This window comes from Vibrio sp. HI00D65, assembly GCF_001635455.1.
In the GTDB taxonomy this organism is placed as follows: domain Bacteria; phylum Pseudomonadota; class Gammaproteobacteria; order Enterobacterales; family Vibrionaceae; genus Vibrio.
This window is the reverse complement of sequence record NZ_LWEH01000091.1, coordinates 115343-230441: the sequence shown is the minus strand read 5'-3', so window position 1 is coordinate 230441 and position 115099 is coordinate 115343. Positions and strand designations below refer to the sequence as shown.

General features: G+C 42.8%; 126 protein-coding genes and 3 pseudogenes (2 of these 129 cut by a window edge). 101 read left to right on the top strand and 28 right to left on the bottom strand.

All coding sequences use genetic code 11. The features are described 5' to 3' along the window. From fhuB to A3712_RS09670, 18 genes and pseudogenes are all read left to right on the top strand, one after another. A protein-coding gene (fhuB, locus tag A3712_RS09755) for a Fe(3+)-hydroxamate ABC transporter permease FhuB (protein ID WP_063523280.1) crosses the window boundary here: on the top strand, nt 1-570 show its 3' portion. The gene continues 1407 nt to the left of window position 1, outside the view; 570 of the gene's 1977 nt are visible here — the last part of the coding sequence; the start codon falls outside the window, past its left edge; the stop codon is at nt 568-570. Nucleotides 571-748: 178 nt separating this feature from the next. Further along, nucleotides 749-2404 (top strand): multidrug ABC transporter permease/ATP-binding protein, encoded by a 1656-nt coding sequence (locus tag A3712_RS09750; protein WP_063523279.1) that lies wholly within the window; start codon nt 749-751, stop codon nt 2402-2404. Nucleotides 2405-2463: 59 nt separating this feature from the next. Further along, entirely contained in the window at nt 2464-2676 is a 213-nt protein-coding gene (locus A3712_RS09745; protein ID WP_063523278.1) for an MbtH family protein, read from the top strand. A 92-nt stretch (nt 2677-2768) separates the two neighbouring features. Further along, nucleotides 2769-13784 carry a non-ribosomal peptide synthetase gene (locus tag A3712_RS09740; RefSeq protein WP_063523277.1) on the top strand — a complete coding sequence of 3672 codons (11016 nt, stop codon included), beginning with the start codon at nt 2769-2771 and terminating at the stop codon, nt 13782-13784. A gap of 47 nt (nt 13785-13831) precedes the next feature. After that, nucleotides 13832-19345 carry an amino acid adenylation domain-containing protein gene (locus A3712_RS09735; RefSeq protein WP_443083590.1) on the top strand — a complete coding sequence of 1838 codons (5514 nt, stop codon included), beginning with the start codon at nt 13832-13834 and terminating at the stop codon, nt 19343-19345. Nucleotides 19346-19508: 163 nt separating this feature from the next. Beyond that, nucleotides 19509-21692, top strand: a complete 2184-nt coding sequence (locus A3712_RS09730; protein WP_063523302.1) for a TonB-dependent siderophore receptor — start codon at nt 19509-19511, stop codon at nt 21690-21692. Further along, nucleotides 21682-22659 (top strand): GNAT family N-acetyltransferase, encoded by a 978-nt coding sequence (locus tag A3712_RS09725; protein WP_063523275.1) that lies wholly within the window; start codon nt 21682-21684, stop codon nt 22657-22659. The genes A3712_RS09730 and A3712_RS09725 overlap by 11 nt, the downstream gene beginning before the upstream one ends. 75 nt (nt 22660-22734) lie before the next feature. Beyond that, nucleotides 22735-24018, top strand: a complete 1284-nt coding sequence (locus A3712_RS09720; RefSeq protein WP_063523274.1) for a lysine N(6)-hydroxylase/L-ornithine N(5)-oxygenase family protein — start codon at nt 22735-22737, stop codon at nt 24016-24018. A gap of 157 nt (nt 24019-24175) precedes the next feature. Further along, the gene (locus A3712_RS09715) at nt 24176-24430 is read left to right on the top strand and encodes a DUF3297 family protein (RefSeq protein ID WP_082856215.1); all 255 of its coding nucleotides are present in this window, start codon (nt 24176-24178) and stop codon (nt 24428-24430) included. Nucleotides 24431-24874: 444 nt separating this feature from the next. Beyond that, nucleotides 24875-26245: a glycerol-3-phosphate transporter gene (gene glpT / locus A3712_RS09710; RefSeq protein ID WP_063523272.1), complete on the top strand. Its 1371-nt coding sequence runs from the start codon at nt 24875-24877 to the stop codon at nt 26243-26245. 82 nt (nt 26246-26327) lie between these two features. Continuing rightward, nucleotides 26328-27383: a glycerophosphodiester phosphodiesterase gene (gene glpQ, locus A3712_RS09705; RefSeq protein WP_063523271.1), complete on the top strand. Its 1056-nt coding sequence runs from the start codon at nt 26328-26330 to the stop codon at nt 27381-27383. A 225-nt stretch (nt 27384-27608) separates the two neighbouring features. Further along, nucleotides 27609-28073 (top strand): ASCH domain-containing protein, encoded by a 465-nt coding sequence (locus A3712_RS09700; RefSeq protein WP_063523301.1) that lies wholly within the window; start codon nt 27609-27611, stop codon nt 28071-28073. A 97-nt stretch (nt 28074-28170) separates the two neighbouring features. Then, nucleotides 28171-29115: a D-2-hydroxyacid dehydrogenase family protein gene (locus A3712_RS09695; RefSeq protein WP_063523270.1), complete on the top strand. Its 945-nt coding sequence runs from the start codon at nt 28171-28173 to the stop codon at nt 29113-29115. A gap of 37 nt (nt 29116-29152) precedes the next feature. After that, entirely contained in the window at nt 29153-29653 is a 501-nt protein-coding gene (locus tag A3712_RS09690) for a GNAT family N-acetyltransferase (RefSeq protein WP_063523269.1), read from the top strand. A 42-nt stretch (nt 29654-29695) separates the two neighbouring features. Continuing rightward, a complete protein-coding gene (locus A3712_RS09685) occupies nt 29696-30217 on the top strand; it encodes an HAD family hydrolase (protein WP_063523268.1) in 522 nt (173 codons plus the stop codon). Further along, entirely contained in the window at nt 30210-30812 is a 603-nt protein-coding gene (locus A3712_RS09680) for a class I SAM-dependent methyltransferase (protein ID WP_063523267.1), read from the top strand. Before A3712_RS09685 ends, A3712_RS09680 begins: the two co-directional genes overlap by 8 nt. 114 nt (nt 30813-30926) lie before the next feature. Continuing rightward, nucleotides 30927-31291: pseudogene (locus A3712_RS09675) on the top strand (STAS/SEC14 domain-containing protein). Between the two features lie 196 nt (nt 31292-31487). Beyond that, nucleotides 31488-31889 (top strand): NUDIX hydrolase, encoded by a 402-nt coding sequence (locus A3712_RS09670; RefSeq protein WP_063523266.1) that lies wholly within the window; start codon nt 31488-31490, stop codon nt 31887-31889. Nucleotides 31890-31919: 30 nt separating this feature from the next. Here A3712_RS09670 and A3712_RS09665 read toward each other — a convergent pair whose 3' ends face one another. After that, nucleotides 31920-32321 carry a YkgJ family cysteine cluster protein gene (locus A3712_RS09665; RefSeq protein WP_063523265.1) on the bottom strand — a complete coding sequence of 134 codons (402 nt, stop codon included), beginning with the start codon at nt 32319-32321 and terminating at the stop codon, nt 31920-31922. Nucleotides 32322-32463: 142 nt separating this feature from the next. On the opposite strand from A3712_RS09665, the gene A3712_RS27730 reads away from it, so the two are divergent. The 56 genes and pseudogenes from A3712_RS27730 to A3712_RS27345 all read left to right on the top strand — a co-directional run bounded on the left by A3712_RS27730 (nt 32464) and on the right by A3712_RS27345 (nt 65481). After that, nucleotides 32464-32625, top strand: a complete 162-nt coding sequence (locus tag A3712_RS27730; protein WP_197465807.1) for a hypothetical protein — start codon at nt 32464-32466, stop codon at nt 32623-32625. Further along, nucleotides 32598-33329: a pseudouridine synthase gene (locus A3712_RS09660; RefSeq protein WP_082856214.1), complete on the top strand. Its 732-nt coding sequence runs from the start codon at nt 32598-32600 to the stop codon at nt 33327-33329. The genes A3712_RS27730 and A3712_RS09660 overlap by 28 nt, the downstream gene beginning before the upstream one ends. Before the next feature lie 59 nt (nt 33330-33388). Then, nucleotides 33389-33769, top strand: a complete 381-nt coding sequence (locus A3712_RS09655; RefSeq protein WP_063523263.1) for a VOC family protein — start codon at nt 33389-33391, stop codon at nt 33767-33769. A gap of 95 nt (nt 33770-33864) precedes the next feature. Then, a pseudogene (locus tag A3712_RS09650) lies at nt 33865-34289 on the top strand (maltose acetyltransferase domain-containing protein). A 194-nt stretch (nt 34290-34483) separates the two neighbouring features. After that, a complete protein-coding gene (locus A3712_RS28260) occupies nt 34484-34663 on the top strand; it encodes a hypothetical protein (RefSeq protein WP_231891790.1) in 180 nt (59 codons plus the stop codon). Between the two features lie 48 nt (nt 34664-34711). Then, the gene (locus tag A3712_RS28255; RefSeq protein WP_231891789.1) at nt 34712-34879 is read left to right on the top strand and encodes an SIS domain-containing protein; all 168 of its coding nucleotides are present in this window, start codon (nt 34712-34714) and stop codon (nt 34877-34879) included. Nucleotides 34880-34891: 12 nt separating this feature from the next. After that, nucleotides 34892-35083: a putative sugar isomerase SIS-domain protein gene (locus A3712_RS28250; protein WP_008224216.1), complete on the top strand. Its 192-nt coding sequence runs from the start codon at nt 34892-34894 to the stop codon at nt 35081-35083. A 153-nt stretch (nt 35084-35236) separates the two neighbouring features. Then, nucleotides 35237-35587, top strand: a complete 351-nt coding sequence (locus A3712_RS09640) for a cupin domain-containing protein (protein ID WP_063523262.1) — start codon at nt 35237-35239, stop codon at nt 35585-35587. A 364-nt stretch (nt 35588-35951) separates the two neighbouring features. After that, nucleotides 35952-36239 (top strand): GNAT family N-acetyltransferase, encoded by a 288-nt coding sequence (locus A3712_RS28245; RefSeq protein WP_269451417.1) that lies wholly within the window; start codon nt 35952-35954, stop codon nt 36237-36239. A gap of 135 nt (nt 36240-36374) precedes the next feature. Continuing rightward, on the top strand, nt 36375-36869 hold the full coding sequence (locus A3712_RS09635; protein ID WP_063523261.1) for a GNAT family N-acetyltransferase: 495 nt from the start codon (nt 36375-36377) through the stop codon (nt 36867-36869). A 179-nt stretch (nt 36870-37048) separates the two neighbouring features. Next, on the top strand, nt 37049-37774 hold the full coding sequence (locus tag A3712_RS09630; protein ID WP_063523260.1) for a class I SAM-dependent methyltransferase: 726 nt from the start codon (nt 37049-37051) through the stop codon (nt 37772-37774). Nucleotides 37775-38257: 483 nt separating this feature from the next. Continuing rightward, the gene (locus tag A3712_RS09625; RefSeq protein ID WP_063523259.1) at nt 38258-38674 is read left to right on the top strand and encodes a GFA family protein; all 417 of its coding nucleotides are present in this window, start codon (nt 38258-38260) and stop codon (nt 38672-38674) included. Nucleotides 38675-38795: 121 nt separating this feature from the next. After that, nucleotides 38796-39209 carry a lipocalin-like domain-containing protein gene (locus A3712_RS09620; RefSeq protein ID WP_063523258.1) on the top strand — a complete coding sequence of 138 codons (414 nt, stop codon included), beginning with the start codon at nt 38796-38798 and terminating at the stop codon, nt 39207-39209. A gap of 111 nt (nt 39210-39320) precedes the next feature. Next, a complete protein-coding gene (locus tag A3712_RS09615; protein ID WP_063523257.1) occupies nt 39321-40199 on the top strand; it encodes a transglutaminase-like domain-containing protein in 879 nt (292 codons plus the stop codon). Nucleotides 40200-40356: 157 nt separating this feature from the next. Continuing rightward, the gene (locus A3712_RS09610) at nt 40357-40974 is read left to right on the top strand and encodes an HAD family hydrolase (RefSeq protein WP_063523256.1); all 618 of its coding nucleotides are present in this window, start codon (nt 40357-40359) and stop codon (nt 40972-40974) included. 142 nt (nt 40975-41116) lie between these two features. After that, complete coding sequence (locus tag A3712_RS09605) at nt 41117-41701, top strand: nucleotidyltransferase domain-containing protein (RefSeq protein WP_004741067.1); 585 nt, start codon at nt 41117-41119, stop codon at nt 41699-41701. A gap of 50 nt (nt 41702-41751) precedes the next feature. Beyond that, nucleotides 41752-42177 (top strand): GNAT family N-acetyltransferase, encoded by a 426-nt coding sequence (locus tag A3712_RS09600; RefSeq protein WP_063523255.1) that lies wholly within the window; start codon nt 41752-41754, stop codon nt 42175-42177. A 44-nt stretch (nt 42178-42221) separates the two neighbouring features. After that, nucleotides 42222-42989: an alpha/beta hydrolase family protein gene (locus A3712_RS09595; RefSeq protein ID WP_063523254.1), complete on the top strand. Its 768-nt coding sequence runs from the start codon at nt 42222-42224 to the stop codon at nt 42987-42989. Between the two features lie 293 nt (nt 42990-43282). Further along, the gene (locus tag A3712_RS09590) at nt 43283-43690 is read left to right on the top strand and encodes a cupin domain-containing protein (RefSeq protein WP_063523253.1); all 408 of its coding nucleotides are present in this window, start codon (nt 43283-43285) and stop codon (nt 43688-43690) included. Nucleotides 43691-43772: 82 nt separating this feature from the next. Then, complete coding sequence (locus tag A3712_RS09585) at nt 43773-44282, top strand: GNAT family N-acetyltransferase (RefSeq protein WP_063523252.1); 510 nt, start codon at nt 43773-43775, stop codon at nt 44280-44282. 112 nt (nt 44283-44394) lie between these two features. Next, a complete protein-coding gene (locus A3712_RS09580; protein ID WP_063523251.1) occupies nt 44395-44823 on the top strand; it encodes a GFA family protein in 429 nt (142 codons plus the stop codon). 269 nt (nt 44824-45092) lie between these two features. Beyond that, entirely contained in the window at nt 45093-45491 is a 399-nt protein-coding gene (locus tag A3712_RS09575) for a GFA family protein (protein ID WP_004741061.1), read from the top strand. A gap of 58 nt (nt 45492-45549) precedes the next feature. Continuing rightward, nucleotides 45550-46047 (top strand): GNAT family N-acetyltransferase, encoded by a 498-nt coding sequence (locus tag A3712_RS09570; RefSeq protein ID WP_004741060.1) that lies wholly within the window; start codon nt 45550-45552, stop codon nt 46045-46047. 193 nt (nt 46048-46240) lie between these two features. Beyond that, nucleotides 46241-46663, top strand: coding sequence for a VOC family protein (locus A3712_RS09565; protein ID WP_063523250.1), 423 nt, complete (start codon nt 46241-46243; stop codon nt 46661-46663). 192 nt (nt 46664-46855) lie between these two features. Next, nucleotides 46856-47701, top strand: coding sequence for an MBL fold metallo-hydrolase (locus A3712_RS09560; RefSeq protein ID WP_063523249.1), 846 nt, complete (start codon nt 46856-46858; stop codon nt 47699-47701). 47 nt (nt 47702-47748) lie between these two features. Continuing rightward, complete coding sequence (locus A3712_RS09555) at nt 47749-48351, top strand: glutathione S-transferase family protein (RefSeq protein ID WP_063523248.1); 603 nt, start codon at nt 47749-47751, stop codon at nt 48349-48351. Nucleotides 48352-48418: 67 nt separating this feature from the next. After that, entirely contained in the window at nt 48419-48757 is a 339-nt protein-coding gene (locus A3712_RS09550) for a GFA family protein (protein ID WP_063523247.1), read from the top strand. Between the two features lie 33 nt (nt 48758-48790). Continuing rightward, nucleotides 48791-49273, top strand: a complete 483-nt coding sequence (locus A3712_RS09545) for an AAA family ATPase (RefSeq protein ID WP_063523246.1) — start codon at nt 48791-48793, stop codon at nt 49271-49273. A gap of 142 nt (nt 49274-49415) precedes the next feature. Next, nucleotides 49416-50171: an isocitrate lyase/PEP mutase family protein gene (locus A3712_RS09540; RefSeq protein ID WP_063523245.1), complete on the top strand. Its 756-nt coding sequence runs from the start codon at nt 49416-49418 to the stop codon at nt 50169-50171. A 192-nt stretch (nt 50172-50363) separates the two neighbouring features. Continuing rightward, nucleotides 50364-50876 (top strand): DinB family protein, encoded by a 513-nt coding sequence (locus A3712_RS09535; RefSeq protein WP_063523244.1) that lies wholly within the window; start codon nt 50364-50366, stop codon nt 50874-50876. A 25-nt stretch (nt 50877-50901) separates the two neighbouring features. After that, the gene (locus A3712_RS09530) at nt 50902-51363 is read left to right on the top strand and encodes a GNAT family N-acetyltransferase (RefSeq protein WP_082856213.1); all 462 of its coding nucleotides are present in this window, start codon (nt 50902-50904) and stop codon (nt 51361-51363) included. 401 nt (nt 51364-51764) lie between these two features. Next, nucleotides 51765-52214, top strand: coding sequence for a DUF3291 domain-containing protein (locus A3712_RS09525; RefSeq protein ID WP_063523243.1), 450 nt, complete (start codon nt 51765-51767; stop codon nt 52212-52214). Between the two features lie 350 nt (nt 52215-52564). Further along, nucleotides 52565-53050 (top strand): GNAT family N-acetyltransferase, encoded by a 486-nt coding sequence (locus tag A3712_RS09520; protein ID WP_063523242.1) that lies wholly within the window; start codon nt 52565-52567, stop codon nt 53048-53050. 69 nt (nt 53051-53119) lie between these two features. Continuing rightward, nucleotides 53120-53509 carry an HIT family protein gene (locus A3712_RS09515; protein ID WP_063523241.1) on the top strand — a complete coding sequence of 130 codons (390 nt, stop codon included), beginning with the start codon at nt 53120-53122 and terminating at the stop codon, nt 53507-53509. A gap of 46 nt (nt 53510-53555) precedes the next feature. Continuing rightward, nucleotides 53556-54164 carry an MSMEG_1061 family FMN-dependent PPOX-type flavoprotein gene (locus A3712_RS09510; protein ID WP_063523299.1) on the top strand — a complete coding sequence of 203 codons (609 nt, stop codon included), beginning with the start codon at nt 53556-53558 and terminating at the stop codon, nt 54162-54164. 5 nt (nt 54165-54169) lie between these two features. After that, a complete protein-coding gene (locus A3712_RS09505) occupies nt 54170-54601 on the top strand; it encodes an NUDIX domain-containing protein (protein WP_063523240.1) in 432 nt (143 codons plus the stop codon). Between the two features lie 102 nt (nt 54602-54703). Then, nucleotides 54704-55426, top strand: coding sequence for a riboflavin synthase (locus A3712_RS09500; protein WP_063523239.1), 723 nt, complete (start codon nt 54704-54706; stop codon nt 55424-55426). Next, on the top strand, nt 55426-55998 hold the full coding sequence (locus A3712_RS09495) for a GNAT family N-acetyltransferase (RefSeq protein WP_231891787.1): 573 nt from the start codon (nt 55426-55428) through the stop codon (nt 55996-55998). The genes A3712_RS09500 and A3712_RS09495 overlap by 1 nt, the downstream gene beginning before the upstream one ends. A 44-nt stretch (nt 55999-56042) precedes the next feature. Further along, nucleotides 56043-56672: an HAD family hydrolase gene (locus A3712_RS09490; RefSeq protein ID WP_063523238.1), complete on the top strand. Its 630-nt coding sequence runs from the start codon at nt 56043-56045 to the stop codon at nt 56670-56672. Between the two features lie 186 nt (nt 56673-56858). Further along, nucleotides 56859-57275, top strand: a complete 417-nt coding sequence (locus tag A3712_RS09485) for a GNAT family N-acetyltransferase (RefSeq protein WP_063523237.1) — start codon at nt 56859-56861, stop codon at nt 57273-57275. 45 nt (nt 57276-57320) lie between these two features. Continuing rightward, complete coding sequence (locus tag A3712_RS09480) at nt 57321-57755, top strand: GNAT family N-acetyltransferase (protein WP_063523236.1); 435 nt, start codon at nt 57321-57323, stop codon at nt 57753-57755. 63 nt (nt 57756-57818) lie between these two features. Next, on the top strand, nt 57819-58154 hold the full coding sequence (locus tag A3712_RS09475) for a 5-carboxymethyl-2-hydroxymuconate Delta-isomerase (protein ID WP_063523235.1): 336 nt from the start codon (nt 57819-57821) through the stop codon (nt 58152-58154). 70 nt (nt 58155-58224) lie between these two features. After that, complete coding sequence (locus tag A3712_RS09470; RefSeq protein ID WP_063523234.1) at nt 58225-58581, top strand: hypothetical protein; 357 nt, start codon at nt 58225-58227, stop codon at nt 58579-58581. A 123-nt stretch (nt 58582-58704) separates the two neighbouring features. Then, nucleotides 58705-59244 (top strand): GNAT family N-acetyltransferase, encoded by a 540-nt coding sequence (locus A3712_RS09465; RefSeq protein ID WP_063523233.1) that lies wholly within the window; start codon nt 58705-58707, stop codon nt 59242-59244. A 27-nt stretch (nt 59245-59271) separates the two neighbouring features. Next, on the top strand, nt 59272-59664 hold the full coding sequence (locus A3712_RS09460; protein ID WP_063523232.1) for a hypothetical protein: 393 nt from the start codon (nt 59272-59274) through the stop codon (nt 59662-59664). A gap of 10 nt (nt 59665-59674) precedes the next feature. Next, nucleotides 59675-60148: a GNAT family N-acetyltransferase gene (locus tag A3712_RS09455; protein ID WP_063523231.1), complete on the top strand. Its 474-nt coding sequence runs from the start codon at nt 59675-59677 to the stop codon at nt 60146-60148. Nucleotides 60149-60216: 68 nt separating this feature from the next. Further along, on the top strand, nt 60217-60540 hold the full coding sequence (locus A3712_RS09450) for a VOC family protein (RefSeq protein WP_331710872.1): 324 nt from the start codon (nt 60217-60219) through the stop codon (nt 60538-60540). Nucleotides 60541-60632: 92 nt separating this feature from the next. Next, on the top strand, nt 60633-61049 hold the full coding sequence (locus A3712_RS09445) for a VOC family protein (RefSeq protein WP_063523230.1): 417 nt from the start codon (nt 60633-60635) through the stop codon (nt 61047-61049). A gap of 42 nt (nt 61050-61091) precedes the next feature. After that, complete coding sequence (locus A3712_RS09440; RefSeq protein WP_063523229.1) at nt 61092-61499, top strand: GNAT family N-acetyltransferase; 408 nt, start codon at nt 61092-61094, stop codon at nt 61497-61499. Between the two features lie 60 nt (nt 61500-61559). Beyond that, on the top strand, nt 61560-62141 hold the full coding sequence (locus A3712_RS09435; protein ID WP_063523228.1) for an HD domain-containing protein: 582 nt from the start codon (nt 61560-61562) through the stop codon (nt 62139-62141). Nucleotides 62142-62306: 165 nt separating this feature from the next. After that, nucleotides 62307-62720 (top strand): GNAT family N-acetyltransferase, encoded by a 414-nt coding sequence (locus A3712_RS09430; RefSeq protein ID WP_063523227.1) that lies wholly within the window; start codon nt 62307-62309, stop codon nt 62718-62720. A 67-nt stretch (nt 62721-62787) separates the two neighbouring features. Continuing rightward, nucleotides 62788-63180, top strand: a complete 393-nt coding sequence (locus A3712_RS09425) for a hypothetical protein (protein WP_063523226.1) — start codon at nt 62788-62790, stop codon at nt 63178-63180. 162 nt (nt 63181-63342) lie between these two features. Further along, on the top strand, nt 63343-63600 hold the full coding sequence (locus A3712_RS09420) for a hypothetical protein (protein WP_063523225.1): 258 nt from the start codon (nt 63343-63345) through the stop codon (nt 63598-63600). Nucleotides 63601-63704: 104 nt separating this feature from the next. Continuing rightward, the gene (locus tag A3712_RS09415; RefSeq protein WP_063523224.1) at nt 63705-64709 is read left to right on the top strand and encodes a S66 family peptidase; all 1005 of its coding nucleotides are present in this window, start codon (nt 63705-63707) and stop codon (nt 64707-64709) included. A 40-nt stretch (nt 64710-64749) separates the two neighbouring features. Beyond that, nucleotides 64750-65271, top strand: a complete 522-nt coding sequence (locus tag A3712_RS09410) for a GNAT family N-acetyltransferase (RefSeq protein WP_063523223.1) — start codon at nt 64750-64752, stop codon at nt 65269-65271. Nucleotides 65272-65322: 51 nt separating this feature from the next. Next, nucleotides 65323-65481, top strand: coding sequence for a hypothetical protein (locus A3712_RS27345; protein WP_157618731.1), 159 nt, complete (start codon nt 65323-65325; stop codon nt 65479-65481). 88 nt (nt 65482-65569) lie between these two features. On the opposite strand, the gene A3712_RS09405 is transcribed toward A3712_RS27345, so the two are convergent. Continuing rightward, the gene (locus A3712_RS09405) at nt 65570-65902 is read right to left on the bottom strand and encodes a PBPRA1643 family SWIM/SEC-C metal-binding motif protein (protein ID WP_004741022.1); all 333 of its coding nucleotides are present in this window, start codon (nt 65900-65902) and stop codon (nt 65570-65572) included. 339 nt (nt 65903-66241) lie between these two features. Between A3712_RS09405 and A3712_RS09400 the strand changes: the two genes are divergently transcribed. The 5 genes from A3712_RS09400 to A3712_RS09380 all read left to right on the top strand — a co-directional run bounded on the left by A3712_RS09400 (nt 66242) and on the right by A3712_RS09380 (nt 69384). Continuing rightward, nucleotides 66242-66637, top strand: coding sequence for a nuclear transport factor 2 family protein (locus tag A3712_RS09400; RefSeq protein ID WP_063523222.1), 396 nt, complete (start codon nt 66242-66244; stop codon nt 66635-66637). An 86-nt stretch (nt 66638-66723) separates the two neighbouring features. After that, nucleotides 66724-67455 carry an SDR family oxidoreductase gene (locus A3712_RS09395; protein ID WP_063523221.1) on the top strand — a complete coding sequence of 244 codons (732 nt, stop codon included), beginning with the start codon at nt 66724-66726 and terminating at the stop codon, nt 67453-67455. A gap of 96 nt (nt 67456-67551) precedes the next feature. Beyond that, complete coding sequence (catB, locus tag A3712_RS09390; RefSeq protein WP_063523220.1) at nt 67552-68178, top strand: type B chloramphenicol O-acetyltransferase; 627 nt, start codon at nt 67552-67554, stop codon at nt 68176-68178. Between the two features lie 470 nt (nt 68179-68648). After that, entirely contained in the window at nt 68649-68882 is a 234-nt protein-coding gene (locus A3712_RS26665) for a hypothetical protein (RefSeq protein WP_082856212.1), read from the top strand. Nucleotides 68883-68934: 52 nt separating this feature from the next. Next, on the top strand, nt 68935-69384 hold the full coding sequence (locus A3712_RS09380; RefSeq protein WP_063523218.1) for a GyrI-like domain-containing protein: 450 nt from the start codon (nt 68935-68937) through the stop codon (nt 69382-69384). Nucleotides 69385-69466: 82 nt separating this feature from the next. Here A3712_RS09380 and A3712_RS09375 read toward each other — a convergent pair whose 3' ends face one another. Beyond that, a complete protein-coding gene (locus tag A3712_RS09375; protein ID WP_082856211.1) occupies nt 69467-70126 on the bottom strand; it encodes a glutathione S-transferase in 660 nt (219 codons plus the stop codon). A gap of 104 nt (nt 70127-70230) precedes the next feature. On the opposite strand from A3712_RS09375, the gene A3712_RS09370 reads away from it, so the two are divergent. Then, complete coding sequence (locus A3712_RS09370; protein WP_063523216.1) at nt 70231-72486, top strand: peptidase U32 family protein; 2256 nt, start codon at nt 70231-70233, stop codon at nt 72484-72486. A gap of 163 nt (nt 72487-72649) precedes the next feature. Here the strand turns inward: A3712_RS09370 and A3712_RS09365 are convergent, their stop codons facing one another. Both A3712_RS09365 and A3712_RS09360 read right to left on the bottom strand, forming a co-directional pair. Continuing rightward, entirely contained in the window at nt 72650-73114 is a 465-nt protein-coding gene (locus A3712_RS09365; protein WP_063523215.1) for an acyl-CoA thioesterase, read from the bottom strand. Nucleotides 73115-73240: 126 nt separating this feature from the next. Next, complete coding sequence (locus tag A3712_RS09360) at nt 73241-75079, bottom strand: ABC transporter ATP-binding protein/permease (RefSeq protein WP_063523214.1); 1839 nt, start codon at nt 75077-75079, stop codon at nt 73241-73243. 518 nt (nt 75080-75597) lie between these two features. Here A3712_RS09360 and artP point away from each other — a divergent pair. The 17 genes from artP (at nt 75598) to A3712_RS09275 (ending at nt 86668) form a co-directional block, all read left to right on the top strand. Continuing rightward, a complete protein-coding gene (artP, locus tag A3712_RS09355) occupies nt 75598-76326 on the top strand; it encodes an arginine ABC transporter ATP-binding protein ArtP (protein WP_063523213.1) in 729 nt (242 codons plus the stop codon). 131 nt (nt 76327-76457) lie between these two features. Continuing rightward, on the top strand, nt 76458-77189 hold the full coding sequence (locus A3712_RS09350) for an arginine ABC transporter substrate-binding protein (RefSeq protein ID WP_063523212.1): 732 nt from the start codon (nt 76458-76460) through the stop codon (nt 77187-77189). A gap of 3 nt (nt 77190-77192) precedes the next feature. Then, a complete protein-coding gene (gene artQ, locus A3712_RS09345) occupies nt 77193-77879 on the top strand; it encodes an arginine ABC transporter permease ArtQ (protein ID WP_063523211.1) in 687 nt (228 codons plus the stop codon). Further along, nucleotides 77876-78544 (top strand): arginine ABC transporter permease ArtM, encoded by a 669-nt coding sequence (artM, locus tag A3712_RS09340; protein ID WP_063523210.1) that lies wholly within the window; start codon nt 77876-77878, stop codon nt 78542-78544. The genes artQ and artM overlap by 4 nt, the downstream gene beginning before the upstream one ends. 312 nt (nt 78545-78856) lie before the next feature. Continuing rightward, nucleotides 78857-79198: an SH3 domain-containing protein gene (locus A3712_RS09335; RefSeq protein ID WP_063523297.1), complete on the top strand. Its 342-nt coding sequence runs from the start codon at nt 78857-78859 to the stop codon at nt 79196-79198. A 159-nt stretch (nt 79199-79357) separates the two neighbouring features. After that, a complete protein-coding gene (locus A3712_RS09330; RefSeq protein ID WP_063523209.1) occupies nt 79358-80140 on the top strand; it encodes an SAM-dependent methyltransferase in 783 nt (260 codons plus the stop codon). Between the two features lie 152 nt (nt 80141-80292). After that, a complete protein-coding gene (locus A3712_RS09325; RefSeq protein ID WP_063523208.1) occupies nt 80293-80700 on the top strand; it encodes a VOC family protein in 408 nt (135 codons plus the stop codon). A 142-nt stretch (nt 80701-80842) separates the two neighbouring features. Next, nucleotides 80843-81364, top strand: a complete 522-nt coding sequence (locus A3712_RS09320; RefSeq protein ID WP_063523207.1) for a GrpB family protein — start codon at nt 80843-80845, stop codon at nt 81362-81364. A gap of 142 nt (nt 81365-81506) precedes the next feature. Continuing rightward, a complete protein-coding gene (locus tag A3712_RS09315) occupies nt 81507-82145 on the top strand; it encodes a LysE family translocator (RefSeq protein WP_063523206.1) in 639 nt (212 codons plus the stop codon). Nucleotides 82146-82462: 317 nt separating this feature from the next. Continuing rightward, complete coding sequence (locus A3712_RS28230) at nt 82463-82810, top strand: hypothetical protein (RefSeq protein WP_082856208.1); 348 nt, start codon at nt 82463-82465, stop codon at nt 82808-82810. A gap of 115 nt (nt 82811-82925) precedes the next feature. Further along, nucleotides 82926-83459, top strand: coding sequence for a DUF6817 domain-containing protein (locus tag A3712_RS09305; RefSeq protein ID WP_063523205.1), 534 nt, complete (start codon nt 82926-82928; stop codon nt 83457-83459). 144 nt (nt 83460-83603) lie between these two features. Beyond that, the gene (locus A3712_RS09300; protein ID WP_063523204.1) at nt 83604-84059 is read left to right on the top strand and encodes a GNAT family N-acetyltransferase; all 456 of its coding nucleotides are present in this window, start codon (nt 83604-83606) and stop codon (nt 84057-84059) included. A gap of 272 nt (nt 84060-84331) precedes the next feature. Then, a complete protein-coding gene (locus A3712_RS09295) occupies nt 84332-84970 on the top strand; it encodes an RraA family protein (protein ID WP_063523203.1) in 639 nt (212 codons plus the stop codon). A gap of 405 nt (nt 84971-85375) precedes the next feature. Beyond that, entirely contained in the window at nt 85376-85543 is a 168-nt protein-coding gene (locus A3712_RS28225; protein ID WP_231891785.1) for a hypothetical protein, read from the top strand. A 44-nt stretch (nt 85544-85587) separates the two neighbouring features. Next, the gene (locus A3712_RS09285; protein WP_063523202.1) at nt 85588-86001 is read left to right on the top strand and encodes a hypothetical protein; all 414 of its coding nucleotides are present in this window, start codon (nt 85588-85590) and stop codon (nt 85999-86001) included. Between the two features lie 61 nt (nt 86002-86062). Then, on the top strand, nt 86063-86395 hold the full coding sequence (locus A3712_RS09280; RefSeq protein WP_063523201.1) for a YnfA family protein: 333 nt from the start codon (nt 86063-86065) through the stop codon (nt 86393-86395). A 57-nt stretch (nt 86396-86452) separates the two neighbouring features. Further along, the gene (locus A3712_RS09275; protein WP_063523200.1) at nt 86453-86668 is read left to right on the top strand and encodes a DUF6434 domain-containing protein; all 216 of its coding nucleotides are present in this window, start codon (nt 86453-86455) and stop codon (nt 86666-86668) included. 135 nt (nt 86669-86803) lie between these two features. Here the strand turns inward: A3712_RS09275 and A3712_RS09270 are convergent. The 18 genes and pseudogenes from A3712_RS09270 to A3712_RS09185 all read right to left on the bottom strand — a co-directional run. Next, a pseudogene (locus A3712_RS09270) lies at nt 86804-87037 on the bottom strand (LysR family transcriptional regulator); the annotation flags it as partial. Nucleotides 87038-87176: 139 nt separating this feature from the next. After that, nucleotides 87177-87836 carry a sugar transferase gene (locus A3712_RS09265; RefSeq protein WP_063523198.1) on the bottom strand — a complete coding sequence of 220 codons (660 nt, stop codon included), beginning with the start codon at nt 87834-87836 and terminating at the stop codon, nt 87177-87179. A 9-nt stretch (nt 87837-87845) separates the two neighbouring features. Then, nucleotides 87846-89033 carry a glycosyltransferase family 2 protein gene (locus A3712_RS09260; RefSeq protein ID WP_063523197.1) on the bottom strand — a complete coding sequence of 396 codons (1188 nt, stop codon included), beginning with the start codon at nt 89031-89033 and terminating at the stop codon, nt 87846-87848. Next, nucleotides 89030-90133 carry a glycosyltransferase gene (locus A3712_RS09255; protein WP_063523196.1) on the bottom strand — a complete coding sequence of 368 codons (1104 nt, stop codon included), beginning with the start codon at nt 90131-90133 and terminating at the stop codon, nt 89030-89032. The genes A3712_RS09260 and A3712_RS09255 overlap by 4 nt, the downstream gene beginning before the upstream one ends. A 293-nt stretch (nt 90134-90426) precedes the next feature. Beyond that, the gene (locus tag A3712_RS09250) at nt 90427-91851 is read right to left on the bottom strand and encodes a GumC family protein (protein WP_063523195.1); all 1425 of its coding nucleotides are present in this window, start codon (nt 91849-91851) and stop codon (nt 90427-90429) included. After that, a complete protein-coding gene (locus A3712_RS09245; RefSeq protein ID WP_063523194.1) occupies nt 91848-92966 on the bottom strand; it encodes a glycosyltransferase in 1119 nt (372 codons plus the stop codon). The genes A3712_RS09250 and A3712_RS09245 overlap by 4 nt, the downstream gene beginning before the upstream one ends. Beyond that, complete coding sequence (locus A3712_RS09240) at nt 92959-93744, bottom strand: acyltransferase (RefSeq protein ID WP_063523193.1); 786 nt, start codon at nt 93742-93744, stop codon at nt 92959-92961. The genes A3712_RS09245 and A3712_RS09240 overlap by 8 nt, the downstream gene beginning before the upstream one ends. Before the next feature lie 93 nt (nt 93745-93837). Next, on the bottom strand, nt 93838-95211 hold the full coding sequence (locus A3712_RS09235; RefSeq protein ID WP_063523192.1) for an O-antigen ligase family protein: 1374 nt from the start codon (nt 95209-95211) through the stop codon (nt 93838-93840). Nucleotides 95212-95407: 196 nt separating this feature from the next. Continuing rightward, nucleotides 95408-96496, bottom strand: a complete 1089-nt coding sequence (locus A3712_RS09230; RefSeq protein ID WP_063523191.1) for a glycosyltransferase family 4 protein — start codon at nt 96494-96496, stop codon at nt 95408-95410. Then, nucleotides 96477-97985, bottom strand: coding sequence for a sigma-54-dependent transcriptional regulator (locus A3712_RS09225; RefSeq protein WP_063523190.1), 1509 nt, complete (start codon nt 97983-97985; stop codon nt 96477-96479). The genes A3712_RS09230 and A3712_RS09225 overlap by 20 nt, the downstream gene beginning before the upstream one ends. A gap of 123 nt (nt 97986-98108) precedes the next feature. Then, nucleotides 98109-98513, bottom strand: a complete 405-nt coding sequence (locus A3712_RS09220) for an Hpt domain-containing protein (protein WP_063523189.1) — start codon at nt 98511-98513, stop codon at nt 98109-98111. A 335-nt stretch (nt 98514-98848) separates the two neighbouring features. Continuing rightward, nucleotides 98849-100111 (bottom strand): quaternary amine ABC transporter ATP-binding protein, encoded by a 1263-nt coding sequence (locus A3712_RS09215; protein ID WP_063523188.1) that lies wholly within the window; start codon nt 100109-100111, stop codon nt 98849-98851. Next, a complete protein-coding gene (locus A3712_RS09210) occupies nt 100104-101003 on the bottom strand; it encodes an ABC transporter permease (RefSeq protein ID WP_063523187.1) in 900 nt (299 codons plus the stop codon). Before A3712_RS09210 ends, A3712_RS09215 begins: the two co-directional genes overlap by 8 nt. Before the next feature lie 157 nt (nt 101004-101160). Then, nucleotides 101161-102153, bottom strand: a complete 993-nt coding sequence (locus tag A3712_RS09205; RefSeq protein ID WP_063523186.1) for an ABC transporter substrate-binding protein — start codon at nt 102151-102153, stop codon at nt 101161-101163. Between the two features lie 529 nt (nt 102154-102682). Further along, nucleotides 102683-103372 (bottom strand): tyrosine-protein kinase family protein, encoded by a 690-nt coding sequence (locus tag A3712_RS09200; RefSeq protein WP_063523185.1) that lies wholly within the window; start codon nt 103370-103372, stop codon nt 102683-102685. Continuing rightward, nucleotides 103372-105471, bottom strand: a complete 2100-nt coding sequence (locus A3712_RS09195) for an SLBB domain-containing protein (RefSeq protein ID WP_063523184.1) — start codon at nt 105469-105471, stop codon at nt 103372-103374. Before A3712_RS09195 ends, A3712_RS09200 begins: the two co-directional genes overlap by 1 nt. Beyond that, the gene (locus A3712_RS09190; RefSeq protein WP_063523183.1) at nt 105468-106301 is read right to left on the bottom strand and encodes an OmpA family protein; all 834 of its coding nucleotides are present in this window, start codon (nt 106299-106301) and stop codon (nt 105468-105470) included. The genes A3712_RS09195 and A3712_RS09190 overlap by 4 nt, the downstream gene beginning before the upstream one ends. Before the next feature lie 65 nt (nt 106302-106366). After that, nucleotides 106367-106696, bottom strand: a complete 330-nt coding sequence (locus A3712_RS09185) for an STAS domain-containing protein (protein ID WP_063523182.1) — start codon at nt 106694-106696, stop codon at nt 106367-106369. A gap of 331 nt (nt 106697-107027) precedes the next feature. Between A3712_RS09185 and A3712_RS09180 the strand changes: the two genes are divergently transcribed. Next, nucleotides 107028-107873, top strand: a complete 846-nt coding sequence (locus tag A3712_RS09180; RefSeq protein ID WP_063523181.1) for a DNA ligase — start codon at nt 107028-107030, stop codon at nt 107871-107873. A 134-nt stretch (nt 107874-108007) separates the two neighbouring features. Here the strand turns inward: A3712_RS09180 and A3712_RS09175 are convergent, their stop codons facing one another. After that, the gene (locus tag A3712_RS09175) at nt 108008-109378 is read right to left on the bottom strand and encodes an MATE family efflux transporter (protein ID WP_063523180.1); all 1371 of its coding nucleotides are present in this window, start codon (nt 109376-109378) and stop codon (nt 108008-108010) included. A gap of 132 nt (nt 109379-109510) precedes the next feature. Here A3712_RS09175 and A3712_RS09170 point away from each other — a divergent pair, with 132 nt between their 5' ends. After that, nucleotides 109511-110119: a riboflavin synthase gene (locus tag A3712_RS09170; protein WP_063523179.1), complete on the top strand. Its 609-nt coding sequence runs from the start codon at nt 109511-109513 to the stop codon at nt 110117-110119. 103 nt (nt 110120-110222) lie between these two features. Here the strand turns inward: A3712_RS09170 and A3712_RS09165 are convergent, their stop codons facing one another. Then, nucleotides 110223-110426: a CPXCG motif-containing cysteine-rich protein gene (locus A3712_RS09165; protein ID WP_008217868.1), complete on the bottom strand. Its 204-nt coding sequence runs from the start codon at nt 110424-110426 to the stop codon at nt 110223-110225. Nucleotides 110427-110484: 58 nt separating this feature from the next. Further along, nucleotides 110485-111351, bottom strand: a complete 867-nt coding sequence (locus A3712_RS09160; protein ID WP_063523178.1) for a fructosamine kinase family protein — start codon at nt 111349-111351, stop codon at nt 110485-110487. A gap of 506 nt (nt 111352-111857) precedes the next feature. Between A3712_RS09160 and A3712_RS09155 the strand changes: the two genes are divergently transcribed. Continuing rightward, nucleotides 111858-112202, top strand: coding sequence for a DUF3802 family protein (locus A3712_RS09155; RefSeq protein WP_063523177.1), 345 nt, complete (start codon nt 111858-111860; stop codon nt 112200-112202). A 115-nt stretch (nt 112203-112317) separates the two neighbouring features. Here the strand turns inward: A3712_RS09155 and A3712_RS09150 are convergent, their stop codons facing one another. Next, on the bottom strand, nt 112318-112803 hold the full coding sequence (locus A3712_RS09150; RefSeq protein WP_063523176.1) for a C40 family peptidase: 486 nt from the start codon (nt 112801-112803) through the stop codon (nt 112318-112320). Nucleotides 112804-112907: 104 nt separating this feature from the next. Between A3712_RS09150 and A3712_RS09145 the strand changes: the two genes are divergently transcribed. After that, nucleotides 112908-114962 (top strand): methyl-accepting chemotaxis protein, encoded by a 2055-nt coding sequence (locus A3712_RS09145; RefSeq protein WP_063523175.1) that lies wholly within the window; start codon nt 112908-112910, stop codon nt 114960-114962. 129 nt (nt 114963-115091) lie between these two features. Here A3712_RS09145 and A3712_RS09140 read toward each other — a convergent pair whose 3' ends face one another. Beyond that, nucleotides 115092-115099 carry the final stretch of an AzlD domain-containing protein gene (locus A3712_RS09140; protein ID WP_063523174.1) on the bottom strand. The gene runs 328 nt beyond the window's last position, so 8 of the gene's 336 nt are visible here — the last part of the coding sequence; its start codon lies beyond the right edge, outside the window; its stop codon occupies nt 115092-115094.

Sequence of the window (115099 nt, the reverse complement as noted above, 5' to 3'; positions counted from 1 at the left end):
CAAAAGTCAGGCTTCCAACCAGAAAGGGTGTTACTGACTGGCGTTGCGATTACGGCCTTGATGAATGCGGTCCAGAGTTTTGTATTGGCGGGAGGAGACCCAAGAAGTTACCAAGTTTTGGCTTGGTTGGCAGGTTCAACTTACTACGTCACAGAGTCAACACTCGTTCCGTTACTGATATCTTCGATTGTATTTATCTCGCTAGGTTTTCTCTGTGCACGGTGGTTGGATGTGTTGCCTTTAGGACAGGCGAGTGCGCAATCTCTAGGCATTAATGTACCAAGATCTCGAATACTATTGCTGCTCTTAGTGGCATGTTTAACCGTGAGCGCGACTCTGGTGGTTGGGCCATTAAGCTTTATCGGTTTGATGGCTCCTCACATGGCGAGACTTTTCGGCTACAGTCGTGCGAAAGAACATCTGATCTGTTCGTCGTTAATTGGTATGGCGTTAATGTTGTTCTCGGATTGGCTCGGTAGACAGTGGCTTTACCCACAAGAGATTCCTGCAGGCTTGGTGGCTTCGATTATCGGTGGTATGTACCTGATGTGGGGGTTGAGAAGGTTATAGCTCAGTCACTTGTCGTTACTTAAAGTGACTACTGAACGCTTGTTAGCAGGTGTCTGTTAGAAACAGGTTGAGCTTTTAGAGCCATTACTAAACAACAAGAATTTCGAGTTCGGATTATGGGATTATCTTTCTCTTAAATGATAACAACAATAACAATTAATTAAATGGTGTGTATGAAATGGGTTTGATCCTATTGTTGGCTGAAAAACAGAAAAAATCACTTTCCTTCGTGATCTTGTTGAGTATTGCGAGTGCTTTCTTGAGCGTAGGCGTGATTGCGTTTATTCAGCATAAATTACTTGAAAGCAATGGGCCACTTTCTAATACCTTGATTCAGTTTGCGTCACTGTTGATTGGTTTGTTGGTGACAGCAACTGTTGCTCAGGTAGCACTTCATAAACTGGGCCACAAGTTCGTTTACTACAAACGCTGTGAACTGGTCTCTCAACTATTAAATACCGATATTGAACAGGTCGAAAAAGTGGGAAGTGCAGGTGTACTCGCGTCACTGAACACCGACATTCGCAACATTACCATTGCATTCGTACATTTACCTGAGTTGATCTACGGCTTGGTACTAACGGTTGTGGCATTAGTCTACTTGGCCTTTCTATCTATGCCACTGTTTGGGGTTAGCGTTTTAATGCTCTCTTTAACCGGTGTCATTGGCTATCTGCTTGTTACGCGCATCACTAAACACGTTAAACAGGTTCGTGAGTACGACGACAAGTTGTATCACGATTACCAATCCCTAATCGATGGCCGTAAGGAACTGTCTTTAAACCCATTCAGAGCTAAGCGTTACTTTGATGAGACGTTTTCAGTCAATGCTGAAGGTTACAGAAATGAAGTGACACAGGCCGATATCCTAAATGGTTTTGCTGCCAACATGGCGAACACAGTTGTATTGGCACTGATTGGCCTGAACTTTTACCTCGCGACTGGCTTGGGTTGGGCGACGTTAGAGGTGGCGTCTACATTTGCATTGGTCGTGTTGTTTATGAGAACCCCGCTAATGTCTGCAGTCGGTTCAATTCCAACCTTGATTACTGCGAATATTTCAATGAAGAAGTTGTCGTCGTTAGAGTTAAGTACCGATCGAAGCCTAAATCCGAAGTCGGCAAAAACCAAAGTATTCAATTCACTAGAACTCGTGGGGGCTACCTATCGCTACCGCTCAGATTCTGATGGTGACTCGTTTGGCGTAGGCCCAATTGATTTCAAGATCGAACGTGGCGAACACATCTTCATTATTGGCGGTAATGGCAGTGGTAAATCGACTTTTGCGCGTTTGCTTACTGGACTCTACCGACCGCATTCTGGCCAAGTTTATGTCGATGGCGATGAGGTGACTCAAGCGAATTGGCAAGATTATCGCCATCAGTTTTCGGCAGTGTTCAGTGATTTCCATCTATTCCATCAAATTGTTGATGGCGAAGGTCAAGACATCGATAGCAAAGATGTTGACGAATGGATGGTTCGTCTTGAAATGGCACATAAGGTTGACCACCAGCAAGGTAAGTTGAGTGACGTTCGCTACTCACAAGGTCAACGAAAACGACTGGCGCTGATGATGTCGGTACTCGAAAAGCGCGGTAGTATTCTGCTTGATGAGTGGGCCGCTGATCAGGACCCACGTTTCAGAAAACTGTTTTACCGTCAGTTATTGCCACTGCTTAAACAACGGGGTGTGACTGTAATCGCGATTACTCATGATGACGCTTATTTCGATGCCGCTGACCGCATTTTTAAAATGGATACCGGCAATCTTATTGAGTTGAGTAAAGGGAATTTAGCACAAGCACACCAAGCACTAGAGAGTGTTGTGGCTTGAGTTTTTAAGAGCCAAGTTAGGCTCAAAAACACAATAAAACAAAGTTAGTTGAGGAAAGAATGAGTATTGATAGCCCAAATACAGAATTTACCGTTGTGATAAACGCACAAGAACAATACAGCATATGGCCAACGTATCACTCAGTGCCAAATGGTTGGACTGAGGTCGGTGTAAAAGGCAACAAAGAGCATTGCCTTGAGCATATCCGTGAAGTTTGGACAGATATGCGTCCGAAAAGTTTACGCGACGCGATAGCTGCCCTAGAAAATTAAACCTATTTAACTTTTAGCCAATACCTGTACTTTTCGCCTGTCATGGGCGAAGAGCGGGTCTGTACAACCAAATTTCATGTTTAGGTAATAAAATGTCAGTTGATGATGAACAAATTTTGGATTCCGTAACCCTTTGGAATCCTCTCACATACTCTCAACAGCGCTTGTGGTTATTTCAGCAATTACAACCGATGAGCCTGGCGTATAACCTAGGTGGTTTACTTTGGTTTGAAGGCGAAGATGTTACGGTTGAAAAACTTCAACACTCACTAAATGAAATGGTGTCGGCATTTCCTTCGTTTCGCAGTCAGTTTTCTGAAGTTGAGGGAAAAGCGGCTCAACGAGTGATGCCTTTTAAGCCTGTTGAATATGATTATATCGACATGCAAGGTGACTCAAATACGGTTGAGTTTATCAATAATGAAGCTCGCCAACGTTGGCAACAGCCATTCAATCTAGTGGAAGGTAACCTCGTACGATGCTGCATTTATAAAGTCACTGAACATCGCTTTGCGGTGTTGCTTGCTACTCATCACATTGTGACTGACGCCTGGTCGTTTCAGATCACAATTAAGATGCTAGTGAACACTGTAGCGGGTAAAACCTACCAGATGAAAGAGGTTCAAAGCTACCTCAATTACGCGGTAGAGCAGGCCAGTGCGGAAAAGTCAGAGTTTTATGAGCAGCAAAAATCTTCATGGATACAGAATCAGTTTATTGGTGAAGAACCGTTGTCGTTATCGAACCTCAATGACCAATCTCAAGATGCCTACGGTGCGAGACATGAGCTTGTTCACTTATCGAGTGATATCCATGATTCAATCAAGCAGTTAGGGAGTGAGTTAGGCGTGACCAAGTTTGAGGTGTTAGCGTCTGCCATGATGCTTACACTGCGCCAGTACTCTTCTAATGTTCATCCTTCGATTTGTGTTCCTGCGTTAAACCGAAATTCTAAGAACCGTAGAACGGTCGGTTTTTATGTTAACAGTGCCGTGATGGGCTATCGCATTGATGCAGAGATGACTCTGTCTCAGCTAGTTGACAAGACCCATGCGTCGATGAAAGCGTCTTTGGCATTTGAAAGCACGCCATTAGAGACATTAGTGGGTGATTTACCGATACCTACAACCGCTTTAAACTTCAGAAATCACGGTGATAAATTATCGATTAGTACAAACGGAGTATCTGCGGAATTTGAAGAATTTCCAGTATTAGAGACACCGTTTGAGTTAGTGTTGGATGTCATCAATAAAGGCAACGCACCGCTGCGCTTTGTCTACGCAAAGGAAAAGTTCACGCGTCCGTTTATAACTAAATTCATCGAAAGCTTTAAGGTTAATTTGGGAAGTATTATTCATTTGCCAAACGCTGAGGTGGCGTCCGTTAATGCAATTTCGAGCAAGGACATGAGGTTGATTGACCAACATGGTTCAGGTGACTATACATGGCAATATCGTCCATTCACTGACTTGGTGGCTGAGCAAGCAGTTAAGTGTCCGAACAGTATTGCGTTGAAACACCAAAACGAGTCGATGAGTTACCTAGAGTTGGAGACTCGTTCGAATCAATTGGCGAATTTGATTTTATCTCAAGGTGCAACATCAAAATCGCCAATCGGTGTAATGATGGAGCGTGGCGTCGATATGATCGTCTCTATGATCGCTGTTCTGAAGGCTGGAGCTCCATTCTTACCTTTAGACCCTGACTACCCAACAGAACGCTTGAGCTACATGTTGGAAGACAGTGGCACAGAGTTGCTCCTTACACATCCTAAATCTAATGATAGATGCAAAGATGTATTGGATGGTAGTGACGGTGTCACTCAATTCTGTATTGCAAATGCTGAGTTTGCAGGTTTATCGTCAGATAATTCTTTTAAGCGACCGTTGGCTGAGGAACTGGCCTATATCATCTATACCTCTGGTTCAACTGGAAAGCCAAAAGGTGTCACTATATCGCATGAAGGTTTAAGCATGCACGTTCAGACCATCGGTCAACGTTATGGCATGAGCGAAGAGGACGTAGAATTACATTTCGCTTCCATCAGCTTTGATGGTGCCGTTGAGCGTTGGACTGTGCCATTAGCGTTTGGCTCTCGACTTGTGATTCGAGACCAAGAACTATGGACTGCGGAACAAACCTGCGACGTATTGCAGCAAGAAAAAGTCACTATTGCGTGTTTCCCTCCTAGCTATGTTGGTCCGCTACTCGATTGGGTTGAAGCGACGAAACCAGAACTGGCATTACGTTCAATCACTTTAGGTGGCGAAGCTTTCACCCGCGAGACCTTTGAGCGTATTCAAGAGGTGTTAGCGCCACCACGGATTATTAATGGTTACGGCCCGACTGAAACGGTCATCACTCCAATGATTTGGGAAGCCTATGCCGACGATACGATGGATAGTTCGTATGCTCCGATCGGAACGCCAGTGGGTGATAGGAAGTTGTATGTACTCGATGCAGAGCTAAGCCAAGTACCGTTCGGTTGCTGTGGTGAGCTGTATATCGGCTCTGAGGTAGGCTTGGCTGAAGGTTACCTGAAACAACCCAACCTAACGGCTGAACGATTCCTGCCAGACCCGTACTCAAACAATGGCGAGAGAATGTATCGGACGGGCGATTTAGTTCAGTGGCGTGAAGATGGGATCATGGAGTATTTAGGCCGTGTTGACCAGCAGGTTAAAATTCGAGGATTCCGTGTTGAGCTAGGGGAAATTGAATCCCAACTTCAAGCGCTTTCCGGAGCTGAATTTTGTGCCGTTGTCGATCATGAATCGCCAACGGGTAAAAAGCTGGTCGGCTATGTTCAGTTAAGCAAAGTTGAGCAAAACAAGAACCAGTCAAACAATACGCTATCGCAAGACGCTGGTGGTAATGATGAAGCGCAATGGCTTGAGCAGTTAGGACGAACTTTACCTGACTACATGATACCTGCTTGTATTATCGTCCAAGACAAGTTACCGCTAACACCGGCAGGTAAGGTCGATCGAAAACAACTGCTTGCGCCTGATTGGATGGAGGTTGACAGCGATCAAGGTTCGCTTGTGAACAACCAACAAGTGATGCTTGCAGAGATATGGCGCGAATTACTAAAGGTTAAGAGTGTAGGGGCAAATAGCCAGTTTTTCGCGTTAGGTGGTGATTCGATTATGGCCCTTCAATTGGTCGGAAAGTTGCGCCAACAGGGATTCATGTTATCACCTAAACAAGTCTTCGATTTCCCAAAATTACAAGATATGGCGGAGAACTTAGAAGAAGCACAACTTGTCATAGCTGAGCAAGGCAAACTTCGAGGTGAAGTGGCACTGTTGCCGATGCAGCAAAGATACATCAAACACTTTGAGTTGAGCCGTTGTAATCAATATATCCAGTTTAAATGGGACTATCCGGTCGATGTTGAGCGATTGACTCATGCCTTCAATTGTCTGGTTGAACATCACGACGCGTTGAGATTGCAATTCAATCACTCATTACCTGCCGATCCTTCATTTGAAATGACTGCAAATTATCGAGACGATGCTGAGTTTGCGATTCACGTGTTTGATGAGGTTATAGATGTTGAACAAGTTCAAGCGAGTATCGACTTAATCAATGGTGTTAATGGCGCGGTTGGAATACGCAGCTTGAACAAACCAGATGCACGAGAAGAGTTTGATCAGCGTAGTGAAGTGCTCATTGCCGTTCACCATCTGGTCGTCGATGCACTGTCATGGCCATTGATTATTGAAGATCTCGCTAAACTTTACGGCACTGATCTGATGCCTAGCAGCAAGGTGGCTTCTAGCGCGCTCTCATTATCTCAACACTTACTTGGTCACAAAACGCATCATCAAGGAAACTGGGGCAACGTTTTAAATACATTGTCGATATCAGACGACCAGCAAGCGTATTGGGCCGAACAACAGAAAGATTTACTTTACCCGCAAAGTCGCGGCAAACCTATTTCTACGCACTGGCATACGCCGTTATCAAAAATTGAAGCTCTTACTAAAGCGGGTTTTGGCTTTGCTCGTCTCACACAAGAGCAAATAGTGTTCCTAGTGAGTGCTTTAACATTAAGTACGCTAAATCAAGGCAAAGCGTTAACCATTCACCGTGAGTCTCATGGACGTTTTACCGATGATACTGGGCTTGATCTGAGCCGAACCGTTGGTTGGTACACCTCGTTGTACCCACAAGCCATTCCTGCGCTTGACTCATTTGAAGAGTGGGTTAAATCCTTAAAAGACAGTTTTCATGCCGACCACCTTGGTGGTGTGACATACCACGCAGGCGTTATGCAAAACCTGTGGCCTCATGTCGGCGATATGGATGTGTTGTTCAACTATCTTGGCAACGCTGCTCAACAATTAAATGACGCTATAGAGGTGACAAATGTAGGTTTATGGAGAGATGACTCCAACTCAGCTGATGCTGCGATTGTGATTAACGCATCAGTGAACAATGAGCAACTATTGTGGGATGTTGAGTTAGATAGCTACTGTTTTACTGAATCCGAAGTTGAGGTGTTACACTCGGCATTTAACAGCAGTATTGCACGTTTACATGATCTGTTTATTGAAGTGGATTCGGTATTAACGAAAGCCGATGCACCCTTGGTTCATTTGTCTCAACGCCAGCTAAATCAGCTTTGCGATGGTGTGAGTTCTACCGATTCTTTACCTAACACTATTCTCCCGTTATCAACTTTACAACAAGGCTTGTACTTCCATGCGAAGTTATCTAATAGCCACAGCACTTACGTCAACCAAATCACTCTACCTTTCAACAATGTAGATCTGCCAAAGATGATAGAAGCTTGGCAAGGAGTTATGCAAAGGCACCAAATGCTTCGTTCTACGCTGTTCTCATTTGATGGTAATGCATATCTAGCTGAGTGGTCTGAACTTAGATTGGACTATCAGGTGTTGGATGTTCGTAAGCGCAGCCAATTTGAGCTTGGTGAATACAAGAAACAAACTGTCGAGCGTGGTTTTGAGTTAGAACAGGTTGTAGATCGTTCAAAAGTAAAACCTTTGTGGCGTGTGGATTTCATTCAAACAGCCGACCATCAAGTGCAGTGTATTTTTACTATTCATCATATTTTGATGGATGGTTGGAGTACGGGTGTTCTACTCAGCGATTTGTTCGCCTTGTACCAAGGTCGTTCTATTGCGCCAGTCAAAGGTGAGTTTTCTGATTATCTTGCTTGGGTACAAAATCAAGACAATCAGCAGTCTAATGACTATTGGCAGCGTTACCTTCAAGACATGGAGTCGCCAACGCGTTTGGCTGAATCCTTCGGGCAATCTAATTCTGAGATGACTGATTCCAAGGTGTCTAGTTTCCAAAGATACAATGATGATTATTCTCAAGAGATCATAAGTGAATGGCTGCCTAAACTGAACCAAGTAGGGGTTACGCTCAACACGTTAACCCAAGCCGCATGGCTACTTACTTTGCATCGCTTCACTGGGCTACAAACACCTGTATTTGGTAATACAGTGGCGGGTCGTCCGACAGAGCTTGCTCATTGCGATTCTATGGTTGGTTTGTTTATCAATACATTGCCGATTGCACATCGAGTCGATCTTTCTAAGCCTGTTTCTGAATGGCTGCTGGATATTCAAGCCTCATCAAGTGACCAACGTGAATTTAGCTACTCATCTTTGTCTGATATCCAAGCGCAGACGGGCTGGTCAGGAGAAAACCTATTTGACACCTTGGTCGTCTTTGAAAATTACCCGTTAGATGAATCGCTTTTGAATCCTAACGACAGTGATGAGTTCAGTATTGGCGAGCCTGACAGCTATGAATTTACCCACTACCCATTAACTTTGGCGGTTTTGCCGAGTGAATCGCTTCGTATTGTTTTTGCTTACGATCAAAGTAAGTTCACACCTCAAAAAATTGAAACACTACGCTCGACTAATCGACATTATTTGACTCAGCTAGTTGAACATCTAACCGAAGATTTAGGCCGATTACCTGACTTAGCCGAGAACCAGTTGAATGAACTTGGCTTATTTGAGCGTCAACCAGAAGCGTGGATGTTTGAACCGTTTACAGATTTAGTTGCAAAGCAGGCTTTTTTAAGCCCTAACAGTGAAGCATTAGTATCTAACGTTGCTGCTGAGAGTGGCCAACAGCGAAAAGCGTTAACGTACCAACAAGTGGTTGAGCAGAGCGATGCAGTCGCTTCAATGTTGATCGCTGAAGGTATTGAACGTGATGACATCGTTGGTGTGTTGTTTGAACGTGGCTGTAATATGTTGGTTGCAATGATGGGTGTGATGAAAGCTGGCGCCGCGTTCTTGCCGTTAGATCCGGCGTATCCCCAAGAACGCTTAAACTTCATGGTTCAAGACAGTGGGGCGTGTGCATTAGTTCATGATGATCTGAGTGAGCAATTAGCCTATGAGATCGCGAACCAAGCTAAAACCATTGGCTACGGCTCGCTTGATTTAACAACAAGACTTGTTGAAAAGCCTGCCATCTTTCCAGATCAACTGGCATATATGATTTATACCTCCGGTTCTACCGGTAAGCCGAAAGGGGTCTGTGTATCACAGCAAGGTTTGAGCATGCATGTTCAAACTATAGGTCAACGATATGGCATGATAACGAACGATGTTGAGCTGCACTTTGCGTCAATCAGTTTTGATGGAGCGATCGAACGTTGGACTGTGCCATTAGCGTTCGGCTCTCGTTTGATCATTCGAGACCAATCGTTATGGAGCGCTCAACAAACCTGTGATGTATTGGAGCGAGAGCAGGTAACCATTGCGTGTTTTCCTCCGAGTTATGTGCTGCCGTTATTAGAGTGGATAGAAGGCAGCAATCCAGCTCTCTCTGTGCGTTCATGGACGCTAGGTGGTGAAGCCTTCACTCGTGATACCTACTTCAAACTGCAGCAAGTCTTAAAGCCGAAACGAATCATCAATGGTTATGGTCCGACTGAAACGGTTGTGACTCCGATGATTTGGGAGGCGTATCCGGATACCGAACTAGAAAGTGCTTATGCGCCTATCGGAAAAGCGGTTGGAAACCGAACTTTATATGTGTTGGATACCGCGCTTAATCGTGTACCAGCAGGAGTAGCAGGAGAGCTTTATATTGGCGAAGAAGTCGGGCTCGCTAGGGGGTATTTTGAACGTCCTGATTTAACATCAGAGCGTTTTATTCCGGATCCATTTGCAAGCAATGGTGAGCGAATGTACCGAACCGGTGACGTAGTTAAATGGCGTTCAGACGGTGTGATGGAATACCTCGGGCGTAGCGATGAACAAGTTAAGATTCGTGGATTCAGGGTCGAACTTGGTGAAATCGAATCCCGACTACAAAAGATCACAGGCTCAGAGCAATGCGCGGTAATAGCTTGTGACAGCCCATCAGGTAAACAGCTGGTCGCCTATATTCAAAGCGATAACGCATTGTCCACTGAAGACGCTTTAAAAGACCTTAGTCAGGATCTTCCAGATTACATGGTGCCTAGCCAAGTCATCAAAATGGACAAGATTCCGTTAACCCCGGCAAGTAAAGTTGATAAAAAACGCTTACCGCTACCCAATTGGCAAGAGGTTTCAAGCTCAGAATATATAGCGCCGAATGGTGCGATGGAATTAGCTTTAGCGAATCAATGGCAAGCGCTGTTTGATAAAAAAGAGATAAGTCGTGAGGATGATTTCTTTGCCTTAGGTGGTCAGTCGTTACTGGCAACCCAACTTGTCGGAAGGTTGAATCAAAAAGACAACATTAGGCTGTCATTACAGGCAGTGTTCGATACGCCTGTGCTTAAAGAACTGGCTGCTCAATGTACGTTTACCGATGTTAAAAATGATACAGAAGTCGCCTTTTTGGAGCGGGTTTCAAGGTTACCGCACATGCCAGCATCCGCGGTACAGAAACGACTATGGTTCGTTCAACAGCTGTTGCCGACCAGTGCCGCTTATCACATGCCTTTAGGACTTAAATTTACGGGCGATGTGAATATTGCTGTGCTTGAGAGTGCCATTAATGTATTAGTTGCCCGTCATGAGATCTTGAGAACCAACTTTACTCAAGTTGAAGGTGAACTCATGCAGTCTATTCATGCTGAGCGTGAAATCTGCGTTGGTATTCACCAGAACTCGGAGTCCGATGAACAAAGGCTCTCTGTGTATAAAGAACTCATCGCTAAGCCGTTTGATTTCTCAGAAGGTCCATTGATTCGATTTGATTGGATTGCTGGGCTATCAGAGCAGTTAGTTACCGTTAACCATGAAGTTAGCACTGAGCATGTAGCCAAAAGAAGACAAGCAGAGCTTCTAATTGTCGTACATCATATTATCTCAGATGGTATCTCCATGCAGTCATTGCTGAAAGAGCTGGCTGTCTGTTACCAATCGATGATCTCTGGTTATACGGAAGAGGGCGTAGCATCAACTTTCGAGCCTGAAACTACGAATGACGTTCAATATGTAGACTATGCGAATTGGCAGAAGCAGTGGCTTGAATCTGAAGAAGCGAGTGACCAAAAAGCGTGGTGGTTGGATGCTTTGAAAATCGATATAGACCCTCTAGTACTGCACAGTGAAGTGCCAAGAGAGCAGACCGAAACTGAGGGAAATCGACTTCACTTCGAACTTAGTAGTGAGCAAGTTTCAAATATCACCCAATTGGCAGTGAAACATAACACCACCTCTTTCAATGTAATGCTGACGATGTGGCATCTATTGATGCACAAGTATTCAGGCCAAGAGCAAGTGCGTGTTGGTGTGCCGGTTGCTGGGCGAACACAACCTAAGACACAGGCGATGCAAGGGTGTTTCATTAATAGCTTGGTGATTCCGGCTCAATTTAATGGTGAGCAATCCTTTGCTGAGTTACTGCATCAGGTGAAATCTTTCACTGAGCAAGCTTTGGACAGGCAAGACTTCCCATTTGAAATGTTGGTCGAATCACTCGGTATTACTGGGAACTACCAATACCACCCTATATTCCAAACCAGTTTCAATTTCCAACGCTTTGATGAAGCAGAGCTCTTTGATTGGCTGGGCCTTGATGTTGAACCGTTTGATCCAGGTGTGGTCAATGCTCAACTTGAGATAGGCATGGACATTCAACAGATGTCCGAGAATAAGTGGCTTGGTTTTGTCAGTTATGTTTCTCCAGTATTCACAAAAGACTTTGCGCAGTCGTTGCTTAATCATTGGTTATTACTTCTAGATAAAGTTGCGTCCAATAACGATACGTTAATCAGCCAACTGCATTTGATAGACGAGACGGCTAGGCAACAAAACCAAGCATTTAATGACACGTCCCTTGATTGGGGTGGTTTCGTGACGCCGTCACAAGAAATGCAACTTCAAGTAAAGAAAACGCCTAATGCGATAGCGCTATCGATGCAAGGTCAAACTCTAACGTATAAAGAGTTTGATGTGCGTGTTAATCAACTAGCGAACTGGTTACGTGATAAAGGAGTGAACTCCGAAACCCGTGTTGGCTTGGGAATTGAGCGTTCGTTTGATTTAGTCATTGGTCTGCATGCTATCACGCGTGCGGGTGGTGCTTACGTGCCATTGGATCCGAGCTATCCCGCGGAACGCCTTCAATACATTCTACAGTCGGCTAACATTGATTTGCTGCTTACTGATTCTAACTCAGTACACTTATGGCCTGAGAGCGATGCTTGCGAGTACGTTGACTTAACTCAGCTAGATGTATCGAAACAATCTTCATTACCTCCACTGGTACATTGGCAACCTGAACAGGCTCTGTATGTGATCTTTACTTCTGGTTCTACTGGTTTACCGAAAGGTGTGGTGAATACTCAAGCTGCATTACAGAACAGATTGAATTGGATGCAGCAAGAATATGCACTGAATGAATCGGATTGTGTGTTACAGAAAACACCTTTCAGTTTTGATGTCTCTGTGTGGGAGTTCTTCTGGCCACTGATGACAGGAGCACGTCTTGCGATTGCCCCGCCTGAATCTCATCGTCAACCAAATGTGCTATCCGAAGTGATTCAAAAAGAGCAGGTGACGACACTTCACTTTGTGCCGTCGATGCTGAATGCATTCGCGGTGGAAACCAATATCTCAGATTGTATTTCCCTCAAACGCATCATCTGCAGTGGAGAAGCATTGCCTGCCGACCTTGTTGAACAAGTTCTCAGCCACGCACGTGTCGAGCTGCATAACCTTTATGGACCAACGGAAGCCGCCATCGATGTAACGTATTGGCCTTGTGAGCTGCCAGTAGCCAAACGTATCCCTATAGGTTATGCAATAAGCAATACTCAGCTTCATGTACTTGATAGCAACTGGAACCCAGTACCTATGGGCGTGCCAGGTGAACTGTATTTAGCAGGTATTGGACTCGCGCGTGAATATCTAGCTCGCCCCGATCTTACCGCAGACCGATTCGTACCGAATCCATTTGGAGAACCTGGCAGTCGAATGTATCGCACAGGTGATCAGGTGGTTCAACTTGCCGATGGTCGATTGGAATACTTGGGCCGCCTAGACAACCAAGTGAAAATCCGTGGTTTAAGAATTGAGCTAGAAGAAATTGAGAATGTAATCAATCAACTTGAATGGGTTGAAGAGTCTGCGGTTATTGCATTTAAACATCAGACTGGTGATCAATTGGTTGGTTACGCTGTTGATGCGAGTTGGAGTGAAGACAAACAAACGTTGGTGAAACAGCATTTATCGGAACATTTACCCGATTACATGGTTCCATCAATACTGATTGGTCTTAGTGAGATGCCACTTTCTCCGAATGGGAAACGAGATAGAAAGGCACTGCCTGCACCTGAGTGGCAGTCGATAGAGTACCGCGCGCCAGAAACGGAATTGGAATGTTGGTTCGCCATTAATTGGGAAGAGGTATTAGAGATCCCTCAAGTGGGCTTGGATGATAACTTCTTTGCGTTAGGTGGTCATTCTTTGTTGGCGACTCGCGTGGTCGCAAAGGCACATCAAGAACTTGGGTTGGAAGTCGCGCTTAAAGACTTTTTCGACGCCAATAGTTTGCAAGCACTAACGGACAGCTTGCAGGCGCAGTATCAAACACTAAATGAAAATGAACAAGACGAATTCGATGCAATGGCAGCATTGATGGACGAACTGGAGCTGCTATGAGCCACTTAAAAGATCAGAGTCATATACAAACAAAGAATCACTCTAAAATGACGACCCAACCTAAAGCCGCTAGTCAAGGAAAAATAGACAAACATGCGTTAGCAAAACGTTTTTTACAACTGGGCAAGCCAGAACAAGTAAAGTTTATCGAGCTGCTTAGTAACAAAGGCTTAGATTTTGAAAAGCTACCGATTGTATCAGTCGGTAGTGAACAGCAAGTGGAGTTGTCACCGGCACAACAGCGCTTGTGGGATATCTATTGCTTGGACAAGGGTAACAGCGCCTATCATATGTCCGGTACGTTCCATGTAAATGGAGAGTTGGATATTGAACGCTTAACGGCATTCGTTAACCAAGTGTTGGAGCGCCATGATGTGTTACGAACGCGCTTTATTACTAATGCAACAGGGCAGGTTATTCAGTTTATTGATAAGGCTGCTGCGATGTATCCGGTCAGTATCGATGTTCAAAGCTGGAGCCAAGATCAAGTACAAGAGGTACAGCAAGAATTTATCGCCAAGGCCTTTGAACTTGAGACTGATTTGCCCATTCGAATGCAGTGCTTAAAGTTTGGTGAGGGTTCATGGAAGCTACAACTTGTTATGCATCATATTGTATCTGATGGTTGGTCTATAGGTGTATTCTTGAATGAGCTTATAGCCCTTTATCAACAAGGCAAGTTACCTGAATTACCTGTTCAATATCGTGATTACTCTCATTGGCAAAGTGCTTTGTTGGAGGCGGGGAAAGGCCTACAACACATTGAGTTTTGGAGGCGTGAACTTGAGAAAACGGATTCAAGCCTACTGTTCCCTTGGAATAGTGAAGTTACCCCAAATCAAAGGCGTATAGCTGATTCCATTAGCTATGAATTAAGCGAGTCGCAGTCTCAAAAACTCAAACAGATTGCACGCCAATTGTCGGTGACAACTTCAAGCCTCTGGTTGGGTGTTTGGCAGGCCGCATTAGCGAAGGTGACGCATCGCTCAGATATTTCTGTTGGTGTACCAATGGCGAATCGCACACGTCATGAAGTCTCTAATCTGATTGGATTCTTTGTGAATACCATGGTAATTCAGCAATCCGTAACGCCTAGCAGTCGGTTATCTGATGTCATTGAAGGGGCTCATCACAAAGTGCTTGAGGCGCAAGAGCATCAATTGTTGCCGTTTGATCAACTAGTCAATGCTCTGATGAATGAACAAAAGACCAGTGAGAAAAAGGTTCTTGAGCGAAAAGCTGGACAAACTCCCTTGTTTCAAGTGCTATTTAATCATCAAAACTCATTAGCTGATGACATTCAGTTAGACAACCAACTTACTCTGTCGGCAGAGGAACAAAGTGGTCAATTTGCGTTATTCGATATTGCACTGGATGTGCGTGAGACTGAGCGAAAAACAGGTGTGGTGTTGACCTATTCGAAGGATCGAATTGATTCAGATACGATGGTTGAGCTGAATGCTGTACTTGAAAGTTTGATCAGCGAGTTAGAGATCAAGGCGGGCAAAAATCTAGCTCAAATTAGTCATTTAACACCACACGATGCTTCAGTGTTAGAGAAGCTTTCGCAACCAGAAGGTGACTGGGCGTTCCAGTCGATCGTTGAATTAATTGCTGAACAAGCACTTGTACAACCTGATGCCATTGCATTGAAGCATCAAGACCTTGAGTTGAGTTATCAACAATTGGAATCAGCGTCATCTCTATTAGCGTCCCAAATCATTGCTCAAGGCGTGCAGCGCGATCAAGCTATCGGTGTGCTCTTTGAAAGAGGAGTGGAAATGATTGTCGCTATGGTGGCGGTAATGAAAGCCGGTGGGGCATTTCTGCCGCTTGATCCTGACTACCCAATTGAGCGTTTGGCATACATGATTCAGGATTCTAAGGCTGGGTTTGTGGTTACCCAGCAAGGGCTAGAGTCACGTTGGCAGAATATTCAATCTGAGTTTGACACATTATTACTTCAAGTCAGCTCTTTCGTTTATTGCCCGTCAGACTTAACTCAACCTTTAGACACGCGAGAATGTGAACAAGCAGAATTAGAGCCGAAGCTACTTCCGGAACAACTGGCATACATCATTTATACGTCAGGCTCTACTGGTAAGCCCAAAGGCGTGGCAATCAATCATATAGGTTTGTCGATGCACGTTCAAACCATTGGTCAGCAGTACGGCATGACGCCAGAGGATATTGAGCTTCACTTCGCTTCAATTAGCTTTGATGGTGCCGTTGAGCGTTGGACTGTACCGTTAGCGTTTGGTAGTAAGCTTGTCATTCGAGATCAAGAGTTGTGGAGTGTCGAAAAAACCTGTGAAGTGCTGTGTGATGACAATATTACCATTGCCTGTTTCCCTCCGAGCTATGTCGGGCCATTACTTGATTGGATTGAATACAAAAAGCCGTCACTCAACGTTCGTTCTTGGACACTTGGCGGCGAAGCCTTCACTGCGGAAACCTATCAGCGTTTGCAACAGATCGTAAAACCTCCTCGTATTGTCAATGGCTATGGTCCAACAGAAACAGTGATCACTCCCATGATTTGGCGCGCGTATCCGGAGGACAAATTAAACAGTGCTTATGCGCCGATTGGACAACCTGTTGGTGAACGTCGTTTATACGTTTTAGATGCGCAGCTCAACAAAGTGGGGGTTGGGAAAGTTGGGGAGTTGTACATTGGTGGAGAAGTGGGCCTTGCCCGCGGTTACTTGGAACAGCCTGACCTAACTTCGGAGCGATTCATACCCGATCCTTTTATTATTGCAGGTAATGGCAGTAACGAATCAATGGGCGAACGAATGTATCGCACTGGGGATCTGGTTCGTTGGAATAACGATGGTGTGATGGAATATATCGGCCGTGTAGACCAACAAGTTAAGATCCGAGGATTCCGCGTCGAGTTGGGTGAAATTGAAAGTCGTCTGCAATCTATCTCTAAAGTCGAACACTGTGTGGTCGTCGTCAAAGAGATCGGCCAGAAAAAACAGTTGTTTGGTTACTTACAGAGTAGTGAACCTGAGCGTTTTGAACTTGATAATATTCTCGAAGCGCTTTCAAGAGAATTGCCTGATTACATGGTACCAAGCCAATTGATGGTCTTGGATAAGCTGCCATTAACCCCTGCCGGAAAAGTCGACAGAGCGTCACTTCCAGCTATGGATAGAAAAGCCCATTCTGTCGCGACACTTGTGTTACCAAAAAACGAGCAAGAAATGTTACTTGTGGATATATGGCAACAGCTCTTAGGCACAGCTCAAGTGAGCTGCTCGGATAATTTCTTTGCATTGGGTGGTGATTCGATTCTTTGTTTACAAATGGTGAGCAAAGTACGCGTTGCAGGATACAACCTAACCCCACAACAAGTATTTGAAGCAAAAACGCTAACCGACTTAGCCGAAGCGTTGGATATTCATAAAGCCGCGAAAGAACGCGTGTTAACCGAAGAAGCGTTTGGGTTAATGCCAATACAAGCTCACTTCTTTGCTCAAGCGTTTCCTGAGCCCGATCATTGGAACCAGCATATTTGTGTCGAGCTTAAACAAGAAATGAATACGGACTATTTGGAGTTAGCGATTCAAGCCTTGGTAAAACAGCACCCAAGCTTGAGACTGGCGTTCAATCAACAGCAAGGTCATTGGAAACAACAGTATCAGCCTTATCAGGAACGTGAGTACCTATGGCGCACCTCGGTGGATTCTGAAGAAGCGTTTTCAGCGTTTGCGCAAGAAATACAGCAAAGTATGGATATTGCTTCTGGCAGGCTAATTCAAGCCGGTTATGCAGAACTTTCGGAATCACCGAATCGGTTGATGATCGCGATTCATCACTTAGCTGTGGATGGTGTGTCCTGGCGAATTCTATTAGATGACCTCTGGAAAGCGTATCAACAGCAAGTTGCAGGGCAAGTTATCGAACTGATGCCAAATTCGAGTGCAATGGATGAAACTGTTCAGTCGATTGAGCAGTGGTCATCAAGCGAACAAGGTAAGTTGATGCAATACGCTTGGCATGAACTGGCAGAAAACTCGCCTAATTTACTCGAAAACGGACCAGACATCGCTCCGGCGCTTTATCAAGACAAACAGGCCTATAAAATCGAACTTTCAAGCGAACTCAGCCAAACGTTGTTACGTGTTTCAAATACCAGTCATGGAGATACACAGAGCGTGTTGATTACTGCACTAGTGTTAGCACTATCGAGTGAAGATCAAACAGATGTACCTCTTTATTTAGAGGGGCATGGCCGTGAATCTTCTGTATTTTCGAACGTCGACCTTTCACGAATGGTAGGGTGGACAACGAGTTTGTATCCGATGATTGGGCATTTTCAGCCTGATATTCTGGGTGTGCTTAGCCAAACTCGGGAGTATCTAGAAAACGTTAAAAAAGACGGTGGTATCGGATATGGCTTGAGGTATCTAAACAAAAATACAAATGATACATATCGTGCAAGCGCGACCTTTAATTATCTTGGCCAATATACAAGCGATGGCTTCGTACACTGGTGTGCACCTATTGAAGATGGGAGCTTGCCTCAATCTGGGGTAAATCAGATGCTGACACCGCTTGTAGTAAACGCACAAGTTGTATCTGGCAAACTGAGTTTGTCATGGGAGTTCGCAACGACGCATTATTCTTTGGCTGACATTGAGAAGATCGCAACTCGATATATTGCGAGTTTAACGGCTCTTATCGCGGCAATGAATGAGCAAGCGCAAACCGTACAAACCAATGAATGCTCACCTAACCTGCGACTGATTGAAAAACTCAACACTACTGCTGACGAGAATGAACCTGTTTTCTGCATCCACCCTGTAACAGGGCGCGTGACTGGTTACCAAAGGCTTGCACAGGCTCTTGAGGGTGAAAGAAGCGTGTTTGGAATCAAGTCGAAGAGCTTCATTTTAGATGATGTTTTTGATACGTCGTTTGCTGATATGGCGGAAACCTATTATCAAACAATCAAGCAGATGCAGCCATGTGGACCATATCGGCTAGTAGGTTGGTCGTTAGGCGGGGCTCTTGCCCAAGAAATCGTAAGTCGTCTAGAGAAAAATGACGATGATATTGAATTCGTTGGTTTACTTGATTGTTATGTGCCAGGTACCGAAATCGCTGAAGATCAGTGGGACTCACCAACCTCGAAAACCAAGCTTATAGAACATATTACATTGCTATTAGGCTCCATTACGAAAGACCAAGGAAAACGGTGTGTGCAGTTGCTTGATTCCGTGGTGCCATCAAGGTGGCCAGAAGTGTTTAATACATGGTTATCGGAAAATCAGTTCGATAGATACATGGCAGATAACGCGAAACAAATGCTCTATAGCTGGGCTGTTGAACAACACATGCGTGCACTGTGTCGTGGGTATCAATTACCAAACATAAAAACCCAGTTGCATTGTTGGTGGGCAGGGCAGCCAAATGGGCGCTCAGAGCTGTTATCAAAAGGGTTGAATAAGCACAACGACCTCCAATTTTCCGCCGTTGTAGACACCGATCATTTAGGGATCGTGCAGAATAATACAGTAATCAATGACTTATACGGGCATTTGTATCGTTAATAATATTATGAATAACTATTGCTGAGATGTTTTATTTTGAAAATTACGTGGTAAACTCCGTTAAATTATTAATCGCAATGATAACCATTATCGTTGTTTTTTGTGTTTTTATTACAATTGGTTCATAGCCGTTTTGAAGGAGAAATATATGAATCGGCACTTTATGCGCACCCCAACTGCTCTTGCGGTCGCTTTAGTTATATCGTCAGGAATGGTCCAGGCCAACGAAGATGAAACCGTTGTTGTTATTGGGCAGCAACTCGAAGATAGCTCAGTAGGTCCAGATTTTAGTTACGTAGGGTTAAGCAGCCGAACAGCAACAAAAACAGACGTTGCGATAGGTGAGACACCACGTGCAATTTCTATTGTGACTCGTGAACAGATGGACGACCGAGCGTCGATCAGTATTGCCGATGCACTGCAATACACACCGAGTATCCAAGCGAATTATTTTGGTGAAGACAACAAGCAAGACTGGTTTGTTATCCGTGGCTTTCAGCAAGCAAACAGTGGCTTGTATCAAGATGGAACGCGTTTGTACTCATCGGGTTTTTACAGTTGGCAAATCGACCCGTTTGGTTTGGAACGCGTCGAGATTTTACGAGGCCCGGGCTCTGCGTTATATGGTCAAACCCCTCCTGGTGGTGTAATTAACGTCGTGAGCAAGCGTCCACAATTTGATAGTGGTTCTGGTCAGTTTGCTCTTGAGTACGGCACAGATGACCGTAAGCAAATCAGTTTAGATGTGAACTCTGAAGTCAACGATAAAATGGCTTTCCGTCTTCAAGCGCTTGGTCGTAAAAATGGCAGCCGTGTCGATGGTGTAGAAGCTGAACGCATTTTTATCGCTCCTTCTCTGACTTACAAGTTCACAGACGACACAAAAATTACATTACTAACGAGCTACCAGAAAGATGATTCTGATCCGTACCTACAATTCTTGCCAATGGAAGGGACGTTAACGTCGAATCCAAACGGGAAAATCAGTGATAGCACTTCGGTAGGTAATTCAGATTGGGATACGTTCGAGCGTGAACAGCTGTCAGTAGGTTATGAATTTGAACATCATTTTAATGACACTACCTACTTCATGCAGAACACACGTTACAGCAAGATGGACATCAACCTTCGTCAAATGTACACGCTTGGCTACATGAAAGACTTTGGCCTTCCTGACCCAACAAGCAGTAATATTGTACGCGGGGCTACTACTGAAGAAGGCTCGTCTGACGCATTTAATATCGACAACCGTGTTGTGCACACCTTTACTACTGGCATCGTAGAACATACTTTGTTGGCTGGTATCGATTATCAAAATATTGATATCGATAGTAAGGACTATCCTACAGACGGTGTTGGAATTAATGTTAGAGATCCACTTGTCGCAGTTGATGGAAACCTACAGTTTAACATTTTTGACCCTACATATGGCAACAATGTCGCTTTGATCAATCCGATTACCCAGCAACCGTACACAGAGTCGGATCGTGAAACGACTAAAACAAAAAACCACCAATTGGGTCTGTATTTACAAAATCAAATGATGATTGCGGACAAGTGGGCAGTGCAAGTTGGTGTTCGTTACGACGATTCCCAAAACAAGACACATAACACGACTACGGGCGCAAAAACTAAGGTTGATAACGAAGAGTGGACAACCAACTTCGGTGTTGCTTACTTGATGGATAGTGGCTTTACACCTTATGCGAGCTATGCCCAGTCGTTTAATCCTATTATCGAACTAGATGACAATAAAAATCCTGCGAAACCAGAACGTGGTGAGCAATACGAAGTGGGCTTGAAATACCAACCGCGTAGTTTTGAAGGCTACTTCAACATTGCGGCATTTCAAGTATCCAAAGAGAACTTGAAGAGTATGCATAAAACACAATTCACGCAAATTGGTGAAGTCCGCAACCGTGGCATTGAACTGGAAGCGGTGGCAAACGTGACCGAAGCATTGACTTTGATTGGTAATGTGTCGTTCATTGATTCTGAAATCACTGAAGATGCTGACAACAGTATTGTGGGGAACACGCCGTCACAAATTGCCGATCAACTGGCTTCGGCTTGGGCAAACTATCGTTTCTTGAGTGGTCCACTTGATGGCTTAACCGTTGGTGCGGGTGCACGTTACGTTGGTGATTCGTATGCCGACAATACAGAAACTAACGTCGTTCCTTCTTACACATTGTTTGACGCAACACTGAGTTACCGAATCGAAGATTACAAGTTCCAAGTTGCAGCTAAGAACCTAGCGGACAAAGAATACGTAGCGACTTGCGCTGGTTCTTGTTATTACGGTGATCGCCGTAACGTAATTGCGAGCGTAACCTATGACTGGTAAGAGCCAGCCTCTGAACACTCTGTCCGATGGACAGAGTGTTTCGTTAAGAGAGGCACAAGACAGTTACTGCGTTGAAGTTAGTTCTGGTGTGGTTGAAGTTGTGCGGGAAACAAACCAGTTTTGGCGTTTAACTCAAATGACCGCGTTAAACACGGAGCAACTTTCTGCTTTTGCACTTCTATTCTCTGCTAACCCCAAAATTCGAACGATTGAACTTGGGCTGTTTAGAAGTGAAGTATTGGATTCTTTGTGCTTTGAAACTGCTGAGGGCTTAAAGGTGCTTTGGCGTGAAGCCATTATGCAAGTTCCTGAACTTTGGCTTAAGAATCGACACCGAACGCTTTACCCCCATAAGCAAGTTCTCGATGCGGCAGGTTATCATCCCGCGAGGCCAAAGCCCTTATTGGGTGAATTGTATCGTCGTTATATTCCTGAACTTAACGCCGTTCTCACTCTAGAGGGCTTGGATGTCGACAAGCACTTAACCTTCTTCAATAAGTGGCAAAACAGCCAACGTGTAGCGAATTTCTGGGAGCAAACGGGTTCACTGGAAGAGCACAGACGGTACTTAGAAGAGTCGGTAAAAAACAATAAGAATCAGCTTCTTATTGTGTGTTTAGACAATCAGCCTTTCGCCTACATCGAAGTGTACTGGACCAAAGAAGATCGAATCGCCCCGTATTACGCTGCAGGTGATTATGACCGTGGAATCCACATGCTGGTAGGGGAAGAGTCTCACCGTGGCGCACATAAAGTTGCGGCTTGGTTACCCTCTGTTTGTCATTTCATTTACTTATCCGACCCCCGAACTGAAAAGATTGTTAGTGAGCCACGAGCCGATAACGACAAGATGATCGGGTACCTACAAAAATACGGTTTTGCAAAAGTTAAAGAATTTGAGTTTCCGCATAAGCGTGCGGCTTTGATGTGTCAGTTGAAAGACACCTTCTTCAGCAACGAGTTTTAGCCGTTAAATAGTCAGTGCTGAAGAATGGAGTCGGAATAGGGGGCTTCGTTCCCAAAAATTTTCATAAGGTTATGTATGACAAGACAAATTAAGGAATATGATGTTCTAGGTGTAGGCTTTGGTCCTGCAAATTTATCGATAGCTATTACACTGGAAGAGCTGGCTAAAGGTAATGGTTTAAGTTATTGCTTCTTGGAGCAAAAATCTCACTTTGAATGGCACGGCGGCATGTTGCTTGATGGTACAAGAATGCAAATATCGTGCTTGAAGGACCTGGTGACATTGCGCAACCCAACGAGCCCTTATTCATTCGTTAACTATTTGCACACCAAAGACAGGCTTAACGCTTTCATTAACCTAGGTAGTATGAATCCTTCTCGTCTCGAGTTTAATGATTATCTGACGTGGGTCGCAAATCAATTCTCAGATCGAGTGAGTTACGGCCAACGAGTCATTAATATTGAGGCAATGGAAGAAGATGGTCATACTTCTAAAGTGAAGGTCACGTCTACTGACATTCACGGCAATCAAACGGTTCGAATTGCAAAGAACCTCATTGTTGGTATGGGCGGCATGCCAAAGCTTCCGAAACAGTTTGAAGGTCATGATAACGAAAATATTATTCACTCTTCGAAGTATAAGGTGTGGCGTGAAACCTTTAAGTCAAAATCGAAGCCTAAGATTGCAATTGTGGGCGCAGGGCAGAGTGCTGCTGAAATATTTGTTGATCTGACGAACCGTTACTCCGGCGGTGAAGTTCACATGATTAACCGCCGCTTTGCATTGCACCCAGCCGATGATAGCCCGTTTGTAAACGAGGTGTTTGACCCTGAATTTACAGACCAAATGTATGAAAGCACGCAAGAACAACGTGACCATATTCTTTCCCGCTTTAGCTCAACTAACTATTCCGTTGTGGATACAGAAGAACTCAATGCAATTTATGAGCTTCTTTACTTACAGAAAGTAACAGGTGAAGGTAAACATCAACATCTACGTTGCCACGACATTCAAGAAGTAGCAGTGAAAGACGACAAAGTGGCGTTGCGCTTGAGTGACACAATCAACAAGGTGCAGACATGGAATGAATACGACGCGATCATTCTTGCTACTGGTTATAGATACGATGAGTTCAACCAAATGCTCAGCTCCATTGAACCCTTGATTGATAGTAAATCGGTAGGGCGTTCATACCAATTAGATATGAAGTCAAACTGCGGGGTTAAGATTTTCCTACAGGGGTGCTGTGAGTCTTCACATGGTCTGAGTGATACGTTGCTTTCAGTGTTGGCTGTTCGTTCTCGAGAGATTGTAGAAGCGCTTCTTGAAACCGAGGAGCTAACTTTAGAAAAAGAATAATTTTAAGTATGTGAATAGTGCCTAGGTTGTCGTTAAATCAAACAACTAGGCGCTGATTAAAGCTATCAATACGATTTATCACAGCAGTTGTTGAGCACAAAGCCTATATTGACTAGAATGACGCACTTTTTTATTTACTTACATACAGGTAATGAACATGAGCGATACTAATTCAAGACCAGCTTTACCAGATCATCTTGCAGGCAACCCACGCAGCCCACACCACGTGGCTGAGTGTTTCGAATACCCAATCGGTATCCGTCTAAATGGTAATGAGCGTACTGATGTTGAAGAATACTGCATCAGCGAAGGTTGGGTGAAGATTCCTTCTCCTAAAGCACTTGATCGTTTCGGTCAGCCAATGCTTATCACTCTTAAAGGCACTGTAGAAGCTTACTACATCGAAGAATAATAGATTGTTGTAGCTGAAATCAGCTGCGGAATACTGTTTACAGAAGGGGCTAGAGAAATCTAGGCCCTTTTTTGTCTTTGTACCGTCCTAAATATGCTTCTAGAAATAGAAAGTTGTCTTGTCACCATCATAAAACGCAGTATTCAATATGCAGCCAGGACAATAATACAACGTACTGTGGTTGTTTTGTACGCGATTGCTCACCTTTGGCTAGTGCTTGCTCGATTTGCAATTGATTAAATAGTAAACGAACGTTCAAAAATATGAAGCATGATCTAATTAAATGAAACTAATTTGCTGTATTTAAACAATTTTATTGTTATTAGCTATATGCATCACAGAAATTATTCCTGAAGCACATACAATCCCTTCTGTTTTCGAATGAGCGTTAATTTTTTCGTTCGAGCATTTTATTCTTCCTTCGCCCAATAACATGAGGTTCCTATGTTTGGAATATTCAAACCTATGGCGCATATCGATCGCTTGTCATCAGATAAGATCGATAGCACTTACACACGATTACGATGGCAACTGTTCATCGGTATTTTTGTTGGCTATGCGGGTTACTACCTAGTCCGTAAAAACTTCAGTTTGGCAATGCCTTACTTGATTGAACAGGGTTTCAGCCGTGGTGAGCTAGGGGTGGCATTAGCAGCCGTGTCTATTGCTTACGGTTTATCTAAATTCTTAATGGGTAGCGTTTCTGACCGTTCTAACCCTCGTTATTTCCTCAGTGGTGGCTTGTTAATGTCGGCACTGGTTATGTTCTGCTTTGGTTTTATGCCTTGGGCAACCGGCAGCATAACAGCAATGTTTATTCTTCTTTTCTTAAACGGTTGGTTCCAAGGTATGGGCTGGCCAGCGTGTGGACGAACCATGGTGCACTGGTGGTCACGTAAAGAGCGTGGCGAGATCGTGTCAGTATGGAACGTTGCTCACAACGTGGGTGGTGGATTGATTGGTCCAATGTTCTTACTGGGTCTGTGGGCTTTTAACGACGATTGGCGAACCGCTTTTTATGTTCCTGCATTTTTTGCCACTCTCGTTGCTATTTTTATTTGGTTCACAGTAAGAGATACCCCTCAATCTTGTGGTCTACCGCCAATTGAAGAGCACAAAAACGATTACCCAGATGATTACGACAAGTCTCACGAAACTGAGATGACAGCGAAAGAGATCTTCTTTAAGTACGTATTTAATAACAAATTACTTTGGTCTATCGCGATTGCAAACGCGTTCGTTTACCTAATTCGATATGGTGTACTGGACTGGGCTCCTGTTTACCTAAAAGAAGCGAAAGACTTCTCTGTAGATAAATCTTCTTGGGCTTACTTCTTGTACGAGTGGGCTGGTATTCCTGGCACGCTGTTGTGTGGTTGGATCTCAGATAAACTATTCAAGGGCCGCCGTGCTCCAGCAGGTATCTTGTTCATGGTATTGGTGACTATTGCGGTCCTAGTTTACTGGTTTAACCCGGCAGGTAACCCAACCATTGATATGATGGCACTGATTGCGATTGGTTTCCTAATCTACGGTCCGGTAATGCTAATTGGCCTGTACGCACTTGAACTTGCACCTAAGAAAGCTGCAGGTACAGCCGCAGGTCTAACAGGACTATTCGGTTACTTAGGTGGCGCAGTTGCAGCAAACGCGGTGCTAGGCTTCATGGTTGACCATTACGGATGGGATGGTGGTTTCACTATCTTGGTTGGTGCTTGTGTTGCTTCAATCATCTGTCTGCTATACGCGTTTGTCGGTGAGCGTAAGCACCATAAAGAGAAAAGCCTTGAGCAAGAGAAAGAGGCAATAGCTTAATTATTATTTAACTCAACAGCATCATACCAATAATCAAACGAGGCAGGGATAACCTGCCTCTATTTTATCAAGGAATAGAACAATGAAAACAACGTCCCTGTCCCTGACTCTGCTGGCTCTAAGTTTATCGGCTAACGCATTTGCCGATCCTTTGGTGATTGCTCACCGAGGCGCATCGGGTTACTTACCTGAGCACACTCTGCCTGCTAAGGCTCTTGCGTATGCAATGAAACCGGACTATATCGAACAAGATGTTGTGATGACCAAAGACGACCAACTCGTCGTACTTCACGATCATTATTTGGATCGCGTTACCGATGTTGCTGAGCGCTTTCCTGACCGTGCGCGTGAAGATGGGCGCTACTACGCGATAGACTTTACGCTCGCTGAGATCAAATCATTAAGAGTGACAGAAGGCTTTAATCTTGATGAGCAAGGGAACAAGGTCGCAGGTTACCCAACACGCTTCCCAATGTGGCAGTCTGATTTCCGAGTACCAACGTTTGCAGAAGAAATCGAAATGATCCAAGGTTTGAATAAGACCCTTGGTTATGACGTTGGTATCTACCCAGAAATCAAAGCACCTTGGTTCCACCGTCATGAAGGCAAAGACATTTCTAAAGCAGTACTGGCTACCTTGCATCAATATGGTTACTTATCTAAAGATGATAAGGTCTACTTGCAGTGTTTCGATGCGAACGAACTAAAACGTATAAACGACGAACTCATGCCTGCGATGGAAATGGACCTCAAGCTGGTTCAGCTGATGGCTTACACGGACTGGAATGAAACCATGACTTACAAAGGCGACGTAGCGACGCCTTATAGTTATGATTGGATGTTCGAGAAAGGCGGCATGGAAAAAGTGGCGACTTATGCTGACGGTATTGGTCCTTGGAAACCTATGCTGGTGGACGATGCATCAACCAAAGGCAATATCATCATTAAGCCATTGATGAAATCAGCGAAAGACGCAGGCTTAGATGTTCACCCATATACATTCCGCGCTGATCCAGGCCGAATTCCAGGTTATGTCGATAACTTCGATGGTATGTTGGACGTGTTTTATAACCAAGTGAAAGTCGACGGCGTGTTTACCGACTTCCCAGATAAAGCGGTAGACTTCTTAAACCGCTAATTGGTTAATCCACAATAAAATACAAAGAGTTAAAAGCACTGCCTGAAGGTGTTTTTAGCTCTTTTTTTGATCTAACAGTCCTGCATTAAATCTACTCTCTGAGCACACACTTTAATCGTTACTTGGTTTACACCGTTTACACTCCTTGATAGGTTACGCGCAATGCAGTCAGTTGCTCAATATATAGTGCTTCTGGCTGAAATAAATATTGAAAATGGACCCATTATGGAAAAAAGAAGCAAAGTCTATCTAGATAGTTATCTCAAGTCACTGCCGGCTGAAGTTGCCAAACAATACACCTCATTCAGTGCCGACTATTACTGTGCGGATGAGTACAACGCCAATCTATGCGCGCAGCTGATACTGAAAGGTGAAAAACAAGCCTCGTGCAGCATGGAATATTGGTACAGCCATGAAGGCGAAACCATGCCCGTTGTTGGACATTTACAGGTGGTCACTGATTGGAACGGTGATCCTGTCTGTATTGTTGAACTTACATCGGTGTCATTGTGCCCATATAACCAGGTGACGGCTGAGTTTGCTGCCGCTGAAGGCGAGGGTGATAAAACGTTGGCATGGTGGCGAGAAGCGCACTGGAATTTTTTCTCTCGTGAATGCGATGACTTAAAGATCACACCAAGTGAAGACATGATGTTGGTGCTCGAGCGTTTCAAAGTCGTCCATCAATAATTGACTTTATCTATACAGAGTGCCACAAGTTAAATGAATCTTAACCCGTGGCACTGAACGCTCAAAAATAGCAAAGCAATAGAACAAGGAGTGTGTAGTGAAAATTGCGATACTGGATGATTACCAAAATACAGTAAAAAGTCTCGAGTGTTACCGAAAGTTGCAAGATCATGACGTTACCGTATTCACCGAGACCTATCCAGAAAATGAACTAGTGTTGAAGCTGTACGACTTTGAGGCGCTTGTACTCATCCGCGAGCGTACTGAAATCACTGTGTCGCTGCTATCTGAGCTGCCAAACCTAAAAGTGATCAGTCAAACCGGAAAAGTCAGTAATCACATCGATTCACAGCTATGTGAACGTTTCGGTGTGAAAGTGTTAGAGGGACGAGGTTCACCTGTCGCGCCCTCTGAGCTCTGTTGGGCATTGATTATGGCGGCATCTCGTCACATTCCTACTTACGTTTCAAACCTCAGACAGAACCGATGGCAAAGTTCAGATGTACTCGGTTTAGGCAGAACGCTTAGGGGGCTAAAGCTTGGTATTTGGGGTTATGGAAAAATCGGGCGCTGCATCGCGCAATACGCCAAAGCGTTCGGGATGGATGTAACGGTGTGGGGTAGCCAGAACTCGCGAGAGCAAGCACAAGCCGATGGATTCGAAGCGGCAGTAACCAAGCAGGCATTTTTCGAAAGTGTGGACGTACTCTCATTACACCTTCGTTTAAACAATGTCACTAAAGGCTGTGTTACTGCTAATGACCTCAGCGTAATGAAACCTGACTCGCTATTCGTGAATATCAGCCGTGCGGAGTTAGTCGAGCCTAATGCGTTATTTGATGAACTCACCAAAGTACCAAGTAAACGAGCAGCTATTGATGTGTTTGATATTGAGCCCGCGACACCTGATAACGAGCCGCTGCTGTCTCTACCAAACGTTACTGCAACACCGCATTTGGGCTACGTTGAACAAAATAGTTACGAACTCTACTTTGATATCGCTTTTGATAACATTCTGATCTATCAAAAAGGTGGCATATAGGGTTAGAATCTGCCCAAACAAAAAAAGTAGAGAAAGTATGAACTTAACAGTTAGACAAGTCGTAGTAAGCGATGCTCAAGACGTAATTGATGTATTGAATCCAATTATCAGTGAAGCTCGTTACACTATCTTGGATAAGATGTTTTCGGTCGAAGAAGAAAAGGCATTTATTGAGTCGTTTCCAGATCGAGGTGTATTCAGTGTTGCTGTCAATGAAACGACTGGTGACCTGTTTGGTTTTCAAAACGTAGAGCCGTTTGCCTCATATACGAAAGCCTTTGACCATGTGGGTATTATTGGGACTTATGTTGATGCAAACAGTCGTGGACAAGGCGTTGCAAAACAGTTATTTGAACATACATTTGAAGTCGCAAAAGCCAAAGGCTACGAAAAGCTTTTTGCTTATGTTCTAGCCGATAACGAGCGCGCATTGGCGGTGTACCGCAAACAAGGCTTTGAGATTGTCGGAATTGCAAAGAAACACGCCAAGATTGGTGAGCAGTACTTTGATGAGATTCTTATCGAGAAATTCTTATAAGTACCGCAAAACATTCGTAACATCATCGATGCAGGAGGCATGATGAACAGAGGTACAAAATCAACGGTTGCAACCAAGCTGACCAAAACCGTATTATTTGATTGGGGCAACACCTTAATGACCGACTTCCCAGACGCACAAGGGAAAATGTGTGACTGGGAAATCGTACAACAAGTGAGTGGAGCACAAGCTTTACTCGCTGAGTTGTCAAAGCATCACAACATCTACATTGCTACTAATGCGGCTGATTCAAGCAAAACTGACATCATCCGCGCGTTTGAGCGAGTTGGCCTGTCGCAATACATTGATGGTTACTTCTGTAAGGCGAGTATTGGCTTATCTAAATACGAACCGGGCTTCTATTCTGCGATCATCTCGCAACTCGGGATAAAGCCACAAGAGATCACCATGATTGGCGATTCTCTAGAAAAAGATATCTACCCAGCGCTTGAAGCTGGCCTACAGGCTGTTTGGCTCAACACAGAAGGTGCCATCGCAGATACAATCTTACCTATTGTTGAGGTTCAAAACCTGATCGAACTACTGGAGTTATGCAATGGATGATCACTCAGAGATTTGGCGTCAGTATTATCAAAAAGCCTTAGATAAACCTCATTTAAAAAGAACAGAATTCGCTATGAAGCTGAACGAATCAGGCTTAAATGTCGCGATTGACTGCGGATGTGGTACAGGAAGTGACATTGAGTTTTTAGAGCAGCAAGGCCACCAAGTTTATGGCTTCGACGTTAATCCTGACTCAATATCGATATGTCGAGACAGGTTCAGTCAAAAAGCTTTGGTCGAGATATCTCAGAGCGCATTTGAAGATTATGATTATCCCAAAGCCGGGCTAGTAATCGCTAACTCCAGCCTATTTTTTGCAGAGCCGAATCAGTTCGATCAGACGTGGAAACGAATTATCGATAGCATTGATAGCTGTGGTGTATTTGCGGGCGATTTCATGGGGGTAGACGATAGTTGGGCTTATGGTTATCGAACCTCTACAACGCCTCTCACAAAGGCAAAAGTACAGAGTTTATTTGATACGTTCGAAGTTATCCGCTTTCACGAACGAGACGAACAAGCGCTTACATCATTAGGCAAGATGAAGCATTGGCATACTTACTCTGTTGTGGCGATTAAGCGACGTTCAACCTAGCAACGTTAAGCTAAAACTTTCTGTACGTTCATTTTGAAAGCAACCTCTCATTTGTTGTCTAATTAATACTCAAAGCTAAGCTTATTCTTCTAATAGAAGGGCTAGGTTAAGAGTATCGAACGTCATGGAATATCGGTTGGAATTGAGCGTGTTAGCGGCGAAACCATCATCGTGTTCAAAGCGAAAGGGAAACTAACGCACAACGACTATCAAGCGATGATACCTATCTTAAAAACCACTATAAAAGAGATCGATTCATCAGCATTAAAGGTGATGATCGATATCTCAACGCTGATGGGGTGGGGATTGCGTGCCGCATGGGATGATTTTAAACTCGGTTTAGAGCTCAACTCCAAGATAGACAAAATCGCTATTTGTGGTGACAAAAGCTGGCATCCAAAGTGGGTAGTTGGTTTGTGTCTGATGACATCAAATCAATCGAAGATCACGACTCTGCCATAGAGTGGCTTGTTGATTAGATTCATCATATCTTATTTCAAGTGACAGCTGGTGCTAAGCGTTGACCTTTAACGAACCACCAGCTGTCATTCATCGACTCCCAAAGTTATTTTTATGAAATTCAATAGAATATGCTGACGGCTATAGGTAACATACCGCCCATGCGATATCGTCGCTTTAATTAGAATAATAAGCACAATAACCAGGTCTATTAACATGAATAAGGTAATTGATAAGCTCGCTTGGATATTTATTCAAGATGGCAAGCTGCTGATGGTAAGATCAAAAGGCAAAGAACTGTTTTACCTACCGGGCGGAAAACGCGAAGCGGGTGAAAGTGATGAGCAAGCATTGATTCGTGAAATCAAAGAAGAGATTTCAGTCGATTTAGTACCGGATTCAATCAAATACGTTGAGACGTTTACTGGCCAAGCTGATGGCAAAGCGGAAGGCGTTTCTGTGCAATTGACTTGTTACGCTGCTGAGTACACGGGCGAACTATCACCAGATGCTGAGATCGAAGAGCTTAAGTTTGTAGATGGCAATGACAGAGAAGTATGTTCATTGGCGGCACTGGTTGCGCTAGATTGGTTAGAAGAGAATCAATACTTGTCGTAACGACGAGATCAGCTCCCCCAAAGATCACAATTATGAAAAGCTTGAAGGGCGACTTCCTTTCATTAAAAGGTCGAGTTTTCTTTGAGCTTTTTTCGTATCTTGCAGATCCACCACCTCAATCATCTCACACTCATCCCTGACCATCTCATTGATTAGGCTAGGGTAGTGTCGGCAATCCTCTGGGCGGTCTAAGTAAATACTGCAGGTGTATTTTGCTTGAGCGTTCGTGTTTTTGTTCGGGACCAGTTCGAGAAACGGGCAACGAGCTAAACGTTCACCGGATTGAGGATCGAACCAAATCTCACCACCGCGAACATATTCAAAGATGTCCGGGTTGAACAGTTCCCACAAATCAATCTCTACTTGAGTCGCGGCGAGGTCGCCATCCCCATATTTGATGCAACATTTTCCGCATTGATTACAATCTTTCATTCTTTGCTTCTTCGTTGGCTGACACTTTTAATGTTACCACTGATACGCGTGGCGCGTTGATTTTGTTGTTCAAAGTATAAAAATGGCGCGATAAACAGTGATACAATTTGGTTTTATAAGTGATTCATAGCAAAGGCTTCATATGAGAACGATCTTCACCACTGAAGGCGACATCAACGCAAAGAAACAGAAAGACGCTTACCCAAAGCTGGCGTTATGTGAAAACTGTGTGCGTGACTATGTGGTGATTGAACAAGGAGAGCGAACTTACCAGCCTTGTGCAAAATGTGGTGCCGACGAATAATGCGCCTTGATAAATACCTTTGTAAAAGTACAGACCTCACTAAGTCACAAGCCATTGAAAGCATTCATCATGGTGAGGTTTGTGTAAACAGTGAAGTTGTGCTCGCTGAATCCACTCAAGTACACGAAAGTAACACCATCTTGCTGAATGGCGACGCATTAACGCTACGCGCGTTTCGTTATATCTTGATGCACAAGCCAGCAGGCACCATCTGTTCCAATATCGACGAAGTGTATCCATCTCTTTTCAATTATTTAGAGTTAGATAAAGCGTCTGAACTGCACATCGCAGGGCGTTTAGATGCTGATACCACAGGATTGGTGTTAATCACCGATGATGGCCGTTGGTCTTTCGATATCACATTGCCCACGAAGTCGTGCAAAAAGGTGTACCGCGTGACATTGTCACGAGAGATTAAAGACGATGTCGCTGATAAGTTCAGAGCAGGGGTTCCACTGCAAGGTGAGAAGAACCTTACGCGCCCGGCAGAACTAGAAGTAATTAGCCCCAAAGAAGTGCTCTTGACCATCACCGAGGGTAAGTTTCATCAAGTTAAGCGAATGTTTGCTGCTGTTGGTAACCGAGTGCTTGGGTTACATAGAGAACAAATAGGCGACGTCCGTTTAGATGTTGAAGAAGGTCACTGGCGTTACCTCACTGAAGATGAAGTTAGCTCTTTCAGCCGTAACCTAAAACAAATTTAACCATAATGCACAAAGCTCAGCGATACTTCTGGGCATCAAAACAGAAGGAATTATTTATCATGGATAACCTCAAAGTCACTGAAATCAAATCGTTTGTGCCTGCAAAGGATTTCGATCTATCTAAGCTATTTTATCAAACCCTGGGGTTTGAACTCATGTCTGATTTCCATGATATCGCCTATTTTCGCCACGGTGATTATGCATTCCTTTTACAAGATTTTTACGAACCTGCGCACTGTCACAATTACATGATGCACTTGCTCGTGGAGGACGTAAAAAGTTGGTATCAGCACGTACAAAACTCTAATGTAATTGCTGAATTTGAAGTGACCGTTACCGAGGTTCTTGAGCAGCCTTGGGGAATGCTTGAGTTTTGTATCACTGACCCAAGTGGCGTGCTATGGCGTGTTGCCGAGAACATAACGCTGCGTGACTCGTAACTTGTTTTAAAGGCCAGTGAAACGCTTCAAATTATCCATATGTCGCTCTATTTATGCCGTCATTCGGGAATTAGCAAATAGGTTTAAACACAAATATGAAGGCAAAAATGCACAGCCAAGGCGTTTATTACTGTGATAACGTTGATCTGGTCGCCGAGCAAACGCAATGTTTAGAAGTGTTGTACGATTTCAATCACACTCGCCCGAGTGAAGGTAAAAAACGCCAGCAAATTATGAAGCAACTGTTCGCAGAAGTCGGCGAGGGTTGTTAGATAGAGCCGCTACTGCACGCTAGCTGGGGGCGCCGCATTCACTTAGGTAAAACTATGTATACGTAAACTTCAACCTCACGCTTGTTGACGACCCCGACATGTTCATCGGTGCGAACAGTATAGTCAGCCAAAACATCCCAGCCAATGTAGTTGCTGTTGGAAACCCTTGTAAAGTAGTACGAGAAATCAACGAACGCGGCCGAAAGTACTACCACAAAGACTGCCCTATTCCAGAAGAGCTGAAGTAAGCTATCATGTTCAGACTTTTAATGTGGGATTTTGGTCATGCTGGAGACAAAGATTCCGTATTTTCTCTCAAGCCAACTCTAGCTGTGATATAAGTCGTTGTTATATAACACACAGGTTGCATAATTAGTGTGAGCAGTAGAAACTAAACAGAGTTTTTCTGTCTAATAGAGCCGTTATGCAAATGAGGAAATGAATGGATATTTTAGAACGAGTTAAATATGTATTGAGCGAGGAAGCTAAAGCTATCCAGTCTGTTCACGTGAGCGATTCTTACAAAGACGTTGTTAAACTGATAGCAAACTGTCAGAGTAAAATTGTAACAATAGGCATTGGAAAAGCTGGGCATATCGCCATAAATTTTCAGCCACATTAAGTTCAACTGGTTCTCCGTCAGTATTTCTTCATCCCGCAGAGGCTGCTCATGGGTGATTTAGGAATCGTTAGTCCAAGTGATATTTTAATAGCATTTTCCACGAGCGGAAAGTCGCGAGAGGTAATCGAAATTCTAGAACTGGCACGTCACTTAGGAGTCACGCATATCATTGGTGTAACCTCTCATCCAGACTCAGAGTTAAGGCAACATTGTTAATATGTATTAGACATGGGAACTCACAAAGAAGCTTGCCCACTTGATCTCACCCCAACAACTACGATTGCCGTGATGCTTGCAATCAGCGATGCAATTGCGATCTCAGTAATGGAGGTTAATGAATTCACTAAAGAACAATATGGTTTAAGACATCACGGCGGTTACTTGGGTAGGAAGGCTCGCACGGACAATGAGTCACATTAGCAATGACATTGCTGTTTAAGATTGATTCGTAATGCTTGGCATTTTTACAATGTGTTTGTTTCAGTGTTTAAGGTGGCTTCGGTATTGCGTTGCTCGCACTTTAACAGTGAGCTATGGTGTTCAACAGGTCTCACTAATGGAAACTAAGAAAACATGATACGTAATTTCTACACCTGCGATAAAGAAGTCGACGAAAATAGCCATGATGGAGAAGGTTCAATAGATATCTATCGTGCATTCAGACGTAAAGATTTTTCAGGAGCTTGGGACTTTGCCATCAGAGTTGTACTGCCACCGGGAAGCTCCATGGGAGAGCATACTCATGGTGACGATGAAGAAATGTATATTATTTTAAAAGGTGAAGGGACCATGACTATCGAGGGAGAGTCTAGAAAAGTAACTTCTGGAGATATGATTGTGAATAAACCTCACGGTACACATGGCTTGGTGAATACGTCTGACTCGGAAATCGAATTACTCATTATCCAAGCAAGTTTAAAGTAAATCACCACAAAAAAACGCTTAACAGGAGTTCCTAACGTTTGGCCACTTTCATTTAAATCAGCTGTAGTGTTTGAGGGAAAGATTTTAAGTTGGGTGGTATAGCGTTCTCGCCCGTCAACCATGCTTTACATGAAAAAGGACATTTATGATCACAACAAAGAACCTAATACTCACCCCAGTTAGTTACTGCGATTTAGATATATACTCCCAAATATTAGGCTCAGATGAGTTGACAAACTTTCTTCCAAAAGGACGTGCATAATCAGATGAAGAAATTCAGTCACACCTAACAAATCGAGTTAAGCATTGGGAGCATGGGTTTGGCTCTTATGTAATCAGCCTGAAACATAAACTTTAAACTAAAATAGGTTACGTCGGAGTTGAGTTCTGTGAAAATTCAGAATTTAGTGATATAAGATACGCTTTAGTTCCTTGTCACCAAGGGCAAGGATATGTTTTTGAGGCAGCGTATACAGTTCTGGAACAAACTTTCCGGGTAGGTAAACATTCAAAAATATATGGGGTAGCATTGAAAGAAAACTTGCCTTCTTTAACAATAATTAGAAAGTTAGGTATGACAGCTGAGCCAACTGTTAACCTTTACGGTGATGTCGATAATCTGGAGACATATGTAATCGAAAAATTCATATAACCAAGCGTTCAGAGTTGACTCACAACGCTTGGCTTTTTTGCTGTGCGTTGAGTTTAGTTATTACGGCGGTTTGCAGCCGCTTAGGTGTTGCGTTGCTCACCCCTTAACTTCGCGTTATATCCATGGAGGCATTAAGTGATTAAAACGGAGCGTTTAGAGCTCAGAAAATTTACGCAGCAAGACCGTAGTGAAGTTATAAAATTACTTGGTAATTCGGATTTTATGGCGTTTTCTCCAACTGGCGAAATGACACATGAGCAAGCAGATACGCGTTTTGAAGAGCTTGTTAGTGCATTTCAAAACAAAGGTATTGGAAAGTTTTGTGTTGTGGAACGCAGGACTGGCGAGCTAGTTGGTTATTGTGGGATAGCATCATTTAACTATAAAGGCGAAAGTGTAGTTGAACTTGGATATCGGCTTAAGGTTTCAGCTCGGGGTAAAGGGTACGCATTCGAAGCAAGTTCTGCCGTTCTCTCTTTTGCCAATCAAATTGGTTATACGAAAGTTCTTGCTTTAACTGAACCTGAAAACATGCCTTCGCAGCACATACTTCTCAAACTTGGGTTCAAGGCGTGTGGTGACGGTTCCTATCAAAATATGCCAGTTCAGTACTTCGAAAAATGCATATAACAAACATTTAAGAGTGATTCGGCACGCTTGGCATTTTTGGTTCTGGTTGAGTTCAGTGTTTACGGTAGTCAAATTAAGTGTCGTTGTTGAATGCTTCACATCTTAATTTGGCGTTAGGTGCTTCTGATATCAATCATTCTGTCAAGTGTTTAAATTAGAAAATAGTATGGAAGGTAATCATGGAATATAACAGCCCCATTAGCCCAAGTTGTATAGATAACTTACTAGATGAGCTATGGCTAAATGAGGACTCTTTAGTCTTAGATGTTGGTTGTGGTAATGGCGAGTTAATTAAAAGAGTTATAGAAAAATTTAATTGTCGGGCGGTAGTCATTGATAACGATGAATTTGAAATCGCTAAAGCAAAGGAAAATCTGGAATCGAATTTGGACCAAATTACCTTTCATACATCTGCATTCAAAGATGTTGAGTTGCCTAGGGGCGCATTTGATGCGTGTTTTAGCTTAGGCTCTACTCATGCTTTTGGCGATGTTGGCGAAGCTTTAGACAATGCATTATCTGACATGAAATCTCTTATAGTTTCCAATGGCGTAATTGTACTTGGGGATGCGTATTGGCGAAAAGAGCCAGATGAGGAATACTTACTAGCAACAGGTATTGATCCTTTAGAATTAAGGTCAAACTTAAAAAATATAGAAGCAGGCAATCAGTTAGGCCTCGAATGCGTTTATGTTGTTCACTCTTCCTATCAAGATTGGGACAAATTTGAAAGTTCGTTTTGGTTGGCATCCGAACGAGAGTTGTTACTAGATCCTGCGAATATTGAGTTGTTGGACAAAGTCAAAACGATACGACACTGGAAAGATGCGTACTTAAAGTGGGGACGTGAAACAATGGGTTTTGCACTATACCTGTTTATTAACTCTACACACCGACCCACTTAACAAGTGTTTACGAGTGATTTACAACGCGTGGCATTTTTACATTGCGTATCATGCGGAGGGTAAGGTACCACGTTCCTCAAACCTTAACGGTGCTTTAGTACGGGGTTGACATCAAAGGTCATGAGTTTTGGTGTTTCTGGCTAAGTGCGAGGAACGAATCCTTTTCTAACTTTAAATCAGTAAAAGTAGGGGAGTTCAGTTCGTTTTCCTCTAGCTAACTTTCGCCTCTTAATCGAGTTTAAGTTTTGTAGCTACCCGCCTCACTTCATTATTAAAAAGCTTTTGTATAATTTGAATTTTAAATATCTTGTGGCATATAAATAGAAGTCGTGCATGTACTAACAAATGACCCAAGATTGATTTGTAACACATGGCGTTCTCTATGCGTTGGTTTCAGTATGTAAAGTGGTATGCAGGGGCTTTCTATTACGTTACTGCCCTTAGCAGGGCGTTATATGTTTTCATCAATTTAGGAGTTATTTAATGTCTTACGTAGAGACTAACTGTCTATGTGGCGCTGTAAAAATCAAAGCAAAAAGCATCAACCCTAACTTTACAGTTTGTCATTGTCAGTCGTGTCGAACTTGGGGAGGTGCACCATTTTTCGCAGTTAAATGTGGAACTCAAGTCAAAATTGAGGGGCGAAACAAAGTAAAAATGTACAAGTCATCCTCTTGGGCCTCTCGTGGTTTCTGTCTGGAGTGCGGCACTCATTTGTTTTACAAGTTCAAAGAAACAGGTGAATACAATATGCCAGTAGGTCTGTTCCCAAACTTAGAAGGTTTGAAAATGGACATGCAATACTTTAGCGACATGCGTCCGAGCTATTACTGCTTTGCCAACGAGACTAATGAGATGACTACAGAAGAAATCATGTCTTATTTTGCGGACAAGGTGTAACTAAACATATAACAAACATTTAAAAGTGGTTCGTAACGTATACAACTCTTATAGCACTGAGTCTCTTGTATTGTTTAGAACTTCATTGAGGTTAGGTCCCCAGGAAATTAAGGAAGCACAAGTGAAACTATCAAAGGAAATTCTGGTTGGTGTTTGGTCTTTAGATGAGTTCATCATCCATAGAGAATCAGGTGAAATGTTTAATTGGCCGGGGAAACAAAACGGTACTCTAATTTATACAGACAATGGGTTTGTTAGCGTCGCACAGAATAGAGATCCACTAACTAATCCTACAGACGAAGATAAAAAGAGAGAATCAAACTTTTATACAGCTACTTATGAATTAGATTTAGAGAACAATCGTGTGTTTCACTTTGGGCTTCAGTCTAGCGTGAAATCTGTTATAGGTGAATGTATGGAGCGTGAAGTTAAGCTACTAAAAGATGGTCGATTATGGTTATCTGGTAAAGGGCTAAAAGAGCGAGTCACACTCGTATGGTCAAAAGTTGATACCACGCAAACTGTTCAAGGGTGATTCGTAACGCTTGGTACTTTTGCTCTGAATCGGGTTACGTTCAATTTGAGGTGTTTCTGTAAACCTCGTTTCAACCTATGCGTACAGATATCTACAAAGGATTAGAAACAGATGCTTATCAACGACTATACCGAAAACACGGAGTTTACAGAGCTAACTAATGACCTGTTAGACATACGTAAAATATCTGATGATATAGCGGGTATATGTAAGTTTGTTCAGGGGAATCTTATTCACTCGTATTGGTTAGAGCACTACGGTGTTGAGGCTGATCCATTAAACAAGCTGACCGAAATGCAGACTCGGTATGCTAAAGATTTAGTCACTTTGGCAATGTCGAAATCAGGTGAGCCTTCACACGTTTTCAAGAAACCAAACCATAGAGTGATCAGTATTTGTAGAGACTTTTCACTATTAGTTTGCGCAGTATTGAGAGCAAAAGGAATACCAGCGAGACTAAGGAGTGGCTTTGCGACTTATTTAGCTCAAAACCATTTTGAAGATCACTGGGTATGTGAGTATTGGAACAAAGAAAAAGGGTGGATAGCCGTCGATGCTCAGTTAGACGATATTCATCGCCAAGTCTTGAACTTTGAATTTGATCCGTGTGATGTACCGTCATCAAGCTTTATCCTAGCTGGGCGGGCTTGGAAGCTATGTCGTCAAAACGCTGAGTCTGATGAAAATTTTGGTTTTGGAGATTTCAAAGGATTAGCATTTATCAAAGGGAGCCTAATTCGAGATTTATATGCATTATCAAAATTTGAAATGCATACGTGGGATACCGGTTGGGGCATACTGCCTAAATTTATAACCCCTATTTCTGGAGAGTGGGAATTAACTCTGCTAGACGAACTTGCAGAGGTCAGTTGTTCTTCAGATAGTGTTAAAGCTCTTGAGTTAGTGAAGTCGTGTAATGAAATAAGGCTTCCAAGCGGCTGGGATTGTTCTCAGTTTCCGACATTGAGTGAGCTCTATGCTTCACTGTAGCTATGGCCTACGAAAGCAAGGAAGTTAAACTATGATTCACAGTCCAGTGATTTTATTAGTCCTTGAAAGGCGATAGGTGAATACTGTACTGGGGGTATTTAAGTTTGGCACCCGGTGAATTTTTTGAGCCATTTCATTCATTTTAAAGGAGTAAATAGTGAGTTCTGAAAGGATAAAAAATATTGTTTTCGACATCGGCAATGTCGTCGTTCGTTGGTCACCTGAAGAGATTATTCGTCTTACTTTTGGAGATTGCGCATCAGCAGAAGAGAAAGCGAAGTCTGTATTTCAGTCTGATATTTGGTTAAATCTAAACAAAGGGCTGTTATCTGAAAATGATGCAAAAACCCAATACCGTGATGTGCTAGGTTTCACTGAATTAGAATGTGAACGTCTATTTTACTACGTTAAGCAAACCCAAATCTTGATTTATGGCTCCGTAGAGCTTATTAGACGTTGTAAATCTGCAGGTTATAGAGTTTTTGCATTGACTGATAACGTCCATGAAATTGTTTCTCATTTAAAAGCAACATATACATTTTGGGACTTATTTGAAGGCGCTATTGTTTCCGCTGAGGTTGGTCTACTTAAACCTCAAGTTGAAATATACGAATCATTGCTCTATCAGTATGGCTTAGAGGCATCAGAAACCGTTTTCATTGATGATATGCCATATAATGTGGCTGGCGCAGAGTCAGTTGGTATGAACGCAATTCTCTTTAAAAACACTTATCAATGTGCACGAGCTTTGAAAGCACTGGGTGTCCAATATTGACAATATAATTGTCACTAGTTCGCAAAGCCTGATTCATGGTTCTCGGCATTTGTTGTTCGAATTGGTTGAAATATCTATCCTCAAGATCAGGTTTGACGGCTTTGTTTAATGAAAATATTTTTTTACTAAAATGGAGGTAACTTTGAGAACAGAAAAGCTAGATTTAGAGCATCTTCCCCTTCAAAGTGAACTAATTCGCTCTGTTTGCTCAGCCTTTATGGTAGAAAGTGACGTAGTAGCGGCTGTGCTATTAGGCTCATTAGCAGCAGGGAAAGGTGACCGAGTTTCGGATGCTGATATTCTTATTTTTACGAAGAACAATTTCCATAAATCTGCCAATAAGTGCTTCTCAGTTTTTGAACACGACAAGGAAATATTTTACCTACTTGACGGCTTTCACAGTGGTAATGCTTACTTTAAAAAGTATATCTTCAATGATTTAACGAGTACCGAAGTTCACTGCTTAGATTTGAGTGAACCGTTCAGTATTTCAAAGCCATTCAAAGTTCTATTCGATAAAACAGGCATCATCGAACAAAGGGTAACCAGTGAACCCGCTCCAAAGCATGAGGATTCTCCTGCCTATACGAATGGTGATAAAGGCCTTACTTGGGAACTTTTTAATTGCATTAAGTGGATGAGTCGAGGGAACCATGAGTTGGCTAAGAACCATTTAAAGAAGCTTGTCGATAAACTTGAACCGACTGCATTAAAAAAAGAACGATAGTTTATTCTTTGTGAGAGCATTATTTTTTCAACCAAATTAAGGACAAATCATTGGATATCATTTTTACTCACTTGCCGAGCCCTCAAGATATCGATCAGATTTACCAAGGGCTAGGTGATTTCAATCGAAGATTTATACCAGAAATCACAGATGAGTCTTTTGCTATTTTTGTTCGCGATAAATCAGGAGAAATTCTCGGAGGTTTAACTGGTTTTATCTATATGACTTCAGTTCAAATTAGATTTTTGTGGTTAACAGAAAAGGAAAGAAATCAGGGGTATGGAGCTGCACTAATACGAAAGATAGAGATGTATTGTAAAGAGCGAGAAATACGTAATATTGCAGTTGACACTTATACGTTCCAAGCCCCCGACTTTTATGAGTCTCATGGTTTTAAGGAGGTAGGTCGTTATAAGGATTATTTGAAAGAAGGAGTAGACAAAATCTTTTATCAAAAAACATTAATAGACGACTAACAAATGGAAGCGTAAGTGACTTATAACTAAGGGTAAGAGGAATCATGGAAGGTGTTTTTGTCGAAAAAGTTGATTTAGGTGAGATTGTACATTTGCTTTATAGCAATAAAGAGTTGCTGAAAAGCCCTTTAGTCATCATCTGTCATGGTTGGAACAATGATAAGTATGAAGGTTCTAATTTGGCGTTAAACCTAGCTCTCCAGGGTTATTCAGTCATCTGTTTTGATTCAGATAGCCACGGTGAGAGGAATGATGGCAATGCTCAGAGCATGGATAGCCACGCGCGTTTTATTAAAAGGGTGACACAGGTTATCAAGCAGAACGCAAACGACATTGATACACTTATTAAGCATTATCAAGAAGATATTCGGATTGACCCATCAAGGATAGCTCTTGTCGGCATTTCAATGGGGGCACTGTCTACATTCTATTCGCTGACTCAAAATAACCAGATTAAAGTTGCGGTGCCTATTCTTGGTTCTCCTGATTTCGTCGGTTTGGAGAAGTTCGCATTAAAAGCAGATTCGGACAATAAGACTTTCAACGAAGACGAAAAGTTAGCAATTAGGTATATGAAAGAGATCGATCCATGTTTGTATCTTCTTGAAAATGAAAGTCGCCCAATGCTAATTATAAATGGCGAGAGAGATGATTGGGTTCCAGCCAAGTTCGCGAAAGACTTTTTTGAAAAGGTTAAGAGTAAATACGATAAAAATAATACTGAAATTGCGTTCAATTTGGCTGACGAATCACATTATTTTTCGAATGATATGCGTGATCATACGATATGTTGGTTGAATAAACATCTGTAAACTACCACTTATATCTGGAACGAAAAACAGCTAACAACTGTCCCCATCCTGATTCATAAGGCTTGGTGATTCTGTGTCCGGTGAAGGGTTCAGTTTGGAATATTTCAAGACAATGTGTTTTTAAAAATCGGCAAAGTACAAGAAATCTAATGTAAAGAGTGATTTATCGATTCAATATGAAAGCTTGATGGATTCCGATTAAAAGCATTTTAACAGTTCGCTAAGTCTTGAGGCTAGAGAAGCTTATCAATCTTCGCTGTCGAGCTTTGCATCACATCCCACTGAGGGAAAATATGACGAAAGTAAAAGATACTGCAAGCTTAATAGGTGACACTTTTAACCCGTTTCCAGAGCCATACAAATCAATTCTGGGGGACTCTGAATGTAAGGGACTGAGAGACCTATTTGGCTTAACCCAGTTTAGAGTGAACCTAGAGATACTTGAACCCAATGCGCAATCAGCTTTAAGACATTGGCACACAAAATCCGACGAGTTCCTATATTTGCTTGAAGGTGAGCTGTGCTTAATCATGGATGGCGGTGAGCAAGTTGTGAAGCGAGGAATGTGCGTTGGTTTTCCCGGTGGTGTCGAGAATGGGCATCATTTAGTAAACCGAAGTGACAAACAAGCAAAGTTTATTGTAATAGGTAGCCGTGTAGCAGGCGATAAAGCTTATTATCCGGACGACGATTTTAAGTGAGTAGAAGCAAGTTCTGGTAATTGGGTGGCATGCAGAAAGGACGGCACGCGCTATTAGCATATTAGTAGATAGGAAGGGAATTTTGACACTCACAAGAGAATTCGAATGCTTAGATCTTACATTTAGGCCAGTGGTCGTTGATGACGCCCTTTACTTGTTCAAATCTGTAGGTTCAGATTTGTTCCCTAAGTCGCTTCCTTTAGCAGACATCAAAACGCTCAAACAAGCACGAGAGTGGTGTTTAGAACGTGCTTTAGAGTGGGAAGAGGGTAAGTGCTATGTTTGGAGTTGTCGGCATTTAAACGATTCGCAAGTTATTGGTCAGGTTACGTTACTCCCTTTGGAAAATTGTCTTGCTTTAGCTTATTGGATTAGTCCCAAATGTTGGGGTAAAGGCATTGCTACGCAAATGTGCAAAGCATTATTATTACAGGTTCAGAGTTCCGGCTATCAAGGCGAAATTTGGGCTGGTGTTCACTCTTGGAATCACAAAAGCGCTTCGGTGTTGAAGAAGTTGGGCTTTCAAGAGATAACCTCTAGTTACGCAAATACTGTGGAGTACCGTTTAGCAATGGCTGAATATCAAGTCTAAGAGTTGCTGCCATTTAACCTGTGGTAGTGAGTCTTTTGGATAATCATCATTAGGTATTGCTTGCCCGTGCCGATCAAACGTATTTTTATAGGTATTAACAAGGAGTATTTGAGTGAAAGGTAACTGTTTATGTGGCGCTGTCTCGTTTGAGTTGTCAGGCGTGTTACCCCTTATTTATCAATGTCACTGTTCATTGTGTCGCCAAGTCTCGGGGTCTTCATCAAATTCAGCTTTAATTATAAAAGAGTCGCAATTCAAATGGTGTACCGGAGAGCATCAAATTAAGTCATTTTCTACTCATTCGGGTTTTAAATCGGAGTTCTGTTCTCAGTGCGGTAGCCCTGTACCCAACATGAGTTCTAGCGGCGAATCTTATTGGGTTCCAGCTGGTTTGCTAACTGAAGCGGTAGATACAAAAGTTGCTGCCCATGTTTATGTTGGTTCTCACGCTAATTGGGATGTAGGTTTTGTTAACGACGGGGTCCCTCAGTTTGAAACAATGCCAAGTGAACAAGATTGGTTAGCGCTAAGCGGGAAATAACTTCGTTAAGTGGGCTTTCTTTTTCTGCCCCCAAAAGTCGCCTGAACTCAACCATAGTACCAATAACGTCGTCCATATTATCGTTTCTATTGCTCATTGATGCGCATCGCTACTCAGTTCTGTATCTATCTTTATGCTTGGTGTTTTTGTCTTTTAATCAGTGCCTTATAGTCGATTTTTCACTTGTGAGTTAGCTCTGTGCTTTCGTCGATGTTATGAGTACGAAAGTGATTGGGTGACTCGGTTAAATGTTAGCTAAGAGGTATTAAATGGTTTTAGGGAGTTGTCTCTGTAATGCTGTGCAGTTTAAAGTCACTGGTGACTTTAAACGTATCGTCAATTGTCACTGTAATTTATGTCGAAAAATGAATGGAGCTGCATTTTCAACTTACGTTGCAATACTGCAGACAGACTTTGAGCTGGTTACTGGTGATTTATCCTTTTGTGATGTGACGGAGAATGCGCGAAAACACTTTTGCGGTGAATGTGGCACACCGATATTCAATTCAAATCCAAAATACGCAGGGTTAAATATTCTACATCTCGGCTGCCTAGACTTAGATTTGTTAGGTGAGCTAAAACCAGATGTAAATATCTACAATGAGTCGAAAGTCAGTTGGTTAGAAAACATTTCAGGTTTGCCCACTTTCGACAAGGCAATAGGTTGACGCGAAAGCCCGTTCATTAGCATAGTTGAACTTGTTTATTTCATAGGTAGGCCCTTCAATGGAAGTACAATTAATTGAGATTAAAGAACAAGAACGGAAAGTGCTTGAGAACTTGTTCTCTTATTACATATACGACATGACCGAGTATATGAAGTGGAGCCCTAACAATGAGGGCAAATTCAGCTACGACTCTTCCCAGTTTGACGTGTACTGGGAGCGAGAAGATCATATTCCCTATTTCATCTATGTGGATGCCGAGCTCGCAGGGTTTGTATTGGTTCGCCGTTATCCTAGTGATTTATCGAGCTATGATATTGAACAGTTTTTTGTACTCAGAAAATTTAAAGGGCAAGGTGTTGGCAAGGAAGCCTTAGCACAGGTCGTTTCTGTATTTACAGGCAAATGGCAAATTCGAGTGTTGTTAGAAAACTCCGCGGCTCTATATTTCTGGAAGTCTGCTGTTTCTCGCATTGTTGGGGACAAATTTAGAGTGACGAAAGCCAATGATGTCGATCTTTTGATGTTCTTCATACACTTTGAAAGCAACGGTTATTGATTAGCGAAAAGTAGTTTCCGAGCTTCGTTGACATGGCTTCAAGTGAGTTAAGAGTTGATAAGACAGTAGTAGCAATTCTCACTCAGTCGCTTAGCATCGTATTACTGAGTAAGTTTGCTTGACCTCAAGTTAAGTTGAAGTAACAGAATGTTTTCGATTGTTATTCGTATCACTAACTAGAGGATTATTTAGCATGACTCAGATAGAGCATTTAAACATTCCTGTTCCAGATATTGATGAAACCCTGATGTTTCTTAGTATTGTCGCCCCTGACTTTAAAATACGTAAAGATGTGGACCTCCCTGGCCGCCATCGTTGGGTTCATGTTGGAAATGAGCAAAGCTATTTCGCTCTTCAAGAGCCTCACTTAGACTCGCTCGCACCAAGAGCTATTCAAGAAACGTATAAGAACCATGGGGTCAACCATATTGGTTTAGTTGTACAAAATCTCCAAACAATAGAAACTAAACTTGTCGAACAAGGCTATCGTCGAGGTATATATGCTCCAAGAGAAACGCATCGAAAGCGAGCATACTTTTACGATAAAGCGGGTTTTGAGTGGGAGCTCACAGAGTTTTTATCTGACATACATGATGAAATGTACTTATACGAGTGATCGTAGAAATATGTGTGACCAGCAATAAAAAGTTTACACTCGATGGCTATTACGCAATGGCTTTGTCATAAGTGGTTTTCTTGCCTATGTAGTACTCAAGGCTGCAACGGAGCCAAGGCAACAAGGAAATTAGCACCAAAGTTGCATTGATGTTTGCGCTCTGAAGAGTGGGCAAAAAATATAAGAGAAACGATGAAAATAACGACGTTAGTTGATAATAATCGCTTAGACAGTAGGCCTGATTTAGCTGTTGAACGCGGGTTGTCACTGCATATCAAAACTGAGTCGCTAAGCATGTTATTCGATATGGGAGGTGGCGGTACTTTTTGTCAAAATGCGCCTTTACTCGACGTAGAGATCAAAGACGTAGACCTAGCCGTTATATCACATAGACACCACGACCATTGTAATGGCGCCATCGATTTTGTTCGCCATAATTCTAATGCCAATGTGTTTTTGAAACACAGTGATGAGCGTAGCTACTACTTCCGTGCTTATGGTTTTAAAAATAATGTCGGTATTAATCCGGATTTACTGAAAAATAGTAGTGGTCGTTTGAAATTCGTGAATAAGACGACCGAGATTGCGCGTAACGTATTTATCATTACTGATATCAGCGATAAATACGAAAAGCCAAAAGGGAATCAGTACCTTTACACAAAATCTCAGGACAAATGGAAGCAGGACTTATTCGATCATGAGCTTTTGTTAGTAATCAAAGAGGAAGACGGCATCGTTATTTTTACTGGCTGTGCGCATAGTGGTGTCCTAAATATGGTCGATACCGCGGTTACTCATTTTCCAGAAGAACGAATTAAAGCCGTTGTCGGGGGCTTTCATTTAGTGGGGTTACCCTTATTTGATAGCATTGGTGGGACTACGAAAAACATTAAAGACCTTGGACTTGCGTTATCAGAGTATCCAATTGATAAGCTCTACACGGGGCATTGCACCGGAAAAAAAGCATATAAGTTGTTAAAAGAAGTATTGGGAGAACGCCTGGAGGCGATTCCAACAGGTAGCTCTATCATTGTGTAGTTACTCTCAAACTGGTTCCAATCAAATGTCATTTTGAAGGAGGGGGGATGGCAATTTTGTTATATAGCGCAAAGGGCTCGAATAGCTCTGAACGGGTAGAGTGGGTGCTTAATTTCAAGCAAATAGCTTACGATAGAATTGAAGTTAGCTCTAATGAACTAACAACAACATACCTCGATATTAACCCGTTTGGTTATGTTCCGGCACTTTCTGTTGATGGTCTGATTTATTCTGAATCGATGGCAATCATTGAGTACCTTGAAGAACGCTTCCCTAATCCGAGTTTGTTTGGAAAAAACCTTGATGAAAAAACTCACATTCGTCGAGTTTGTGAATACGTGAATAGCAGCATCCATTCACCCCAAAATAGAACAGTATTGCGATTTCTACGCCCGCAATTATGTGAGCAGTCAAAGCGTGAACTCCGTGGAGACTGGATTATGCAATGTCTAAAAAAATTAAGTTCGTCGATTTGCCTTAAATCAGGGTTCGCTGTGGGGTTTGATTTTAGTGCAGCGGATATCTTTGTTGCTTCAATTTATAAAAAGGCGTTACTACACGGTTGTGAAAGAGATAACTTCTATGACGTGCATTTGAAGTACCTCCTTGAAAATGAGAGTGTTAAGCTTTCAGAGCCACAACATTGTTAGGTCTTAAGCGAGTTATTCAAAAGGTCCAACGCTTAGACGCATGTTGAGTTTCTTTAAGAGGAAAGAAATGGAGTTAAAGTGTCACTGCGGGAATGTAAGTTTGATATTAAGTTCACTCCCTAAAGAAGTTGGCGAATGTAATTGTTCTATTTGTCGTCGTTATGTTGCAGCTTGGGCGTACTTTTCTCCCGAGCAAGTTCAAATCAATATGATTGAACCAACAGATTTTTACTGTTGGGGAGACAAAGAAGTAGAGTTTCACCGTTGTAAGTCATGTGGGTGCCTGACGCACTATCTAACAACGGAGAAATGCTCCGAGGATATTTTGGCAGTAAATATGAGAATGGCTGAAAATGAAGTTATCTCGCGTATTCCTGTTCGTAAGATCAATGGTGCTTCCTACTAGTCATCCAATAACACAAGCCGATGATGAGGAATTATGGCTAAAATCTATTTCGTATGTGGTTTTATTGGTTCCGGTAAAACGACTTATTCCAAGCAGCTTGCAGCTAAACATAACGCTTTTCGTTTTTCGATTGATGAGTGGATGATTCCTCTTTATGGTGAGCACATGGAACGAGATGTGTTCGATAAGCGGTTAGCTACGCTCCAAGACTTATTTAAAGAAACTGCACTTCAGCTGTTTTCTCTCAATGTCCCTGTTATTTTCGACTTTGGTTTTTGGAAGAAGGCAGACCGAGATGCTTTTAAAACATGGGCATTGACAGTCGGTGTTGAAAGTGAAGTTCATTATCTTGATGTATCGTTTGAGATATGTGGACAGAGGGCATTGGAGCGCAACGTAGATCGGAACGGGAAGTCGTATGAAATGACCCCTGATATGTTAACGTTGTTCTGGTCTTGGTTTGAAATACCAACCTCAAATGAAAATGTGGTTTGGGTAAAGCCGCCCTTCGAGTAGATATTCGATAGCCTTATTGTTTGTTCGGTACATAAAGAGTCTGGGGTTAATATCTACTATTCACTTCCGAAACTGGCGAGTTCTTTGGTATGCCTGTTGTTAGCCTATGTCTGAAACCAAAACACTTTAAGGAGTATCAGACATGTTTAAGACTATGCACACCGCATCAAAACCACTCGTTATTTGTAATGTTTGGGATGTAGCAAGCGCCTTAATTGCAGAGCAAACCGGCTTTTTAGCGATTGGGACATCGAGTGCAGCGATTGCACGCAGTCGCGGGCTTGATGATGGCGAAAATATCGAATTTGAAGAGATACTATCGGTGGTAAAAGCTATTGCACAGGCAACAGATCTATCTCTGAGCGTGGATATTGAATCAGGTTACGGAGATACGCCGCAGGCAATCTATGACAATATTACTGAGTTGGTGAATGTTGGCGTGGTCGGAATCAATATAGAAGATAGCGTTGTCGTTAATCGTGAGAGGCGACTTTGTGATTGGATGATGTTCTCGCAAACGTTGAGAAAAGTTAAAAGTATGCTCAACAAAGCCAACCTAGAAGTATTCATTAATGTTCGCATTGACACATTTTTAATGGATGTAAAAGAGCCTCTAGAGGAGAGCATCAAGAGAATCCAAGCCTATCAGCAAGCAGGTGCTGATGGAGTTTTTCTTCCATGTATCAAAGGAACCGATGATATTAAAGCCGTTGTAGATAGCACGTTGCTGCCCATAAATGTCATGTGTGTTCCTGAATTACCAAATTTTAAAGAGTTAGAGGCTCTTGGCGTGAAGCGCATCAGTATGGGTAATTTCTTGTACGAAGCGATGCTTTCCTCATTGCAAAAGAACCTGATAACCATAAAACGTGAGCAATCATTTAGAACATTATTTTGATACCGCAACCCTAAATAGGGTGCAAGCGATCGGAACTTTAAGCTACAGCACTTGTTTTCAAACCAAGTGTGACCCCGTTCCCGTGCGCGGATAAGAGTTGGGACTTTAAAACTCCACAGTTGATTCGCTTGATTCCAAAGGTTATGGAAATCTTAATGCACGGGAGTCAATCAAACCAAAAAGGATAAATAAATGCAGTTTGCTAAAGCATTTGAATACAAAAAATGGGCAAATAGTCAGCTACTGGACTTTGGAGAGAGACAATTTTCAAAACTGCCGGAAAACGATGGCATATTTTTCTTAAGAAATCTTAATCATACGACCGTAGTGGATAGTCTTTTTACAAGTCGAATCCTAGGAGAACCGGAAAAATACACTGCTGATAATACGGTTGAAACGCCTTCCTTTTCAGAGCTGCGTGAGCGGATGGCTCATAACGATACTCGGTTAGTGCAGTATGCAATGTCAGCCTCAAAAGATGAGTTAGACAAAGTCATTCAGTTTAACTTCGTAGATGGTTATATAGGGACAATGTCTGTTGAAGAAGTCCTTCTCCACTTGCTCACACACGGTAATAACCACAGAGGCATGGGTTCTAGAGTGTTAGCTGAAAACAATTTAGAACGCCCAAAGGACACATTTACACGTTACCTTCATCTCGCGGAGCCGACACGCAGAGGTAGCGCGGTGTTGAAAGAAAAATAGCAGTAATTGAATTTGGGAATTTAATATGATGACTTTAAGAACTGCAGACACTCATGAGTTAGATGATATTTATCTTATGGGCTTTGATGTATGGGGAGGTTCCGCATCTGTCGATGAGTATTTAGCTTGTTGTAATAAAAGTAATAAGTATCAGAAGGGAACTTGGTATGTGCTTCTTGAACATCAAAAAATCTTATCTTCCTTGATTGTTTATCAGGGAGTGTTTGGTCTTGAAGATGGTAGCTGCGGGCTTGGTTCCGTAGCTACACCTCCAGAGCTAAGAGGCAAAGGTTATGCTTCAAAGTTAATTAACATGATAAAGAATGAGTTACTCCAGAATCAAAATAATACGGTGTTGTTCTTATATAGTGATATCGACAAAACGTTTTATAGGCGGTTAGGGTTTACAGTGACTGAAGGTTCTGACTGCATGTACATTACGAGTGATGGTAGGGCGTTCAAAGAGACGCTGCCTAGGTATTTTTAAACGCACACGTCATGTGAGCTCTTTCGCAAGAATAATGACTGGCGCTTGAAACATAAGGCTTGGCATTTAATTGAGGTAACGAATGAGAGTTAGATTATCAGGTACCAGTGGGTACATCGGTTATCACATTTATAGAGTGTTCGTAGAAAGTGGCTTGGAGGTATTTCGGTACTCTTGGGACAAATAGTGTTCACCCTTTCAGTTGGCCCTTTATTTGAATCGACAGAGCTTATTAGCAACTACATAACACGTTTATGTACCACAATTAATAGCAGAACGACCAGGTCGTTGCCGTATTAGAGAATGAAGTATTAGTGACAAATTAAGGTTAGCGAATCGCCTTAGGTATTGCTCATTAAAGCGATTACATTTTCATCATAATTATAAAAGGAACAAGCATTGTGAAACTCGCTCAATTAAACATCGCTCTCGCGAAGTACCCTTTAGATGCACCAGAGATTAAAGACTTTGTCGATAATTTGGATTTGGTAAATGACATTGCCGAAAGCAGTGAAGGGTTTGTGTGGCGTCTGAAAGATGAGTCTGGCGATGCAACCAACATAAAAGCGTTTGATGACCCGAATATGATCATCAATATGTCTGTCTGGGAGTCTGTCGACGCATTAAAGAACTTCATGTTTCGCACTCACCATCGGGACTTTATGCGGAGAAAGGGTGAATGGTTTCATCGCCTAGCGGAAGACACGTATGTGCTTTGGTGGGTTAAGGATGATCACATCCCAACTCTAAATGAAGCGATTGAACGTTTGGATCATCTTAGAGAAGTGGGAGATTCTCCTTACGCATTTACCTTCAAAACAAACTTCACTGAGGAAGAAGTACCAAGATAACCTGCTGTTGGAACTTGTTAGTGGTAGGCTTACTTTAATAACTGGCTCATAAAAAGTTTTCTTAATAGTCGCTCTTTGCTAATAATGTGTATCACTACACACTTCCGCATCTATCCGGGCTAGTGGCATATTTGCTATGTTAGTCAATATGTTACGGAAATATATGAGCCAGTTAGCTAAGGTTTATAACTTCTTTTAATCACCCAGTTTCGACTTTTTGCTGCTGCGGTCTCCTTTTGTAACATACGAATTATTAACAGGGCGCCTCCGATAAATAAGTACCACATAAATGTGTCAACTTGGCGGTAGTAGAATCCGTGTTGCCATCAATTTGGTTTAGGAGGAAATTCATGATCAGGGAAATGTCTAAATCTGACTTTGAGTCATTTTGGCCTACTTTCTCGGCAGTGATTCAAGCACAAGAAACCTATGCTTTTGATCCAGAAATGACGATAGAACAAGCCTTTTCGCTTTGGTGTGAACAGCCATTAAAAACTTATGTCTATACCGAGAACGACGTTGTTTTAGGATCGTACTATATAAAGCCCAATGCAATGGGGCCAAGCGGGCATATTTGTAACTGCGGTTACATGGTTTCTGAAGAGGCAAGGGGGCAGGGAATCGCTCGGTCTTTGTGCGAGCACTCGCAACAAGTCGCGATTGAATTAGGCTTTGAGGCGATGCAATTCAACAGTGTCGTGTCGACGAACAAAACGGCAATCAAGCTTTGGGAGAGGCTTGGCTTTAGTATTATCGGATCGATTCCCAAGGCCTATAAGCATCCTCAATTAGGCGCAGTGAGCAGCTATATCATGTACAAATCACTTAAAAAGTAATTAAGCGCGATGTATGGCTATAACCCTTTAAAAAGGTTAACGCTCAAAATAGAACCTTGGAGACTTTAAATGACGATAGTCGAGAAAATTGTTAGCCGTGAGATAGAAGCTGCAATTGTTTACGAATCTGATGATGTGGTTGCGTTTGCTGACCACAATCCGATCAACTTTGGGCATATTTTGATTTGTCCCACACACCCTTACACCAACTATATCGATGTACCAGAAGTTGTTCTCACTGAAATTCATTCTGTCGCTAGGCAGGTGTATCGACGTATTGAAGAGGCATTTAAACCTGATGGTATTTCATTCTTGCAAAATAACGGTGAGTTTAATGAGTTGTCTCATTATCATCTACATATCTTTCCAAGATTTGAGGGCGATCAATTTGGTTGGAAAAGTAGTGAACTCGGCATCCAAAGTATGGAGAAACTGCGCGAGTCATTAAAAAATTTGTAATTATAGTGAAAATTAGATGCACAAAAGTGCACGAAGAGGCTTAACAATGAGTGAAATAAAAACATTGGAACAATTAAATGAGCTTTATGCTGAGCCTAGTAAAAGAGCTCAAAATAAAGTACTTCCAGTACTGGATGCGCATGCTATTACTATGATCAACCATTGCCATTTTGCTGTATTGGGAACGACAGACTCGTATGGCTTTAGCGATCTTTCTCCAAAAGGTGGCGAGCCCGGTTTTATTAAGGTTGTCGATGAGTCTACGGTCCTAATACCTGACAGTTCGGGCAACAATCGAATTGATGGTTTAAAAAACATCATCAACACCCCTGAAGTAGGATTACTGCTGATGGTTAATGGGATTGATGAAGTGGTACGTATTAAAGGTAAAGCCAGCATCCATACCGATCCAACCTTGCTTGCTGCTTGCCTAGATGGGAAGAAAGCCCCAAAAGTCGTGATTAAAATCGCAGTAGAATCTATGTACTTTCATTGTGCTAAGGCGATAATGAGAGGCAAGCTTTGGTCTGATACGTTCAAAATAGAGCGTTCTATCTTGCCGTCACTAGCTCAGATTTTTAAAGATCAACAAAAATCTGAAGGCCAAGCGATCAATCAAGACGAGATGGTTAAATATTATCATTCGACACTGTAATATTTATGAAAAATATAGTTCAAATTATCTTTGTATCAGGGTCCAAATTTTTACTGGGTTTTCGTCAAAATACTGATGCGTTCGACCAATACTGGGGATTCCCTTCTGGAAGAATAGAGCAAGGGGAGTTACCTCGGACCGCAGCAGAGCGAGAAGCGCGCGAAGAGGTTGCGGTTGACGTGAGTAACTTAGCACTTTTCGCGATTGTCTCTGACCCAGAGCTACCCATTTGTCACTATTTCTACCTATGCCATAAATGGGGTGGCGACATAGAGAATGCTGAGCCCCATTTGTGTCGAGAGTTGCGTTGGTTTGAGCGTGATGAGTTACCCGAAAATTGCACACCGATAACATACTTAATCACTCAGCAATTGAATGACACCGCGCTTACAAAAAACGTAAAGCCAGAGCTTAACCAACCAAAGCTTTGTGCTTAAGTAGATCTGTGCTGAGTAACAGGCTTTTCATTTAAGCTAGTGTCGTTGGGTATTAGTCAAACGTCACTTTGTGCCAAAACTAAACGCAATAAGAAGGAAGATATGTTTACAGGTATTGTACAAACCGTTGCTAACATAGCTGAAGTCAGCGATAACAACGGAATAAGAACGTTCGTCATAGAGTTTCCAACAAGCTTTTGTCACGATTTGGAAATTGGCGCCAGTATCGCAATTGATGGTGTGTGTTTGACCGTTACTGAGTTGCTGTCAGACGTTCGAGTGAAGTTTGACGTCATGCTGCAAAGTCTATTAATTACTACCTTAAGCAATTATGAAACTGGTCAATCAGTAAACGCTGAGAGGGCGGCAAGAGACGGTGCTGAAATTGGCGGTCACCCACTTTCTGGGCATGTTGATTTTAATGTTGCAATCATCCAAATATCCCAAATTGAAGATAACTACTGCGTGCGCTTAGCGCTTCCTGATGAGTGGAAAAGATATGTATTCCCAAAAGGTTATATTGCGATCAATGGAGCAAGCTTAACCGTTTCTGACGTTAATAAAGTTGAAGGGTGGTTTGAGGTTTGGCTAATCCCAGAAACCCGTCGAATGACCGTCTTTTCATCGAAATCAGTAGGCAACTTCGTCAATATAGAAATCGAGCGTGGTACTCAAGTTGTTGTCGACACGGTGCGTGATACTTTAAACGAAAACTTAGGTCCACTATTGCCTTTATTTGAGAAGTTGCTGTCAGAGCAAGGTGTCGATTTAGATGCATTGGGTTATAGGCCTAATACATTGGGCTGCTCAAACGAACAAAAGTAATGCAGATTGGTACACAAAAAAGGAGAGTAGTTGAAATGTTAGAAACGGCTCGAACTCAAATTGAAGCAATGGGTAAGAAACATGCGGCAGCGCTTTTACAATATCATCTAGAAAATCGCTGCCATTTAGCTCCTTGGTCTCCCATACGTGACGAGCAATTCTATACCTTGGAGTATTGGGAAGACTTTTGTCATGCCAGTGAAGCGTTATTCGAGTCCGGGAAAGAGATTAAATTTGTCGCAATCGACAAAGAAACGAGAGAAGTTGTCGGTGTCTGCAGTTATACCGCCATTGCTCGAGGTGTTTTTCAGGCATGCTTTTTGGGCTATCACATGGCACAAAAATATGAAGGTAAAGGTTTTATGACTGAAATTCTTGAGGTCACACTTCGATACATGTTTGATGTTGTCGGTCTCAATAGAGTTATGGCGACCTATATGCCACGTAATAAGGCGAGTGAAAAAGTTTTGTTTAAGCTTGGTTTTGAAAAAGAAGGCTACGCCAGGAAATACCTGAAAATCGCAGGGAAATGGGAAGATCATATTCTTACCTCGAGGATTAGCGACAACTAGAAAGTACAATGATGAGCAAATGACACAAGGAGAGTAAATTGAAAATGTATGAAGTGTACCTATTTGATATGGACGGTACATTGGTTAATTCAGAACCTCTAAAAGGCAAGGCTCTCGCATTAGCATGTCTAGATTATGGTGCAACGGTAGACCACAATATTTACAAAGAGGTGATGGGAGAAAGTTGGCAGGTGGTGACAAACCACTTTTTCAAGCATGCTGACATAGCTCCAAGTTTGTCTGAGTTTAATCTAGCTTTTCGTTCACACTATGAGCAAATGCTAGGTGAGCAACTTGAACTGAATGATGGTGCTAAGGCTTATCTCGAAAGCTTGAAACTTGCTGGCAAAAAATGTGGTGTGGTGAGCTCTGCGGCAACTTGGATGGTTGAAAATATCTTAATCTCGTTAAAGCTTGAAGATACCTTTGACCTAGTTATCACACAGGAAGATGTGACTAACCATAAGCCAGATCCCGAAGCATACAATCTTGCTTTATCTGGGCTTAACGCTTCACCAGAACAGACTATCGTGTTTGAAGATTCAGCTGCAGGTATTCAAGCAGGTAAAGCAAGTGGTTGTGATGTTGTTGCAATCCAGCATGAGTTTAATGGAAAGAATGACTTAAGTGACACCATAAAAGTCATCAATACATATGAAGAAATGTCCCTTTAAGCATCTAGCGACCATATGGACTGTAACCCTAACCTGGGCCATCACCTTTTTATCGTCAGGTACCCATCCCCCAATCTACGCAATAGATCGCCAAAAAAATTTGAAGACTGGCTTGTTGCCCCGGCAGAAGTTTCAATAATGAATGAGTTATTTTATACAACTCGACAGACTAGGAGTACTTAGCAAATGGAATACACGTTAGATACCGAGCCATCAGACTGTGACATCAGCGAAGTTCGCGCTGGCCTAATCAAACACAATACGCCATTTCTTGAAGGCATACCTAAATCTCAAGTGGCCTATTACGCCATGGAAGGGGATGTTAAGCTCGGTGGTGTTATTGCGGATCTTTGGGGAAACTGGCTATTAATCAAGTTTCTTTGGGTCGATGACTCAATGAGAGGCAAGCAGGTCGGCAGCCAGTTACTGCAACGCCTAGAAGAGTACGCACGGTCCCAAGGCTGTACGTCATCATTGGTCGACACGTTAAGTTTCCAAGCTAAACCTTTTTATGAGAAGCATGGCTACCAATGCCAAATGGTGCTTGAGAATTACCCTCTAGACTCATCATTAGCGTTTCTCACTAAGTCGCTAACAGAGTAATCATATAGGGCAAGGGTGAACACAAACAGACATAAGGTAAGTGAAGTGATTAATATTCGAGAGATGTGCATCGCTGATTATGATTCTGTGATTAACCTATGGTGCGAAACCGAAGGTATGAGTATTCGCGATGCAGATTCAAAACAGAGCATTGCGACTTATCTTGAGCGCAACCCTGGCTTGAGCTTCGTTGCAGAGTCTAAACAAGGTGTGGTTGGTGCGGTGTTAGTAGGGACGGATGGCCGTCGTGGCTATTTGCAGCATCTAGCGGTAAGTACTGAATTTAGAGGACAAAAACTAGGTTGCAAACTAGTAACTGAAGCGGTTAACGCATTGGCTGGGGTAGGTGTACCCAAGACACATTTATTCGTGTATAACGATAATATTAACGCTCAGAAATTCTATGAAAAGTTAGGCTGGTTTCCACGTGATGAAGTGCGGATGTACTCGTTTAATAGCTCGGGTAACAGTAACGCCTAACGGATCTATTGTGTCAGAAAAAGCAGCACATAACTAAAACTAGGTTAACCAAAGGAGCAAGATTTGCCTCATTGTATTATCGAACACTCGTCGACAATTAACGCCGAGCAACTGAACAAGAAAGTGTTTTTAGGAGCACTAAACTCAGAGTTATTCGAAGCCGATGGACGAGACATTAAAGTTCGAAGTATCGCTTATGAGAACTACCAAACGGGTACGGAAAAAGAAGATTTTATCCATGTGACTGTGCGTATATTGTCTGGCCGAAATGACACAGACAAAGCAATGCTTTCTGAGACAGTGATGACGCAATTGCTGTCTTTGTCCCTCAGCAGAGCATCGATCACCGTTGAGGTGGTAGATATGGACAGACATAGTTATGCAAAGGTCGTTGTTTAATAGCCTGGAAGTCAGTCTTTTATGCTGATTTTAGTACCATCACTCCAACTCGCTACAGGAATATTAGGAAATGTTGTTTATCTATAAATCTCAACCTTTGATTCATGGTCCAGAACTATGCTCTGAGCTGGCCGATTTTTTAGCTGACAACAAGAGCAAATTTGAGGATAAATTGGTTCCAGACCTGTCGTACATCGATGATATGGCACAAGTGGTCAACGGAATCAAAATCAAAAGTGTGCAACATGTGAATCATAACCAGTACCGTCTTGAATATGCGTTCGACTGGGAGCTCTTCCTCGGATGTTCTGATCGAAATGAAACAGGCGTGGAAAATGGACGTGTTCTGTTTATCTTGGAAGACGATAATAATCTTAATTTTGATTTTCCAGATATGAGCTCTCGCGATACCTATGACGAGTTTTAACTGACACGCGGGGCATTGCTGTGAATTGATATTGATTCTTTAGGCTTGGCATGAACGATACTCAATGAGTAACGCGATAAAACATTTCTGCCATTTTTAGGCGAAGTTGGAATAGGAGTAGTAATGAAAATAGTAGAAGCACAACATTCTGATTTAGAGAATTTATTCGTGTATCTAGATACACAGTTGTCAGAAATCGCATTAGAAGAAACACCTTTATTCCAGCCAGTCTCAAAGTCCGAGTGTAAAATGTCGAAAGCACAAAAGGCTCGTTTTTCTGATGGGTTTAAGTTTGAGTTTGGAGAGAATGGTTGGCGAAAAATTTGGTTAGCTAAAGATTCGGATGGTGCTATTCGCGGCCATATCGACTTGCGTCATCATAATGGCAATTACTGTTCACACCGGGTGTTGCTTGGCATGGGGGTCGACAGCAACGTGAGAAAGCAAGGCTTAGGTTCCAAGTTAATGGATGTGGCGACTCAATATTGCCGAGAGCACGAAGCGATTGATTGGCTAGACCTTAATGTATTGTCAAACAACGTTCCCGCTAAAAATCTTTATTTGAGAACGGGGTTTACTGTTGTCGGCGAAATGGAAGACTACTATCGAATTGATGGTCAGTCGGTGTCTGAACTAACAATGACGCAGCAAACTAAAGGGTAAAAGGCCCAAGTCAATCAGGAGGCTAACATGAGCAGACCAATAGCAATTCTGATTCATGTTCCAAACATCGAGCAAGGACTCAGCTGGTATCAAGCCGCCTTTCCCGAGTCAGTCGCCATTTATCATCCGTCTTCTGACTTTACGACTCTAGATATCAATGGTTTTTCTATTGAGATTGTACAAACGGATGAGAAAGTTGGCTCTGGTAAAAAGGGAACAGTCATTTATTGGTCTACAGAGGATTTTGACAAGTCACTTTTGCATTTTCAGTTAATTGGATCTCAGTTATACAGAGGTCCAATGGAGATCGAAGGTGGATTAACGATGTGCCAAGTCGAGGACCCTTTTGGAAACTTAATTGGTTTACGAGGTATTCGTAAAAATATCGCTTTTAATGAGACACGAATAGATAGCGAATAAAGGAATAACAATGATTACTATCGAAAGGCTTAATGATGCTCATATTGAGCAAGTTAATGAAATTCAGCTTGCAGATGAGCAGGTTAAGTTCGCAGGAACAGCAATGGACTTTTTGTCAGACGGTTGTGAGACCACGCATCTACATATTATTAAATATGGCAATGAGGTGGTGGGCTTCTTTAAGCTTGATGTTGCTTACCCGGCTGGCTACAAATTTTGTCCTGAAGGTAGTGTTGGTCTAAGGGCGTTTGCTCTTGATAAAAACCAACAAGGTAAGGGGTTAGGTACTGGCGCAGTGAAAGCGTTATTTCCTTATCTAGCAGCCAATTACGAAGGGTATGATTGGATTTACTTAACGGTTAATTGTAAAAATCCCGCAGCCTATAACTGTTATGTTAAAGGTGGTTTTGAAGATACTAATGAACAGTACCTAGGGGGCGCTGCTGGCCCACAGTTCATTATGCGTGGAGCTATCAGTACTTAACTTAAATCTGTTTATCAAAAGGCAACTGGGAATCAAAAGGAAAGGCATTGAAAGTTTAATATCTTGAAATTGTTACCCCCGAAATAGACACGGTTTGTGCAACTTACGCACAGATCTACGATGTGAAGTTTAGTGATGCGGATGTGAACTTAGGGGGTGCTCGTACCGCTAAGCTTTCAAATGGTGGGGTTATTGGTGTGAGGGGACCACTTCGTGAAACTGAGGAGCCAGTCGTTCGTCATTACACACTGGTGAAAGACATAGAAGCTGTAGTAAACGCCGCTGAAAAGTTGGGTGCTGAAGTTGCCGTTCCACCAATGGAGTTACCACGTCACGGAATGTGTGCTGTTGTCATTCAAAGTGGTGTTGAACTCGGTTTTTGGCAGCTGTAGCTGGTCGTTTACCAAAAGGTAAAATATAAAGCAGCATTTGTTCTTAGGAGGGAACATGTCAATTACATCCCACACCCATAACAAGGTAAGTTATGAAACAAAATATTGTCCATATTGCACTTGTCGTAAAAGACTACGATGAAGCCCTAGATTTCTACGTAAACAAACTCAAGTTTGAGCTTATCGAAGATACCTACTTACCAGAAGAAGATAAGCGTTGGGTTGTTGTTGCTCCACCTAATTCACGCGGTGTGAGCCTATTATTGGCGAGAGCATCCAAGCCCGAGCAACTGGACTTTATCGGTAATCAAGCTGGTGGTCGTGTATTCCTATTCCTAAATACCGATGATTTTTGGCGTGACTATGAACGTATGGTGTCTTTGGGAATCAAATTCGTTCGAGAGCCGAAAGAGCAAGGCTACGGAACTGTGGCGGTGTTCGAAGACCTTTATGGAAACCTATGGGATCTTCTGCAATTAAATCCAGATCACCCGATAGCGAATCGATAAGCCTGAATCTTACAAGCCAACACCAAATGGTATCGGAGCAACATGGACATAACCAAAATTTCAGCTGCTGATGTGCTGCCCATTCGTCATCAAGTACTGTGGCCAAGCAAACCAATGTCGTTTTGTGCGGTAGAAGGCGATGAGAATGCCTCGCATTATGGTGCTTATATTGATGACCAATTAGTTTGTGTTGCTTCTATTTATGTTCAAGAGAAGCAAGCCAGGCTTCGTAAGTTTGCCACATTGCCAGAATATCAAGGGCAGGGTGTTGGCTCAAAGGTCATCGAACACATCATCAAAGACCTACAAGCGGATCAAGTGTGTTATTTTTGGTGTGATGCTCGCACAACTGCTTTGGGCTTCTATCAAAGGTTTGAGATGCAGGTCGAAGGCGTTGAATTCCAAAAATCGGGAGTCTCTTACTACAAGATGTCGGTTCGGTGGGGGTAAAACTATCACTGTAACCCTATTCATCTCTTAAAACATCAATTCAAGTTAAGGAAGCGTATAGTGGAAGAAATCAAAGGCATTTTGGAGTTCATGGCTGAAGTGGAAAAGTTGAAAGATGTTCATAGACAAACGAGGCCTGTGGGTCTGGATCGCTATGAAAACTCCGCTGAGCATAGCTGGCATGTCTGTTTGAGTGCTCTGATGCTGAAAGACTATGCGAATGAAGAGATCGATATTACCCGAGTGATGAAGATGTTGCTGATACACGACCTCGGTGAAATCGATGCAGGTGACACGATTATCTATGCCAGTGAAACAGAAGAAAACAAACTTAAAGAGAGAAACTGTGTCGAGCATTTACTTGGGTCATTACCGAGCCATCTAAGATCCGAATATTTGGAGTTATGGCTAGAATTTGAAGCGGGTGAGTCACCGGAAGCAAGGTTCGGTAAAGCGATCGATAGAGTGCCCCCTTTACTCCATAACATCCATGGTGGCGGTCATAGCTGGAAGAAGCACAATATATCTAAAGATAAGGTACTGACATTCAACGGTGAACGCATCTCTAAAGGCAGCAAGGCACTATGGAGCGAACTAGAAGTTCAACTTGAAGCCGCCGCCGACCAAGGGTTATTGAAGTAAATTTAAATCCAGCTTGCCAAGGTCGATGGACAAGAAATGACATCATCCCCCTTTGGGCTGTTATATGCCCTTTAGATTGTGACATTCTCATCAAAATATCGAGATACTGTTTATTTATACAGTTGCGGTGTGTATTATCACTGCTCATCAAAAGGAGCAGTAAAAATGGCGTTCAAATACGAAGAGAGAGTCCCTAATCCAGACGAGTTTTGTGAGATGCGGGTGAAAGCAAAATTGTCACCGAAGTCACTAAAAGCAGCCACAATCGCTTTACCAAATAGTTTATACGGCATCTCAATTCGAGATGGTGACCAACTCATTGCGATGGGGCGTGTTGTCGGTGATGGTGCATGTAATTTTGAAGTGGTTGACGTCGCCGTAGATCCAATCTACCAAGGGCAGGGCTTAGGTAGAAAAGTGATGGAATACATCGACAATTACCTATCTTCTGTGGCACTGGAAGGGTCGTATGTTTCCATGATTGCTGATGAACCAGTGTTTTATGAGAAACTCGGTTATAAGCTTGTATCTCCTTCTAGCCAAGGCATGACAAAGAAGTTTCCACCCAAGCACATGTAATAAAAACTTGTGGCTCTACCATGGCGTTATGCGAAGATCCTCAAGTTTAAAAGGGACACATCAATTAATGAAAAATAGAATCTTTGCGTTATCACTGCTTTGCCTATCAAGCAGTGTATTTGCTGATAGTGAATTACCAAGCAGTAGTTATGAAATGACCGTTGTAGTGGTAGAGCAATCCCTAAAGCGCGACTTTCCATCGGTTAAGTTTGATTACCTTGGCCAGACGCTTACCACGAGCGTTGATGAGTGTTCGTATACAGGAACGCTCTCTGAACATAGCGACAACACGATTCTTCTATCGGCCACGATGTCATGCACTAATAAAAGTGGATCAAGCTACAGTGAGATGCCAGATTTCGTGCTCAAGCCTGAGGGTGGTGAAGCGAGTATGAGTTTTGGTGATGACGACACTGATGTGTGGACATACACCGTCACAGTAAAGAAGCTCGATTTATAGTTAACCTTCTTTAGCAAGGTGACACATTAGCCACGGCACTCTCGTCGTCTTGTGTAGCGTAACTACATGCCATGAGACGTCGATCAATACAATAAGTTAGATAATCCAACGTTAGCTTGTTACTATGCAATCAACTTTATAAATGCACAATGGTTTATATAAATGATTGATAGTAAGTACATTAAACACCCATACTACTGTGAAAGCTGTAACTCAATGACTCCACACCTTGCTATGAGCAGCTCTGTAGAGGAGCAAAAGGAGCAGGCGGAATCAGAAGTAAGACAGTGGAAAATAGGGATGTTAATGGAGTATATCGTAAACCTGTTCTTTAAAGACGACAAAGACACGCCTGGATTTTTCATAGACCAAGAATATCAATATCAGTGTGAGAAGTGCGGCACCAAGTCATGGCATTGATATTATGAGATTTTGTTTCAGTTGATACCTAACTTTTAGCATCTAAAACTTCAGCTAATAAGGCTCATTATGCCGTTTCCTTTTTGTTATGGAGGACAAAGGAAGTGATTTACCCAAAGGCTTTAAACATCGGTGACAAAATTGGTTTTTTCTCACCGTCTTCCCCTGCGACAGTGTTCGCTCCCAATCGATTTGCTCGCGCTAAAAACTACTTGGAATCAAAAGGTTTCACTTTGGTTGAGGGCTCTTTGACGGGGAAGTCTGATGGTTACCGTTCTGGCTCTATTCAAGCAAGAGTCGAAGAGCTAAACCAACTGATTCGAGATCCTGAAGTTCGCTGCATTATGTCTACAATTGGCGGCAATAATAGCAACTCGTTATTACCGTATATTGATTATGAGGCACTCAAAAATGATCCAAAGATCATCATCGGTTACTCCGACGTAACCGCATTGCTATTGGCGATTCATGCCCAAACTGGCTTAGTCACATTTTATGGTCCAGCACTTGTTGCCTCATTTGGTGAGTTTCCACCGCTGGTTGATCAAACGTTCCAATCATTCAGTGAGTTGTTGTGCGAGAGTACAAGTCAACGTCAATACATAATGCCCAAGGTATGGACGGATATTAAACATGATTGGGAAACTCAGAACTCCGCGAAGTCAGTCTATGACAATGAATGGAAGTTTATCGGCAAAGGAAAAGTTAGTGGCCGAGTGATTGGTGGTAACTTGAGTACGATGGCTGGGATATGGGGTAGCCAATATATGCCCGAAATTCTCGATGGCGATATTCTCCTTATCGAGGACTCATTGAAGGGTATCGAAACCGTAGAGCGCTCTTTTGCACACCTATTGGCTTGCGGAGTATTTGATAAGGTGGGCGCTATCATCTTAGGTAAGCATGAGCTGTTCGATGATAAAGGAACAGAGCGAACACCTCTTGATGTGCTTCTTGAAGTGTTAAACGGTAAAAGCGTGCCGATACTGTACGGGTTTGATAGCTGCCACACTCATCCAATGTTGGTCACGCCACTTGGCGTTCGAGGGAGTATCGACTTTGATAATCAGACCTTTGAGTTGCAGGGACCTTGGGTTACTAACTTCTAGTCTCATAATGTGTCGGGAGTTCATTTGGAAAAGGAAGTACATGGAAATCATATCTGAAATTGAAGTAAGCAAACAACAGCATCAAGCGATTACCACACTCAGGAACAGTGCATTTCCAGAGCATCAGGTTCAACGTTCATACTTCAAGCAATTACCCCATATGCGTGCGCTCCAACTGGAACAAGGTAAGTTGGTTGGTTATCTTGGCCTTGACTATCGAATGATCAACGTTGGCGGCCATGCTTTTAAAGTACTAGGTGTTATTGATTTTTGTATCGCCGAGGACGTTCGAGGTAAAGGCCTTGGTTCAGCAATGCTTTGTGAGCTTGATGCTTATGCAAAGGAGAGGGATGTTGACTTCATTATCTTAATCTCTGAGTTACACAGTTTTTATTCGTCGCAAGGTTACAACAGAGTCGTTGCTGACCATTCTTGGCTAAGACTCAATGAGCATTTAAATTATGGTATCGCTGTTGAGGAAGTTGACGACCTTTATGTTAAATCGATCAGTGGGGCGAGTTGGCCTTCCGGGAAAGTCGATTGGTTAGGGTATATGTATTAGGACACGGTCATAGCACGCGCAAGAAAGGTGCTCCTTTCAGCAAACTGAGTTATGAGCCTGTCTATACTGAGTTCCGACAGCTGGACCATCGATGGCTTTGGCTCGCTAGACTCGTTTATCTTGTCTGGGTTTATTTCCAATGGAGTAACGGGAGATTACAAATGTACTCGATGCGGTACCTACTTAGAGACGCCGGACAATCTAGATTGATGTAGGGTTTGAGTAAATAAAAACGGGAAGATCTAAGCGATCTTCCCGTTGTCTTTCGTTTTGCTATTGGCAATTCAATTCAGAAGTCTTAAGCGCAACACTTCTTATATTTCTTACCGCTACCGCAAGAGCATGGGTCGTTGCGGTTAGGTGTCTTTTCGAACGTCATCGTTTTTGGCTTATTTAGGAATGTATCAAGCTCGATGGTGTTCTCTTCTTGTTGCGCGTCTACTGTAATTTCAACAACGAACTCTTGCTCTTCAGCCAGTGTTTCGATTTCAGCTTTGCGAGTTTCGTTTTGAACCGTTACTTTGATTGGTGCTTCTTCAGTACCCGCTTTTACATCGCGGTTTACGTTGTAGCCTGCAAGGACGTGGTTTTGTCTTGTTTCGATACGGCCTTTGAAAAATAGTTTCGACATGGGGTACTCAATAAGAAATAGTGTTATGGCGCTAATGTTCATCTTGATAGCGCATGGAGCGGGGGATTATACGCATATATTCAAATTGATAAAGCTGAGATCCAAACATAGACAGCAATCTTTTTTACATGGTAATGTCGATCGGTGTGGAGTATTGACAGCAACTTAATCTGCACGGCTCGCGATGAAAAATAGACGATTTGTAGAATGGAGGCCATGACCAAAAACATGCGGCCTGACAAGGTTTTAGTATTATTTTAAGCTCGGTATTTGCTGAAGCCTAGCTCCACCGTTAATGTGTGTTAAATCAGAATAATAGCGAACATAAAGGATTAGGTAATGACATCAAAAGAGGTGGTGCTAAATTTTTGGGATGCAATGCGTACTAACGATTTTGCAAAAGCGAGCGAATGGTTGGCGGAGGATTTCCAAGGTTATTGGCCACAGTCATCTGAGCTAACCGTCGGGCGAGATAACTTCACAGCGATCAACTCTGAATACCCAGCAAATGATGTATGGAAATTTACGCTCAACTCGATTGTATGTGAGGGCGATACTGTTGTTACCGATGTGTCAGTGACTGACAGCGTTCTTAATGACCGCGTGATTACCTTCCATACCGTAGTTGACGGCTTGATCCAAAAGCAAACCGAGTTTTGGCCAGATGGCTTTGCTCCGCAAGACTGGCGCTCAAAATGGGTTCAGTTAGTCAGCCCTGAATCACTCAAACAATAACATCAAATGTCACAACACGATCTCACAGAAGCGTACGTGCATAACAACAATCAGATAAACAAAAAGTCAGCAAGTTAGGGGAGTCCATGAACAAGGTCGTAATTGTTACCGGTGGAAGCCGAGGTATTGGAGCTGCAACATCTAAGCTTTTAGCAAAACAAGGCTATGCGGTTTGTGTCAATTTCATCCAAAATGAATCGAGAGCTGAAGCACTGGTTAATGAAATTAGAGAACAAGGTGGTACTGCTATCAGTGTACGTGCAGATGTTTCGGTTGAATCAGACGTTAAATCCTTGTTTGAAATTGCACGCAATAAACTCGGGCCTGTAACTCATTTGGTTAACAATGCGGGTATCTTGTTTACTCAATCTGCATTAGAAGAGATAGAACTGGATCGCTTTGAAAAGGTCATGAAGTCAAATGTATCGAGCTGCTTCCTCTGCAGTAAAGCTTTTATCAAGCAAGCGGATGGTGCTGGCTCTATTGTGAATGTATCGTCTGCAGCGTCACGCACCGGAGCGCCATTTGAATATGTAGATTATGCCGCTTCGAAAGGTGCAATGGACTCACTTACTAAAGGCTTATCTCTTGAACTGGCGTCAAGAAACATCCGTGTCAATGGTGTAAGACCTGGCTGTATCTATACTGAAATGCATGCCGATGGCGGCGAGCCGGGTAGAGTAGATAGGTTGGCTTCACAATTGCCACTACAACGAGGTGGTACGCCAGAAGAAGTCGCAAACTCTATCGCATGGTTACTGTCAGATGACGCTTCTTATGTGACAGGGTCATTTATTGATATTGCAGGCGGACGTTAGTATACGGTAAGGCTTTTACGTAAAAATAGAAATTAGTTAGAATCATGACCGCAATAAATAGTACCAAACTAAAAGAACGAAACTAAGAGTACAAATATGAATAACTATTTTGAAAGCCCATTCGTGGGTAAATCACTTAAAGAACAAATAACCAACCCAAATATCATTGTGGGTGAGCACAGTTACTACTCCGGCTACTATCACAACCATAGTTTTGATGATTGTGCTCGCTACCTGCTTCCTGACCGAACGGATATCGACAAGTTGATCATCGGTAGCTACTGCTCGATTGGTTCTGGTGCAGTGTTTATGATGGCAGGCAATCAAGGTCACCAAAACCAGTGGGTGAGTACATTCCCATTTTTTTATCAAGATGACGAAAAATTTGAAGGGGCAATCGACGGCTTTGAACGTTCTGGAGACACTGTGATTGGTAATGATGTCTGGATTGGCACAGAGGCGATGATCATGAGTGGCGTAAAGGTTGGCGACGGTGCCATTATCGCCAGCCGTGCAGTCGTAACCAAAGACGTTGAGCCATACTCAATTGTCGGTTCTAATCCAGTTCGTCATATCCGCTATCGTTTTAGTGAGACTGAAATTGCGCAGTTGCTAGAAATGAAATGGTGGGAATGGAATGAAGAGCAAATCAAAGGTGCAATGTCCTTGATGTGCTCTTCTGATATCGATGGCTTGTACCAGTATTGGAAGACCTTTGCTTAATATCTTCAGCTTGGTAAATTGAATCGCGATTTAGCAAAGATACCGGCTCAGACTTGAAAGTAGAGTGCGGTATCTTCTTCGCTCAATAAGGACATCATCTCTAATATTAGCCCCACATAATGTCTTGTGCGTAGATAACAAGCTTCCAGATCGATCAAGGTACAAACCAAATAAGATTAACGTGACTTACATAAGTGAATGGTCATAAGTTACTTGCATCACACATCATTTCGCATTAGCGTAATGTATGAGTTGGAAGTGTTATGATTAGTTGCGGTGATTGCGTCTATATTGAGATTGTGTATGTGCACGGGTCCCAGTTAAACCCACGTTGCACTCTGGTTAATATCTCGAAGATACTCCACGTAACCAAGAACGACTCGTTATGTTGGCAAGAATTATCGAATTACAAGTATGTTTGAAAGCCCTCATTTTAAGCAAACCTCTTTCAAAACGTCATAGGGTGACATATGAATAATTCAATAGAACAAAGCTACTGCACATCTTGCCGTGAGCGTACGCAACACGTTGTTGTTTTGGTGAGAAAGGAAAGTGAATTTAAGGGCAAACCAAACCAAAAACGGCTGGAGTTTATCTCCGGTCTGGTCAAAGGCTGGTTTCTTGGCGGTTTTGTCGCTGCCATGGATGAATTTTCTCGCCATGTTGTTTGTGAAAAGTGCGGACATAAAGAGATCCAAGACTAGAATCGAGCTTATTTAACAGTTAACGCAATAAAATAGCTCAGGAAATAGAAGCGTGAAAGAACAAATATTAGAAACAATAAAGGCGTATGGCTTCGCGGTAAGAACTAACAATACCGACGAGGTTGACCCAGCGAATGCAAAAATTGGCGAATTGTGGCAAGGCTTTTATGAACAAGCTTTTCCAAAGTTGACTCCGGATTCAAAGGTATACGGCGTTTACACCAACTACGAATCAGATTTTACGGGTGATTTTGATGTGATTGCATGTACCAATGCGCTCACTGATAACACTATGGATGATCTAGTTGAAACCAATATCGAGGCGGGTAAGTATCTAACGTTCTCGGCACAAGGCGAGTTGCCACAAGCGGTGATCGATTTGTGGGGAGAAGTATGGGCGTATTTTAACGCGCCAGATTGCCCACATACACGAACGTACACAACAGACTTTGAACTGTACAAAGGCGAAACTGAAGTTGAGATTGCAATTGCGATTCAATAATCTTTGAGCGTAGGTGCATTGTGTAAAAATTAGTGGCATTAAAAAGCCGCTCGGAATGAGCGGTTTTTTTTGTGGTTTGGTCCTAGCCAAAAAGACAATCCTGCTTGGTGTCTTTCCATAATGGGTAGCGTTTCATTACTTGCGTATAGAGTTTACTTTCGAGGTGTGACCGTAACCAACGCCCAACATTCTGGTATTCAGACTGCACAAACCATTTCTTTTCTACTCTTACAAACTGGCTGACGAATGGCATCACGGCAAAGTCCGCTAGGCTAGGGGAATCTCCAAACAAATAGTCATGGTTGGCGAGCTTAGCATCAAGCTCGCTGATAAAGGCTTCGCACAAATTTCTGCGCTGCTCGATGTCGTCATTGCGATAGCGAACAGAAGCGCGATATTTTTCTAAGTGGCCAATAAACTCATTGTCATTACGTTGAATGAGCTGGTCGATTTGCTCACTGAGTGAAGGGTTACTCGAACGAAGAAGATCTTGAGGATCGTTCTGTTGAAGCGCCCACATCATCATATCTAAGCTCTGCTCAATAACTTTTCCATCGGATAACACTAATACTGGAACCGTACCTTTTGGCGAACTGGCCAATAGTTCACTAGGCTTGTCTTTGGTGACGATTTCTCTGAGTAGTACTTGTTGTTTAGATAAGGCGATGACCATTCTCCCACGCATCGCATAAGGACAGCGACGCAGAGAGTACAGGATAGGTAAAGCTGAAGGATTAGGCATTGTTGAGGTCATTGAGTTTGAAAAGTGTTGTACAGTGGTAAACAGATCGTGATGTGGGTAGAATACGCGGCTTAAAAATTATAAGTAAGTGAGCGACTTCAAAAATGAGCAGAAAAATTGAGTTATTAGCCCCTGGTGGCGATGTAGAAGCGATCAAAGCAGCCATCGTAGCCGGAGCAAATGCAGTTTATTGCGGTTTAGATACCTTCAACGCTCGTAACAGAGCTTCTAACCTGTCGTTAGATGAGTTGAACGGGGTAATCCGCCTTGCTCATGAATACGGTTGTGAGATCTTTCTAACGCTTAACGTTGTGCTGCTGGAGCATGAAACAAAGAGCATCACTAAGCTATTAAACCAGCTGGTGAACACCAAGGTAGACGGCATCATTGTCCAAGATTTGGGCTTGTTTAACCTAGTGAAGAAGCACTTCCCATCGTTAGATGTTCACGCTTCAACTCAGCTAACCACGCATAACGAAGGTCAGATTAAGTTCCTATCTAAGATTGGCGCATCGCGCGTTAACTTGTCGCGTGAGTTGAATCTGCCTGAAATTAAAATGCTAACTGAAGTTGCACACGACCATGATGTACTGACAGAGGTGTTCGTACATGGCGCATTGTGTATCGCGTTTTCGGGTCAATGTTACTCAAGCTCAGTAAGTGTGGGTAACTCAGGTAACCGCGGCCGTTGTAGCCAAGCATGTCGTGATGAATATGAAATCACCAATGCGGGTAACCGTTTCCCACTGAACCTAAAAGATAACTCTGCCTATTACGATTTGCCTGAACTGGTAGACGCAAAGGTAGACTCGCTAAAAGTCGAAGGCCGTATTAAAGGCGCACACTACGTTTACACCGTGGTAGATACGTGGCGCAAGCAGATCGATAGCTTTGTACAAGAGGGTTTGTTGCTTGAAGACGATTCTAACCTACACAAAGTATTCAACCGTGAATTCACGAACTCTTTCCTTAAGGGCAACTTAACGAAAGACATGTTCATCGATAACCCTCGTGATAACAGCATTAACTATGCGGTTGAACAGGCGAAAGAGAAGAACAACGAAATCTCAGTGGTTCAGATTCAAGAAGCGACAGTACAGTTGCATGAAGCGAAAGATGTACTTGGCGACGAAATGCGTGACAAGATTAAGTTCCTTGATATCCGCAAGACGCCAGTTGCTATGTCTTTCAGCGCAAAACCAGGTCAGCCATTTACGGTGACAGTGAAGACAGAAAAAGAGAACTTCACCCTGCAATCTAAGTCGCAGCTTACTGCTACAGATGAGAAAGCGATTACTCAAGAGCTACTTGAGAAGCGATTCAAAAACGTGAAGAGTGCGGTTCACACACTAGAGAGCCAAGACTTCAGCGAATTGGACTCTGGGCTAGTGATTCCGTTGAAAGAAATTTCTGACATTAAAGACGAAATTGACTTCATTCTGAACGGCTCTGTTGAAGTGATTAAGCACGTTGAAGTGCCAGCACTGCCACAGCACCCTAAAGTCAACGAGAAGCCGACTATGTCGATGCTTATCGCTAACGTTGCGGACTTGCACCTATGTGATGTGACGGACGCGGACGTTTACTTCAAGCTCCCAGAAAGCTTTAAGAAGCGTTGTAACAAGTACATTGATATCTTAGCGGCAAACCCACGTTTGATTCCGTGGTTCCCTGCAGTATTGATCGGTAAGGACTACGACGAAGCCGTTCGTATTCTTGAAGTCGTTAAGCCAGCTCGCATCGTGACTAACAACACGGGTATCGCATACAAGGCTTACGAGATGGGAATCGAGTGGGTTGCTGGTCCATTCATGAACACGACAAACTCTCACGCATTATTGACGCTTAAAGAAGAACTAAACTGTGCGGGCGCGTTCATTTCAAACGAGATCAACAAAGGTCAGATTCGTCATATTCGCCGTCCAGAGAACTTCAAACTGTTCTACAGCATTTACCACCCAATCTTGATGATGACGAGCCGACAATGTTTCTTCCAAAGAACAGTAGGCTGTAACAAACCAAGCATCGAAGCGGGTTGTATGTTGAAGTGTGAGAAAGCAACTACTATTACTAACGTGAAAGGTATCTCGTTCGCGGTTGATAAGCAGAAGGGTGGCTACCCAAGCATTTACAACCACGAGCAGTTCCTAAACCATGACGCTGTAACGGATTTCTCTGGCCTGTTTGACGAATTCTTCATTGACCTAACCAACATCGGCGCGGGTTCAAAAGAAGTTCAAGACAAGGTAGAGCTGATCAAGCACTTCGAAGGTTTAATCAACGGCGTTGAAGGCTCACAGCAAAACCTAGAGCAACTTGTCGAGATCCGTACTAATGCTCAATACGTCCAAGGTCTATAGGGTCTAGGGGCTTGATGGTTCACGGCTTATAGGGGGGAAGGTTTATAGCCCTCAATATCTATAGCCCAAGCTTATAAGGTCAAAAGACTAAACAAAAAGCCACTCAATCGAGTGGCTTTTTTGACGTCTGAGGTTTCTAGTTTGTATTGAATTAACGAACCATTTATTCCTGTGCTGCTTCTTGTTTGAAGCATGGGCTTTTAAGCGTGTTCATGCGTTCAATTTCATTGGTCAAACGCAGTGACAGCAGCGCTTTTTGGTTCGATGCAAAGTCAAACATCACGATAGTTGCTGTACCTACAGTTGTCAGCTTTTGCTGTGCTTTACTGACGATCGCGTATTCCATGGTAAAGCGGTCATCTTGAATGTCGGTGACTCGTGAACCCACCATCAAAGTATCAGGGTAGGTGACAGGTCGGAAATATTTACAATAAGTGTCGCCAAGAACAGGGCCAACTTTGGTGATTGCCATCTCTTCCATCAGCTCGACGTGTTTAAAGAAATCTAGGCGAGCGGTTTCAAAGTAGCGAAAATACACAGCGTTGTTGACGTGATTGAGTGCGTCCATTTCTCCCCAAGCGACTGGGATTTCTGTTACCACCGGGTAGTCAGATAATAATGCTTCCATGCGAACTCTCTTATTGTTATTTATCCTTCATTGCAGTAAAAACCCTACCGCTTATTTAACAAAACTGCAACACGTGTGATTTAAGTTTTTGAAGCTAGAAATCACACGTTGTCAGAGACTTGGCTGTTAGCTACTAGCAGGCTCGTCACTCAGGTGTTTGAATTGGAGTTCAACCAAGCGTTGGTATAGTTCACAGCTATTGATGAGCGACTGGTGGTTGCCGATGTCTACAAGCTGTCCTTGATCGAGTACTGCAATTTGGTCTGCGTGTTTGATTGTCGATAAACGGTGGGCGATGATGATCGTCGTTCTGCCGCGCATTAATTCTTCCAATGCTTGCTGAACATGATGCTCACTTTCGCTGTCTAGGGCGCTAGTTGCTTCATCCAGTAATAAGATGTTTGGATCTTTCAAGATTGCACGCGCGATAGCAATACGCTGACGTTGACCCCCAGACAGCCTTACGCCTCGTTCCCCAAGGAAACTATGATAACCATCAGGTAGGTTCTGAATGAACTCATGTGCGTGTGCTTTTTTCGCCGCTTCAATCACTTGTTCATCGGTCGCTTCTGGGTTGCCATAGCGAATGTTATGGAACACATCGTTACTGAACAGAGCGGGTTGTTGAGGAACAAGCGCCATCTGCTTTCTTAGTTCGTTCGGGTCAAACTGATTGAGTTCCACGCCACCTAGCGTCACTTTACCCATTTGAGGGTCGTAGAAACGTTGCAGCAATTCAAATAGGGTGGTTTTACCAGCACCGGATGGGCCAACTAACGCCAATACTTTACCCTCGTGCGCGGTTAACGACAGGTTGCTTGTTGCTGGTTGATCCGGTCTAGACGGGTAACAGAAGGTCACATCATCAAAAGCGATTTCAGGTGTTAGGTTATCGATCGATGTTGGATTATCGACAGGGGCAACGATGTGGCTTTTCACTTGCAGAATCTCAATTAAACGCTCGGTAGCCCCTGCCGCGCGTTGCAGTTCGCCCATCACTTCAGAAATTGTACCTAGAGACGAGGCGACCATAATCGCGTAGAAGACAAATGCAGCCAGATCGCCGGCGGACATGGTACCGTTGATAACATCAGTACCACCCACCCAAAGCATGCCTGCAATCGCACTGAACACGATAACAATCACCCCAGAGATCAGAATAGCGCGCTGTTTTACGCGTTGACGACCAATTTCATATGCCTTTTCTACTTCAAGTGCGAACGACGCTTTCTCTTGGGCTTCTCGGCTGTAGCTCTGCACGGTTTTGATGTGCTCAATCGCTTCTCCCGCATAAGAGCCAACATCCGACATCGAATCTTGGCTTTTACGTGATAACGCTCTTACACGTCGCCCGTAAACCAAAATGGGAATCAAGATAAACGGCACCGATGCCAGCACTATAAGCGTGAGTTTAATGTTGGTCGCAAACAACATAATGATTGCACCAAGGCACATCAGCGCGCTGCGCATCGCCATCGAGAATGATGAACCAATGATACTTTGAAGTAGCGTTGTGTCTGTGGTGATGCGCGACATGATGTCGCCACTGCCATTGGTTTCAAAGTAACTCGGATGCAATGTCAGAACGTGATTGAAGACGGATAGGCGAATATCCGCACTTACACGCTCACCAACTGAAGAGACTAAGTAGAAGCGAAAGAAGGTACCAATAGAGATCAATACCACAACGACCATGATGAATTGGATTGCGCTACCTAAATCAGACAACGATTGTTGGCTAAAACCCTGGTCAATGAGAAGGCGAATACCGTGTCCCACTGAAAGGGTTAAGCTCGCTGTGAAGATCAAAGCAATCAAAGCTGCGATCACACGACCTTTATACGGCTCAATAAATTTAATCAGCTCAAGCAAAATGCTGAGGCTTTTCTTTTCTGGTTTTGATTCTGGATTCTGTTGAGTCTGTCGCTGAGTTGACTCAAGCGTAGAAGAGACATCGTTTTGCATATGATTGCCTTAGTGTTTGTCGCTTTTAAGAATAGATGACTGGTTACTTGTAATACGTCTTGTACGCTGGCAAGTGCTAGTTATTGAGAATAGAGGCCATTAAAACATTTATTGGAGCGTCACGCTTCTTAGGAAACTCAATTTTCATTAATTCGTGTGCATTCGTTGTACGCGACGAAAGCTAAATAAAAGGAAAATTAAGCACTTATGTTCGCTGCTGTCAGGGCTGAAATCGAGTGGTTATACCTGAGTTTTATGCAGGAATAGAGCTGCCATTAAGAACCTACTATCTTTGCTGACCAAGTGAGTTTGGATTTATAAAAACGTTTGCTTTTTGGTGTCATATTAGAGTTTACAACAGCTTGGGTTAAAGAGAGATAAGATCAGTTAATGAAACTGTTTTTTGTGCAATATTTGTTACAAAAATTCAACAAAATAATTTTTTATACATTTTTCTTGCATAAAAGCCCAATTTAAATAGAATAACCGGCAAATGACAATTAATGCAGTAATTTGGCATGAGTATTCAAGTAAAGAGCATCAACAAATCATACGGCGATATCCAAGTTCTTCACGACATCAGTTTTAACTGTGAGAGTGGCGAAACCTTGGTACTGCTTGGCCCAAGCGGTGCTGGTAAGAGTTCACTACTGCGTGTTTTGAACCTGCTAGAAATCGCAGACGATGGCGAACTGAATATTGCTAACGAGCAATTTGATTTCTCAAGCCAGATCCAAGAGAAGCAGGGGCTAAAGCTACGTCGTAGAGTCGGCATGGTTTTCCAACAATACAACTTATGGCCACACATGACGGTAATGGATAACTTGATTGAAGCACCAACTAAGGTTGCAGGCCTAGATAAGCAAGAAGCGATCAAACAAGCGCAAACGGTTTTGAAAACCTTACAGCTTGCGGACAAAGCAGACGCTTGGCCGTTACAACTATCAGGTGGTCAGCAACAACGTGTCGCCATTGCTCGTGCTCTTATGATGAAGCCAGATGTATTGCTGTTTGATGAACCAACAGCGGCTCTTGATCCAGAGATCACCAACCAAATTGTTAGCATCATTAGAGAGCTAAGCGGTACTGGAATTACTCAGGTGATAGTGACTCACGAAGTTGATTTCGCTAAGAAGATTGCAAGCCACGTTCTTTACCTCGAAAAGGGGTACATCGTGGAACACGGCACCAGCGAGGCATTTACTAATCCGCAGACTCCAGAGTTTGCTGAATATTTGACTCACTAAGTAAGTCGCTCATTAAACCTAAGTTGACTCACTAAGTCACTGACAAGATTTACCTAAACACAACATCGATTAAAACAATCAAATTATAAGAATGGCCACAGGCCGCATTACACAGTATTCGGAGTAACAAAATGAAAAAGATTCTACTAGCTTCACTTATCGGTCTCGCTTCTCTCAATGCAGCAGCTAAAGAAGAAATCAAATTCGCAATGGAAGCGACTTATGCACCATTCGAATATATGGATGAGAACAACCAAATCCAAGGTTTCGACGTTGATCTAGCAAATGCACTTTGTGAAGAGATGAAAGCGACGTGTACTTTCCACAACCAAGCATTTGATAGCCTGATCCCTGCTCTTAAATTCAAACGTTACGATGCGGCTATCTCTGCAATGGACATCACGGAAGCACGTCTTCAACAAGTAAACTTCTCTGACGCTTACTACGATAACTCTGCAGCATTCATCTCTATCGAAGGCAAAGTTGCGGACCAAGCAGCACTAGAAGGCAAGCGTATCGGTGTTCAAAACGGTTCTACTCACCAAAGTTACCTTCTTGAGCAGCTACCTGGTGTGACAGCTGTTCCTTACTCAAGCTACCAAGATGCATTCATCGACATGAAAAACGGTCGTATCGACTCAGTATTCGGTGACACAGCGGTAGTCGCTGAATGGTTTAAGAAAGAAGACAACCTAACGTACGTTGGCGACCAAGTAACAAACCAAGAGTACTTTGGTAATGGTTTTGGTATCGCAGTAAACAAGAGCAACCCAGAGCTAGTTGCGCAACTTAACACAGCTCTTGCAGCCGTTAAAGCAAACGGCGAGTACGACAAGATCTTCAACAAGTACTTCGGTAAGTAATTTATGGAATTAACGGGTTACTCTTTAGGGCTCGTCGAGGCAAGCTGGATGACTATTCAGCTTGCATTCGTAAGCCTGTTGGTTGGATTAATTTTAGCGGTATTGTTTGCTGGCGGTGAAATGTCCCGTCGTATTGCAATCAAATGGCCGACAACCGCGTTCGTGACAATCGTACGTGGTCTACCAGAAATCTTGGTCGTTTTGTTTATCTACTTTGGTTCAACACAAGTGCTCTTCATGATCACTGGTGACTTTATTGAAGTTAGCCCGTTCTTATCTGGTGTTGTTGCGTTGTCACTTATCTTCGCTTCTTACGCTTCACAAACCATTCGTGGTGCATTGAAGGCAGTAAGCAAAGGGCAGAGAGAAGCGGCAAGTGCATTGGGTATCCCACAATCACGCGCATTTTTCAGAATCATATTGCCACAAGCGGTAAGACACGCACTGCCAGGTTTAACGAACCAATGGTTGGTTCTATTAAAAGACACCGCACTGGTTTCTCTGATTGGCGTAACCGATCTACTGAAACAAGCGCAATTAACATCAGCAGCAACGCACGAAGCATTTACTTGGTACGCAACGGCGGCAGCTATCTATCTAATCATCACATTGATTACGCAAAGAGCAGTAAAAGTGATTGATGGTAAGTTCTCTATTCAAGGTTTGGGTAACAAAGGGGCAATGGCATGAATCAACAATACCTCTCTCAAATGCTTGAAGGTTTAGTAACCAGCCTTCAACTAACAGGCGCGTCACTGCTTGTTGGTTGTATCTTGTCACTACTGATGACGGTAACACTGATCCTAAGATTACCTGCGATTCACTGGGTAACACGTGGCATTATTACATTGTTCACTGGTACACCATTACTGGTTCAGATCTTCTTGGTGTATTACGGCCCAGGTCAGTTCGATTGGATTCGTGAAAGTTTCATGTGGACATGGCTTAGCCAACCTTGGTTCTGTGCAATGTTAGCATTGGCTTTGAACACGGCGGCATACAGTACGCTACTGTTCAGAGGTGCATTCAACGCGATTCCAGCAGGGCAGTGGGAAGCATGTCGTGCACTAGGTATGAATAAAATCGCAACACTTAAAGTGTTACTGCCATACGCGTTACGCCGCGCCGTTCCAGCTTACTCGAACGAAGTGATTCTAGTCTTCAAAGGCACATCACTGGCAAGTACCATCACTATTATGGATTTGATGGGCTACGCTCAGCGTATTAACGGCCAAACGTACGACACATTGACTGTGTTCGGTATCGCTGGTGCATTCTACCTAGCAGTAAACGGCATTTTAACACTTATCTTCCGCCAAGTAGAAAAGAAAGCCCTCGCATTTGAAGCGGCGTAAGCTAGCCAGTCAAAAGCTTAACTAACGTATAAAGCCTGCCATTTATGTTCGCATAGATGGCAGGCTTTTTTGTGTTTTCAACATAGCTCGGAGGGCTGTGGACACATACAGTGCGAGGCGGGTTTAGCTAGATTCATAACATATGGAAATATTCTGTATTTTATTATTCTATGTACCTATCTATGTTTTAAGTCACTGAAATAATGAAATTAATTGTGCTAGAGTACCATGCATATGAAACTAGACAGAAAAATTCTGTATTTGAATGCAGAATTTTTCTGTCTAATAGCTGTTATGTACTTTGGAGAAAATATGGAAGTTGTTACTACTAAAAAACACGTCTCAGAATATCCCAATCCGTTTTATTTGAAGCAAGGTGACAAAGTAACTCTAGGTACAATTGACGACGAGTTTCCCAACTGGATCTTTATAACCAGTGTAGAAGGGGAGCAGGGGTGGGCTCCAGTTCAATATGTTGAGAAGATTGAAGGAAGTTCTGAAGGTATTTTGCTTGAAGACTATGACAATGTTGAGCTTAATACTGTCATTGGCGAAAAACTGTCAGTGCTATTCGAACTCAATGAGTGGTATCGAGTTTCGAGATCAACGGGTGAAATTGGTTGGGTACCAGTGCGCTCGGTAAAACGTAGATAACAAGAAATTGAAGATGGATGCACAACGCGTGGCATTTTTGCTTCTACTTCAAATTTAGTGCATATGGCACAATGCTTTAGGTACGAGTGGTGGCGTTGTTCACCCCTTAATTGGGCGTTATGTTCACTGAATAATGAAGCTTCATAGGAGGAATTATAAATGGACGATTTTTACATAGATCCAAAAGGATTGGCAGCATACTATGAAGTTCAATGGCTTGATAAACTTCGCTTAAGTGGAGTGTCTGAACAATTCGAAAGTAAATCTAAGTACGTACCGGAGTCGTTTATCTCCTCAAAACACACGCAACGCGTAGCTAAGTTTATTATTGATGCTCTCGAAGCTGAGAGTATTGAGCCTATTGACGCATTAGAGGTAGGGGCAGCTTTGGGACGAAATAGCTACGAGTTAATTACTAACATACCAAGCATTAGTTCTGTCACAGTTGTTGAGCCGTCTCACCGCTTGCTATCAAACCTCAAACAAATACTAATTGACGGTACTAAATGTGAATTCCCTTATATCAAGAGCTTGAAAGAGTTGGGGTGTTTGGACTTTGATGCTTCAACAATAGCAAAAGCGTGTGATCATGTATCATTTACTTTAATTGAAGCACCTTTCGAGCGTGGTGTGGTTAAGAAAGAGTTTGATTTAACAGTTTGCCTCAATGTACTGGATCAATGTGAATCGCCTAAAACTTTAGTAAACGCATTGATGGATGCAACTTCTTTTAATGGAATGTTAGTTTTATCATGTACTTATCAGTGGAACAAAAAGCATTTAAAAGAAGAAAGTGAAGCTGTTAATGATATAAACGACTATTTTGGAGAGGGTTGGGAAAAGCTATCTGAAGATGAACATGAATACAAGATAAGATTTAACGAAAGGTATTCGTTACTATTTCTTTCCCATGTAGTCGCTTACAAAAAAGTTGGTGGCTAACGTTTGGTACGTGCGCATAACAAACAATTTAGTAGTGATTCAGCACGCGTGGTTTTTTTGGTATGTGGTGACTTCGGTGTTGAAGTGCAATACAGAGGCTTGGTCATTGCGTGTTTCACACCTTAATGCTGCACTATGTCCTTGGAGATAAAATGAGAAAACCATCAATCATTACATTGGGGGTATCAAATATCGAGTCCTCAGCAAAATTCTATGAAGCCGTACTTGGATTAGAGCGCACAGGTTATCAATCTGACGAAATTGTATTCATGGATATTGATGGTCCGGAACTAGCTCTGTTTCCCAAATCCGAATTAGCAAAAGATGTTGGTATTGAACCAAATGGTTCAGGTTTTGCCGGTATTACACTGGCTAGAAATGTTAGTTCGTCTCGTGAAGTTCTTAGCCTGCTGAAAAAAGCTGAAGATAATGGTGGAAGAATCGTCAAACAAGGACAGCCTGTGTTTTGGGGTGGTTTTTCAGGTTACTTCTCTGATCCAGATGGGTACTTGTGGGAGATTGCTGTAGGTTCGGAGCTCTACAAAGCAGAAATCGAGTAACGCACATAACAAATTGTTAAAGATTGATTCGCAAGACGTGGCATTTTCACTATGCGTTGGTTTTAGTGTTTAAGGTGGTATGCGGTGGCTTCGGTATTGCGTTGCTCGCATCTTAGTAGAGCGTTAGGTAAAAGGAGGGGTAATGAGCACGAGAGTAATTGAAGTTGTAGATTATCGAACTTCATGGGCCGATGAATTTAGTGACGAAAAGGTATTGCTTGGTTCGGTCTTGAATTCAGCTAATGTAGTGGAAATTCATCACATAGGCAGTACTTCAGTCAAAGGTCTTTGTGCGAAACCAATTATCGATATTCTTGTTGAAGTGAAATCACTAGAAGAGTTGGATAAAAACAATAAGCAGATGGAGTCGCTTGGGTATGAAGTCAAAGGTGAATTTGGGATAGCAGGTAGGCGTTATTTTCAAAAAGGTGGTATACAACGAAGTCACCAAGTGCATGCTTTTTTAGTTGGGTCTCCAGCAGTAAATAGGCATATTGCTTTTCGAGACTACTTAACTCAATTTCCAGAAATAGCGTCGCACTACGGTAATCTGAAGCGAGAAGGCGCTTCAATTTGTAACAATGATATTGGTGTATATTATAATCATAAAGATAGGTTTATAAAGGAACATGAAGTAAACGCACTACGCTGGAAATTTACCTAACAAGAAAATCGGGATAGATTCGCAACGCTTGGTGCTCTGAATTCAAGTCCGTTTAGTAATTAAGGTCAGTTGGTGGCGCTATTTACATCTTAATTTAGCGTTAGCCTTCGTCATAGGGTTGTTGAACCCGAAAGGGATATATATGGATTTAATAAACCACATCTTAACTTTTGTAGCGGTTGCGACATTGTTAGTTATCTCCCCAGGTGCTAATGGGGTTCTTATCGCTAAAACTGTGTCGTCATCAGGACGAACAGCTGGATTTGCTAACATTTGGGGCTTTGTCGTTGCGTTTTATGTGCATGGGACACTATCAATATTTGGTATTTCAATACTCTTAGTTAAGTCATCTCAGGCGTTTTTCATATTTAAGATGTTAGGTGCGGCATATTTAGTTTGGATTGGTTTGAAAGCGATGAAGAGTGCACTCCATAAAAATCAAGAGCACCCAAAGATTACAGGAGGGAATAATAAAGTTACCTCACTCCGCATAGCCTTCACTGAAGGGTTAATAACAAATTTATTAAACCCTAAAGTCTCTATGTTTTACTTAGCAGCCTTTCCTCAATTTATGCCTGATACTGAGAGCCCAATAAGTGCCTACGTGCTAGTAACAGCTCATTCAATGGTCAATTTTATATGGTTCGCTATTATGGTTATGGTCCTTTCCAAAGTTAAGAACGTTACCGATAGTGCTGAGTTTAAAGCTTGGTTAAACTCAATTACAGGTTTAGTATTTATTATTTTTGGTTCAAAACTAGCTCTAATGAAAAATGGCTAACAAAACACTTATGTTCAATTCTCTACACTTGACATTGTTGCTTCGTTCACGGTCTCTAGCTACTTAAAGCCACACTAGTAGGTCAGGATGAATAAACAATATTAAAAAATCTAATTAAGCAGGTTCTACCGTTTTCTCGTTCGGCAGCCAACTTGATTATAGAAAAGTTCTTGCTTTGACCTAACCTGAAAATATTCCCTCTCAGCATATCCTACTTAAGCATGGTTTCAAACCTTGTGGGGGAGGTGACTACAAAATATGCCAGTGAGTACTTAGGGAAATACATATAACAAGGCTCAAGTAGCAAGGAGGAAAACGTGACAAAAAGGTATATACCTTACGCAACACTGATATTGGTATTGTGCACTGTATTGGTATCTTTGGGTGTGAATTTCCAAATAGCAGGGTCGCTATTCGGAAAAATTAAGATTACAGAGCTAGAGCCCTTCAACACAATGTTGATATCAGTTATCAGGGTAAATGGTTCATTACATTACGTACTTAACGATGATCAGGGCAACTGGTTTGATTCAGGTATAACTGGTACTAGTGCCGAGTGGGACTCAATTGAGAATTGGCACTCTACAGCTAACAAGCGTGAAGGTGCGGCTTGGTTAGGGATATCAATTCGAGTCAAATTATTAAGCACACAACAAACCACCTAACAAAGGTTCTCGCGCTTGGCAGTTTCAGCCCCCCGCTTTATTACTACACAAAATCCAGTTCAAGTGGTACGGCGTAATCATTCATTGGTTAGTTTTTTTAACCTAAAGGAGATTTATGGAAAAATTTGTTAGGCTTCAAGAACTTGGAGCAGGTGACTTTCAGCACCTTAACGGTTCATTGGAAGCACACTTGAAAGGCACTGAACAAGTTCTAATTAACTGGGGTAGTAGTGAGTTACTTCAAATCGCAGGTCTCTTCCATGCCGCGTATGGAACAGCAGGTTTCGATGAAAATATGGTGTCGTTAAGCCAGCGCCAAGACATAGCGCGAATTATTGGTAATGATGAAGAAGCATTGGTTTATTTGTATTGTTCATGCGACCGAGACTATGTATTTCCTCAATTTGGCAAAGTGCCAGAAATCGAGTTTAAAGACAGATTTACTGGTTCAATATTCACACTCGACATTGCAACCGCAAAGTTGTTTTGCGAGTTAACGGTCGCTAATGAGTTAGAGCTTGTTTATAGCAGTGAAGAGTTCAAACTAAAATATGGTGCCGAGCTATTTGAGCTGTTCAAAGGTATGGATAGCTACTTGAGCTCCGAGGCAAGAAAGGCTTACAAATCAGCATTGTCGAATTTTGCATAACAATTGTTCAAAAGAAATTCAGCTCGCATGTCATTTCCATCCCATGGTTGAGTTCGATTTTTACGATGGTAATGTTAAGCTTTGTCGTCGCATTGCTCATACTTTACTGCAGCGTTAGTAGTCAGAAGTAAAAAGGATTTATAGATGGAATTAAAGTATCGTTCAGCTGAATTTGAAGATTTGGAAAGCCTTGTCGTTTTGCTTTCAAATGACCCACTTGGTAGTAAAAGAGAAGATGCGTCTATGCCGTTGAATCGTGGCTACATTGAAGCGTTCGAAGCGATTGCGCGAGACCCAAACAACGAATTATTGGTTGTTGAACTGGAAGGCGCTCTGGTCGGGATGCTTCAACTAACCTTTATTCCGTATCTGACACATATTGGTAGTTGGCGCTGTCTTATCGAAGGTGTTCGAATTCATAGTGACTATCGCGGACAAGGTTTCGGTGAGCAAATGTTCGGACACGCTATCGAACTGGCAAAAAGTAAAGGCTGTACAATCGTTCAGTTAACAAGTGACAAGCAGCGCCCTGATGCCATAAGGTTCTATGAAAAACTTGGATTTAAAGCAACGCATGAAGGGTTCAAACTCGCGCTGTAGGCTATCTGCTAAGCAACTATTTAGTGAATCGCAATATATCGCTTTTTCACAATGCGTTGCATTTCATTGTTTTCTTTAGAGTACGGAAGCTTTGCTATTTCGTTTTTCAATACCTAATTTCGAGCCAGGTCTCTAATAAAAATGAAGTCGTAAATCCGTTAAATTGTACGTTAACGGGCTCCTCGAGTCTTTTCGATGACGATGGGCTAATAATAGATTCACTTTGCTTGGCATTTCTTGGGTTAAGCATAGTTCAAACAAGGAGTGTAAATATGAAGCAAGACTTTTCTACATTAGCGACAACCGAGTACGGAAACATATTGGGTAACCAGTACTTTATGGATTTCAATATTGTTCCTCTTTGGCAGAACATGCCGCGAATTTTTGGCGATGCTTTTACGGTTCAGTTAGCTGCCGGTGATAACTTAATGCTTCATTCTGCAATATACGAAGCACCAAAAGGCTCAATTATTGTCGTTGATGGCGTTGATAGCGAATATGCAGTTGCAGGAGGCAATGTATGCGCAGTTGCTAAGAGTAGAGGCATAAAAGGTTTCATTATTGATGGTGTTATTCGGGACTTGGCTGAAATTACAGACATGAAATTCCCAGTTTTTGCTAAAGGTGTTCATCCAGTTCCGGGAAAAAAAGAGGTCTATTCTGAACTAGGTACTGAAATTAGATGTGGAGGCATAAACGTCTCAACCGGAGATATCATTGTGGCTGACACCGAGGGTGTTGCTGTTATTCCTAAGTCCAGAAAAGATGAGGTGTTTTTAATGGCTTCAGAGAAAGCCAATAAAGAAGCCTCGTTAACATTAGCTCAGTGGGAAGAGAGCCATAAGGCGAAGATTAAGCAAGCAATAATCTGTGCGAAACAAAAACAAAGCGTGCAAAATGATGTAGGTTGAGCGACAGACTTAAGACTTTCGTTACATGAGATTTACCAAAGACAGAGTCTTCTATCGAGCTGTTGAGATATAAGCGCATTTTAGATGCGCTGTTTTTGATAATAAACGTTACCCGTCGAGTATCGAATTTATCTTCATGCTAACTACTAAGACACGGAACTGCAATGAACAGTTTAACATGGACTACACTTGTGCAACTTTTGCTCTCAATGGACATGGTGTTTAGTACTTATAGTTATGGAGGCGAGAGTGGGTTAGAAGCGTTCACTGTCTCTTTAGCGTTGTCTGCGCCTTTAATCTTTACCTTTTTGCTCGTCTTCTCATTTTTCCGAGATGGCGCTGATGACCGGCATGCGTTACTTGGAACTATTGCCATTTGTGTGCACTTATCTATGGTTTTATTACATGTTTGGTGGAATCGATGTGACCAGAACCGACGGTTTAGAGCAAGCACAAGGGCACTCTGGTTTGATACTTTGGCTGGGTAGCATCAAGGCAATGATCATTGGAGTCGCTGTTGGAGTCTGCCCATATTTCGCGACTAGAATGTTTAGAAGGCTCGCCCCTAGATAAGATTATGCAGCTTATCAATACCTCTAACCAAAGGAGCTTGAAGTATGTTTTATAGCAAGGAGCTTAACAAAGGGTTGCTGCTGATCCTCATTGTGTTCAGCGTGTTTATTGTATTTACACCTCACAACGGCTTCGAAGCCTTGTTTGCCCTGTCGATAAACGCTTTAATTGCCACTCTATTTTTCTCCATGACAATTGAGCTCAAAGGCGACACGCTGACTTGGTTTTTCGGTTTTGGTTTTTGGCGTAAGGTTGTGAAGGTATCTGATATCGTCGACATGTCGTTTTATCAAACCAAGTGGTATCACGGTATTGGCATCCGAATGTTGAGCGATGGTTGGTTGTACAATGCATCAACAGGCACAGCGTTAAAGCTGAGCTTAAGCGGTGGAAAACATATCTATATTGGTTGTAAAGACGTACAAGGTTTGAAGGTTGCGTTGAGTAAAAGCAATTAGTGCAGCGAAGTGGTTAATTGTCTGAATGAACTGGGTTGGTTTCAGTAGATAAAGGTAAGTTGTGATTGAATTTAAAACGGTAGGTCTTTTTGTACTTACGGCGATAGCGGAAATAGTAGGGTGTTATTTACCTTACCTTTGGCTAAGGGAAGATAAGAGTGTGTGGTTACTGATCCCGGCGGCAATGAGCCTTTCTGCATTTGCTTGGCTACTCACGCTGCACCCAACAGCAACAGGGCGAGTTTATGCGGCTTACGGTGGTGTGTACATCTCAGTCGCGCTGGTATGGCTGTGGTGTGTCGATGGTGAGAAGCCAACAACATGGGATCTAGTTGGTGGTTCGGTAGCGCTGCTTGGTATGGCGATTATTATGTTCGCACCAAGAAACGTGTAGTTAGACGCTGTTGTGGCGCAATTTGAATCGCTTATTTTCAAGGAGGAATTGGAGTACATGACAAAAGTTGATTGGCACAAAAACCAGATAGATGAGAATACGTTAATCACAGATAGCTATAAAACGACTCAGAATGTTCGTCGATACTTTAAATTCCAACTTGGTGAGCAGTTTAAATTTGATCGTGATTTCATGCTTTGGATGAAAAGCTCAACAGGACTAACGATGGGTGATGCCGTACAAGAGTGGGCGAAGCGCAACCAAACTAAGTAGTTACGTTTGTATGAATATAAAAATACCGCTGATTGATTCAGCGGTATTTTTTTGCTTATTGCTTCGGTAAATTGCGTGTTGGTTTTTTAGATCACAGCAACTAACTCGACGCTTTCTGTATTATTGTTAGAGACCTTCCAATGCAATCAATGTCTTCAACAGTTCGTTGTAATACAGCTCGCCAGATTTTGTAACTGATAGGCTGCGCGTTGTACGGAAGAACAGGTTTATGTTAAGAGATTTCTCTAAATCATTGATTCGACGACTGACGTTTGCTCGTGGAAGTTCCAGCGCGTTCGCGGCAGCGGTAAAGCTTCCAAGCTCAACGACGGTAGTAAATAATTTTAAGCTCTTCAATTTTCTTAGCAAAGCGGCATCGAATATTAAATGATATATAAAATCGAAAAACCAATGAGTAATTAATGACTCATTGGTTTTAAAAGGACATAAATCAAAAAGTACAGAATTACCCGTGACAGAATCTGATAAATGACTACAAAGTCGATTTTTAGCGACCTCGGCCATCAACCATCACAACGATCGTTTTAGTGATAATGCTTAGGTCAGTCGCAATCCAGGATTTTACTGAGCATAGGCTTAATGCGTAACTGTGGTCGAATCCAACTTTACGGCGCACGTCTTCAATACAATTGTCATAGCCTTGGTTAACTTGTGCTAGCCCTGTGATTCCAGGCATAACGCCATAAGTACGGTCAGCAAAGTAAGGAATCTCGTTTTCTAACTTCGTGTAGAAAGTAGGGCGTTCCGGACGTGGACCAATTAGAGACATTTCACCTTTTAGCACGTTGAATAACTGAGGGATCTCATCAAGTCGACTTTTTCTTAAGAAGCGACCGACAGGCGTAATTCTGGGGTCGTTTTGTGTAGCCCAAACCGCACCAGAGCGAGACTCCGCATCTTCGTACATGCTTCGGAATTTCATGATCTCAAAGATTTCCATTTTCTCTGGTGTTGATTTACCGACGCGAAGCTGCCGATAAAGCACGGGACCACGAGAAGTTAGAACAATGGCTAGAGCAATGATAGGGAATACTGGTGACAAAATAATAAGTGCAACCAATGAGACTACAAAATCGAAGGTACGCTTCGCACGAGAGACTTTGTATTGGTATAGGTTTTGATTTGATCGTTGGTCGATATTAATCATGGTCAATCCTTAACGATTTGCATGAGTCCAAGGTGAGTTTTCAAATCCAAATAGGTAGCGTAAGCCACCGATGAAGTTGGCATAATGACCAACCACTAAATAAGAGATTAATAAAACAGGTCTGGTGACTAGGCGTTTTGGTAATATGCAGCCAAGTAAGCCAATGGTGTATACCGAAATCTGTGCCCACATTAGTGCTTCAAATACTAAATAGTGATTCAGGAGAACTGAACACACTAAGCACATGATCATTAAATAGGGAGTCAGTAGGCGTAGCCCTTTTCCTGAAAAGAAAGCAAAAGCGATACCTTTGAATTTAGGGCTGAACAAGCCGAACAGTCGTATAGCTTGCTGCATGTTGCCTGCCGAGATACGTAAGCGACGTTTGAAGTCGATTTTGAGGTTCGACTCTTCAAGCTCAAGTGCTACCATTTGAGTTTCGTATTCAGCGATGTAGCCTTGTTTAACGATTTGCATTGGTAAAATGAAATCATCATTGATTGTATTGAGTGGCATGGGCTCGAAAAGCGAAGTTCTGAACAAGTAGAAGGCGCCATGAGAACCTAAACTGGAGCCCAAAGATGCTTCACATTGTTTAATTGTAGTTTGATATCGCCAGTAGGTGCTTTCACCTTCGTTTCCTATCGGGCATAACAGATAAGTCGCGTTAACGACACCAACCTTGTCACTTTTGAAACGAGCAGCTGCAATTAAAAGTGCATCCAATGATATCAAGGCTGATACGTCACTAAGTGCAGTGATGTCACTGGTTATGTTTGTCACTTCTTCATTTACTACAGCCACTTTACCTCGGTTTTGAATATGATCATGTATTTCGAAGTGGATGTCACTACACATTGCTTCTTGGATGGTCATTTGTGCAATCTCGACGGTGTTATCTGTGCAGCCATCACACGCGATAATCACTCGTAGCTTCTTTTTTGGATAGTCGAGAGAAGCAAGGTTACGGACTTTTTCTGCGATCCATTGCTCCTCGTTGAATGCTGGTACCAAAATCGTGATAGTTGGTAGCGTATAATCATGTTTTCCATCTTTATAACAACGACGACTCTCTTCAACTTGTCGAGCTGGGTGCCTCTTTGCGTACCAGTGTAACAAGATTGGATATGCTGCATGATGGTAGACAATAAGAGCGCCAGAGAACAAACATAAACCAGCAAGTACTAAGTCAATCATGCGTATACTCCTTCCGAAATTTCATCGTATGAAGCAACCATCTTAATTATGTCGAAGTTATTCAGAATGTATGGGCGAGGTGAGAGAAAACTCTCGCCTTGATGTTCTAGTAACGCGTGAGCTAACCCAGTGATACTACCTTTTTTCACTAGCGTTCCGCTAACAGGGCACAAGGTTTCATCGACAGCACCAACATCCATTGCAACGGTTGGGATGTTGCATGCCTGTGCTTCTAGTGTCGAAAGTGGTAGCCCCTCATGACGAGAAGGTAAGCAAAAGGTATCGAGCGCGCCGTAAAAAGTGGTCATGTCTTCCACCAAGCCAAGAAAAACAACGCGGTCTGTTAAGTTAAGACGGCTAGCAAGCTGTTGAAGATCTTTTCGTTTAGAGCCATCGCCAGCCAATACAACAACCATTTTTTTAGGAAGGAGAGCTAGGGCCTTAATCAGTTGGTCTTGGCCTTTAACGTGTTCCAATCGACCAGCACACCCAATGATTTTTTTGTCTAGTGGAAGGTTAAATTGGGTTCTTGCATAGCTTTTCGATGTTGGTTTGAACTTGTCGCAATCGACGCCATTTTTGATAGTAATGATGTTGCTGTAGCTAAATGCAGAACGTAGCTGTTTGTACACGCAAGTTGCGTCGGCCACTAGTGTTGGCTTTGCTGCTTTTAGCGCGAGTGCCTGTAAGCGGCGACGTTTGCTGTTCTGTAGGTGCCAAGCGTCATGCTCAGTATGGATGCGTGTAGGGACACCAGAAATGCGAGCTGCACAGCCTGCGTAAAGAAGTGGACCTATGTGGTGAGTGTGAACCACGTCTGGACGTATCGCCTTAAACGCAGTTATCAGCTTAGAAATAATATTAACTTGAACACCTGGCGCTTTGTTCATAAAGACGATTTGATTCCCATAGGGTTGAAGCTTAGGCCAGTTGTCGATGGATTCTTTCTTAGTTCCTTCAAGGCTCACAATCAAGACTTGGTCTACTGGTTTTGCCAAGCGAAGTAAATCAAGAGTCAGTGTTTCAAGGCCTCCGGGGGCGAGGTGTTGAACTACATGTATTATTTTTTTTTCTGTTCTAAAGGATTGTTGATTCGCCATGATAACACTCCCTGCGATAACGCTTTTAATGTTGCACCTAGCTTTGGTTCGTTGTTTTTCTTGTTGTGGTTACTCTACTGCACGTGCTGTGCCAATATATTAGGGATTATTTTTCAATAACTTACTCTATCTCTAGTAGGTGCGTAGGTTTGTCATTCTCAAATTGGGAATCAAATCACGACAGTAAATCAAAGAGCCAAGTTGCAACGAGAGAGCAGCTCAACGCGATTTTTCCCCGACCTAAACAAAAAAAAACACCAACAAAGGTTGGTGTTTTCGTGATATTTGGTTATCTAATTCATTTTGGGAATGACAGTGAGAACAGGGACATTCAAGATGTCTTCAATTTCGCTTTTTCGTTTAACAGAAGAGTCAAAGAGCTCAAAAAGTATTGCAAGGCCTATACCTAGAGCAATGCCTGCAACTAAACCCGCAATAACAAACAGGAATGTGGGCATGTTAGATTTAATACTTGGTGTGTATGGTAAATCAATGATCTTCACTCGCTTGTTTTCTTCAAATACACCTAGTGAACCAGTTAACTGAGCCATCTCATATCGCTTGGTTAATTCATCGTACAGTTGGCGCTTAATTTCTACGTCACGTTGAAGTCGGTACATCTCTTTCGCATTATCACCAAAGTTGTTCGCTTTATGTTCGAGCTCGAAGATCATGGTACGAAGGCTTTTCGTTTCTTCCTTGAGAGATTCAAATTGGGCACGAACCATTTGAAGGCTATGCAGCTGAGTCACAAGTAACGGTTGAGTATCAGACAGCTTACTCATGGTTGTGCTACTCGCAATACCCCATAATTGATCACTGTTTAAACCGGGTTGCTTAAGTGCAAGTAGTGCCTTTCTCTCGTTTTCTAACCTTTCTAGCTCAAACATCTTCGCCTTTACTGCGCTATGTTTGTTTGTGTACTTGGCTTTTAGCAGGGTTAGTGCGCTTTGAGTATCAATGATTTGGTCTTCTAGTCGTCCAATCACAGGGTTAGTTTTTGATAATTGTTGATCGATAGACCCAAGACTTTTTTGAACACCAGACAACTCGGCTTCTTTTTCTGCAAGTGTTTGTTTAAGTGAAGCTAATCGATTCAAACTTTGGCTCTGAACTTCTAGCGTTGAGTGAACATTCTCGTTTACGTATTTTGCAAGCGCTTCTTCCGCTTCGGCCAACGCAGCGCTTCGCTCATCAATATGAATTTCTAAAAAGCTACTTGAATCTCGGATTGAAGAACGTTCAGGTGCTAACAATTGTTCAATAAAGTGCTGGCTAACGGAAGTCAGAGTAGCTTCCATACCTGTAGGCGTATCTGAGCTAAGGCTGATTTTAATAAAGTCTTTGCTAAGTTGATCGACCGATAATCTCTGTGATAGGTCAGTGATAATTTCTTGTTTCTGTACGCTAGACATCTCTGGCGTCGTTAATTCAAGTTCTTCTGCTACAGAATAGAGTACATGACGACTGTGAAGTAGTGTTCTCAAAGCACTCATACGATCTTTAAGCATGGTCGACACCGCAATGTCCTCAAGGAACGGGTTCATTTTCGCGGTTTCTTGAATCAACATACTGGTATGAGAATCGTATTTAGTTGGTGCAAGTTTGCTCACACTAAAACCAACGAAAGGTAAGATCAGAATAGGCACGAATATTACGTAACGTTGACGCCAAGCCGCATTCAACAAGCCCAACAGTCGTAATTTAAGGTTATTCATAATAGCTCCAACATCCCATGTACGAAGTTGCCGCGGCTTTTCCAGCTGTCTTTTTCAACAACAGATATTGGTGAGTTTGTTAAATCACGAGTATGCTCTAGTGCCCAAATCATTTTGTTAGCGCTACCGACTGTGGTCACGTGTTCCTGATATGGAGCAAGCGAGGGGAACGGTGTTGTGACAATCGGCGTACCCGCCGCTAAGTATTCCATCAGCTTGAGTGGGCTGCAAGCACGAATCTGTTCATTATCAACAAACGGAAGAAGGCTTACATCCCAGTGCTGAGAGTAACTTGGCAGGGTATGATGAGGACGAGGACCAAGATAATGCACGTTATTTAAATTAGGTAACATAAGCGTATCTAGCTCGTTCGGGCCAATAAAAACGAAATCCCATTCAGGAACGGCATTTGCAACTTGCTCGATCATGTCGTAATCAATCCATTTAGAAAGGCTGCCATAGAAACCTGCAATTGGACGGTTGCTACTCGGTAAGTCTTTAGCGCGAGGAGTCGGTGTTGAAAATAGGCTCACATCCACGCCGTGTGGCAAGAGCTGCACTTTCCTCTCTGGAAATTTAGCCATCAGTTTTTGACTCGCTGCAAAGATAAGATCTGCCTTTTCAATTAGTTCAGACTCATGCATGGCAACGGTTTTATGGTCAACACCTGCTAATGCACTAAAGTCGTCACCACAGTAATAAACGACAGATGACTCCCCTAAGTGGCCACACAAATCGACCGCGGTTGGCAACGAGGTCCATAGAATCGGTGCTTTAAGCTTTAGATCTGCAATGATGGGTTTTAACTGACGTAACATCATACGTTTTGCGATCTTTCTGGATGCCGTTGATGCTGGAGCAGGAATCGTTCTGAGATTAACGACAGTAATATTGTCGTGCCCCTGTGAGTCGAACATGTCCTGTGTTAACGCTTTTGTTTTACCAAACAACTTGTTGAATGCTCGCGTTACATCTTTCATGGACAGTCTCGGTTGTCTTAGGCCAATAGAATTAACCCAAAGCACTTTGTGTCGCTTTGCAAGATGACGAACGAGATGTTGTGTTGAAGACGGAAGGCCACCAAAATCTTCACCGAAGACGATTAAATCACGCATGATCGCTTCCTTGTGTTTCTTGTGAGCCGAATACGTCTGGTTTAGTGACCTCTACCGTTTTTATGTGTCCCACTATTTTTGCAGGGTTACCCGCTGCAATAGAGAATGCAGGGATATCTTTCGTAACCACACTACCTGCAGCAACGACTGCACCTTCACCTATTGTCACACCGCCTTTGACCGTTACATTGGTCCCAAGCCATACATCTTGTTTAAGAATGATGTCGCCAATTTGCTGTGGGTCATCACCTTCGCCTCGTGCTCTTCGCGTTGCATCAAGTGGGTGGCCTGAATAACCGAACAGAAAAGCGCCGCCGGCGATACGAACGTTGTCTGAGATGATGACTCGCTTTCCGACCGCGATAGTCGACTGCCAACCGATGTCTACGTTGTTGCCGATCGAGAGTAGAGGGCGATCTAAACCTTCTAGCGGTTGTGTACAGCCGGAGAAAGTGGTGCGCCTAGATACGCGGCAGTCGTCACCAATCGAGATTTGTAGCGGGCCACTTACAAAAGGAAGGCCACCATAAAGGTATAGGCGCTTACCGCACTGAGCGACTCTGCCTTTGAACGCAGGAGTCCAGTAACAAATGCGGGTAAAGCCGCCAATGATGCTCACAACAAGCTTGTGCGTATAGTATAGGCAGCGATTAAAGGTTTGAGGGGTAGGGAGATCGGCGATTCTGATGTTTTTCAAGATAAAAAACACGTTTCTGATTCGGGAATTAGGGTGAAACTTAAGCCAGTGTTTGAAATGGTGGAGAGATGCTGGCGTCATAATTATATTCCTGCTGTGTTGTTATACAGAACTACTTTCATAATGTGTGCCAGTTAATAATTTGAATAATTTCAGAAACTTAAGATATTGCTTTTAGATTTTCTCATTTTGACAAGCAGTTTGGGATACATTTGATACGCAAACAGTGAGCGCTGCGAGGATGTAAATCGGCCAATTGAAGCCTTGAGTTAGAAAAGTCCCGGATACAATGGTACCGATCAGGCCAGCGAAGACCGCGTAGGCGACAGCATTGAGTTCTGGTGGGACACTGGAACCCGCAGCTTTGAGTCGCGCCAATGTAGCACGAGAGGTTTTGATCAGAGAGACGATAAACCCCACGAAAATAATCAATCCAATAAATCCAGTTTCAGCGAGAACGCCAAACCATGTGCTATGTACAGCGTGATTTAAACCATCCCAATGAGCGCTATAAAAAAAGTAATTAGGATAGAAGTTATCTAAACCAACACCAGTAAGAGGGTTGTCTAACGCCATTTTAAACGCAGCTTCCCACGCATAGATTCTTCCCATTGCGGATTCATCGATACCTTCTTCTGCCGCACCGCCTGAGGATCTGTCTGATATGCCAGCAACGAGATAAAGGACAATACCAGCAATCGCACCGCCTGACATTAATAACACTTTTGAGCGCACAAATTTCCAAGCGAAGATGCCGATAACCGCGATACACCCTAATAGTCCACCACGACTTTGTGTCGCAATTATGGCAGCAAGTAATAGCACGCAAACGACGGCACTGATAACTCGTTTAAACCAAGGTATTCCCGGGGTGCTGGCTTGGCTGATCGTAAATGCTAGCGGGAACATGAGTACCAAAGCTAGGTCGTTTGGGTCACCTAACATGGAGCCGAAGTCTCGGCCGATTGTTACCCTAGAGCCCTCAACCAGTCCAATTCCGTTAGCCGAGTTGTATACTGCAATGCAGCTAACCAATGCTCCTGCATAAATGATGACCATCGCCGTTTTCGCAAGGTACTCGGTGGTATTCACTAACCACATGATCGCGAGTGTCATAACGATGATTTTCCAATAAATATCTTTGAACTCAGCTAATGCAATCTGCCGATTTGATGCGAATATGATGCCAATGATGGTAAGGACCCAAAATATGGCGAGCCAATTGAAAGAGTGATGCCAAAAGATTTTCAGCTCTTTACTGACGAACGCATGCCAGAGCAGAGCAGACAGTGCGCATATGGAGAGCAACAAAGGAATTTTCATCGGATATAGGACAGGAAGTGCTTCGTGAATTCTAAAGAACGAGAAGACGACGAACAGTAGAACGAAGCCAAACGCTCTGTTGATAACTAACAGAGCACCCAAAGGTATAAAAGCAAGTACTATGACTACGACCGGGTGAGGAACGAGATACCAAGCAGCACCAATATTAAGGCTTAGAAATGAGAGCCCTAAAATTAGCGGTAATCGATTAACTTGGTCTCTCATTGTAAATCCCTAGCGTTCTTATTATTTAACTAAAGAGATAGCAAGGTGAATGCCACATATAAAATCATGCTAAATTATTGTATTTACGTCTAATTTAGATTTTTCTAAAAAGCAGAGTTGAGTTGGGTCAAAATGAGAATCAAATTGGCAACGCGTTTGCCATTGTTATTGGGATTAAATCTATGGAGTGGCAATGTTATGCACTGTAGCAGGATAGAATCTGTGGAATAACGGCTTGTAGAGAGTATTGTTCGATGATGGTATTTCTGGCTTTTTCGGCCATAACTGATTTTTTCTGATCAGAAAGTGCAATCCAATCAACCAAACAAGTTTGTAGGTCAGCTTCGCCCTGAACAATATAGCCATTGTCTTGGTGGTCGATGAGTTGTGGAAGATTACCAACCTTTGACGCGATAACTGGAATACCGCGAGCCATGGCTTCTAGTGCCGCCATCGGTAAACCTTCATAGCGAGATGGTATGACTAAAACATCAATGGTTTTCCATGCATTGTCCATACTGGATTGATGGCCATGGAAGGTTAAGTTATCGGGCTTGGCTTGTTCGAGAGTTTGCCTTTCCGGGCCATCGCCAAATAGATGAAAATGATGATTAGCTTGAGATTGAGCAAGAGTGACAAAGCGATCGGGCGCTTTCTCGTGGCTTAAACGTCCGACGAACCCAACGTGATAGATTTTGTCCCTGTTGACTTCGTTATCTAAATGTTCAGAAGTCGCTGTGCTCTCAGGGATCGCAATAAAATTATTAAGCAGGGTGGTTTGCCACGGAATCTTATTTTGTATCTTGTTGCTAACCACAAAACAGTGGTCCGACAGGAACCCGGTATATCTATCTAAAAAGTCATAAAGCCAAACTTTCCCTTTTGGTGCTTCACCTGCGTGATACGTCGATATTTGACGTGGTTTTGAAGAGCTTATACTTGCCAGTTTTATAAACTTACTTACTATGCTTGCCTTGTATCCATGGGCGTGGATATGGGAAGGATTATAGTGTCCTATCGCTTGTTTGAGCTGAGAAAGTGCGTTGGTTTGATTAGACGCTAATTCGCTAAGGTAACTAAAAGGGATATCCAGCTCAGTTAGTCGCGTTACGACAGGAGGGAGAGGAGCAAACTTGGTAAGCAGGACCACTCTGGTTTGACACTGATACTTAAGTAAACCATGTGCAAGCTCGATGACGTGGGTCTCAATGCCACCAAATGTTTGGCTGTCTATTAACAGCCAAACTTCATTTGGTTTAGGAGCACTAGGCTTGATTGCACTCATCTTCAGATTCCCAAGCCTGTTTCTTACGATAAACAGTAGAAGGGCTTAGTTCCAAAAGCACTGCTGCGTTTAACACATTGCCATCACAATGGTTTATGGCGTGTTGTATTGCCTCTCGTTCTATCTGCCACATAGGTCGAATAGCACCATCGCTAGTCGTGAAGGCCGGTGTCGCTGGAGAAGTTGGAGCATCGCTAGTTGATGAACGCTCTAACTCTTCAGGCGTAAGCGATGGAAGCTTTGTTTCAGAAATAGTTGGCGTTACCGGATCCACCGGGACACTTCGTATTGGTGTCACGCTTTTAGGCGTTGCAGCGTCGGCCTTATTGATTGGTGGCGGTAGCATCTCTTTAGTCACGCTAGTTTCATTGTTTAACACCACGATATTCCTAATGATGTTTTGCAATTGACGTACGTTACCAGGCCATGAGTAGCGCTTTAGTAAGCTTTGAGTCTCTTTATCAATTGATTTGAATTTTTTCTTATCTTGTTTCGCATACAGTTTAAGAAAATGATTGGACAGAATGACAATGTCACTTCCTCTTTCTCTTAGTGGTGGCATCTCAATAGGTACAACATGTACACGATAATAAAGGTCTTCACGGAAACGTCCTTCTTCAACCTCTAAAAGTGGGTCACGGTTGGTTGCACAGATGATTCTAACGTCGACTTTGATTTCTCTGTTGCCACCTAGTGGGGTAAAGGTCCCCGTTTGCAGGAATCGAAGCAGTTTCTTCTGCATCTCGAGTTCCATTTCACAAAGCTCATCGAGAAACAGTGTGCCGCCATGAGCTTGCATCGCCGCACCTTTACGGTCTGTAGTTGCGCCTGTAAAGGCTCCTTTAACATGACCAAAGATTTCACTTTCCATCAAATCACGTGGTATAGCACCACAGTTGATGGCAACAAATGGTTTATTGCAGCGCTGACTCTCTTGGTGAATGGCTTCAGCACATACTTCCTTACCAGTACCACTTTCGCCATTAATAAATACACTCGCGGTAGTGGGAGCGACAGAGTCAATAGTTTTATAAATGGCTTGCATTGGTAAAGACGAACCAATGAAGTTGTGGAAGCAATCACGATCAAACTTACTTTGAATGTCATCGACAAGGTTTTCGAGTTTGGCTCTTCGCAGGTGCAAGTTAACCGATGTTTTTAGGCGTTCAGCTTGAATTGGTTTCTCTAAGAAGTCTTCCGCGCCGCGTTGAATTAAATCAACTGCAATATTTACCGAACCATGCGCTGTTGCAATGATGACGGCGGTAGGGATGTCATTGTCGGTTATCCAGTCTAGAACTTCTTCTCCCGGCATATCGGGTAATTTGAGATCAAGGATAACAAGCTGAGGAACGTGTCTTTCAATAAATGTTTTCGCTTCCAAACCTGTTTCGACATGGAAAATGTCGTATGTCTCGTCTTTCACGTACTGTTTGTACAGTACAGCGAGGGAGGTGGAGTCTTCAACTAACAATACTTTTGGGCGCATTGTGTTATTCCTTTTGAAACTTTATCCTAACCAATCAATAGCACATTGAAAGTTAAGCATAAATTTAAATATTGGTCACTGGCTATGTTGAATCTTATATCCGTTACACGTGACGTCGATAAGCTAGCTAAAACCTGCATTTTTTCTCTGGACTAACGCCTCGATTGAACGTTCTGCCAATTCAATTAACTCACTAACTTTTGAAAACGCGTCTTCATGGTTTTGTTCTAAGCACTGCTTTTCTAATGCTCTAGCTAATTCACCTAAAGGGCGGTTGCCAAGTGAGAGCGCGGTGCTGCCAAGCGTATGTACTTCAAACTCGAGTGTTTGAGCATCTTTATTCATTGCGGCTTTGTGAATCGCGACCAATCTAGTTTGTGATTCTTCTACGTAGTGGTCGATTAAAATTGGAATGATGTCGGCACTGGTGTCTCGAATCATTTGCTCCAGCGCGCTTTCGTCAACAAGCTGTGACTGGGCTTGCAGATCTACACCTGCCTTTGTGTCTGACGCTATTGTCGAGTTCATTAATCAAAATCCTTTTATTGAACTAATAACAAGCCCGATTTTTAAAGGCCAATATTTTTATCCACTCTTAAGTTTTAGTCATTTTTTAGAATAATTTCAACTGGTTGGCATATAAAGACAGGAATTAGTGCTTATGGACATACGCTTATAGCCATCTTGTGACTAAGCTAACGCACTGTTGTCAGGTGATTTGTCTCACGAAATATGCACTTATGTGCTTATATGATTAAGAGGCGTTTATTCGACATTAATCTATATAAGCTTTCGTGCTAGCAAGGCATAAACGACAAGAAAAAAGGCCACTGCTGTTTTTATAAAATCAGTGGCCATATACATTAAATTAGGCGGCTTTTACCTGAAGAAGGGTTGGATGCCTTATCAATCTTTGGCTTTGGGGCAGGTTCTACTTCCTCCTCGCTAGTCTCGGAGAAGATGTCTGCGACGGCACTTCTCTCTAGTTCGCCTTTGAGGTTTCCGTCTTCATCAACGACTGGAAGTGAGTAGTCGTAAGACATTGTGTCTGGCAAGACTTCTTCGATCACAGCGTCAGGTAATAGGGCGGGCACTTCCTCATAGATCTCATCACTAAAATCATGAACAGAAGAGTCTTCCACTGCATCTTCGAGGCTCTCTTTCGTTACAAGTCCTTGGTAGCCATCGTCGGTTACATGGTAGGCATAATCGTGTTTAAGCATTTTCATCTGCGCCAACGCACCCTCGATGGTTTCTGAAGTGATTCGATACAACGGTGGCTGCATAACCGTTTCAACAGTAAGAGCTCGAGCACGATTAACATCTTTGACGAAGGCTTCAACGTAGTCATCAGCAGGATTGAGGAGAATCTCATGCGGTGTGCCTTGTTGTACTAACTCGCCATCTTTAAGGATTGCGATTCTGTCACCGAGACGCAGTGCCTCATCCAAATCGTGAGTGATGAAGACTATCGTTTTTTGAAGCTTCTCTTGGAGTTCAATCAACTGGTCTTGCATCTCGCTTCGGATAAGAGGGTCGAGTGCAGAAAAGGCTTCATCCATCAACAAGATTTCAGCGTTAGTACACAATGCTCGGGATAAACCGACACGTTGCTGCTGACCACCTGACAGTTGGGCTGGGTATTGATTCCCGTATCCCTTAAGCCCAACCGTTTCCAACCATTCTGTTGCTTTAGCCAATCGCTGCTCTTTCCTAATGCCCTGGACTTCTAGACCATAGGCAACGTTTTCAACAACGGTGCGATGTGGCATCAAACCAAAGCGCTGAAATACCATCGACATTTTATGGCGGCGAAACTCTTCTAGTTCTTTGTTATTCAAACTCATTACATCGATACCTTCGACCGTGATCTTTCCTTGGGTCGGATCGATCAAACGGTTGAAGTGACGGATGAGTGTTGATTTACCAGAGCCAGAAAGCCCCATAATGACAAAAATTTCGCCTCGATTAATCTGAAGATTTATCTCTTTCAAGCCAACGGTATGACCTGTGTCCGCAAGGATCGTATCTTTGTGTTCACCCTTTTTCACGCGGTCCATAATAGACAAAGGCTTAGGTCCAAACACTTTGAACAGCCCACTAATTTCAATTAATGGTTTAGTCATGTTTGAACCCTCCCAGGTGCGCATTGGTTCTACGTGCATAAGCTTGCGAAGCTCGGTCAAATAGAATCGCGAGCGCGACAATTGCAAACCCATTCATTAGGCCTAGAGTGAAGTATTGGTTGGTAATCGATTTAAGAACGGGTTGCCCCAAGCCCTTAACACCAATCATCGACGCGATAACTACCATTGATAGTGCCATCATGATGGTTTGGTTGATACCAGCCATGATAGTTGGCATTGCGAGGGGGAGCTGTACCCCCCATAAACGCTGTTTCTTGCTTGCGCCAAAAGCGGTCGCTGCCTCTAGCACTTCTTTATCGACCAAGCGAATACCCAAGTTAGTCAAACGAATAACCGGAGGAATTGCGTAGATAACAACGGCAATTAAGCCTGGGATCTTACCGATACCAAGTAACATCACAACAGGGATCAGGTAAACGAATGCTGGCATGGTTTGCATGATATCAAGCAGCGGCGTCACTATGGATTGTGCGCGATTAGAACGAGCCATGGCGATACCAATAGGAATACCCAGTAAAATAGAAACCAGAGTACAAACAGTGATGATACTGAGTGTCCGCATTGTATCTTCCCACATACCAAAGTAGCCGATGAGCAGTAGAGAAGCGACACAGCCTAATGCCAGTTTCCAAGAGCGACTCGCCGCGTATACTAAACCAGTGCAAACACCGAGAACGATCAGCCATGGGGTAGAGATGAGAAGTTTTTCAAACCACACTAGAAATGAGAGAAGAGGGTCAAATAATGATTCGATCGTTTCTCCATATTCACGGGAAAACTCACGATATGCGCCGTCTAGCGCCTTTTTAATTGCCCGCAAATCAGAGCGTTCCATTTCAGGGAAGCTCGATGACCAATTGCTGTCAGCCATTTTATATCCTTATAGTTCGGAGCTACTTGTTCGACACAAAATAAAATGCCATGTGAACAAGGCTCCGAATTACGAATAACATCAAGTATATCGACGTTATTTCCATTGAATTGAAGCGTAGCCATAGAGAAATATAACTACTCTCTAAGTCTTGCTATTAAAGCTCAGCTTCAACTTTCTTCACGACTTCTTCAGAAACCCACGGGTGCCAAACTTCAGGGAATTCACTTAAGAAATGTATGCTCGCTTCTTCGCCATCGGCTTGGTTGTCTTCCATCCAAGCGAGCAAGGCATTCATTTTTTCATTGGTGAAACCACGCTTAGTAAAGTAGTCGTACGCTTCCGGTGCACGCGACGCAAAGCTTTCAGTGGTAATTGTATGGACAGGAGAAGGTGGGTACATGGTTGCTTTAGGCGATTCACAGCCTTCTTGGGTCGTACAGCTGATAAACTCTTCTTTATCAACGCCACTGCCAAAGTCGACTTTAACCATGTCGTATTTACCGAGAACGGCGGTTGGTGCCCAGTAGTAACCGAACCATGCTTCTTCACGCTCGTAAGCTTTCGCGATAGAGCCAGATAAGCCAGCACTTGAGCCAGGGTCAACGATAGTAAAACCACTGTCTTCTAAGTTGAGTGCTTCAAACAGGTTTGCAGCACTGATTTGACAGTTCCAACCTGCAGGGCAGCTATAAAATGCGGATGTATCTGGGTCTTCAGGGTGTTTGAATAACGCAGCGTTCTTACGTACACCTTCGATTGTCGCCATTTCTGGGTTTTGTTTAACTAGGTAAGACGGAACCCAAAAACCTTCTTCACCACCATTTACAAGTGCTTTACCTGCATAGCGAAGTCGTTTCTCTTCAACACCTTTATCAAGCGCGTCTTTGAGGCTGTTACTCCATAATTCTGGTGCAACATCGGGCTGGCCTTTTTCTATCATGGATGTGCCAGTTGGCATGGTATCTCCGGGGATGAGCTCGGCATCACACCCGTAACCGTGCTCAAGGATGAATTGGTCGATATTGGCGATGAGGGTTGCAGAGTTCCAGTTCATATCTGCGATTGTTACGCTGCCACATTCTCCAGCGTTAGCATGACCACTGGCTGCTGCAACTAACAAAAATACGGAGCTTAACTTGTATTTCATATTGAGTTTCCTTTCTCTTTAATAATACAACCAAGCTAATCAAGGTCGATTGACTAACTAAATTGCTCGATGGTGATCCTTTCCGTGTTTGAACCATTTGAGTAGAAGGAGGGATGGGGGAAGTGCTTATAGAAAAATCAATAAACCGATAAGGTCGCAAAACATAAAGTGTGATTTGCTTGATTTATCCACGGTGTTTCACCGCCATCGGATAACTTTGTCAAACTATTACAAATTCGTCAAAAACCACTTCTATTTATAATTTTAGGGAATATTCGTACGAATTCCATCTTTGACGTAATTTACATGGCACTTTAATAGCCTGTGTCACATTACTGCTAAAGTTGGCCGGCCAGTGTTGATCTTTGAGGCGTTTTCAAGGTGATATGACCAATAATTATGTGTATGAAATGCATTGAATTGTCGCAAAAATCGTATTTTCCACAATAAATTTGCCAAAAATAAGAAAATACGATGAATATGTTGAAAGAAGTGTTCAGTGATTCAGTTGCTGACGATAACGGTGGCACTACATCGGTAGGTTGAGAAATTCGTTTTGATACAACTTGTTTGCGAAGCGTTCGCGGAGCTTTGCAGGAATAAACTGCATTCGGTTTAGCTGCCTAACCAATTCTTGTGCGAAGCTCGGCGTTTGCTTCATGTTCATGATGCAGCCCATTAAAAAAATACTGTTCGCATCGAGAAGTTTCTTGGCTTGCTCAAGGTGATGAGTCGACGTTTCGCCAAAAGCAACAACTATAAGTGTACAATTACAGGCACTCGCAACCGACTGAGCAGGAATGTTGCCTTTGTTAACGTTGAGCAGTGGAGAGGTGTCGATAATTACACGGTCATACTTCTCAAGCCACTTAGATACCGCTTTTTGTAGAGTTGCTGGATCTTTATACGCAAGTTGTGTCGATGAAACGGTAGGGGCAGGTACACCAATAAACGTCCGTTGTGATTCGATATGTTCAATCAGCTGTCCCGGTTGCTCATTATCGAGCAGATGTAAATCTTTGAAACCAGGGTTGAATAGATTCAAATCGACATAAAGTGTTGAATGGCCGGCCAATAGGAATCGCTCCGCAAGAGCTGTTGCCACTGATGTTACACCGTCACCAGAGTGACAGGCAGTAACACAGATAGAGCGCTGTCCGTTTAATTCAGACGCCAAATAGAGTTGCTCAATTTCGGCATGCGTTGCTGAAATAGTCATTATAACGCTCCTATCAGTACAATCGTGGTTGTGATTCTTAGGATATCTTCTAAACCTTCACGTGCTCTTTCCATAAAGCTGTCGCGACGGTCTGGAATGTAAATAGTGTCACCAGCGCGTAAAACAGGGAGGTTGTAAATGTTCGCTGTTTTACTGAATTCGACTAAGTCGAATGTCCGCGCTTGTCCTTGGCAACAAGACATATTAACAATGGTAATCTTCTCGACGTAGGCGTTGTGAGTAGGGCCGGCAGCTTCCGCTAAGATGTCTAAAATGGTCATGTTATCGTTGAACACATAACGGCCGGGGTTATTGATCGCACCAAGCACACGTACAGTTTCTTCTTTGGGCTTGTCCAGCCAGTTTTTATTCTTCTCAGGGACGTAAATTGTATCGCCAGTGGTGACATTCGGTAGTAACGACTCATCGCCTGTTTCAAAATACAAAGACAGATTCAGTTTGCTGACTTTAGCGTATGATTTGTCGCGGTGTGTTACACGAATATTGTGAATGTCCGCAGCGCCAGTAGGTCCGTCGGCCGCAGATAAGATGTCTAGGAAATGCATATCTTTGGTGAAGCGGTAACGACCTGGAGCATTGACTTGACCGAAGATATATATGGAAGCGTCTGAACTTTGGCGAACCCACTGTGATTTATTGTCTGAAGGGTCTTGTGGTAAGTCGTGTACACGAACAATTGAACCTGCAGCGATGTAGGGCATTTGGTCACGAGGTGCGCCGTTTTTGATAAACTCGTCCAAATCAAACACGACCAGTTTTCTTCCAGTTACGATTTCAATCTTTGTCGTGTCGGCACGAAGAGTTGGGCCACCTACATGTGCGAGTAAGCCCATGAAGTTCATTTCGTCTGACCATTCAATGCGACCGGGGCGATTTACTTCTCCGATTACATTTACTGCTCTGTCTGGTGCGATCTTCAACCATGATTTCTCATTCATATCCGTTTTCTCAGGAACGAAAATCGCGTCACCGGCTTTAATTGCTGGCGGGTTGGAGTTGGGCAAGCCTTCTGTGTAAGCCGCTAAATCGAATCTTAAAACTCGACCGTCGGCTTTAATAACGCGAATTTGGCGTGATTCAGCAAAACGAGTAGGGCCGCCGGCATTTGCTAGAATATCCATGAAGGTTGCGCCTTTTTTACCTTCAAATGCACCTGGTGCCGCAACTTCACCCATGACGTAAACCATATTGGCGCCAGACTTAATTTCTTCTTCTTGTTTAGGTACAAAAATAGTCGAACCGGGACGTAAAACGGGCAGCAGGCTTTTATTGCCTGAATCTAAGTAACGCTTTAGGTTAAACAGTGTAGGTGTGTTGTTTGAAATTACGCGGATTTGCTCAACACTTGCGTAACGAGTTACACCGCCAGAACGCATCAACACATCAACAAGATCGGTATTCTCTTTATAAGTGAATGACCCTGGTGCGTTCACCTCACCAAATACTTTGATTGAACTACGAGAATCCGCACTATCACCAGAGTTTCCCACTTTTTCAGGGTCAAACTCCTGCTCAATATTACCAACGAGCGGTGATGCTGGTACGAACAAAGAGTCAAGGGATTGAAGTATTGGTAAGTTAGCTTCATCACCAGAGTCTAAAAAGCGCTTGTAGTTGAACTCTTTACGTTCTGCGCCACGCTTTAAGATTAACTTGTCCAATTGAGCACCAGGACGTGGACCGCCGGCCGCATAAAGCGCGATTTGAACACTAGAACCTAAAGCTAGTGTGTATTCGCCAGGTTGTTGAACATAACCTTGAACGTCAATGATAATTTGCTGCTCTTTCACATACACAGAGGCGTTGGATAGATCTTTATAAGCGGTTGCTAACGCCTCTAAAACCACCTTATTTAACTGCTGTTTGTCGTACCCCGCAACCAATACGGCACCGACCTCTGGTAACCTTATTCGGCCCCGCTTATCAACTTGGAAGCCTTTGTTTAATGTGGTTTCACCAGGAACATTAACTTGGATAAGGTCACCAACCTGAACGGCATCAGAAAACTTGTCGTTCGCATGTAAGAATGCTGAAAAGCTTAGTGCGAACATCATGAATAAGGTGATTATTGATTTCATAGTGCACCTCCCATCTTAGCCGCATTTTCTGGTGAGATAACTTCGATACTTACTCGGCGATTAGTTAAACGTGTTCCTTCAGATTCCCCTTCAAAAAGCGGTACAGTTTGACCCACCGAAACGGCTTTGATACGGCTAGGGCTTAAACCGAATATAGAGAGGTAGCGCTCGACTTGTTTCGCTCGACCTAGGGCGAGTTCGTCGTTGTACTCTTCTGAGCCTGTTGCATCAGCATGACCTGTAACTATTAGCTCTAGAGACTTGTTTTCTTTTAAGATGTAAGACGCCTCGGCAAGCTTCCCCATGTATTTAGGATTCACTTCGATAGAGTTGTGTGCAAATTGATTGTCGACATTAAGTAGATCGTAAAGTTGTTGGATTATCGACAACTGCATATGGAATTGGTTTTCGTTTTTAGGTGGTTCACAACGAGCTTGTGAAGTTACATAGTCGAGTTGGAGTTCAAGTTCGTTTAAACGTTTTCTTTGGATAATCAGATCGTTTGCCGCATCAAGTAGTAGTCCACCTCGTAGCTCTCGTGCGATTCGATTTTGCTTCTCTATTGCTTGAACAACCGCAGCAGGAAAACACCAACGTGCTCCTTCTTGGATCAAAGCGTCTAGATGAAGTTTCGCGAGTTGCCAGTCAAATCGTAATCCGTGTTCTGGACCTAGAGGCTCATCAGGCATAATCGGTGAAAAATCAGCGTTCTGATAATTCATCGAATCATAACTCTCGGCCAGCCCGCCGGTGCCGTGTTCTGGGTAGCTTGTGCAACCCAGAACTAGAACAAGGAGAGATAGGGCTATGTAATTTTTGATTATATTCATGCCAACGTCCTTTGTTTTTTTAACTTTTTATTATTATTTTTTGTTACTTTTAGCTTAGTGGATCTTTATGAATTTGTAGGATTTTTTGAGTTAACAGGGATAGCGTGTCCAATTCGTAGCAGATTCATCATTTCTAGTGGTTGACCTGAAACGTTTTCTAATCGCATGTTACGTTCGCGCTCAGTTAGGCGTTTGAACATGTAAACAATCGCGCCCACACCTGATGAATCCAAAAACTCTACCTGGCTGAAATCAACCTCGATCTCAGGATGACCATCGTTTGAAATCACATCATCAATGTCAGTTTGAGCATCGCGGCTGCCAGCGGCATCCAAGTCACCGTAAATAGAAAGAGTTAGTGTCGTTGTGTTTAAGTCATTCTTACGTAGTTCCATAGTCTTACCTCCTTGTTTGCTTGAGTTTACCAAAGCACTGAATGTGCCAACTTTTTTTCCTATATTATCCAATAACTTAGATGATTGTGTGTTTTGTGTTTCATATTGAGAAAAGTCGTTTCTCAATATGAGAACTAAAAAAGGTTGGGTTTTGGGGAGCTGTAAAGAATTGATTTTGCGAATGAAACGCAACCATAAATAAGCCTGATATATTGATCGCATATTAACTGAAAGTTTGAATGATTAATGGCTAGAACACCTAGGATAGAAAATAGAGCTGACCACAGCGCTCAATATTGTTAACTGACGAAGACACAAAAGGAACATTGAAATGAGGCTAACCAGATTGGCAATAGCAACACTGTGTGCATTTTCTGCGTTCCCTTCTAATGCTTCTTACCTGCCTGCTGAACAATTGGTTTTAGCCAATACCTATAAGCAAGGCGTCGATGTATCTGAATATTGGACGAGTGAAAAACTGGACGGAGTTAGAGCTTTGTGGGATGGCCAACATCTTTATACCCGAAATGGCAATCGAATTTATGCGCCGAAGTGGTTTGTTAAAGAGTTACCGGATGTTCACTTAGAAGGAGAACTGTGGGCAGGAAGAGGCAATTTTCATTTAGTCCAAACAACGGTCTTAGACCACAAGCCAAGTGATAAAGCGTGGCAAGAGATCGAATTCATGTTGTTCGATATGCCTGGCGCAGCGGGCGACTATCAGAAACGTTACTACAACATCTTGCATTGGGTAAGAGTGATAAACGAGCCACATATTGGGTATGTGGAACACACACCAATTCCAAGCGAAGAGGCATTGTTTCATCAACTCGATAATGTCGATGATAGCCAAGGCGAGGGATTGATGCTTCGTAAGATTACCAGTCGTTATCAAGCGGGTAGAAGTAATGACTTGCTAAAACTCAAACGTCATCACGATGCAGAAGCGACCATTATTGGCTATAAAGCAGGAACAGGCAAGTATAAGGGGATGATGGGCTCAATTTTGGTGCACACAGAAGATGGTGTGGAGTTTTACATTGGAACTGGCTTCACCGATGAGGTGCGATTATTTCCGCCCGAAATCGGTAGTAAAATTAGTTTCCGTTACAATGGTTTCACTCAACATGGTAAGCCCAAATTCGCAAGGTTCGTTAGAGAGAAAAGTAACTATTAACCACTTGTGAATAAGCATCGCGAACAAACACTACTGATAACTATTTTAGATACGGCATAAACGCGGACACGGAATAAAAAAGAGCTCTAATAATCAGAGCTCTCTTGTTTAATAAGCTTGTTTAGAAGAAGTGCTTAGCGAGAGCCGAATTCCAATTGTACTTCATCACTTTGTTTGTGCATCCAGTGCAAACGCATACCCAGCATAATCGCTGCCGAAGACAAACCAACGATGAAGCCAATCCAGAAACCGTGTGCGCCCATTGGTTCAACAATCCAATCCGTCATCCCTAAGGTGAAGCCAATCGGTAGACCCAGCAGCCAGTAAGCAATAAAAGTACGATTGAAGATTGAACGCATATCTTTATAGCCACGAAGTGCACCCGCTGCGATGACTTGAATTGCATCTGTACATTGGTATACCGCCGCAAAAATCAGGAGCTGCATTGCGATGGTAATTACAGCTGTGTTTTCCGTGTAAAGAAGTGACACTTGCTCTCTAAACAACACGGTTAGTGCAGCTGTGATAAACGCTGTTGCCAAGCCAACAATGATACCGACGTGAGTCGCGATTTTAGCGCCTTCAGTGTTATTCTCACCAAGCTTGTGACCAACACGAATACTAACCGCAGCACCAATACTCATAGGGATCATAAACACCAATGAAGAGAAGTTAATCGCTACTTGGTGTGCCGCTACTATCAATGAGCCGAGTGGAGCGACCAATAGCGCAACAACCGCAAACAGTGTCACCTCAAAGAAAAGCGCTGCAGCGACTGGGAAGCCTAGCTTGAATAAACGAACTTGAGCTTTTAACTGAGGTTTATGTAATTGACCGAAAATGTTGATTTTAGCCAAGCGCTTAGAAGTCACCACATATGTTAACAGTAAGCTACACATGATCCAATAAACGATAGCTGTTGCTACGCCACAACCCACACCACCAAGCGCTGGTGCACCAAGCTTACCGTAAACAAACATCCAGTTAAGCGGTATGTTTAATAAGAGGCCAATAAAACCAATGACCATTGCAGGCTTAGTTAAAGACATACCATCGGTAAAGCTTCTTAAGGTTTGGAACAACAAGAAGGCTGGCACCGCAAACGTCACGGCATGCATATAGCCGATAGTCTTTTCTGCCATTAAGGTCTCAATATCCATCAGTTGCAAAATGGCTTGAGTTTGGAAGAGAACTCCAATAATTGGAAACGAAAGGACAAGCGCTAGGAATACACCTTGCTGAATCTCAAAAGGAATCTTAACTTGGCGGCCAGAGCCATTCAGCTGTGCGACCACAGGCACTAACGCCATAAGTAACCCAACACCAAACAAAATTGAAGGAAGCCAGATACTTGCCGCGATTGATACTGCTGCCATATCGATAGCACTGACGCCACCGGCCATAACAGTATCAACGAAGCTCATGCCGGTTTGTGCGATAGATGCGATCAATACTGGCGTCGCAAGTTTGATCAGATTTGAGGCTTCTTCTTTGTAACGATGCACAAATAACTCCAGATGAGAAAGGAATAAGAGACGGAATGAATATTCAGAGGTACTGATCGTTCAGCTTCCATTGGACGAATCATAAAGAAATGTCACAATAACTGCTACAGTAAAATGCTAAATAGGAAACTTATGTTTACAGGTATCGTTCAAGGCATGGCAACGTTGGTTGCTATCAACAAAAAAGAGTTATTTCAGACTCATACCATTGAACTGGCAGATGAAATGGTAGGGGGATTATCGATTGGCGCTTCTGTTGCTCACAACGGTTGTTGTCTAACTGTGACAGAAATTTCAGGCAACCAAATCTCTTTCGACTTGATGCAAGCAACACTACGTTTAACTAATTTAGGTGCTCTAAATGTCGGCGATAAAGTGAACGTCGAGCGTGCTGCGAAATTTGGTGACGAAATTGGCGGACACAGCATGTCTGGTCACATTTCGTTAATGGCTAAGTTAGTTGAAGTCATCAAAACGGAAAACAACCGCACACTTTGGTTTGAACTGCCAGAAAAATCAATGAAATATGTTTTAAGTAAAGGGTACATAGGTGTTGATGGTTGCTCACTAACGATTGGTGAAGTGGAAAATAACCGTTTCTCTGTACATTTAATCCCAGAAACCCTCAATCGCACTCTATTTGGTGGCCGCGAAGTGGGTGACGAAGTAAATATCGAGTTTGATCCTCAAACTCAAGCGATTGTTGATACTGTGGAACGTGTACTAGCAAATCAGAAGTAACTAACACACTCAATCTGTGTTGTTCGATTTACGCAGATGGCTAGATCAAAAAAGAGCACCTTATGTGCTCTTTTTTGATCTTGTTACCAGTGATAATCGTGGATTAAAACACCTGTTCATCGTCGGCATCGATCGACAGATTGATTCTGTCTCGTACTTCGTCGACTTGCATGTCTAGATGAATGGCATTGCAACACGCAGGGCAATCGTCGTAAAAATCTTGGCTACCATTAGAAGCGTCGAGCGTTATATTAATACCGTGCCCGCAATGGGGACAGGAGACGTGTTTCTCTGTGTATTTCTGCATGACAAATTCTCCTCAAGCTAACTTATACCATCTGACTGCTTATCTATTGTTACAAGTATTACACAGCCTGAATTTTCTGAATGCACGCTTCTGTTTGCGCCAGATATTCACCGCCAAATTGATTACAGTGATTAAGAAGGTGGTACAAGTTGTAAATGTCTTTTCGATCAGTATAGCCAACGTCAAGCGGCATGACGCTTTGGTACCCTTCATAAAACTCAGGTGGGAAGCCTTGAAACAATTCAGTAAGCGCTAAATCGCATTCGTGGTCACCCCAATAACAAGCAGGATCGTAGCAAATTGGACCAAATGCCGAATTAGCTACATTGCCGTTCCAAAGATCACCATGAAGTAATGAAGGGCGAGGGTTGTGGCCAGCAAGTCTCATGTTCACCATATCAACAATGTCGTCAATATCCCCGAATTCGATGCCTTTCTCCTTTAGCAGCTGGAGTTGGAATCCGATGCGTTGTTCTGAAAAGAAACGGCCCCATTTTTTATGCCATGGATTTGGTTGAAGTGTGCTGCCGATGAAATTGTCTTGGTCACAACCAAACTCTTTTTGCTCACCCCATTGATGAAGTTTGGCAAGCTGGACACCAAAGTCGTAACTGTTGTTGCCTGTCTCAAGTGGTTTAGTGGGCAGATAGTTGAGAATGATAAATGAACACTCTTTAGTTTTACCAATCAGCACCAGCTCAGGCACGTAGACGGTGGAAGTATCTCTTAATAAACGAAGGTTCTCAGCTTCAATCTCAAACTTAGGTAGAAACTCTCGCTGATTAACCTTTACGAAGTAACGTTCATTACCGTCGCTGATCATATAGCAATCATTTATATCACCACCCGGCACTTTAACGCGCTCGGTAATCTGGTAATTAAATAGAAGTGTGTCTGAAAGCTGTTGAGAAATGGCCTGCCACATAGGAAATCCTCAATAAACTGTTGGAGTGAAATACTATTGTTTGCTAAATAGTTTAGGACAAATCTGCGTGATTTATAGACGTTCTGGTCAATGTTCTCAGCACTAGTACAAGGTAGTACCGATCAATTAACAGTTTTGTGAACTCGGGCTGTACGAATACCTTTGATAAATCAGTAAAAAGTGAATTTCCAACAACGAAATAGTTGGAACAAATATCACGTGCGACACCCAATAACCTTTCTTCCACTAGAAAATCATCGACAGCTTGTTATGGTTTACGCGCTAGTACTAAAGAGAACTATTGATACGTAGTGATTTGAATAGAACGGAGACTTGTTATCGAGTGAGCTGCTTTGTGTATTTATTGATTCAATTTTGCACCAAAATGCTAACAAAGTTCATTTTAGTACTCGTTAGGGCAATAAAATGATGACAAATGACTTCATATACATACTATTAACCGAATACGTATTAATCTGCCTTAGAGCTTAAAACGGAGATTTATTGTGGTTGTAGAAACCGATGGCTACCTAGCTTTGATCGAGCACTTATCTTTCAACCTAGATGTATTTACTAACGGTAATGGTGATACTGGAAACGAAAGTGTCGAAGACATAGTGACTGACATGATTTCCAGCAACATTATGGCGATCTTCGAGCAAAACCCTGAGCTGCATTCAAGTGTACGTTTTCAGTTGCTTAAAGAAGCAGATGCCTTGGTTGCTGATTTAGGGGAAGTGCTTGCAGGTGTGTGGGCTAAGAAAGCGACAAACGAACAGATTGTATTTCTAGATGAGTACATTGCATTGGTGAAAAATCTGTTTGATACTGCAGTAGCAAAATACGATTAACCTCTATTCGTCGTTAGTGATTCTTTTTGTGGTTAATGACTCTTTATTGACGGGACTTAAAAGCGTTGCACTTCTATGAGGTCGCCTTAATTCGATTGGTGGCCTCGCAATTACACTAAATGCGCCTAAAGTGCCAAAATTTAGAAGCCCAATAAGGGTTATCTAGTCTAGATATGATCACACCTTTCGACGTAGACGCATGCAGGAACTGGTTGTTCCCCAAGTACACACCTACATGCCTAACGGTGAAAGACGTCTTGAAAAATACCAAATCTCCACTCTTTGCTTGCTCGTAAGCGATTTCAACGCCTTGTTTACTCTGATCTTTTGTCGTTCTTGGCAATGCTTGCTGTGTCGCGTTTTGCACGGCAATTTGGACAAAAGCAGAACAATCCACGCCTCTGAATGAAGTTCCACCGAAATGATAAGGTACACCTTTCCACTGCTCATAGACACTCATATAAGCATTAGTAGTCAATTGTTCTGACTTTGATAGAGGTTTATTTGCAATTTGGCTGTTTGTAGAAGGAGATGGTGCTGAGCTACAAGCGGTTAATGTTGCGAACGTTATTGTAACTGCAAGCATTTTTCTGAATTTCATATGTAACTCTTCTTAAATGAAACTGAAATAAAAGCGTAATCAAGGGCTTCTAGTATACCGACTAACTTAAGGATATCTCTTTTTGTAGTCAAACTGGATTGCGCATGACTGACACCAACTTATCAGTAAAACCCTCACGTTATACATTCTCGCTCATTCAAACGGTTAGTGCCGTATTTATTTCGATTCTTCTACTTGTTAGCTTTTTATCTATGGTCAGTATTCGTGGCGTAGATAGAGTAGGAGGATACTTTGAGACTCTGTCTGAACAAGCATTACCACTCGCTCTGCATAACGCAGAATTAACGCAAAGCGTATTAGAACAAGTCAAACTTCTTACCTACAGCACTCAATCGACGGATTTAGACACATTAAATCAAACACGTTATTCGATCGATGAGCTCGCAGCAAAGAGTAACAATACGCTTAAGGAACTCCTTTTTATCTCCCAATCTTTTCCTGATGCGATTTCTCTTGAACAAAAGCAAAGCCTTATCGACGATATGGCACAACTACAAAAAATGACCAACACGGTTCTATCAGCACAAATTGAAATACAAAGTAAGCAAAATCTGATCGACAGTAAAATTGGTGAGTTTCGTTATGGCGTAGGATCTATCGGTCCTGAAATGAATCGTATTAGCTCATTCTTAGTGGAAGATAATCCAGAAGCAAGCGATGCAGCCAACCGCTTTACGTCGAGTGCATCTGCTATGGCCAATACTTTCTTAATGTTAATGATGCAAAACGACCTTGAGAAAGCAGAAGATGAATACCGTCAATTGAGAAACCGAATCGCAGGTCTTAACTTGGCCTACAGTGATTTCTCAGATTGGCACCCGGACATTGTCGAATTCACGAGCCTAAGCGCCCCTTATGAAATGGTAAAAGAGGGCTTTACAGAAGAGGGCGTAATCAAACAAATATTGCTGAAGCTAGAGCTAGTTAAACAGCAAGAGCAAAACTTAGCGCAAGTGATTGGACTAGCGAATACGGTGATTAATACGCTCAATCAGCTATCGTCGACAGCATCTCAACTGATTGATGAAAGCGAGCTAGTCGTAAACCAGACCATTACCAATATCGACCGTGTGTTATTCATTAGTGGCTTAGTGATCGCCATGATCATTATTACATCGTGGTTAGTGTTGCGTCGTTGGATGAACAAAGGACTGAAAAACATTACACGCCAGTTAACGTCACTTGCAGAGCATGACTTTTCGAAGCAGAGTGAGTTGCTTGGCCCACTCGAGTTACAAGTCATCACTTCTAAACTTAATACGGTTGTCGATTCAACGGCCGATTCTATACGTTTAGTTACTCGAAACTGTGAAACGCTTTATCAGACCGCAGAAGTGAGTCACGATGCTGCTGAGCAAACCAACTTAAGTTTGCATGAGCAGAATGAATCTCTGCAGAATATGATCACGACAATCACACAACTTGAAGCGTCCATTGGCGAAATCGCTCGAATTTCAAACGCATCAAATGATGATGCTCAAGTCGCAGAAGATGAGTCAGTGAGTGGTAGCCAAGTAATTGGTTTAAACCAAGAGCGCTTACAAGCTTTAGAACATTCGTTGAACATGAACGAACAGTCTATGGCTGATCTTGATGGGCGAGTGAAGCAAATTCGTGAAATGGTTGACATGATCAGTGGTATTGCAGAAAACACCAACCTGTTGGCATTGAATGCCGCGATAGAAGCAGCGCGAGCGGGAGAACAGGGCCGTGGTTTTGCTGTAGTTGCAGATGAAGTAAGGAAATTAGCGAGTGGTACATCTCAACAAACCACTAATATCCGAAACATGATGAATGAGCTGGTGGCGGCAGCGGATCGTTCTCGTACGTCAGTTACTGAGTCAAGAACTGAAATGGCGAATGCACTACAGGCAAGCGGCGATGTAAAACAAGCTTTTGAGAAGATTGAAGTTGCAGTTAACCAGATTAAAGGCCGCGTCGAGCAAATTATGGTCGCAACTGAGCAACAGGCTCGTGCTACTGTTGATGTGACTCACTCAATCACGCGCGTATCCGAGCAAGGAGAAAACACCAAACTGCAACTTGAATCTATGATTGAAAGTTCTGAGCAAGTGGGTGAAATCGCAGGTCATCAACAAGCTATGCTTCATAAGTACCAATTCGACGCAGAAAAATAACCTAGCTGTTTAATACACTTAGCGAAATCACAAGCTGTCTCGTCCGAAAATACTAAAAATCCGAAATACAAAAAGCAAAAAGGTAAAGTTCACGCTCTGCCTTTTTGCTTGTAGTTAGTGTTGGAATGCTTACATGA

Bases quoted from the DNA above. Each gene is read 5' to 3' on its own strand.
- A3712_RS09410 (WP_063523223.1), top strand. From the start codon at position 64,750: ATGGAAATCATATCTGAAATTGAAGTAAGCAAACAACAGCATCAAGCG.
- A3712_RS09520 (WP_063523242.1), top strand. From the start codon at position 52,565: ATGATCAGGGAAATGTCTAAATCTGACTTTGAGTCATTTTGGCCTACT.
- A3712_RS09445 (WP_063523230.1), top strand. From the start codon at position 60,633: ATGAAACAAAATATTGTCCATATTGCACTTGTCGTAAAAGACTACGAT.
- A3712_RS09215 (WP_063523188.1), bottom strand. From the start codon at position 100,111: ATGACTAAACCATTAATTGAAATTAGTGGGCTGTTCAAAGTGTTTGGA.
- A3712_RS09715 (WP_082856215.1), top strand. From the start codon at position 24,176: ATGAGCGATACTAATTCAAGACCAGCTTTACCAGATCATCTTGCAGGC.
- A3712_RS09235 (WP_063523192.1), bottom strand. From the start codon at position 95,211: ATGAGAGACCAAGTTAATCGATTACCGCTAATTTTAGGGCTCTCATTT.
- A3712_RS09315 (WP_063523206.1), top strand. From the start codon at position 81,507: ATGGATTTAATAAACCACATCTTAACTTTTGTAGCGGTTGCGACATTG.
- A3712_RS09465 (WP_063523233.1), top strand. From the start codon at position 58,705: ATGAAAATAGTAGAAGCACAACATTCTGATTTAGAGAATTTATTCGTG.
- A3712_RS28260 (WP_231891790.1), top strand. From the start codon at position 34,484: ATGGATATTTTAGAACGAGTTAAATATGTATTGAGCGAGGAAGCTAAA.
- A3712_RS09720 (WP_063523274.1), top strand. From the start codon at position 22,735: ATGACAAGACAAATTAAGGAATATGATGTTCTAGGTGTAGGCTTTGGT.
- A3712_RS09230 (WP_063523191.1), bottom strand. From the start codon at position 96,496: ATGAGTGCAATCAAGCCTAGTGCTCCTAAACCAAATGAAGTTTGGCTG.
- artQ (WP_063523211.1), top strand. From the start codon at position 77,193: ATGGAATTAACGGGTTACTCTTTAGGGCTCGTCGAGGCAAGCTGGATG.
- A3712_RS09595 (WP_063523254.1), top strand. From the start codon at position 42,222: ATGGAAGGTGTTTTTGTCGAAAAAGTTGATTTAGGTGAGATTGTACAT.
- A3712_RS09370 (WP_063523216.1), top strand. From the start codon at position 70,231: ATGAGCAGAAAAATTGAGTTATTAGCCCCTGGTGGCGATGTAGAAGCG.
- A3712_RS09440 (WP_063523229.1), top strand. From the start codon at position 61,092: ATGGACATAACCAAAATTTCAGCTGCTGATGTGCTGCCCATTCGTCAT.
- A3712_RS09255 (WP_063523196.1), bottom strand. From the start codon at position 90,133: ATGGCGAATCAACAATCCTTTAGAACAGAAAAAAAAATAATACATGTA.
- A3712_RS09305 (WP_063523205.1), top strand. From the start codon at position 82,926: ATGGAAAAATTTGTTAGGCTTCAAGAACTTGGAGCAGGTGACTTTCAG.
- A3712_RS09325 (WP_063523208.1), top strand. From the start codon at position 80,293: ATGAGAAAACCATCAATCATTACATTGGGGGTATCAAATATCGAGTCC.
- A3712_RS09590 (WP_063523253.1), top strand. From the start codon at position 43,283: ATGACGAAAGTAAAAGATACTGCAAGCTTAATAGGTGACACTTTTAAC.
- A3712_RS09185 (WP_063523182.1), bottom strand. From the start codon at position 106,696: ATGGAACTACGTAAGAATGACTTAAACACAACGACACTAACTCTTTCT.
- A3712_RS09420 (WP_063523225.1), top strand. From the start codon at position 63,343: ATGATTGATAGTAAGTACATTAAACACCCATACTACTGTGAAAGCTGT.
- A3712_RS09145 (WP_063523175.1), top strand. From the start codon at position 112,908: ATGACTGACACCAACTTATCAGTAAAACCCTCACGTTATACATTCTCG.
- A3712_RS09500 (WP_063523239.1), top strand. From the start codon at position 54,704: ATGTTTACAGGTATTGTACAAACCGTTGCTAACATAGCTGAAGTCAGC.
- A3712_RS09285 (WP_063523202.1), top strand. From the start codon at position 85,588: ATGTTTTATAGCAAGGAGCTTAACAAAGGGTTGCTGCTGATCCTCATT.
- A3712_RS09190 (WP_063523183.1), bottom strand. From the start codon at position 106,301: ATGAATATAATCAAAAATTACATAGCCCTATCTCTCCTTGTTCTAGTT.
- A3712_RS09200 (WP_063523185.1), bottom strand. From the start codon at position 103,372: ATGACTATTTCAGCAACGCATGCCGAAATTGAGCAACTCTATTTGGCG.
- A3712_RS28250 (WP_008224216.1), top strand. From the start codon at position 34,892: ATGGGAACTCACAAAGAAGCTTGCCCACTTGATCTCACCCCAACAACT.
- A3712_RS09455 (WP_063523231.1), top strand. From the start codon at position 59,675: ATGATTACTATCGAAAGGCTTAATGATGCTCATATTGAGCAAGTTAAT.
- A3712_RS09685 (WP_063523268.1), top strand. From the start codon at position 29,696: ATGAACAGAGGTACAAAATCAACGGTTGCAACCAAGCTGACCAAAACC.
- A3712_RS09740 (WP_063523277.1), top strand. From the start codon at position 2,769: ATGTCAGTTGATGATGAACAAATTTTGGATTCCGTAACCCTTTGGAAT.
- A3712_RS09430 (WP_063523227.1), top strand. From the start codon at position 62,307: ATGGCGTTCAAATACGAAGAGAGAGTCCCTAATCCAGACGAGTTTTGT.
- A3712_RS09690 (WP_063523269.1), top strand. From the start codon at position 29,153: ATGAACTTAACAGTTAGACAAGTCGTAGTAAGCGATGCTCAAGACGTA.
- artM (WP_063523210.1), top strand. From the start codon at position 77,876: ATGAATCAACAATACCTCTCTCAAATGCTTGAAGGTTTAGTAACCAGC.
- A3712_RS09195 (WP_063523184.1), bottom strand. From the start codon at position 105,471: ATGAAATCAATAATCACCTTATTCATGATGTTCGCACTAAGCTTTTCA.
- A3712_RS09400 (WP_063523222.1), top strand. From the start codon at position 66,242: ATGACATCAAAAGAGGTGGTGCTAAATTTTTGGGATGCAATGCGTACT.
- A3712_RS09405 (WP_004741022.1), bottom strand. From the start codon at position 65,902: ATGTCGAAACTATTTTTCAAAGGCCGTATCGAAACAAGACAAAACCAC.
- glpQ (WP_063523271.1), top strand. From the start codon at position 26,328: ATGAAAACAACGTCCCTGTCCCTGACTCTGCTGGCTCTAAGTTTATCG.
- A3712_RS09535 (WP_063523244.1), top strand. From the start codon at position 50,364: ATGCAGTTTGCTAAAGCATTTGAATACAAAAAATGGGCAAATAGTCAG.
- A3712_RS09350 (WP_063523212.1), top strand. From the start codon at position 76,458: ATGAAAAAGATTCTACTAGCTTCACTTATCGGTCTCGCTTCTCTCAAT.
- A3712_RS09510 (WP_063523299.1), top strand. From the start codon at position 53,556: ATGAGTGAAATAAAAACATTGGAACAATTAAATGAGCTTTATGCTGAG.
- A3712_RS09615 (WP_063523257.1), top strand. From the start codon at position 39,321: ATGCTTATCAACGACTATACCGAAAACACGGAGTTTACAGAGCTAACT.
- A3712_RS09565 (WP_063523250.1), top strand. From the start codon at position 46,241: ATGACTCAGATAGAGCATTTAAACATTCCTGTTCCAGATATTGATGAA.
- A3712_RS09260 (WP_063523197.1), bottom strand. From the start codon at position 89,033: ATGATTGACTTAGTACTTGCTGGTTTATGTTTGTTCTCTGGCGCTCTT.
- A3712_RS09210 (WP_063523187.1), bottom strand. From the start codon at position 101,003: ATGGCTGACAGCAATTGGTCATCGAGCTTCCCTGAAATGGAACGCTCT.
- A3712_RS09320 (WP_063523207.1), top strand. From the start codon at position 80,843: ATGAGCACGAGAGTAATTGAAGTTGTAGATTATCGAACTTCATGGGCC.
- A3712_RS09505 (WP_063523240.1), top strand. From the start codon at position 54,170: ATGAAAAATATAGTTCAAATTATCTTTGTATCAGGGTCCAAATTTTTA.
- A3712_RS09225 (WP_063523190.1), bottom strand. From the start codon at position 97,985: ATGCGCCCAAAAGTATTGTTAGTTGAAGACTCCACCTCCCTCGCTGTA.
- A3712_RS28225 (WP_231891785.1), top strand. From the start codon at position 85,376: ATGTTTGGTGGAATCGATGTGACCAGAACCGACGGTTTAGAGCAAGCA.
- A3712_RS09425 (WP_063523226.1), top strand. From the start codon at position 62,788: ATGAAAAATAGAATCTTTGCGTTATCACTGCTTTGCCTATCAAGCAGT.
- A3712_RS09165 (WP_008217868.1), bottom strand. From the start codon at position 110,426: ATGCAGAAATACACAGAGAAACACGTCTCCTGTCCCCATTGCGGGCAC.
- A3712_RS09555 (WP_063523248.1), top strand. From the start codon at position 47,749: ATGGCAATTTTGTTATATAGCGCAAAGGGCTCGAATAGCTCTGAACGG.
- A3712_RS09375 (WP_082856211.1), bottom strand. From the start codon at position 70,126: ATGCCTAATCCTTCAGCTTTACCTATCCTGTACTCTCTGCGTCGCTGT.
- A3712_RS09730 (WP_063523302.1), top strand. From the start codon at position 19,509: ATGCGCACCCCAACTGCTCTTGCGGTCGCTTTAGTTATATCGTCAGGA.
- A3712_RS09460 (WP_063523232.1), top strand. From the start codon at position 59,272: ATGAGCAGACCAATAGCAATTCTGATTCATGTTCCAAACATCGAGCAA.
- A3712_RS09220 (WP_063523189.1), bottom strand. From the start codon at position 98,513: ATGAACTCGACAATAGCGTCAGACACAAAGGCAGGTGTAGATCTGCAA.
- A3712_RS27730 (WP_197465807.1), top strand. From the start codon at position 32,464: ATGAGAACGATCTTCACCACTGAAGGCGACATCAACGCAAAGAAACAG.
- A3712_RS09265 (WP_063523198.1), bottom strand. From the start codon at position 87,836: ATGATTAATATCGACCAACGATCAAATCAAAACCTATACCAATACAAA.
- A3712_RS28255 (WP_231891789.1), top strand. From the start codon at position 34,712: ATGGGTGATTTAGGAATCGTTAGTCCAAGTGATATTTTAATAGCATTT.
- A3712_RS09395 (WP_063523221.1), top strand. From the start codon at position 66,724: ATGAACAAGGTCGTAATTGTTACCGGTGGAAGCCGAGGTATTGGAGCT.
- A3712_RS09490 (WP_063523238.1), top strand. From the start codon at position 56,043: ATGTATGAAGTGTACCTATTTGATATGGACGGTACATTGGTTAATTCA.
- A3712_RS09665 (WP_063523265.1), bottom strand. From the start codon at position 32,321: ATGAAAGATTGTAATCAATGCGGAAAATGTTGCATCAAATATGGGGAT.
- A3712_RS09360 (WP_063523214.1), bottom strand. From the start codon at position 75,079: ATGCAAAACGATGTCTCTTCTACGCTTGAGTCAACTCAGCGACAGACT.
- A3712_RS09640 (WP_063523262.1), top strand. From the start codon at position 35,237: ATGATACGTAATTTCTACACCTGCGATAAAGAAGTCGACGAAAATAGC.
- A3712_RS09725 (WP_063523275.1), top strand. From the start codon at position 21,682: ATGACTGGTAAGAGCCAGCCTCTGAACACTCTGTCCGATGGACAGAGT.
- glpT (WP_063523272.1), top strand. From the start codon at position 24,875: ATGTTTGGAATATTCAAACCTATGGCGCATATCGATCGCTTGTCATCA.
- A3712_RS09680 (WP_063523267.1), top strand. From the start codon at position 30,210: ATGGATGATCACTCAGAGATTTGGCGTCAGTATTATCAAAAAGCCTTA.
- A3712_RS09205 (WP_063523186.1), bottom strand. From the start codon at position 102,153: ATGAAATACAAGTTAAGCTCCGTATTTTTGTTAGTTGCAGCAGCCAGT.
- A3712_RS09495 (WP_231891787.1), top strand. From the start codon at position 55,426: ATGCAGATTGGTACACAAAAAAGGAGAGTAGTTGAAATGTTAGAAACG.
- A3712_RS09745 (WP_063523278.1), top strand. From the start codon at position 2,464: ATGAGTATTGATAGCCCAAATACAGAATTTACCGTTGTGATAAACGCA.
- A3712_RS09550 (WP_063523247.1), top strand. From the start codon at position 48,419: ATGGAGTTAAAGTGTCACTGCGGGAATGTAAGTTTGATATTAAGTTCA.
- A3712_RS09295 (WP_063523203.1), top strand. From the start codon at position 84,332: ATGAAGCAAGACTTTTCTACATTAGCGACAACCGAGTACGGAAACATA.
- A3712_RS09160 (WP_063523178.1), bottom strand. From the start codon at position 111,351: ATGTGGCAGGCCATTTCTCAACAGCTTTCAGACACACTTCTATTTAAT.
- A3712_RS09750 (WP_063523279.1), top strand. From the start codon at position 749: ATGGGTTTGATCCTATTGTTGGCTGAAAAACAGAAAAAATCACTTTCC.
- A3712_RS09300 (WP_063523204.1), top strand. From the start codon at position 83,604: ATGGAATTAAAGTATCGTTCAGCTGAATTTGAAGATTTGGAAAGCCTT.
- A3712_RS09570 (WP_004741060.1), top strand. From the start codon at position 45,550: ATGGAAGTACAATTAATTGAGATTAAAGAACAAGAACGGAAAGTGCTT.
- A3712_RS09335 (WP_063523297.1), top strand. From the start codon at position 78,857: ATGGAAGTTGTTACTACTAAAAAACACGTCTCAGAATATCCCAATCCG.
- A3712_RS09735 (WP_443083590.1), top strand. From the start codon at position 13,832: ATGACGACCCAACCTAAAGCCGCTAGTCAAGGAAAAATAGACAAACAT.
- A3712_RS09250 (WP_063523195.1), bottom strand. From the start codon at position 91,851: ATGAATAACCTTAAATTACGACTGTTGGGCTTGTTGAATGCGGCTTGG.
- A3712_RS09330 (WP_063523209.1), top strand. From the start codon at position 79,358: ATGGACGATTTTTACATAGATCCAAAAGGATTGGCAGCATACTATGAA.
- A3712_RS09275 (WP_063523200.1), top strand. From the start codon at position 86,453: ATGACAAAAGTTGATTGGCACAAAAACCAGATAGATGAGAATACGTTA.
- A3712_RS09575 (WP_004741061.1), top strand. From the start codon at position 45,093: ATGGTTTTAGGGAGTTGTCTCTGTAATGCTGTGCAGTTTAAAGTCACT.
- artP (WP_063523213.1), top strand. From the start codon at position 75,598: ATGAGTATTCAAGTAAAGAGCATCAACAAATCATACGGCGATATCCAA.
- A3712_RS09560 (WP_063523249.1), top strand. From the start codon at position 46,856: ATGAAAATAACGACGTTAGTTGATAATAATCGCTTAGACAGTAGGCCT.
- catB (WP_063523220.1), top strand. From the start codon at position 67,552: ATGAATAACTATTTTGAAAGCCCATTCGTGGGTAAATCACTTAAAGAA.
- A3712_RS09540 (WP_063523245.1), top strand. From the start codon at position 49,416: ATGTTTAAGACTATGCACACCGCATCAAAACCACTCGTTATTTGTAAT.
- A3712_RS26665 (WP_082856212.1), top strand. From the start codon at position 68,649: ATGAATAATTCAATAGAACAAAGCTACTGCACATCTTGCCGTGAGCGT.
- A3712_RS09180 (WP_063523181.1), top strand. From the start codon at position 107,028: ATGAGGCTAACCAGATTGGCAATAGCAACACTGTGTGCATTTTCTGCG.
- A3712_RS09545 (WP_063523246.1), top strand. From the start codon at position 48,791: ATGGCTAAAATCTATTTCGTATGTGGTTTTATTGGTTCCGGTAAAACG.
- A3712_RS09470 (WP_063523234.1), top strand. From the start codon at position 58,225: ATGTTGTTTATCTATAAATCTCAACCTTTGATTCATGGTCCAGAACTA.
- A3712_RS09530 (WP_082856213.1), top strand. From the start codon at position 50,902: ATGATGACTTTAAGAACTGCAGACACTCATGAGTTAGATGATATTTAT.
- A3712_RS09485 (WP_063523237.1), top strand. From the start codon at position 56,859: ATGGAATACACGTTAGATACCGAGCCATCAGACTGTGACATCAGCGAA.
- A3712_RS09655 (WP_063523263.1), top strand. From the start codon at position 33,389: ATGGATAACCTCAAAGTCACTGAAATCAAATCGTTTGTGCCTGCAAAG.
- A3712_RS09515 (WP_063523241.1), top strand. From the start codon at position 53,120: ATGACGATAGTCGAGAAAATTGTTAGCCGTGAGATAGAAGCTGCAATT.
- A3712_RS09700 (WP_063523301.1), top strand. From the start codon at position 27,609: ATGGAAAAAAGAAGCAAAGTCTATCTAGATAGTTATCTCAAGTCACTG.
- A3712_RS09245 (WP_063523194.1), bottom strand. From the start codon at position 92,966: ATGCGTGATTTAATCGTCTTCGGTGAAGATTTTGGTGGCCTTCCGTCT.
- A3712_RS09150 (WP_063523176.1), bottom strand. From the start codon at position 112,803: ATGAAATTCAGAAAAATGCTTGCAGTTACAATAACGTTCGCAACATTA.
- A3712_RS09670 (WP_063523266.1), top strand. From the start codon at position 31,488: ATGAATAAGGTAATTGATAAGCTCGCTTGGATATTTATTCAAGATGGC.
- A3712_RS09365 (WP_063523215.1), bottom strand. From the start codon at position 73,114: ATGGAAGCATTATTATCTGACTACCCGGTGGTAACAGAAATCCCAGTC.
- A3712_RS09625 (WP_063523259.1), top strand. From the start codon at position 38,258: ATGTCTTACGTAGAGACTAACTGTCTATGTGGCGCTGTAAAAATCAAA.
- A3712_RS27345 (WP_157618731.1), top strand. From the start codon at position 65,323: ATGAGCCTGTCTATACTGAGTTCCGACAGCTGGACCATCGATGGCTTT.
- A3712_RS09240 (WP_063523193.1), bottom strand. From the start codon at position 93,744: ATGACGCCAGCATCTCTCCACCATTTCAAACACTGGCTTAAGTTTCAC.
- A3712_RS09170 (WP_063523179.1), top strand. From the start codon at position 109,511: ATGTTTACAGGTATCGTTCAAGGCATGGCAACGTTGGTTGCTATCAAC.
- A3712_RS09630 (WP_063523260.1), top strand. From the start codon at position 37,049: ATGGAATATAACAGCCCCATTAGCCCAAGTTGTATAGATAACTTACTA.